Origin of the sequence: Pseudomonas sp. MONT-RG-20F-20-E-7-02, from assembly GCF_022662395.1 — a bacterium.
Lineage (GTDB): Bacteria > Pseudomonadota > Gammaproteobacteria > Pseudomonadales > Pseudomonadaceae > Aquipseudomonas.
Window position 1 is genome coordinate 1 of record NZ_JAKNQN010000001.1, and the last position, 114,185, is coordinate 114,185.

General features: G+C 60.2%; 106 protein-coding genes, 4 tRNA genes, 1 pseudogene and 1 riboswitch (1 of these 112 running past the window's edge). Of the genes and pseudogenes, 88 read left to right on the top strand and 23 right to left on the bottom strand.

Going from position 1 to position 114,185, the window contains the following annotated elements:
• Positions 1-300 (bottom strand): annotated as a pseudogene (locus tag L8I05_RS00005) (ribonucleotide-diphosphate reductase subunit beta); the annotation flags it as partial.
• 578 nt (positions 301-878) lie between these two features.
• Positions 879-1,148, bottom strand: a complete 270-nt coding sequence (locus L8I05_RS00010; RefSeq protein ID WP_017138434.1) for a DUF2790 domain-containing protein — start codon at positions 1,146-1,148, stop codon at positions 879-881.
• 397 nt (positions 1,149-1,545) lie between these two features.
• On the opposite strand from L8I05_RS00010, the gene acs reads away from it, so the two are divergent.
• The 7 genes from acs to L8I05_RS00045 all read left to right on the top strand — a co-directional run bounded on the left by acs (position 1,546) and on the right by L8I05_RS00045 (position 10,006).
• On the top strand, positions 1,546-3,501 hold the full coding sequence (gene acs / locus L8I05_RS00015; RefSeq protein WP_197627022.1) for an acetate--CoA ligase: 1,956 nt from the start codon (positions 1,546-1,548) through the stop codon (positions 3,499-3,501).
• 1,109 nt (positions 3,502-4,610) lie between these two features.
• Positions 4,611-5,396, top strand: a complete 786-nt coding sequence (locus L8I05_RS00020) for an ABC transporter substrate-binding protein (protein WP_242166757.1) — start codon at positions 4,611-4,613, stop codon at positions 5,394-5,396.
• A gap of 91 nt (positions 5,397-5,487) precedes the next feature.
• Positions 5,488-6,177, top strand: a complete 690-nt coding sequence (locus tag L8I05_RS00025; protein WP_032886746.1) for an ABC transporter permease — start codon at positions 5,488-5,490, stop codon at positions 6,175-6,177.
• The gene (locus tag L8I05_RS00030) at positions 6,174-6,872 is read left to right on the top strand and encodes an ABC transporter permease (protein ID WP_242166758.1); all 699 of its coding nucleotides are present in this window, start codon (positions 6,174-6,176) and stop codon (positions 6,870-6,872) included. Before L8I05_RS00025 ends, L8I05_RS00030 begins: the two co-directional genes overlap by 4 nt.
• A gap of 1 nt (position 6,873) precedes the next feature.
• On the top strand, positions 6,874-7,986 hold the full coding sequence (locus L8I05_RS00035; RefSeq protein WP_242166759.1) for a succinylglutamate desuccinylase/aspartoacylase family protein: 1,113 nt from the start codon (positions 6,874-6,876) through the stop codon (positions 7,984-7,986).
• 27 nt (positions 7,987-8,013) lie between these two features.
• Complete coding sequence (locus L8I05_RS00040) at positions 8,014-8,778, top strand: ATP-binding cassette domain-containing protein (protein ID WP_003214336.1); 765 nt, start codon at positions 8,014-8,016, stop codon at positions 8,776-8,778.
• A 247-nt stretch (positions 8,779-9,025) separates the two neighbouring features.
• The gene (locus tag L8I05_RS00045) at positions 9,026-10,006 is read left to right on the top strand and encodes a GlxA family transcriptional regulator (RefSeq protein WP_057975155.1); all 981 of its coding nucleotides are present in this window, start codon (positions 9,026-9,028) and stop codon (positions 10,004-10,006) included.
• Here L8I05_RS00045 and L8I05_RS00050 read toward each other — a convergent pair whose 3' ends face one another.
• Positions 10,007-15,052: a DUF6543 domain-containing protein gene (locus L8I05_RS00050; RefSeq protein WP_242166760.1), complete on the bottom strand. Its 5,046-nt coding sequence runs from the start codon at positions 15,050-15,052 to the stop codon at positions 10,007-10,009. It lies immediately after the preceding gene.
• 304 nt (positions 15,053-15,356) lie between these two features.
• Here L8I05_RS00050 and L8I05_RS00055 point away from each other — a divergent pair, with 304 nt between their 5' ends.
• The 7 genes from L8I05_RS00055 to astE all read left to right on the top strand — a co-directional run bounded on the left by L8I05_RS00055 (position 15,357) and on the right by astE (position 23,297).
• Entirely contained in the window at positions 15,357-16,577 is a 1,221-nt protein-coding gene (locus L8I05_RS00055; protein ID WP_242166761.1) for an aspartate aminotransferase family protein, read from the top strand.
• A gap of 256 nt (positions 16,578-16,833) precedes the next feature.
• Entirely contained in the window at positions 16,834-17,853 is a 1,020-nt protein-coding gene (gene aruF / locus L8I05_RS00060) for an arginine/ornithine succinyltransferase subunit alpha (protein ID WP_159959192.1), read from the top strand.
• Between the two features lie 53 nt (positions 17,854-17,906).
• Complete coding sequence (astA, locus tag L8I05_RS00065) at positions 17,907-18,932, top strand: arginine N-succinyltransferase (RefSeq protein WP_003193612.1); 1,026 nt, start codon at positions 17,907-17,909, stop codon at positions 18,930-18,932.
• Positions 18,929-20,398 carry a succinylglutamate-semialdehyde dehydrogenase gene (gene astD / locus L8I05_RS00070; protein WP_242167460.1) on the top strand — a complete coding sequence of 490 codons (1,470 nt, stop codon included), beginning with the start codon at positions 18,929-18,931 and terminating at the stop codon, positions 20,396-20,398. Before astA ends, astD begins: the two co-directional genes overlap by 4 nt.
• 207 nt (positions 20,399-20,605) lie before the next feature.
• On the top strand, positions 20,606-21,952 hold the full coding sequence (astB, locus tag L8I05_RS00075; protein WP_242166762.1) for an N-succinylarginine dihydrolase: 1,347 nt from the start codon (positions 20,606-20,608) through the stop codon (positions 21,950-21,952).
• A 38-nt stretch (positions 21,953-21,990) separates the two neighbouring features.
• On the top strand, positions 21,991-22,281 hold the full coding sequence (locus L8I05_RS00080; protein WP_003214319.1) for a hypothetical protein: 291 nt from the start codon (positions 21,991-21,993) through the stop codon (positions 22,279-22,281).
• Between the two features lie 11 nt (positions 22,282-22,292).
• Complete coding sequence (gene astE, locus L8I05_RS00085) at positions 22,293-23,297, top strand: succinylglutamate desuccinylase (protein WP_242166763.1); 1,005 nt, start codon at positions 22,293-22,295, stop codon at positions 23,295-23,297.
• A 102-nt stretch (positions 23,298-23,399) separates the two neighbouring features.
• Here the strand turns inward: astE and L8I05_RS00090 are convergent, their stop codons facing one another.
• Complete coding sequence (locus L8I05_RS00090; RefSeq protein WP_242166764.1) at positions 23,400-23,909, bottom strand: 6,7-dimethyl-8-ribityllumazine synthase; 510 nt, start codon at positions 23,907-23,909, stop codon at positions 23,400-23,402.
• A 113-nt stretch (positions 23,910-24,022) separates the two neighbouring features.
• Positions 24,023-24,192: riboswitch (FMN riboswitch) on the bottom strand.
• A 191-nt stretch (positions 24,193-24,383) separates the two neighbouring features.
• On the opposite strand from L8I05_RS00090, the gene ltaE reads away from it, so the two are divergent.
• The 8 genes from ltaE to mgtE all read left to right on the top strand — a co-directional run bounded on the left by ltaE (position 24,384) and on the right by mgtE (position 32,127).
• The gene (gene ltaE / locus L8I05_RS00095; protein ID WP_242166765.1) at positions 24,384-25,388 is read left to right on the top strand and encodes a low-specificity L-threonine aldolase; all 1,005 of its coding nucleotides are present in this window, start codon (positions 24,384-24,386) and stop codon (positions 25,386-25,388) included.
• A gap of 146 nt (positions 25,389-25,534) precedes the next feature.
• Positions 25,535-28,153, top strand: a complete 2,619-nt coding sequence (gene alaS, locus L8I05_RS00100; protein ID WP_242166766.1) for an alanine--tRNA ligase — start codon at positions 25,535-25,537, stop codon at positions 28,151-28,153.
• Positions 28,154-28,252: 99 nt separating this feature from the next.
• Positions 28,253-29,494, top strand: a complete 1,242-nt coding sequence (locus L8I05_RS00105; RefSeq protein ID WP_010208327.1) for an aspartate kinase — start codon at positions 28,253-28,255, stop codon at positions 29,492-29,494.
• A gap of 174 nt (positions 29,495-29,668) precedes the next feature.
• Positions 29,669-29,857, top strand: coding sequence for a carbon storage regulator CsrA (gene csrA, locus L8I05_RS00110; RefSeq protein WP_003175645.1), 189 nt, complete (start codon positions 29,669-29,671; stop codon positions 29,855-29,857).
• A gap of 62 nt (positions 29,858-29,919) precedes the next feature.
• Positions 29,920-30,010 (top strand) — tRNA-Ser (locus L8I05_RS00115).
• Between the two features lie 108 nt (positions 30,011-30,118).
• Positions 30,119-30,195 (top strand) — tRNA-Arg (locus L8I05_RS00120).
• 72 nt (positions 30,196-30,267) lie between these two features.
• Positions 30,268-30,344: transfer RNA gene (locus L8I05_RS00125), tRNA-Arg, on the top strand.
• 340 nt (positions 30,345-30,684) lie between these two features.
• Entirely contained in the window at positions 30,685-32,127 is a 1,443-nt protein-coding gene (mgtE, locus tag L8I05_RS00130) for a magnesium transporter (RefSeq protein ID WP_159959176.1), read from the top strand.
• A gap of 112 nt (positions 32,128-32,239) precedes the next feature.
• Here the strand turns inward: mgtE and L8I05_RS00135 are convergent, their stop codons facing one another.
• From L8I05_RS00135 to L8I05_RS00145, 3 genes are all read right to left on the bottom strand, one after another.
• Positions 32,240-32,566: an Arc family DNA-binding protein gene (locus tag L8I05_RS00135; protein ID WP_003193592.1), complete on the bottom strand. Its 327-nt coding sequence runs from the start codon at positions 32,564-32,566 to the stop codon at positions 32,240-32,242.
• 393 nt (positions 32,567-32,959) lie between these two features.
• Entirely contained in the window at positions 32,960-33,139 is a 180-nt protein-coding gene (locus tag L8I05_RS00140) for a PA3371 family protein (protein WP_242166767.1), read from the bottom strand.
• A gap of 10 nt (positions 33,140-33,149) precedes the next feature.
• Positions 33,150-33,374 carry a hypothetical protein gene (locus tag L8I05_RS00145; protein WP_242166768.1) on the bottom strand — a complete coding sequence of 75 codons (225 nt, stop codon included), beginning with the start codon at positions 33,372-33,374 and terminating at the stop codon, positions 33,150-33,152.
• A 322-nt stretch (positions 33,375-33,696) separates the two neighbouring features.
• On the opposite strand from L8I05_RS00145, the gene L8I05_RS00150 reads away from it, so the two are divergent.
• A tRNA-Arg gene (locus L8I05_RS00150) sits at positions 33,697-33,773 on the top strand.
• 279 nt (positions 33,774-34,052) lie between these two features.
• Positions 34,053-35,438: an MFS transporter gene (locus tag L8I05_RS00155; RefSeq protein WP_159959144.1), complete on the top strand. Its 1,386-nt coding sequence runs from the start codon at positions 34,053-34,055 to the stop codon at positions 35,436-35,438.
• Positions 35,439-35,498: 60 nt separating this feature from the next.
• On the opposite strand, the gene L8I05_RS00160 is transcribed toward L8I05_RS00155, so the two are convergent.
• The 4 genes from L8I05_RS00160 to flgA all read right to left on the bottom strand — a co-directional run bounded on the left by L8I05_RS00160 (position 35,499) and on the right by flgA (position 38,096).
• Positions 35,499-36,248, bottom strand: a complete 750-nt coding sequence (locus L8I05_RS00160; protein ID WP_159959142.1) for a flagellar brake protein — start codon at positions 36,246-36,248, stop codon at positions 35,499-35,501.
• 96 nt (positions 36,249-36,344) lie between these two features.
• The gene (locus L8I05_RS00165) at positions 36,345-36,815 is read right to left on the bottom strand and encodes a flagellar protein FlgN (protein ID WP_071483206.1); all 471 of its coding nucleotides are present in this window, start codon (positions 36,813-36,815) and stop codon (positions 36,345-36,347) included.
• Between the two features lie 48 nt (positions 36,816-36,863).
• Positions 36,864-37,190, bottom strand: a complete 327-nt coding sequence (flgM, locus tag L8I05_RS00170; RefSeq protein WP_083357165.1) for a flagellar biosynthesis anti-sigma factor FlgM — start codon at positions 37,188-37,190, stop codon at positions 36,864-36,866.
• A gap of 141 nt (positions 37,191-37,331) precedes the next feature.
• Positions 37,332-38,096: a flagellar basal body P-ring formation chaperone FlgA gene (gene flgA, locus L8I05_RS00175; RefSeq protein ID WP_159959140.1), complete on the bottom strand. Its 765-nt coding sequence runs from the start codon at positions 38,094-38,096 to the stop codon at positions 37,332-37,334.
• 82 nt (positions 38,097-38,178) lie between these two features.
• On the opposite strand from flgA, the gene L8I05_RS00180 reads away from it, so the two are divergent.
• Positions 38,179-39,111, top strand: a complete 933-nt coding sequence (locus L8I05_RS00180; RefSeq protein WP_159959138.1) for a chemotaxis protein CheV — start codon at positions 38,179-38,181, stop codon at positions 39,109-39,111.
• Positions 39,112-39,154: 43 nt separating this feature from the next.
• Positions 39,155-39,982, top strand: a complete 828-nt coding sequence (gene cheR, locus L8I05_RS00185; protein ID WP_016979774.1) for a protein-glutamate O-methyltransferase CheR — start codon at positions 39,155-39,157, stop codon at positions 39,980-39,982.
• A gap of 92 nt (positions 39,983-40,074) precedes the next feature.
• Here the strand turns inward: cheR and L8I05_RS00190 are convergent, their stop codons facing one another.
• Positions 40,075-40,860 (bottom strand): hypothetical protein, encoded by a 786-nt coding sequence (locus L8I05_RS00190; protein WP_242166769.1) that lies wholly within the window; start codon positions 40,858-40,860, stop codon positions 40,075-40,077.
• A gap of 327 nt (positions 40,861-41,187) precedes the next feature.
• Here L8I05_RS00190 and flgB point away from each other — a divergent pair, with 327 nt between their 5' ends.
• The 6 genes from flgB to L8I05_RS00220 all read left to right on the top strand — a co-directional run bounded on the left by flgB (position 41,188) and on the right by L8I05_RS00220 (position 46,127).
• A complete protein-coding gene (gene flgB, locus L8I05_RS00195; protein WP_003214246.1) occupies positions 41,188-41,595 on the top strand; it encodes a flagellar basal body rod protein FlgB in 408 nt (135 codons plus the stop codon).
• Positions 41,596-41,598: 3 nt separating this feature from the next.
• Positions 41,599-42,051 (top strand): flagellar basal body rod protein FlgC, encoded by a 453-nt coding sequence (gene flgC / locus L8I05_RS00200; protein WP_017138385.1) that lies wholly within the window; start codon positions 41,599-41,601, stop codon positions 42,049-42,051.
• Positions 42,052-42,067: 16 nt separating this feature from the next.
• On the top strand, positions 42,068-42,793 hold the full coding sequence (gene flgD / locus L8I05_RS00205) for a flagellar hook assembly protein FlgD (protein WP_242166770.1): 726 nt from the start codon (positions 42,068-42,070) through the stop codon (positions 42,791-42,793).
• 31 nt (positions 42,794-42,824) lie between these two features.
• A complete protein-coding gene (gene flgE / locus L8I05_RS00210) occupies positions 42,825-44,135 on the top strand; it encodes a flagellar hook protein FlgE (protein WP_159959132.1) in 1,311 nt (436 codons plus the stop codon).
• A gap of 307 nt (positions 44,136-44,442) precedes the next feature.
• A complete protein-coding gene (locus tag L8I05_RS00215) occupies positions 44,443-44,979 on the top strand; it encodes a hypothetical protein (protein ID WP_242166771.1) in 537 nt (178 codons plus the stop codon).
• Positions 44,980-45,107: 128 nt separating this feature from the next.
• Positions 45,108-46,127 carry a hypothetical protein gene (locus tag L8I05_RS00220; RefSeq protein ID WP_242166772.1) on the top strand — a complete coding sequence of 340 codons (1,020 nt, stop codon included), beginning with the start codon at positions 45,108-45,110 and terminating at the stop codon, positions 46,125-46,127.
• Between the two features lie 113 nt (positions 46,128-46,240).
• Here L8I05_RS00220 and L8I05_RS00225 read toward each other — a convergent pair whose 3' ends face one another.
• Positions 46,241-49,135, bottom strand: a complete 2,895-nt coding sequence (locus L8I05_RS00225; protein WP_177016907.1) for a ribonucleoside-diphosphate reductase subunit alpha — start codon at positions 49,133-49,135, stop codon at positions 46,241-46,243.
• 716 nt (positions 49,136-49,851) lie between these two features.
• On the opposite strand from L8I05_RS00225, the gene L8I05_RS00230 reads away from it, so the two are divergent.
• Positions 49,852-50,577 (top strand): response regulator, encoded by a 726-nt coding sequence (locus tag L8I05_RS00230; protein WP_242166773.1) that lies wholly within the window; start codon positions 49,852-49,854, stop codon positions 50,575-50,577.
• Positions 50,574-52,184, top strand: coding sequence for an ATP-binding protein (locus tag L8I05_RS00235; protein ID WP_242166774.1), 1,611 nt, complete (start codon positions 50,574-50,576; stop codon positions 52,182-52,184). Before L8I05_RS00230 ends, L8I05_RS00235 begins: the two co-directional genes overlap by 4 nt.
• 85 nt (positions 52,185-52,269) lie before the next feature.
• On the opposite strand, the gene L8I05_RS00240 is transcribed toward L8I05_RS00235, so the two are convergent.
• Positions 52,270-52,986, bottom strand: a complete 717-nt coding sequence (locus tag L8I05_RS00240; RefSeq protein ID WP_242166775.1) for a 4'-phosphopantetheinyl transferase superfamily protein — start codon at positions 52,984-52,986, stop codon at positions 52,270-52,272.
• 137 nt (positions 52,987-53,123) lie between these two features.
• Between L8I05_RS00240 and L8I05_RS00245 the strand changes: the two genes are divergently transcribed.
• The 3 genes from L8I05_RS00245 to L8I05_RS00255 are packed head-to-tail and all read left to right on the top strand — an operon-like array spanning position 53,124 to position 55,471.
• Positions 53,124-53,432, top strand: coding sequence for a hypothetical protein (locus L8I05_RS00245; RefSeq protein ID WP_242166778.1), 309 nt, complete (start codon positions 53,124-53,126; stop codon positions 53,430-53,432).
• Positions 53,433-53,450: 18 nt separating this feature from the next.
• Positions 53,451-54,128: a response regulator gene (locus L8I05_RS00250; RefSeq protein ID WP_017138377.1), complete on the top strand. Its 678-nt coding sequence runs from the start codon at positions 53,451-53,453 to the stop codon at positions 54,126-54,128.
• Positions 54,125-55,471, top strand: a complete 1,347-nt coding sequence (locus tag L8I05_RS00255) for an ATP-binding protein (RefSeq protein WP_242166779.1) — start codon at positions 54,125-54,127, stop codon at positions 55,469-55,471. Before L8I05_RS00250 ends, L8I05_RS00255 begins: the two co-directional genes overlap by 4 nt.
• A gap of 120 nt (positions 55,472-55,591) precedes the next feature.
• Here L8I05_RS00255 and L8I05_RS00260 read toward each other — a convergent pair whose 3' ends face one another.
• Positions 55,592-56,590: an AraC family transcriptional regulator gene (locus L8I05_RS00260; protein WP_242166780.1), complete on the bottom strand. Its 999-nt coding sequence runs from the start codon at positions 56,588-56,590 to the stop codon at positions 55,592-55,594.
• A gap of 339 nt (positions 56,591-56,929) precedes the next feature.
• Here L8I05_RS00260 and L8I05_RS00265 point away from each other — a divergent pair, with 339 nt between their 5' ends.
• From L8I05_RS00265 to L8I05_RS00280, 4 genes are all read left to right on the top strand, one after another.
• A complete protein-coding gene (locus tag L8I05_RS00265; RefSeq protein ID WP_159959110.1) occupies positions 56,930-58,261 on the top strand; it encodes a dicarboxylate/amino acid:cation symporter in 1,332 nt (443 codons plus the stop codon).
• A 223-nt stretch (positions 58,262-58,484) separates the two neighbouring features.
• Entirely contained in the window at positions 58,485-59,471 is a 987-nt protein-coding gene (locus tag L8I05_RS00270) for an XdhC family protein (protein WP_242166781.1), read from the top strand.
• On the top strand, positions 59,468-60,055 hold the full coding sequence (locus L8I05_RS00275) for a nucleotidyltransferase family protein (protein WP_242166782.1): 588 nt from the start codon (positions 59,468-59,470) through the stop codon (positions 60,053-60,055). The genes L8I05_RS00270 and L8I05_RS00275 overlap by 4 nt, the downstream gene beginning before the upstream one ends.
• Before the next feature lie 186 nt (positions 60,056-60,241).
• The gene (locus tag L8I05_RS00280; protein WP_242166783.1) at positions 60,242-60,682 is read left to right on the top strand and encodes a cupin domain-containing protein; all 441 of its coding nucleotides are present in this window, start codon (positions 60,242-60,244) and stop codon (positions 60,680-60,682) included.
• A gap of 99 nt (positions 60,683-60,781) precedes the next feature.
• On the opposite strand, the gene rne is transcribed toward L8I05_RS00280, so the two are convergent.
• Positions 60,782-63,991 (bottom strand): ribonuclease E, encoded by a 3,210-nt coding sequence (gene rne / locus L8I05_RS00285; protein ID WP_242166784.1) that lies wholly within the window; start codon positions 63,989-63,991, stop codon positions 60,782-60,784.
• 768 nt (positions 63,992-64,759) lie between these two features.
• Between rne and rluC the strand changes: the two genes are divergently transcribed.
• From rluC to L8I05_RS00300, 3 genes are read left to right on the top strand one after another with little or no spacing between them, the layout of a single operon-like run.
• On the top strand, positions 64,760-65,719 hold the full coding sequence (gene rluC, locus L8I05_RS00290; protein ID WP_071490507.1) for a 23S rRNA pseudouridine(955/2504/2580) synthase RluC: 960 nt from the start codon (positions 64,760-64,762) through the stop codon (positions 65,717-65,719).
• Complete coding sequence (locus tag L8I05_RS00295; protein WP_159959098.1) at positions 65,706-66,368, top strand: HAD-IA family hydrolase; 663 nt, start codon at positions 65,706-65,708, stop codon at positions 66,366-66,368. Before rluC ends, L8I05_RS00295 begins: the two co-directional genes overlap by 14 nt.
• Positions 66,369-66,389: 21 nt before the next feature.
• Positions 66,390-67,373 carry a S49 family peptidase gene (locus L8I05_RS00300; RefSeq protein WP_197627069.1) on the top strand — a complete coding sequence of 328 codons (984 nt, stop codon included), beginning with the start codon at positions 66,390-66,392 and terminating at the stop codon, positions 67,371-67,373.
• A gap of 129 nt (positions 67,374-67,502) precedes the next feature.
• On the opposite strand, the gene L8I05_RS00305 is transcribed toward L8I05_RS00300, so the two are convergent.
• Positions 67,503-68,081, bottom strand: coding sequence for a nucleoside triphosphate pyrophosphatase (locus tag L8I05_RS00305; protein ID WP_242166785.1), 579 nt, complete (start codon positions 68,079-68,081; stop codon positions 67,503-67,505).
• Positions 68,082-68,186: 105 nt separating this feature from the next.
• On the opposite strand from L8I05_RS00305, the gene L8I05_RS00310 reads away from it, so the two are divergent.
• From L8I05_RS00310 to L8I05_RS00410, 21 genes are all read left to right on the top strand, one after another.
• Positions 68,187-68,717: a YceD family protein gene (locus L8I05_RS00310; RefSeq protein WP_032886799.1), complete on the top strand. Its 531-nt coding sequence runs from the start codon at positions 68,187-68,189 to the stop codon at positions 68,715-68,717.
• A 13-nt stretch (positions 68,718-68,730) separates the two neighbouring features.
• A complete protein-coding gene (gene rpmF, locus L8I05_RS00315) occupies positions 68,731-68,913 on the top strand; it encodes a 50S ribosomal protein L32 (RefSeq protein ID WP_008152339.1) in 183 nt (60 codons plus the stop codon).
• Positions 68,914-68,917: 4 nt separating this feature from the next.
• Positions 68,918-69,928 carry a phosphate acyltransferase PlsX gene (gene plsX, locus L8I05_RS00320; RefSeq protein WP_197627071.1) on the top strand — a complete coding sequence of 337 codons (1,011 nt, stop codon included), beginning with the start codon at positions 68,918-68,920 and terminating at the stop codon, positions 69,926-69,928.
• A 144-nt stretch (positions 69,929-70,072) separates the two neighbouring features.
• Positions 70,073-71,011: an ACP S-malonyltransferase gene (gene fabD / locus L8I05_RS00325; protein WP_159959090.1), complete on the top strand. Its 939-nt coding sequence runs from the start codon at positions 70,073-70,075 to the stop codon at positions 71,009-71,011.
• A gap of 32 nt (positions 71,012-71,043) precedes the next feature.
• Positions 71,044-71,787: a 3-oxoacyl-ACP reductase FabG gene (gene fabG, locus L8I05_RS00330; RefSeq protein WP_015885432.1), complete on the top strand. Its 744-nt coding sequence runs from the start codon at positions 71,044-71,046 to the stop codon at positions 71,785-71,787.
• Positions 71,788-71,978: 191 nt separating this feature from the next.
• Entirely contained in the window at positions 71,979-72,215 is a 237-nt protein-coding gene (gene acpP, locus L8I05_RS00335) for an acyl carrier protein (protein WP_016973676.1), read from the top strand.
• Positions 72,216-72,342: 127 nt separating this feature from the next.
• A complete protein-coding gene (gene fabF / locus L8I05_RS00340; protein ID WP_159959087.1) occupies positions 72,343-73,587 on the top strand; it encodes a beta-ketoacyl-ACP synthase II in 1,245 nt (414 codons plus the stop codon).
• Complete coding sequence (gene pabC / locus L8I05_RS00345; protein WP_242166787.1) at positions 73,587-74,402, top strand: aminodeoxychorismate lyase; 816 nt, start codon at positions 73,587-73,589, stop codon at positions 74,400-74,402. The genes fabF and pabC overlap by 1 nt, the downstream gene beginning before the upstream one ends.
• 1 nt (position 74,403) lies before the next feature.
• A complete protein-coding gene (gene mltG, locus L8I05_RS00350; protein WP_242166788.1) occupies positions 74,404-75,549 on the top strand; it encodes an endolytic transglycosylase MltG in 1,146 nt (381 codons plus the stop codon).
• Positions 75,550-75,568: 19 nt separating this feature from the next.
• A complete protein-coding gene (gene tmk, locus L8I05_RS00355) occupies positions 75,569-76,201 on the top strand; it encodes a dTMP kinase (RefSeq protein WP_242166789.1) in 633 nt (210 codons plus the stop codon).
• Positions 76,194-77,183 carry a DNA polymerase III subunit delta' gene (locus L8I05_RS00360; protein ID WP_242166790.1) on the top strand — a complete coding sequence of 330 codons (990 nt, stop codon included), beginning with the start codon at positions 76,194-76,196 and terminating at the stop codon, positions 77,181-77,183. The genes tmk and L8I05_RS00360 overlap by 8 nt, the downstream gene beginning before the upstream one ends.
• 63 nt (positions 77,184-77,246) lie before the next feature.
• Positions 77,247-78,032, top strand: coding sequence for a TatD family hydrolase (locus tag L8I05_RS00365; protein ID WP_197627079.1), 786 nt, complete (start codon positions 77,247-77,249; stop codon positions 78,030-78,032).
• A gap of 444 nt (positions 78,033-78,476) precedes the next feature.
• Complete coding sequence (locus tag L8I05_RS00370; protein WP_242166791.1) at positions 78,477-79,145, top strand: TetR/AcrR family transcriptional regulator; 669 nt, start codon at positions 78,477-78,479, stop codon at positions 79,143-79,145.
• Between the two features lie 139 nt (positions 79,146-79,284).
• Complete coding sequence (locus L8I05_RS00375) at positions 79,285-80,253, top strand: radical SAM protein (protein WP_242166792.1); 969 nt, start codon at positions 79,285-79,287, stop codon at positions 80,251-80,253.
• A 112-nt stretch (positions 80,254-80,365) separates the two neighbouring features.
• Entirely contained in the window at positions 80,366-80,971 is a 606-nt protein-coding gene (locus L8I05_RS00380) for a DUF4823 domain-containing protein (protein WP_083357207.1), read from the top strand.
• Between the two features lie 17 nt (positions 80,972-80,988).
• The gene (locus tag L8I05_RS00385) at positions 80,989-81,549 is read left to right on the top strand and encodes a DUF1285 domain-containing protein (protein WP_177018678.1); all 561 of its coding nucleotides are present in this window, start codon (positions 80,989-80,991) and stop codon (positions 81,547-81,549) included.
• 70 nt (positions 81,550-81,619) lie between these two features.
• Complete coding sequence (locus L8I05_RS00390; RefSeq protein WP_242166793.1) at positions 81,620-82,333, top strand: GntR family transcriptional regulator; 714 nt, start codon at positions 81,620-81,622, stop codon at positions 82,331-82,333.
• Positions 82,330-83,331 carry an ADP-ribosylglycohydrolase family protein gene (locus L8I05_RS00395; protein ID WP_242166795.1) on the top strand — a complete coding sequence of 334 codons (1,002 nt, stop codon included), beginning with the start codon at positions 82,330-82,332 and terminating at the stop codon, positions 83,329-83,331. The genes L8I05_RS00390 and L8I05_RS00395 overlap by 4 nt, the downstream gene beginning before the upstream one ends.
• A 131-nt stretch (positions 83,332-83,462) precedes the next feature.
• On the top strand, positions 83,463-84,929 hold the full coding sequence (locus L8I05_RS00400) for a cytosine permease (protein WP_177018680.1): 1,467 nt from the start codon (positions 83,463-83,465) through the stop codon (positions 84,927-84,929).
• Positions 84,922-85,839 (top strand): PfkB family carbohydrate kinase, encoded by a 918-nt coding sequence (locus L8I05_RS00405; RefSeq protein ID WP_242166798.1) that lies wholly within the window; start codon positions 84,922-84,924, stop codon positions 85,837-85,839. The genes L8I05_RS00400 and L8I05_RS00405 overlap by 8 nt, the downstream gene beginning before the upstream one ends.
• 25 nt (positions 85,840-85,864) lie before the next feature.
• Positions 85,865-86,593: a class I SAM-dependent methyltransferase gene (locus tag L8I05_RS00410; RefSeq protein WP_242166800.1), complete on the top strand. Its 729-nt coding sequence runs from the start codon at positions 85,865-85,867 to the stop codon at positions 86,591-86,593.
• Positions 86,594-86,722: 129 nt separating this feature from the next.
• On the opposite strand, the gene L8I05_RS00415 is transcribed toward L8I05_RS00410, so the two are convergent.
• The 3 genes from L8I05_RS00415 to L8I05_RS00425 form a co-directional block, all read right to left on the bottom strand.
• Positions 86,723-86,989: a hypothetical protein gene (locus tag L8I05_RS00415; RefSeq protein ID WP_159959059.1), complete on the bottom strand. Its 267-nt coding sequence runs from the start codon at positions 86,987-86,989 to the stop codon at positions 86,723-86,725.
• A gap of 51 nt (positions 86,990-87,040) precedes the next feature.
• Positions 87,041-87,370, bottom strand: a complete 330-nt coding sequence (locus L8I05_RS00420; RefSeq protein WP_242166801.1) for a hypothetical protein — start codon at positions 87,368-87,370, stop codon at positions 87,041-87,043.
• A gap of 85 nt (positions 87,371-87,455) precedes the next feature.
• A complete protein-coding gene (locus tag L8I05_RS00425; RefSeq protein WP_242166802.1) occupies positions 87,456-88,661 on the bottom strand; it encodes an MFS transporter in 1,206 nt (401 codons plus the stop codon).
• A 190-nt stretch (positions 88,662-88,851) separates the two neighbouring features.
• Between L8I05_RS00425 and L8I05_RS00430 the strand changes: the two genes are divergently transcribed.
• From L8I05_RS00430 to L8I05_RS00455, 6 genes are all read left to right on the top strand, one after another.
• A complete protein-coding gene (locus L8I05_RS00430; RefSeq protein ID WP_159959053.1) occupies positions 88,852-89,331 on the top strand; it encodes a GNAT family N-acetyltransferase in 480 nt (159 codons plus the stop codon).
• A 252-nt stretch (positions 89,332-89,583) separates the two neighbouring features.
• On the top strand, positions 89,584-90,405 hold the full coding sequence (locus tag L8I05_RS00435) for an SDR family oxidoreductase (RefSeq protein WP_242166803.1): 822 nt from the start codon (positions 89,584-89,586) through the stop codon (positions 90,403-90,405).
• A 32-nt stretch (positions 90,406-90,437) separates the two neighbouring features.
• Positions 90,438-91,418, top strand: a complete 981-nt coding sequence (locus tag L8I05_RS00440; RefSeq protein ID WP_242166804.1) for a substrate-binding domain-containing protein — start codon at positions 90,438-90,440, stop codon at positions 91,416-91,418.
• Positions 91,415-92,914 (top strand): L-arabinose ABC transporter ATP-binding protein AraG, encoded by a 1,500-nt coding sequence (gene araG / locus L8I05_RS00445; RefSeq protein WP_242166805.1) that lies wholly within the window; start codon positions 91,415-91,417, stop codon positions 92,912-92,914. The genes L8I05_RS00440 and araG overlap by 4 nt, the downstream gene beginning before the upstream one ends.
• Before the next feature lie 17 nt (positions 92,915-92,931).
• Positions 92,932-93,897 carry an L-arabinose ABC transporter permease AraH gene (gene araH / locus L8I05_RS00450; protein WP_017138344.1) on the top strand — a complete coding sequence of 322 codons (966 nt, stop codon included), beginning with the start codon at positions 92,932-92,934 and terminating at the stop codon, positions 93,895-93,897.
• Positions 93,898-94,084: 187 nt separating this feature from the next.
• Positions 94,085-94,888, top strand: coding sequence for an IclR family transcriptional regulator (locus L8I05_RS00455; RefSeq protein WP_159961607.1), 804 nt, complete (start codon positions 94,085-94,087; stop codon positions 94,886-94,888).
• A 135-nt stretch (positions 94,889-95,023) separates the two neighbouring features.
• On the opposite strand, the gene L8I05_RS00460 is transcribed toward L8I05_RS00455, so the two are convergent.
• Positions 95,024-96,076 carry an NAD(P)-dependent alcohol dehydrogenase gene (locus L8I05_RS00460; protein WP_106576183.1) on the bottom strand — a complete coding sequence of 351 codons (1,053 nt, stop codon included), beginning with the start codon at positions 96,074-96,076 and terminating at the stop codon, positions 95,024-95,026.
• 181 nt (positions 96,077-96,257) lie between these two features.
• On the opposite strand from L8I05_RS00460, the gene L8I05_RS00465 reads away from it, so the two are divergent.
• Positions 96,258-97,151: an AraC family transcriptional regulator gene (locus L8I05_RS00465; protein ID WP_242166806.1), complete on the top strand. Its 894-nt coding sequence runs from the start codon at positions 96,258-96,260 to the stop codon at positions 97,149-97,151.
• Between the two features lie 167 nt (positions 97,152-97,318).
• Here L8I05_RS00465 and L8I05_RS00470 read toward each other — a convergent pair whose 3' ends face one another.
• Positions 97,319-98,983 (bottom strand): electron transfer flavoprotein-ubiquinone oxidoreductase, encoded by a 1,665-nt coding sequence (locus L8I05_RS00470; protein ID WP_242166807.1) that lies wholly within the window; start codon positions 98,981-98,983, stop codon positions 97,319-97,321.
• Between the two features lie 520 nt (positions 98,984-99,503).
• Between L8I05_RS00470 and L8I05_RS00475 the strand changes: the two genes are divergently transcribed.
• From L8I05_RS00475 to L8I05_RS00540, 14 genes are all read left to right on the top strand, one after another.
• Positions 99,504-100,253 carry an electron transfer flavoprotein subunit beta/FixA family protein gene (locus tag L8I05_RS00475; protein ID WP_159959041.1) on the top strand — a complete coding sequence of 250 codons (750 nt, stop codon included), beginning with the start codon at positions 99,504-99,506 and terminating at the stop codon, positions 100,251-100,253.
• A gap of 2 nt (positions 100,254-100,255) precedes the next feature.
• Positions 100,256-101,185 (top strand): FAD-binding protein, encoded by a 930-nt coding sequence (locus L8I05_RS00480; protein ID WP_177018687.1) that lies wholly within the window; start codon positions 100,256-100,258, stop codon positions 101,183-101,185.
• Between the two features lie 80 nt (positions 101,186-101,265).
• A complete protein-coding gene (locus L8I05_RS00485) occupies positions 101,266-102,075 on the top strand; it encodes a transporter substrate-binding domain-containing protein (protein ID WP_242166809.1) in 810 nt (269 codons plus the stop codon).
• Positions 102,076-102,084: 9 nt separating this feature from the next.
• Complete coding sequence (locus L8I05_RS00490; RefSeq protein ID WP_242166810.1) at positions 102,085-102,447, top strand: DUF4398 domain-containing protein; 363 nt, start codon at positions 102,085-102,087, stop codon at positions 102,445-102,447.
• On the top strand, positions 102,444-103,259 hold the full coding sequence (locus tag L8I05_RS00495; protein ID WP_197627096.1) for an OmpA family protein: 816 nt from the start codon (positions 102,444-102,446) through the stop codon (positions 103,257-103,259). The genes L8I05_RS00490 and L8I05_RS00495 overlap by 4 nt, the downstream gene beginning before the upstream one ends.
• Positions 103,260-103,532: 273 nt before the next feature.
• A complete protein-coding gene (locus tag L8I05_RS00500; RefSeq protein ID WP_159959031.1) occupies positions 103,533-104,975 on the top strand; it encodes a PLP-dependent aminotransferase family protein in 1,443 nt (480 codons plus the stop codon).
• Between the two features lie 114 nt (positions 104,976-105,089).
• The gene (locus L8I05_RS00505) at positions 105,090-105,581 is read left to right on the top strand and encodes a translation initiation factor 2 (RefSeq protein WP_242166812.1); all 492 of its coding nucleotides are present in this window, start codon (positions 105,090-105,092) and stop codon (positions 105,579-105,581) included.
• Between the two features lie 161 nt (positions 105,582-105,742).
• Positions 105,743-105,997: a YkgJ family cysteine cluster protein gene (locus L8I05_RS00510; RefSeq protein ID WP_159959027.1), complete on the top strand. Its 255-nt coding sequence runs from the start codon at positions 105,743-105,745 to the stop codon at positions 105,995-105,997.
• Positions 105,998-106,038: 41 nt separating this feature from the next.
• Positions 106,039-106,644 carry an START domain-containing protein gene (locus L8I05_RS00515; protein WP_159959025.1) on the top strand — a complete coding sequence of 202 codons (606 nt, stop codon included), beginning with the start codon at positions 106,039-106,041 and terminating at the stop codon, positions 106,642-106,644.
• Positions 106,645-106,747: 103 nt separating this feature from the next.
• Positions 106,748-106,984, top strand: a complete 237-nt coding sequence (locus L8I05_RS00520; protein WP_242166813.1) for a hypothetical protein — start codon at positions 106,748-106,750, stop codon at positions 106,982-106,984.
• A 213-nt stretch (positions 106,985-107,197) separates the two neighbouring features.
• Positions 107,198-107,539 (top strand): ribonuclease E inhibitor RraB, encoded by a 342-nt coding sequence (locus tag L8I05_RS00525; protein ID WP_003193463.1) that lies wholly within the window; start codon positions 107,198-107,200, stop codon positions 107,537-107,539.
• Positions 107,540-107,952: 413 nt separating this feature from the next.
• Positions 107,953-109,362 (top strand): circularly permuted type 2 ATP-grasp protein, encoded by a 1,410-nt coding sequence (locus tag L8I05_RS00530; RefSeq protein WP_159959021.1) that lies wholly within the window; start codon positions 107,953-107,955, stop codon positions 109,360-109,362.
• A 4-nt stretch (positions 109,363-109,366) separates the two neighbouring features.
• A complete protein-coding gene (locus L8I05_RS00535; protein ID WP_094952782.1) occupies positions 109,367-110,317 on the top strand; it encodes an alpha-E domain-containing protein in 951 nt (316 codons plus the stop codon).
• Positions 110,314-111,117, top strand: a complete 804-nt coding sequence (locus L8I05_RS00540) for a transglutaminase family protein (protein WP_242166815.1) — start codon at positions 110,314-110,316, stop codon at positions 111,115-111,117. Before L8I05_RS00535 ends, L8I05_RS00540 begins: the two co-directional genes overlap by 4 nt.
• 128 nt (positions 111,118-111,245) lie before the next feature.
• Here L8I05_RS00540 and L8I05_RS00545 read toward each other — a convergent pair whose 3' ends face one another.
• A complete protein-coding gene (locus L8I05_RS00545) occupies positions 111,246-112,052 on the bottom strand; it encodes a cytochrome c (protein ID WP_242166817.1) in 807 nt (268 codons plus the stop codon).
• Between the two features lie 646 nt (positions 112,053-112,698).
• Between L8I05_RS00545 and L8I05_RS00550 the strand changes: the two genes are divergently transcribed.
• Positions 112,699-113,904: an acetyl-CoA C-acetyltransferase gene (locus L8I05_RS00550; RefSeq protein ID WP_242166819.1), complete on the top strand. Its 1,206-nt coding sequence runs from the start codon at positions 112,699-112,701 to the stop codon at positions 113,902-113,904.
• A gap of 16 nt (positions 113,905-113,920) precedes the next feature.
• Positions 113,921-114,185, top strand: partial view of a 3-hydroxyacyl-CoA dehydrogenase NAD-binding domain-containing protein gene (locus L8I05_RS00555; RefSeq protein ID WP_242166821.1) — the start only. The gene runs 1,883 nt beyond the window's last position; 265 of the gene's 2,148 nt are visible here — the first part of the coding sequence; its start codon is at positions 113,921-113,923; its stop codon lies beyond the right edge, outside the window.

Sequence of the window (114,185 nt, forward strand, 5' to 3'; positions counted from 1 at the left end):
CGGCACGAGTTGGTTGAGGTCGGCGCGGCAGTTGATCATGCGTTTTTCGTCAACGGCGACGCGGGCGGCGGAGCCTTCGAGCTCGGCGAGGCCTTCGGCGACGTCGAGTTTGTCGAGGGCGGCCTTGGCGCGCACGATGGCGGCGGAGTCACTGGCGGTGACGGCGCGGGCTTCGATGGCGGCGGCGGCGCCGGCACCGTCGAGGCGGTCCATGTTGGCTTCGGTGGCGTGGCCGGCGTTGGCGCCTTTAGCGGCTACTTCGCCTTCTTCTTCTTTGTCGAATTCGTCCCAGCTCAGCATGACGTGTCGTCTCCTGCGTGAGGGCTCAAAGGTGCCCGTGTGAAACCGGATGGTTGGGTGTTCACACGGCCCAGAGGCCGCGGTGGATCTTAAGGAATCGTTTGTTGCAACAGCTCGCGCAGGCATTAAACGGAATTGGGTAACGGGTGCTCTGCGTGAGGCTGAGGGGCGGAGCGACTGGTGCATGCTCCAGCGGGAGGCCTCAGGTCTGGCTCTTCATCCCAGTGTAAAGGGATATTGCAGGCCCGATTTACCCGCGCATTATAGGGAAAAATTCGACTTTGTGTTGCGGCGGATGGTCACGATTGAGCGCCAAAATGGCTTGGTTTTCGGCCAAGGCGTGTGTTTGCAAGGCTTTGCCGGTATGGGATTTTTTTGACGGGCGGTGGGATAGTTTTTGGCGGGCTGGGGGAGGCGGGGCGGTGGCGGGTTTTGGGCGGTGTAAAAAGGCTGAAATCGCCATCGCAGGCAAGCCAGCTCCCACCTTTATAGCGTGGCGGGTTGCAGATAGGTTCTTGGCCGCAAGAACGATTTCTTGCGGCGACCAAGATCCGGGTTTAAACCTCACTGAATCACTATTACCCGTTAGAACAACCATTGCCCATTACTTGGTAATTAAGAATATGGCGCTGACCTTGTGAGTCTTCATATTCCATTTGTACCGGAACAACATTGCATACATCAGGGATATTGCTCATGGACAGTACTTTGGCCACATCCAAGTGTGTGCTGTAGGTGTAATCTTCAACGATCGGAGCGTTCTGGCCGGCCAGCTCGGTCGGGGCCTCGTCGGCCAGGGCGGCGGTGGCGCACAAGCTGCTGAGGGCCATAACTACGAGAGCTTTCATTACTGTATTTACCTTCTTCAGGGCGAAAGGGGTCACGGGGCCCTTGTGAGGCCACGTGTGTAACTTAAGAGTTGGGAAGTTCGGATTAACGTTGCCTTCGTGGGGGCTGTTACGTTGTTAATCACAGTGTCTTGTTGACGGCGTTGATTTTAGGCGCACGCGTTATATTCATATACCCGTGCTTTTGATAAACACTATTGGCGGTTTTTGTAACAATCCCGTGGTAAAGGTTTTTTCATCCGGCGTGAAAGCCGCGCAGGGCGCGGGCCAGAGCCGCAGATCGGCATGGCAGGGCAATTTGTAGGGGCTTGTTACTACCATCGTCGAATGGTTCTATGGGGGCGCCCCGGCTACAACAGGGCATACAAAAACAACTATTGTCACCGAGGTAAGAAAGATGAGTGCGGCTTCCCTGTACCCCGTTCGCCCCGAAGTAGCAGCCAACACGCTGACCGACGAGGCGACCTACAAGGCCATGTACCAGCAGTCGGTGGTCAACCCCGATGGCTTCTGGCGCGAGCAAGCCAAGCGCCTTGACTGGGTCAAGCCTTTCACCGCGGTGAAGCAGACCTCTTTCGACGACCACCATGTCGACATCAAATGGTTCGCCGATGGCACCCTGAACGTTTCCTATAACTGCCTGGACCGTCACCTCGCCGAGCGTGGCGATCAGGCGGCGATCATCTGGGAAGGCGATGACCCTTCCGAAAGCCGCACCATCACCTACCGCGAGCTGCATGAACAAGTCTGCAAGTTTGCCAACGCCCTGCGCGGCCAGGATGTGCATCGCGGCGACGTGGTGACTATCTATATGCCGATGATCCCCGAAGCCGTGGTCGCCATGTTGGCCTGTACCCGCATCGGCGCGATTCACTCCGTGGTGTTTGGCGGCTTTTCGCCAGAAGCCCTGGCCGGTCGCATCATCGACTGTAAGTCGAAGGTGGTGATCACTGCCGACGAAGGCATCCGCGCCGGTAAGAAAATTCCGCTGAAGGCCAACGTCGACGACGCGCTGACCAACCCGGAAACCAGCAGCATCCAGAAAGTCATCGTGTGCAAGCGCACCAATGGCAACATCAAGTGGAACCAGCATCGCGACATCTGGTACGAAGACCTGATGAAAGTGGCGGGCACCGTGTGTGCGCCCAAAGAGATGGGCGCCGAAGAAGCGCTGTTCATCCTCTATACCTCGGGTTCCACCGGCAAACCCAAAGGCGTGCAGCACACCACCGGCGGCTACTTGCTGTATGCAGCCCTGACCCACGAGCGTGTGTTCGACTACCGCCCAGGCGAAATCTACTGGTGCACCGCCGACGTCGGCTGGGTCACCGGCCACACTTATATTGTCTACGGCCCGCTGGCGAATGGCGCGACCACGCTGCTGTTCGAAGGCGTGCCGAACTATCCGGACATCACGCGGGTGGCGAAGATTGTCGACAAGCACAAGGTCAATATCCTCTACACCGCGCCGACCGCGATCCGCGCGATGATGGCCTCTGGCACCGCTGCCGTGGAAGGCGCCGATGGCAGCAGCCTGCGCCTGCTTGGTTCCGTGGGCGAGCCGATCAACCCGGAAGCCTGGGACTGGTACTACAAGAACGTCGGCCAATCCCGTTGCCCGATCGTCGACACCTGGTGGCAGACCGAAACCGGCGGCAACATGATGAGCCCGCTGCCGGGCGCTCACGCGCTCAAGCCAGGTTCCGCGGCACGCCCGTTCTTTGGTGTGGTGCCGGCGCTGGTGGATAACCTGGGCAACCTGATTGAAGGCGCGGCGGAAGGCAACCTGGTGATTCTGGATTCGTGGCCAGGCCAGGCGCGTACGCTGTATGGCGACCATGACCGTTTCGTCGACACCTATTTCAAGACGTTCCGTGGCATGTACTTCACCGGTGACGGTGCGCGTCGTGACGAGGACGGCTACTACTGGATCACCGGCCGCGTGGATGACGTGTTGAACGTGTCCGGCCACCGCATGGGCACGGCCGAGATTGAAAGCGCCATGGTTGCTCACCCTAAAGTCGCCGAAGCGGCGGTGGTGGGTGTGCCGCACGACATCAAAGGGCAGGGCATCTATGTGTATGTCACGCTGAAAAACGGCGAAGAGCCAAACGAAGCGCTGCGCCTGGAGTTGAAAAACTGGGTGCGCAAGGAGATCGGGCCGATTGCCTCACCGGATGTGATCCAGTGGGCGCCGGGCTTGCCGAAGACGCGCTCGGGGAAAATCATGCGCCGGATTCTGCGCAAGATTGCCACGGCTGAGTATGACGGGTTGGGGGATATCTCCACGCTGGCAGACCCAGGTGTGGTGGCGCATTTGATTGAAACGCACAAGACCATGAACGTCGCGTAAGGCGAAGTTGGTGGTGCAGAGCCCCATTTGGCGTGAGCTGGGTGGGGCTTTTTTGTTGACTGGCTATCGCAGGCAAGCCAGCTCCCACCTTTGGCGTGCATACCACAATGATCGTTCCCACGCTCCGCGTGGGAATGCCGCCCTGGACGCTCCGCGTCTGCTCTTGGGGCGTGACGCAGAGCGTCACAGGATGCTTTCCCACGCAGAGCGTGGGAACGATCTATACGTAGGCCAATAAATATCACTGGCGAAAACGAATCACTGTGGGAGCTGGCATGCATAGCACAATGATCGTTCCCACGCTCCGCGTGGGAATGCCGCCCTGGACGCTCCGCGTCTGCTCTTGAGGCGTGACGCAGAGCGTCACAGGATGTATTCCCACGCAGAGCGTGGGAACGATCTATACGTAGGCCAATAAATATCGCTGGCGAAACCGGATCACCGTGGGAGCTGGCTTGCCTGCGATGAGGGTGTGTCAGGCGCAGGTGGGTTGGCTGACAGACCGCTATCGCCGGCAAGCCAATGATCGTTCCCACGCTCCGCGTGGGAATGCCGCCCTGGACGCTCGGCGTCTGCTCTTGAGGCGTGACGCAGAGCGTCACAGGATGCTTTCCCACGCAGAGCGTGGGAACGATCTATGCGTAGGCCAATAAATATCGACTTCGTGCGTAGGACGTTTCTGAATGTTACCGAGACCAGCAAATGTGTAACCCCGCGCCCAATCCTGAGGCGATGTGCTACACCTGTGCCCCGAAAACCCGCGTTTTAGACGCCCTCAGAAATAAGATTAAACGCCAGACTTGCCGTGCTAGAAGGGTTTGCGAATAATAGGCCCGCAATTTGCAGCATCAACAGGTTTAATATCTTTTGTCTCTGCATAAAAAACAGAGGCTGTCAATGTGCTGGAACCGCTTTCTCAGTGCTTCTGTAAATTGTTGTCGCATTGAGGAAATATCGGCTTCCGGCCTGTCGTTAGAATGCCGATCACTCGCTCGTCGTCTCCAGTATCAATTCGGGGTAGGACGCAGCACCGCTATTCGGTTTCACTTAAGTCGCATCGTGGGCCACGGCTCATTCTGCTTTTTGCCCTATACCGATGGAGTCCCAAGATGAAGAAACTTGTGCTGTTGGGCGCCCTGGCGCTGTCCGTGCTGTCGATGCAGGCCTTCGCTGATGAAAAGCCCCTGAAGATTGGTATCGAAGCGGCTTACCCTCCGTTTGCCTCGAAGGCGCCGGATGGCAGCATCGTCGGGTTTGACTACGACATCGGCAACGCCCTGTGCGCCGAGATGAAGGTCAAGTGCGTGTGGGTTGAGCAAGAATTCGACGGCCTGATCCCTGCGCTAAAAGTGCGCAAGATCGACGCCATCCTGTCGTCCATGTCCATCACTGAAGACCGCAAGAAGTCCGTGGACTTCACCAACCGCTATTACCTGAGCCCAGCGCAGTTGGTGATGAAGGAAGGCACCAAGGTCAGCGACAGCCTGGATGAATTGAAGGGCAAGAAAATCGGCGTGCAACGCGGTTCGATCCACGATCGCTTCGCCAAGGAAGTCCTGGCTCCTAAAGGCGTCACGGTCGTGCCTTACAGCTCGCAGAACGAAATCTACCTGGACGTGGAAGCCGGTCGCCTCGACGGCACTGTGGCTGACGCCACCCTGCTGCAAGACGGTTTCCTGAAAACCCCGGCCGGTAAAGGCTACGCGTTCGTGGGCCCACAGTTCACCGACGCCAAGTACTTCGGCGACGGCATTGGCATCGCTGTACGTAAAGGCGACAAGGCCGAGCTGGACAAGATCAACGCGGCCATCGCAGCGATCCGTGCCAACGGCGAATACAAGAAAATCCAGGACAAGTACTTCGACTTCGATATTTACGGCGCTGACCCTAAGTAACTCGTCCTAGCTGTCTGTCCAGAATGGCGCAAGCAACAGAATTCCTGCGGTTTGCGCCATTTTTTCATCCCCCTTTTCGAGGACCTGAATCATGTTGAAAGGCTACGGGGCCGTCATCCTCGATGGCGCATGGTTGACGCTTCAGCTCGCCTTGTCGTCCATGGCCTTGGCCATTGTTCTGGGTCTGATCGGGGTCGCGTTACGCCTGTCGCCGGTGCGCTGGTTGGCCTGGCTGGGTGACTTGTACTCCACGGTGATCCGCGGGATCCCCGACCTGGTGCTGATCCTGCTGATTTTCTACGGCGGTCAGGACTTGCTCAACCGCGTCGCGCCGATGCTCGGCTATGACGACTATATCGACTTGAACCCCTTGGCCGCCGGTATCGGCACCCTGGGTTTCATCTTTGGCGCCTACCTTTCGGAAACTTTCCGTGGCGCCTTCATGGCCATTCCCAAGGGCCAGGCCGAGGCCGGCCTTGCGTATGGCATGAGCAGTTTCCAGGTGTTTTTCCGGGTGATGGTGCCGCAGATGATTCGGCTGGCGATCCCTGGTTTCACCAACAACTGGCTGGTATTGACCAAGGCCACCGCGCTGATTTCGGTGGTGGGCCTGCAAGACATGATGTTCAAGGCCAAGCAGGCGGCAGATGCCACCCGCGAGCCTTTTACCTTCTTCCTCGCAGTGGCGGCGATGTACCTGGTGATCACCAGCGTGTCGTTGCTGGCCCTGCGCTATCTTGAGAAGCGCTACTCGGTAGGCGTAAGGGCGGCTGATCTATGATCTTCGACTATAACGTCATCTGGGACGCCATGCCGCTGTACCTCGGCGGCCTGGTAACCACCTTGAAATTGCTCGCCATCTCGCTGTTCTTCGGCTTGCTCGCCGCCTTGCCTTTGGGCTTGATGCGTGTGTCCAAGCAGCCGATCGTGAATGGCACCGCCTGGCTCTACACCTACGTGATTCGCGGCACGCCGATGCTGGTGCAGCTGTTCTTGATCTACTACGGTTTGGCGCAATTTGAAGCCGTACGCGAGAGCTTCATGTGGCCGCTGCTGTCCAGCGCCACGTTCTGCGCGTGCCTGGCCTTTGCGATCAACACCAGCGCCTACACCGCCGAGATCATTGCCGGTAGCCTCAAGGCCACGCCGAATGGCGAGATCGAAGCGGCCAAGGCCATGGGCATGTCGCGCTACAAGCTGTACCGCCGCATCCTGCTGCCGTCGGCCCTGCGCCGGGCGCTGCCGCAGTACAGCAACGAAGTGATCATGATGCTGCAGACCACCAGTCTGGCCTCCATCGTCACCTTGATCGACATCACCGGTGCCGCGCGTACGGTAAACGCCCAGTTCTACCTGCCGTTCGAAGCCTATATCACGGCCGGCGTGTTCTACCTGTGCCTGACCTTTATCCTGGTGCGCCTGTTCAAGTTGGCCGAGCGCCGCTGGCTGAGCTACCTGGCTCCACGGAAGCACTGATATGGAACGTATCGATCACCTGTTGCCCTGGGGCCACCTGGGCTGCGAGCGCCAGCTGAGCGTGTTTCGTTTCGGCAGCGGCGAGCGCAAGGCCTACATCCAGGCCAGCCTGCACGCCGATGAACTGCCCGGCATGCGCGCTGCCTGGGAACTGAAAAAGCGCCTCACCGAACTGGAACAGCAAGGCGCGCTCAATGGCGTGATCGAGCTGGTGCCAGTCGCCAACCCGATGGGCCTGGGCCAGTTGCTGCAAGGCAGTCACCAGGGCCGTTTCGAGGTCGGCAGCGGCAAGAACTTCAACCGCGATTTCGTCGAGTTGAGCGAGCCGGTTACCGAGCGGCTCAAGGGCAAGCTGGGCGATGACCCGCACGCCAATGTGCGCATGATTCGTCAGGCAATGACCGATGCACTCAATGAATTGCCCCTGCCGAGCAGCCAGCTGCAAGGCATGCAACGGGTACTGCTCAGCCACGCCTGCACCGCCGATATCGTCCTCGACCTGCATTGCGATGCCGAAGCCGCGCTGCACATGTACGCGCTGCCGCAGCATTGGCCGCAGTGGCGTTCGTTGTCGGCGCATTTGAATGTGAAGGTCGGCCTGCTGGCGGAAGATTCCGGCGGCAGCTCGTTCGATGAAGCCTGCTCGCTGCCGTGGTTGCGTTTGTCGCGGGCATTCCCGGACGCACAGATTCCACTGGCCTGTCTGGCGACCACGCTGGAGCTGGGCGGCCAGGCCGACACGGGTCGCGACGAAGCGATCTTCCATGCTGAAGGCATCCTCGCGTTCCTCGCCGAGCAAGGCCTGATCAAAGGTGAATGGCCCGCGCCACAGCACGAACCGTGCGAAGGCTTGCCGTTCGAAGGCACAGAACTGCTGTTCGCGCCCCATGCCGGTGTGATCAGTTACCTGCGTAAAGCCGGTGACCGGGTTGAAGCGGGCGATGAGATTTTTGAAGTGATTGACCCTCTGACTGATCGCGTGAGCATTGTCTGCGCGGGCACCTCGGGGGTGTTGTTTGCCGTTGAACGGCTACGTTATGCCCAAGCGGGTTTCTGGCTGGCCAAGGTGGCGGGGCGCGAAGCGCTGCGTCACGGGCGCTTGCTCAACGACTGACCACCTGTTTTTGTGAGAACCGACCGCATGTACAAACTTGAAGTCCAAGACCTGCATAAACGCTATGGCAGTCATGAAGTGCTCAAAGGTGTGTCCCTGGCCGCCGCGGCCGGTGATGTGATCAGCATCATCGGTTCCAGTGGTTCGGGCAAAAGTACCTTTTTGCGCTGCATCAACCTGCTCGAGCAGCCCCACGCCGGCAAGATTCTGCTCAATAACGAAGAGCTGAAACTGGTGGCCAACAAGGACGGCGCCATGAAGGCCGCCGACCCTAAACAACTGCAGCGTATGCGTTCGCGCCTGTCGATGGTGTTCCAGCATTTCAACCTGTGGTCGCATATGACTGCGCTTGAAAACGTGATGGAAGCGCCGGTGCACGTGCTGGGCATGTCGAAAAAAGACGCGCGTGAAAAAGCCGAGCATTACCTGGCCAAAGTCGGCGTGGGCCATCGTAAGGATGCGTTCCCCGGCCACATGTCCGGTGGCGAGCAGCAGCGCGTGGCGATTGCCCGCGCCCTGGCGATGGAGCCTGAGGTGATGCTGTTCGACGAACCGACCTCGGCCCTCGACCCGGAACTGGTCGGCGAAGTGCTCAAGGTGATGCAGGACCTGGCGCAGGAAGGCCGCACCATGGTGGTTGTGACCCACGAAATGGGCTTTGCCCGTGAAGTGTCGAACCAACTGGTGTTTTTGCACAAAGGCATCGTCGAAGAACGTGGCAACCCGCGTGAAGTGCTGGTGAACCCGCAGTCCGAGCGTTTGCAGCAGTTCCTGTCGGGCAGCCTGAAGTAATCAAGGCTGCTTTTGTGCACCGGTTTAGTGCATGCTTCGCAGTCTTGAGATTTGGCCTCAATCCCCTGTGGGAGCTGGCTTGCCTGCGATAACGGTGTATCAGAAACAGATGTGCTCACTGACCCACCGCCATCGCAGGCAAGCCAGCTCCCACATTGGAACGCCATATGTTTTGAGATTTGTGTTGGTTTCCGGGCTAGCATTGGCCCTTGTCTTCATTTCCGTTACTCGCTTCGGATAGCATTCCATGACCGCCCATAAAATTGGTTTCCTGATTTGGCCCAGCACAAAAGCCCTGACGCTTGCGCTGGCTGAGGAGGCCTTGCGCGTTGCTCAGCGGGTGCATCCGGATGTGGTCTACGAGTTGTCATTCCTGCTCGCCGAGCCTGCCACCGACGGCGCCTGGCAATTGCCGGGCGAGCCGTGGGCCGGCAAGCTCGAAGGTTTCCAGAAGCTGTTCCTGCTGGCCGACGAGCCGCCGACCGTCATCGCGTCCCAACTGAGTACTGCGCTCAAGCAGCTTGTGCGGGCAGGGTGTGTGATCGGCGGCTTGTCAGCCGGTGTGTACCCGCTGGCTCAACTCGGCCTGCTCGACGGCTACCGCGCCGCCGTGCACTGGCGCTGGCAGGACGATTTCGCCGAGCGTTTCCCCAAGGTCATCGCCACCAGCCATCTGTTCGACTGGGACCGTGATCGCCTGACCGCCTGCGGTGGCATGTCGGTACTCGACCTGTTGCTGGCGGTATTGGCCCGTGACCACGGCGCCGAACTGGCCGGTGCCGTTTCCGAAGAACTGGTGGTGGAGCGCATCCGCGAAGGCGGCGAGCGCCAGCGCATCCCGCTGCAAAACCGCCTGGGTTCCAGCCATCCAAAGCTGACCCAGGCTGTGTTGCTGATGGAAGCCAACATCGAAGAGCCGCTGACCACCGACGAAATCGCCCAGCATGTGTGCGTCTCGCGACGACAACTGGAGCGCATCTTCAAGCAATACCTCAACCGCGTTCCCAGCCAGTACTACCTGGAGCTGCGCCTGAACAAGGCGCGCCAGATGCTCATGCAAACCAGCAAGTCGATCATCCAGATCGGCCTGTCGTGCGGCTTCTCCTCGGGGCCGCACTTCTCCAGCGCCTACCGCAACTTCTTCGGCGCTACGCCGCGTGAAGATCGCAACCAGCGGCGCAGCAGCAGCCCGTTCGAGTTGTCGTCGGTGCCTTCCGAGCGCGGCTGATTACTCCTCCATCGGCGTTGGGCCTACCACCACCAGGGGCACGCCGTGCTCGTCCACAGTGGCGGCGGCCACCTGAAAATCAATGCCGGTACGCAGGTAGTGTTGCCTCAGATAGCCCAGGCTGTCGGGCGACAACGGGTTCTGGCTGAAATCGCAATCCTGGCCGTAGACCGTCGTCGACTCCAGCAAGTCAGCCGGGATTTCGCTGATCAGGTTGTTGCTCAGGTCCACCGTTTCCAGATCCGGCAGCGTGAAGAGGCCACGGGGTACTTCGCTGATTCCGGTGTTGCTCAAATGAAGCGCGGCCAATTGCGACAGGTTGCTGATGTCGGGTGCCAGGTTCAGCGGGTTATTGGTCAGGCTCAGGTACTCAAGTTGGGTCATGTCAGCCAGCAGGTTGATGTCCGCCTGGGTCAGGGTGATTGCGCATTGCTCCAGGCTCAGGGTCGAGAGCTTCGGCAGCCGCGCGAGGGTGTCAGGCAACCTGCCTAATGTGCATTGGCTGAGTGTCAGCGTTTCCAGTTGGGTAAAGCATCGGAGCATGCCATCGATGCCGTTGGTGACGCCGCCGCCCTTGATTTCGAGGTTGGAGACATGATCGAACGTTGCGCTCAGCTCCGGCAGCGGGCCCATGGTCGATGTTTCAAGGGTGACGGAGTGGGTGAAATGATCGCCCAGGCTTTCTTCATCCTCTTCGCTTTCACGACGCCAGGCATCTTCAAGCAAGGCCTTGAAGCGCTGGCGCGCGAGTTGTTCCTCGGCGATGGTCTGCTCGTCCAGCAGAATGCCGAGGACAGGGTGGTGGTCGGGTACATTCAAGGCCCACTGCTGAAGGTCGGTGCCCAGTTGCGCATATTCGGCCTCAAGGCGCGTCAAGGTAGGGGCGACGGCGTCCATGTTGCCGGGCAGGCGGAAGATAAAGCGGTCCGCTTCGGTCTCCAGAAAGGTCGGGTAAAGGTTCATGAGCCTGGCCCGTTCCGCGCGGGGGGCCAGGGCTGAGAAAAATTCGCCGTGGGCCTGGCAATAGGTTTTGATGCGTTCAAGTGTCGGTGGCTCAAGCGGGTTGTCGGAGAGGTCGAACTTGCGCGCGGTGTTCGGGGTGACGCTGAACAGGTCTGGGGGAAGCTGGGTGATTTTATTGTCACTGAGCATGGCTAATTCCAACTGCGGGCGATCCACCACGCCGTTCGGCACGCGGTCGATGCCGGTGGTCGACAGGTCCAGCAGGGTCAGGTCGGGCATTGCTTGCACATCGGGTACCAGCCCCAGGGCATTGTTGTGCAGGTCGAGCGCGTGCAAGCCATGCATGCCGTTCAATCGGTCAAGGCTTTGCGGGGTCAGGGTAATGTCGCAGTCGCTCAGTATCAGGCTGTTGAGCGTAGGCATGGAACTGAGCTGTGGCGGCAAGTCTCCCAGCGGGATCGACCGGATTTCCAGGTGACGCAGGTTGGGGAACCCTTCAAGGAAAGTGCCGATGCCGAGCATGGGGCCGTCGCCTACCAGAGACAGCAGTGAGACATGGTTGAAAGCCATGCCCAACTCCGGCAGGTCTGTAGGCCCCGGGCCGTAGAGCCTCAGGGTATAGCCGTTGAGTTCGGGAGTGCTGAAGTACTCGTCCCGCTCGGTTTCCCGGCGCCAGCACGCCTCCAGTTGCTCAGCCATCATCCTGCGGGTCTGCACCTCGTCGTAGTGGCGCGCGGCGCTCATTTCAAGCTGGGTTTCGGGGTCGATGCGCGGGATTGCGGCTTGCCAGGCTTGCAGGTTCTGGCGCAACAGTTGGCGTTGCTCACGCAGGTAAGCGAGCTGATTGCTGGCACCCGACGGCAGGGTTTGCAGGTGGGCGAGCAGGGTTTGAGCCAGGTCATCGTCGATCGCGGGGAACAACTCGCGTACCTGGGCCAGCAGCGGCGGCGGCCCGTCACCATAGTCAGCCTGGGCCCTGTAGCCGTCCATGCCGCCGAGCAGCTTCATGACTTGAGGGTCATACGTCGGTTTGCGAATAGGGTCCGCGCTGAGCAGTTCGCGCAGACGCTTACGTTCGAGGGCATGCCGCGCCAGGTACTGGCGCAGGCGCGGGCCCTGATCGATGCCTGAATGAATGGCCTGGCGTTGGGTTTCGGGCAAGGCGTTGAGGATGGCCGAGTAAAAGTCAGTGGGCGCGCCGAGTGCGCCGTCTTCGTCATGGGCGGTGTATTCGCCGGTTTCGCTGCGCACCAACGTGCGCACGATGGGCGCATCGTCGGCACCGACCTGGTCACGCAAGGTGCCGTTGGCCGCGTAGTCCCGGATGACCACGCGCACCTGCGCCGGCCAGCCCGGCATCGCCGGCAGGGAGTGCAGGGCCAGGCGCTGTGTGTCCAGGCTTTGGTCGCCAAAATGCAGGCCTTCATAGGCGCGACTCAGGCGCACCTCTTCGAAGGCGCTACGCGCCAGCAGGCTCAGGCGCTGGGGCGTGCGCTGCGCGTCCAACTCTGCCAGTTCTTTGGCGGTGGCGCGCTCCAGCAGTTTTTCCGCGAGGCGCGCAGGCAGGCCAGGGGCGGCGTCCATCAGGCGCTGTGCCCGTGGGTTGCGGGTGGCCTGGTAGGTTGCATAGCGTGATTGAAACAGGGACGCGCGCTTTTGTTCGGCAATCGCCGCGAGCTTTTTACGCAGGTGGGCGGCGCGCATGTCCAGGCTCAGGCGCGAATCGCCGACCGCCGCGCCAAAGGCTTCGGCGGCATCGTTGGGCGGCAGCAGGGTGAGTATCGCCTTGAGCAGGCCGCCGTTGTTCAAGTGGCTCTCGGGTATCTGGAGGGCGGGCAGTTGGTTGTCGCCAAACGCCCAGGCGACGTTCCCTTGGGCATCGATAAATTGCAGGCAGCGGGTTTCGGGCCAATAGCCGTGGCCGGTCAGCAGTTGCAGGTTGGTTTGTGGGTCCACTTTGCCGTAGGCCTGGGGATCATCGCTGTTGAGCCGGTCGATCAGGGTTTGAATGTCCCGGTCGACCCGCAAGCGGTCCAGGGTGTCCAGCAGCAGGGCCGGCGGTGCTTCGTTATTGACGTGCATTTTGCGCAAGGCGTTTTCGTCGGTGCCGCTGATGTTCAGCGCCAGCGCCTGGTCGGCTTCGCTGATGCCCTCCACGCTGTGACCGAGGCGGCGTAGCAGTGTTTTCTGGTCCCACTGCAGGGGCCGCTCAAGTTCCGTGTGCCAGGCGCCCTGGCCGTTGTGCCGCACGCTCGGGCGATAGGCGTCGGGGCGAGACGGGTGCTGGATGTGCAAGGTGTCGGCCGCCTGGCCTTTTTCTACCGCGAAGACCTTGGCGTCGTGCCTCAACAGGTTTTTGCGCTGGTACGCGAACACGCCTGCGGTATCGCGATAGGTGCCGGGTGGCACGCTGATCGGCTGTTCGTACGCAGTCAGGTCGGGTTTCCAATAGCGGGTCTGGCCATTGGGCAGTTCTACCGGTTTGAAGCGGTCGATAAAGTCGATGATCGGTTGGGGCAGGGCGTTGCGAAACTCGGCGATGGCAATCGTGCTGCCGGCGGCAAAGGCGCCCAGTTGCACCAGGGTTTCGACCACGCCCACCAGGTGCCCGACGGCCTCGATGCCCAAGCCTTCGCTCCAGTCGATGATCCCTTCGAACACCTCATCGAGCAGTTGATAGGCCATATAGCCCAGCATCAACTCGCCGGCAAACGGCACGAAGGGCGCGACGATCAACGTGACGGCTTCCAGAACTGAAGACGCGACATTCACCAGTGAATCCCACAGCGCCCAGCGCGCGTTGCGGTCGACGGTCGCCGTGGCGACGGCGCGGGTGCGGCCTTCGTTGAGGATTTGATTGAGCCTGCGTTGGTACTGGTGGCGCCACAGGTTGTGACCGCCCGGGGTGGCGACAAAGCGTACGCGTGGGTTGTCGGTAGGGGTTTGACGCCAGATCGGCGCGCTGCTGCCCTGAACGTAAGGGTGCCAGGTGATCTGGCCGAGCAATTGGCTCAGGTTGGCGAAGAAGTGGCCGCGCTGGGCGTGGGGCACAAAGCGGCTGAAGAAACGCTGGTAAGGCTCATCGCGCAGTTGGCGCACCAGTTCTTTTTGCAGGGCCTGGGACGAGGGGTATTCCTTGATCGGGTGCTCGGGGTCACCCGGCACATAAGCCACCAGGCGTGCTGCACCTCTTGAGAATTCAAGGTCGGGGCCGAACACGATAATGCCGGGCAAGTCCGCGCCCATCAGGCTCAGGTCATGGTAGCGCAGCGCCTGGCCGTCGAGGCGCATGCCGTCCAGGCCGTCGAGCAGGCCCTGAATCAGTCGGAAATAATCCAGTTGCAAGTCGCCGCTGATCAGCGCCCATTGCAAGGCAGCCTGCAACTCGGCTTTCTGGCTGCGTTCCACTTTTAGCTGCAAGACGGCGTGTGCGACCGGCTCGGTCATGGCCAGTTGTTCTTGCAGGTAGGCGGCATACAGCGCGCCGATGTCCAGGTCGCGGCACAGCTGGGTAAAGGCGCGAATGGATAGCACGGCTTTGATGGCCGGCAAGGTGTCGAAGTGGCCTCTGGCGTCCGGGCGGGTGATAAAGGTCGACGCGCTTTCATAGGCGTCGGCCTCGGTTTCCTGCTGTTCGAAGTTGTGCAGGGCAGCCTCCAGCAGCGAGACCGTCCAGGTGCGCGCTGCGCCCGTGCGGAGGGGGAAAACGGGAATCGTCTGGGGGATGTACAGGCGCAGGAAGGTATTGCTGACATCCAGGTCCAGACCGAACTGTGTTTTCAGGGCGAGCCTGAGGATAGGTTCACCAAAATGCTGTGCATCCTGCACGTGGGCGAGGGCGTTTTCGACGGTGTTTTGCGCGTCCCAGTGGGCGGTGGCCAGGCGTTTGAGTTCGCCTTGGCTGTGTGCGGCGGTGTCGCGTAATGCTTGAGGCAGGCGCGCAACGCTTTGGCCCAGCGCCTGGAGCCGGCGCGGGGAGGTTTCGCCGAGCCAGCGCGGGATGGCACTTTTGAGCAGCGCGTAATGCTGGTCGGGCTGAACCGAAAGGGGGCTGTGCGGCGTTTGTTGTACAGAGTCAGGCATGTTGCCAATCCTTGTGCGTGGTTAAAGTGCTCAAGTAAATCGGCAGAAGGCGCGGGCATGGCGCTATTGGAATATCGCAAGGGGCATGGGTGATCAGATACCGGCGCGTTGTGCCGAAACATTCGCCGCTGGTTTACACTGCGCCATTGCGACGCAATATGTCGCATTGCCGTAAACCCGCGTAAAACCGGGGTTGGCGCTATAAGAAGTTGTCGCTTGGCGACAAGGTGGCGCTGAAAACTGTCCTTACAATCCCTGCATCGTCTGCCAGTTCCAGGCAGGCGTTCCTCTTCAGGAGACTCCGATGTCCGTTGAGCAAGCCCCGGTGCAACGTGCCGATTTCGACCAGGTCATGGTTCCCAACTACGCACCTGCCGCCTTCATCCCTGTGCGTGGCGCAGGTTCGCGCGTGTGGGACCAGGCGGGTCGCGAGCTGATCGACTTTGCCGGCGGCATCGCGGTTAACGTATTGGGCCACGCCCACCCGGCATTGGTCGGTGCACTGACCGAACAAGCCAACAAGCTGTGGCATGTCTCCAACGTGTTCACCAATGAGCCGGCCCTGCGCCTGGCGCATAAGCTGATCGACGCCACCTTTGCCGAGCGCGTGTTCTTCTGCAACTCCGGCGCCGAAGCCAACGAGGCCGCGTTCAAGCTGGCCCGTCGCGTCGCGTTCGACCGTTTCGGCACTGAGAAGTACGAGATCATCGCCGCGCTGAACAGCTTCCACGGCCGTACCCTGTTCACCGTCAACGTTGGTGGCCAGTCGAAGTACTCCGACGGTTTCGGGCCGAAAATCACCGGTATCACCCACGTGCCTTACAACGACCTGGACGCGCTCAAAGCCGCCGTGTCGGACAAGACCTGCGCCGTGGTGCTGGAGCCGATCCAGGGCGAAGGCGGTGTATTGCCGGCCGAGCTGGCTTACCTGCAAGGTGCCCGCGAGCTGTGCGACGCCAACAACGCGCTGCTGGTGTTCGACGAAGTGCAAACCGGCATGGGCCGCAGCGGCCACCTGTTTGCCTACCAGCATTACGGCGTGACGCCCGACATCCTCACCAGCGCCAAGAGCCTGGGCGGCGGTTTCCCGATTGCGGCGATGCTCACGCGCGAAGACCTGGCCAAGCACTTGGTGGTCGGCACCCACGGCACCACCTACGGCGGCAACCCGCTGGCGTGTGCGGTGGCCGAAGCGGTGATCGACGTGATCAACACCCCAGAAGTGCTGGCGGGCGTGAATGCCAAGCACGACCTGTTCAAGGCGCGCCTGGAGCAGATCGGCAAGCAATACGGGATCTTTACCGAAGTGCGCGGCATGGGCCTGCTGATCGGTTGCGTGCTCAGCGATGCGTTCAAAGGCCGTGCCAAGGACGTGTTCAACGCGGCCGAAAAAGAAAACCTGATGATCCTGCAAGCCGGCCCCGACGTGGTGCGTTTCGCCCCGAGCCTGGTGGTGGAAGAGGCCGACATCAACGAAGGCCTGGATCGTTTTGAGCGTGCCGTGAAGACGTTGACGCAAGCCTGATGGACCGTTCGGCGCCTGGTGAACAGGCGTCGAGCAAAAATTTTGTATGCCGGACCGAATCAAATGTGGGAGCCGGTTTCTGTGGGAGCTGGCTTGCCTGCGATAGCCTCAACTCGGTGAAACACATGCACCGAGTTGTCTGCATCGCAGGCAAGCCAGCTCCCACAAAAGACTCCCCACATTGGATCTGTGTGAATCCAGATCCTGTGTCCGGCATTTTTCCCTCTGTGAGTTTTTCGAGTTAAGGAGTGACACCATGCTGGTGATGCGCCCCGCGCAAATGGCTGATCTGGGCGAGGTACAGCGTCTGGCTGCGGACAGCCCGATTGGTGTCACCTCCTTGCCGGATGATGTGGAACGCCTGAGCGACAAGATCGCCGCCAGCGAAGCGTCCTTCGCGGCCGAGGTCAGTTTCAACGGTGAAGAAAGCTACTTCTTCGTGCTCGAAGACACCGAGACCGGCAAGCTCGCCGGCTGTTCGGCCATCGTCGCGTCGGCCGGTTATTCGGAGCCGTTCTACAGCTTTCGTAACGAAACCTTCGTGCACGCCTCCCGTGAGCTGAAGATCCACAACAAGATCCACGTGCTTTCCCAGTGCCACGACCTGACCGGCAACAGCCTGCTCACCAGTTTCTATGTAGTGCCTGAGCTGGTCGGTTCGCCGTGGTCGGAACTCAACTCCCGTGGCCGCCTGCTGTTTGTCGCCAGCCACCCCGAGCGCTTTGCCGACTCGGTGGTGACTGAGATTGTCGGCTACAGCGACGAGAACGGCGACTCGCCGTTCTGGGACGCCATCGGCCGCAACTTTTTCGACCTCAATTACGCCGCCGCCGAGCGCCTGTGCGGGCTGAAAAGCCGCACCTTTCTCGCCGAGCTGATGCCGCATTACCCGATCTACGTACCGCTGCTGCCGGACGCCGCCCAGGAAGCCATGGGCCAGGTGCACCCGCGTGCCCAGATCACCTTCGACATCCTGATGCGTGAAGGCTTCGAGACCGACCATTACATCGACATCTTCGACGGCGGCCCAACGCTGCACGCACGGGTATCGGGCATTCGCTCGATCGCTCAGAGCCGCGTGGTGCCGGTGAAGATCGGCGAGATGGTCAAGGGCGCTGGCCGCCAGTACCTGGTGAGCAACGCGCAGTTGCAGGATTACCGCGCGGTGATGCTGGACCTGGACTACGCGCCCGGCAAACCGGTGACCCTGGACTTGGAAACCGCTGAAGCCCTGGGTGTCGGCGAGGGCGCGAGTGTGCGCCTGGTCGCGGTTTAAAGAATTGAGTGTCGCGGGTGGCTGCCAGGCAGCGGCCCGTTTGAGGAGATAGCATGATCGTTCGTCCCGTACGCAGCAGCGATTTACCGGCCCTGATTGATCTGGCGCGCAGCACCGGCACCGGCCTCACCACCTTGCCGGCCAACGAAGAGCGCCTGACCCACCGGGTTGGCTGGGCAGAAAAAACCTTTCGCGGCGAAGCCGGGCGCGGCGATGCCGACTACCTGTTCGTGCTGGAAAACGACGAAGGCCGCGTGGTGGGTATTTCCGCCATCGCCGGTGCCGTCGGCCTGCGCGAGCCTTGGTACAACTTCCGGGTCGGCCTGACGGTCAGCGCCTCCCAGGAGCTGAATATCTACCGCGAGATCCCGACGCTGTTCTTGGCCAACGACCTCACCGGCAATTCCGAGTTGTGCTCATTGTTCCTGCATGCCGATTACCGCAACGGCCTCAACGGCCGCATGCTCGCCAAGGCGCGCATGCTGTTTATCGCTGAATTCCCGCAGCTGTTCGGCAACAAGATCATTGCCGAGATGCGCGGCGTGTCCAACGACGCCGGGCGTTCGCCGTTCTGGGAAAGCCTGGGCCGGCACTTCTTCAAGATGGAATTCAGCCAGGCCGACTACCTCACCGGCGTGGGCAACAAGGCGTTTATCGCCGAGCTGATGCCGAAATTTCCGCTGTACAGCTGCTTCCTGTCCGAAGACGCGCGCAATGTGATCGGCAAAGTCCACCCGGACACCGAGCCAGCGCTGAGCATGCTCAAGAGCGAAGGGTTCAGCTACCAGGGCTATGTCGATATTTTCGACGCCGGCCCGGCGGTGGAGTGTGAAACCAGCAAAATCCGTGCGGTGCGCGACAGCCAGTCACTGGTGTTGGCCATCGGCACGCCGGGGGACGACGCCACGCCGTTCCTGATCCATAACCGCAAGCGCGAGGAGTGCCGCATTACCGCCGCTCCGGCCCGACTGGCGGCAGGCACCTTGGTGGTCGACCCACAGACCGCCAAACGCCTGCAACTGGTGGTGGGTGATCAAGTGCGTGCTGTTGCGTTGTCTGCTGCTCGGGAGTCGAAATAATGAATTCGCTGTATATCGCAGGTAGCTGGCTGGCTGGCCAGGGTGAACTGTTTGAATCGCGCAACCCGGTGACCCAGCAAGTGCTGTGGGCCGGCAATGGCGCCACTGCCGAGCAGGTCGAGTCCGCCGTGCAGGCCGCACGCCAGGCGTTTCCAGGCTGGGCGCGGCGCCCGTTGGAAGAGCGCATCAGCGTGCTGGAAACCTTCGCCGCCACGCTGAAAAGCCGCGCCGATGAAATCGCCCGCTGCATCGGTGAAGAAACCGGCAAGCCGCTGTGGGAGTCGGCCACCGAAGTCACCAGCATGGCCAACAAAATCGCGATCTCGGTGCAAAGCTACCGCGAGCGTACCGGCGAGAAGAGCGGCCCGTTGGGCGACGCCACCGCCGTACTGCGCCACAAACCCCACGGCGTGGTGGCGGTGTTTGGCCCTTACAATTTCCCGGGCCACTTGCCGAACGGGCATATCGTCCCGGCGTTGCTGGCGGGTAACACGGTGCTGTTCAAACCGAGCGAGCTGACCCCGAAAGTCGCCGAGCTGACGGTGCAATGCTGGATCGACGCGGGTTTACCGGCGGGCGTGTTGAACCTGCTGCAAGGCGCGCGGGAAACCGGCATCGCGCTGGCGGCCAACCCGGGCATCGACGGCTTGTTCTTCACCGGTTCCAGCCGCACCGGCAATCACTTGCATCAACAATTCTCCGGGCGCCCGGACAAGATCCTGGCGCTGGAAATGGGCGGCAATAACCCGCTGGTGGTCGACGAAGTGGCCGACGTGGATGCGGCGGTCTACACCATCATCCAGTCGGCGTTTATTTCTGCCGGCCAGCGTTGCACCTGTGCGCGTCGCCTGTTGGTGCCGCAAGGCGCGTGGGGCGATGCGTTGCTGGCGCGCCTGGTGGCGGTGAGCGCGACGATTGCAGTCGGCGCGTTCGACCAACAACCAGCGCCGTTCATGGGCTCGGTGATTTCCCTGGGCGCGGCCAAAGCCTTGATGGATGCGCAGGAACTGATGTTGGCCAATGGCGCCGTGGCGCTGCTGGAAATGACCCAGCCACAGGCTCAGGCTGCATTGCTGACGCCGGGCATTATCGACGTGACCGGCGTGACCGAGCGCGAAGATGAAGAGCTGTTCGGCCCGCTGCTGCAAGTGATCCGCTACGCTGATTTTGCCGGGGCGATTGCCGAGGCCAACAACACCCAGTACGGTTTGGCCGCGGGCTTGTTGTCGGATTCCGAGGCGCGCTACCAGCAGTTCTGGCTGGAAAGCCGCGCCGGTATCGTCAACTGGAACAAACAACTGACCGGCGCCGCGAGCACCGCGCCGTTTGGTGGTGTTGGGGCCTCGGGCAATCATCGCGCCAGCGCTTATTACGCGGCGGATTATTGTGCGTACCCGGTGGCGTCGCTGGAGACACCCAGTTTGGTGGTCCCGGCAACGCTAACCCCCGGCATTACGCTGAAGTGAAGGTGACACCGATCTAATGTGGGAGCTGGCTTATGTGGGAGCTGGCTTGCCTGCGATGCAGGCGACTCGGTCTTCCAGTACAACCGAGGTGATGCCATCGCAGGCAAGCCAGCTCCCACAGTTGATCGGGTTTACAGATAGAGAGTAGCGGTGGTGTGAAGACTGCTATTGAAGCCTATAAAAACAGATGTTCGTGGAGCCTCGCCGATGAAATCCTATGAAGTCAATTTTGACGGTCTAGTGGGGCCGACCCATAACTACGGCGGTTTGTCCTACGGCAACGTCGCGTCCCAGAGCAACAGCCAGCAGTCTTCGAACCCCAAGGTTGCGGCGTTGCAGGGCCTGCAGAAAATGAAAGCCCTTATGGACATGGGCTTTGTGCAAGGCGTGTTGGCGCCGCAGGAACGGCCTGACGTGGCGGCTTTGCGCAACCTCGGTTTCAGCGGCAGCGACGCTCAAGTCATCCAGCAAGCGGCCAAGCAAGCCATGCCGCTGCTGGTTGCCAGCTGCTCGGCTTCGAGCATGTGGGTGGCCAATGCCGCCACCGTCAGCCCGAGTGCCGATACGGCGGATGGCCGCGTGCATTTCACCGCCGCCAACCTCAATTGCAAATACCACCGCAGCATTGAGCACCCGACCACCAGCCGCGTGCTGGGCGCGATGTTTGCCGACCAGAAGCACTTCGCCCACCACGCCGCGTTGCCGGCGGTGGCGCAGTTCGGCGACGAAGGCGCGGCCAACCACACGCGTTTCTGCCGTGACTATGGCGAAGCGGGCGTCGAGTTCTTCGTGTTCGGCCGCAGCGCGTTCGACACCCGTTACCCGGCGCCGCAGAAATACCCGGCGCGCCAGACCCTTGAAGCCTCCCAGGCCGTCGCGCGTCTGCACGGCTTGAAGGATGACGGCGTGGTCTACGCTCAGCAGAACCCGTCAGTGATCGATGCTGGCGTGTTCCACAACGACGTGATCGCAGTGGGCAACGGCGAGGTGCTGTTCTATCACGAGGACGCGTTCCTCAATACCGAGCAGATGCTGGGTGAGCTGCAAGGCAAGTTGGGCAAGCTGGGCGGTAACTTCCAGTCGGTGTGCGTGCCTCGCGCCCAGGTCAGTGTCGAGGACGCAGTGCGTTCCTACCTGTTCAACAGCCAGTTGCTGAGCCGCCCTGACGGTTCGATGCTGCTGATCGTGCCGGAAGAGTGCCGCGCCAACGAACGCGTCTGGCAATACCTGCAAGGCCTGACGGCATCGGGTGGGCTGATTCGCGAAGTGAAAGTGTTCGACCTCAAGCAAAGCATGCAGAACGGCGGCGGGCCGGCGTGCCTGCGTTTGCGTGTGGCCTTGAATGAAACTGAGCTGGCGGCGGTGAACCCAGGGGTTATCATGACCGCGCCGTTGTACGAGACACTGACCCAATGGGTCGACAAGCACTACCGCGACAGCCTGCGTGAAACCGACCTGGCTGACCCGCAATTGCTGCTTGAGTGCCGGACGGCACTGGATGAACTGACGCAAATCCTTAAACTGGGCTCGGTTTATCCTTTCCAGATCAATTAACGCCACCTCTTTTTACACCCTATGGCTGAGAATTATTTATGACCACCGACACCCTGAAACTGATCCTTGAAGACACCGACGGCACCCAGCTGGAAACCTCCTGCACCCGCGTCGCCGTGGTCTGGCAGGGCAAGGAGATCTGGATCCAGCACGATGGCCGTGGCCAACTGCTGATCGGTGTGGACGTGGAAGAAGGCGACGCCGAGTACGCCAACCTGCTGATGCGCCCATTGGCCACCAACCTGATGAGCCTGCAGCTGGAAATGGAACCGGCCGACGTCGAAGGTGATGACGACGATCACGTCCATGGCCCTGGCTGCAACCACTAAGGAAGCCGCTTATGCTCGCCCTCGGCAAACTGCTTGAACTGACCCTCGCCGGTCGCGAACCGGCGCAAAAAATTCAACTGACTGTCGACGGCGTGCAGATGCGCTGGCTCAGCGAGGGCGCGCTTGAAGTGCGCCCGCCGCAGGCCCAGGACAACGGCAGCGACTTGCTGCTGTCGTCCGGCATCCATGGCAACGAAACCGCGCCGATCGAACTGCTCGACCGCCTGTTGCATGGCATCGCCCGTGGGGAGATCAAGCCCCGCAATCGTATTCTGTTCCTGTTCGGTAACCCCGAGGCCATGCGTCGCGGCGAGCGTTACGTTGAGCTGGACGTCAACCGGCTGTTCAACGGCCGTCACGAACAAAACATCGGCCCGGAGGCCATGCGCGCCGCCGAGCTTGAGCAACTGGCCCGCAGCTTCTTCAGCTTGCCGGGCCGCCCGCGTCTGCATTACGACCTGCACACGGCCATTCGCGGCTCGAAGATCGAGCAGTTCGCGCTATACCCGTGGAAAGAAGGTCGCCAGCATTCGCGCCACGAGCTGGCGCGCCTGTGCGCGGCCGGCATGCAAGCGGTGCTGCTGCAGAACAAAACCTCGATCACCTTCACCGCGTTTACCTACGAGCAACTGGGCGCCGAAGCCTTCACCCTGGAATTGGGCAAGGCGCGGCCGTTCGGGCAGAACCAGGGCGTGGATGTTTCCCGCCTGGAGACGCGCCTCAAGCAGATCATCGAAGGCACCGAGCCTGCCACCGAGAGCCTGGAAGGGCTGCAGCTGTTCGCGGTATCGCGTGAAGTGATCAAGCACAGCGATGCGTTCCTGCTGCACTTGCCGGCTGATGTGGAAAACTTTTCGCCATTGGCGAAGGGCTATCTGCTGGCCGAAGACGTGGCCAAGACCCGCTGGGTGATCGAGGAGGAGGGCGCCCGCATCATCTTCCCGAACCCGAAGGTCAAGAATGGTTTGCGCGCAGGGATATTGATTGTGCCGACCACGGATGCTGGGTTGGCGTAAATCTTAAGGCTTAACCGAGTCCAAATGTGGCCGCTGGCTCCCACACAAAAGCCAGCTCCCACAAAAAACCCAGCTCTGAGGCTGGGTTTTTTGTGGTGTTGCTTAGACGGCTACAGCACGCGGCTCGCTGCGGCGAATAGCGCGAACCTTGTGCAGCGTGTCGGCGCAGGTACGTGCAGCTTCCTGGCCCTTGTGCACGAAGTGCTCGTAGAAAAAGGTGTGGTGCTCAGTGCCCGCATGGAAGTGGTGCGGTGTCAGCGATACCGAGAACACCGGCACTTCAGTTTCCAGCTGCACTTGCATCAGGCCGCTGACCACCGATTGGGCGACGAATTCGTGGCGGTAGATGCCGCCATCCACCACCAGTGCGGCGGCAACGATACCGGCGTAACGGCCGGTCTTGGCCAGCAGCTTGGCGTGCAGGGGCAGTTCAAAGGCGCCGCCGACTTCGAAGAAATCGATGTCCGATTCCTGGTAGCCCTGGGCGATCATTTCGGCGAGGAAGCCTTTGCGCGATTGGTCGACAATATCCTTGTGCCAGCAGGCCTGGATAAACGCGACGCGCTCGCCATGATGGTTTTTGCTTTTGCTGTCGATTGCGGTGGGTTGCATGTTCTGACTCCTGTTTAAGAAAAAAACAGGGCGTTATGAATCGAATGGGATTTAAGGGTACGAACCGCTGCGTCATGCAAGCATGAACCCAGGGTGCGGCCCTTAGGTGCCAATCCCGTTCTCTCTTCATCCGGACTATGACCGTCGGCCCCGGGATCACACCGGGTCTGCTGACCTTGTCGCCGTCCTGCGTGAGCAGTTCGAGGCGCCAAGCGCTCGCGGGCTATGCACATTGCGTGCAATTACCGCCGGTGGGGAATTGCACCCCGCCCTGAGAACGTTGCCGCCAGAACCCTGGCGGCGGAGAGTTTTTAACACGGTTTTTCACAAACTGCACGATTGCCGTATCGATAACCTATATCGGTTTGTTTGGTTGGTATTCGATTGAATTCAGTCAGGGCTTGATATTGCGTGGCTTTGCCCGCAGTAATCACCCACAAAAGGAACTTATCTAACCCGTTAGAGGCGCGTTTCATGTCTGTGATCGACCTGCGTAGCGACACCGTGACCCAACCCACCCCCGGCATGCGCGACGCGATGGCCAGCGCCGTCAGCGGCGACGACGTCTACGGCGAAGACCCAAGCGTCAACCACCTGGAGGCCGAACTGGCCAAGCGCCTGGGCTTCGAGGCGGCGCTGTTCGTGCCCACCGGCACCATGAGCAACCTGTTGGCGTTGATGGCCCACTGTGAGCGCGGCGAGGAATACATCGTCGGCCAGCAAGCCCACACCTACAAATACGAAGGCGGTGGCGCGGCAGTGCTCGGTTCGATCCAGCCACAGCCGCTGGAAGTGCAGGCGGACGGCTCTCTCGAACTGGATCACGTGTTGGCGGCCATCAAGCCCGATGACTTCCACTTCGCCCGCACGCGCCTGCTGGAATTGGAAAACACCATGCAGGGCAAAGTCTTGCCGCTGGAATACCTGGCCAAGGCCCGCGCGTTTACCCGTGAACATGGCCTGGCCCTGCATCTGGATGGCGCGCGTCTCTACAATGCGGCGGTCAAGCTGGGCGTGGATGCGCGGGAAATTGCCCGGCATTTCGACTCGGTGTCGGTGTGCCTGTCCAAAGGCCTGGGCGCGCCGATCGGCTCGGTGTTGTGTGGCACCACGGCGTTGATCGCCAAGGCGCGCCGCCTGCGCAAGATGGTCGGCGGCGGCATGCGCCAGGCCGGTTCCCTGGCGGCGGCAGGGCTGTATGCGTTGGATCACCAGGTGCAGCGCCTGGCCGAGGACCATGCCAATGCCCAATGGCTGGGTGATGAACTGCGCCAGGCCGGCTACAGGGTGGAGCCGGTGCAGACCAACATGGTCTACGTGGATATCGGAGATCGCGCCCAAGCGTTGAAGGCATTTGCGGCCGAGCGCGGGATCAAGTTGAGCGCCGCGTCGCGCCTGCGCATGGTCACTCACCTGGACGTCAGCCGGGCACAGATCGAGCAAGTGCTGGCGACATTTGTCGAGTTTTCCCGAAAATGACAGTGCAGACCGTCTAATTGACTGTTTCTATCACATAAACACGCTGTACCACGGGCAAAGGGCCGATATAATGCGGCCCTTTGCCGTCGCTCCGTCTGATGACGTTTAGCACTGGCCTTTGGCCGCAGCCTCCGTGGAAGAACCTAATGAAAAGCGCAGAAATCCGTGAAGCCTTCCTTCGCTTCTTCGAAGAGCAAGGTCACACCCGTGTCGCCTCCAGCTCCTTGATCCCAGGCAATGACCCCACCCTGCTGTTCACTAACGCGGGGATGAACCAGTTCAAGGACTGCTTCCTGGGCCAGGAAAAGCGCGCCTACACCCGCGCCACCAGCAGCCAGAAGTGCGTACGCGCCGGCGGCAAGAACAGCGACCTGGAAAACGTCGGTTACACCGCTCGCCACCACACTTTCTTTGAGATGCTGGGTAACTTCAGCTTCGGCGACTATTTCAAGAAAGATGCGATTACCTTCGCCTGGACCTTCCTGACCGGCGTGTTGAAGCTGCCCAAGGAAAAACTCTGGGTCACCGTCTACGCGACGGACGACGAAGCGTATGACATCTGGACCAAAGAAATCGGCGTGCCCGTTGAGCGCATGATTCGCATCGGCGACAACAAGGGCGCGCCTTACGCCTCCGACAACTTCTGGACCATGGGCGATACCGGCCCGTGCGGCCCTTGCACCGAGATTTTCTACGATCACGGCGCCGACATCTGGGGCGGCCCACCGGGTTCGCCGGAAGAAGACGGCGACCGTTACATCGAGATCTGGAACAACGTGTTCATGCAGTTCAACCGCACCGCCGATGGCGTGTTGCATCCGCTGCCGGCGCCGTCGGTGGACACCGGCATGGGCCTGGAGCGGATCAGTGCGGTGATGCAACACGTGCACTCCAACTACGAGATCGACCTGTTCACCAACCTGCTGAGCGCTTCGGCGGCTGCCATCGGTTGCGCCAATGACAATCAGTCGTCGCTCAAGGTGGTGTCGGACCACATCCGTTCCTGCGGCTTCCTGATTGCTGACGGCGTGCTGCCCTCGAACGAAGGCCGTGGCTATGTGCTGCGCCGCATCATCCGTCGCGCCTGCCGTCACGGTAACAAGCTGGGCGCCACCGGCAGTTTCTTCTACAAAATCGTTGCCGCGCTGGTGGCCGAGATGGGCGATGCCTTCCCGGAACTCAAGCAGCAGCAAGCCAACATCGAGCGCGTGCTCAAGGCTGAAGAAGAGCAGTTCTCCAAGACCCTGGAGCACGGCCTGAAGATCCTCGAGCAGGATCTGGCTGAGCTGAAAGGCACCGTGGTGCCGGGCGATGTGGTGTTCAAGCTGTACGACACCTACGGTTTCCCGATGGACCTGACCGCCGACATCGCCCGTGAGCGCGAGCTGACCGTCGATGAAGCCGGTTTTGAGCGTGAGATGGAAGCCCAGCGTGTACGCGCACGTTCCGCCAGCTCCTTTGGCCTGGACTACAACACCTTGGTGAAGGTGGATGTGGCCACTCAATTCACCGGTTATCAGGCCACCGTTGGCTCGGCCAAAATTGTTGCCATCTATAAAGACGGCAAATCGGTCGACGTGTTGAACGAAGGCGAAGAGGCTGTGGTGGTCCTGGACCAGACGCCGTTCTACGCCGAATCCGGTGGCCAGGTGGGTGACTGTGGCTTCCTGAGCTCCACGTCCGGTCGCTTTGAAGTGCGCGACACCACCAAGACCGGCGGTGCGTTCCTGCACCACGGTGTGTTGGTATTGGGCAACTTGACCGTCGGCGCGCCGGTGGACACGCAGGTCGATGCCGACGTACGGCATGCAACCGCCTTGAACCATTCGGCCACTCACTTGCTGCACGCCGCGTTGCGTCAGGTGCTGGGTGAGCATGTGCAGCAGAAGGGGTCGTTGGTTGATAGCCAGCGCCTGCGTTTCGACTTTAGCCACTTTGAAGCGATCAAGCCTGAGCAGATCAAGGCGCTGGAGGACATCGTCAACGCCGAGATTCGCAAGAACACCCCGGTGGAAACCGAAGAAACCGATATCGAGACGGCCAGGAACAAAGGCGCCATGGCGCTGTTTGGTGAGAAGTACGGCGACCAAGTGCGCGTACTGAGCATGGGCGGCAGCTTTTCGGTAGAACTGTGTGGCGGTATCCACGCCAACCGTACCGGCGACATCGGCCTGCTGAAAATCATCAGCGAAGGCGGTGTGGCGTCGGGTGTGCGTCGTATTGAAGCGATTACCGGTGCTGCGGCACTGGCTTACCTCAATGCGGCTGAAGAACAACTCAAGGAAGCGGCCGGCCTGGTCAAGGGCAGCCGCGACAACCTGATCGACAAGCTGTCCGCCGTACTGGAGCGCAACCGCGCGCTGGAAAAACAGCTGGAGCAGTTGCAGGCCAAGGCGGCCAGTGCGGCGGGCGACGATCTGTCGGCCTCTGCCCTGGACGTCAAGGGTGTGAAGGTTTTGGCAGTACGCCTGGACGGTCAGGATGGCAAGGCGCTGTTGGCCTTGGTCGATCAGTTGAAGAACAAGCTCGGCCGCGCAGTGATCCTGCTCGGCGGTGTCCATGAGGAGAAGGTCGTTCTGGTTGCCGGTGTAACCAAAGACCTGACTGGCCAACTCAAGGCCGGTGATTTGATGAAGCAAGCCGCCGCGGCAGTGGGCGGGAAGGGCGGTGGTCGTCCGGACATGGCGCAAGGCGGTGGTGTTGACGCTGGTGCCCTGGACGCGGCCCTGGCCCTGACTGTGCCGTTTGTCGAGGCTGGCATTTAAGGCGCTGTTCATGAGCCCATGGTCCAGCCATGGGCTCGCTTCGGTGCTGGAAGATTTGTTTTTATTGGGCGCCCCTTTACGGGCTGAGGCGGCTTAGAAATGGCTTTGATCGTACAGAAATTTGGAGGCACCTCGGTCGGCTCTGTCGAAAGAATCGAGCAGGTCGCCGACAAGGTTAAGAAATTCCGCGATGCCGGCGACGACCTAGTGGTGGTGCTGTCGGCCATGAGCGGCGAGACCAATCGCCTGATCGATCTGGCCAAGGCAATCAGTGGCGATCAACAGCCGCTGCCGCGTGAGCTGGATGTGATCGTATCCACCGGCGAGCAGGTGACGATTGCCTTGCTGGCCATGGCGCTCAACAAGCGTGGCGTGCCGGCAGTGTCCTACACTGGCAGTCAGGTGCGCATCCTGACCGACAGCGCACATACCAAGGCGCGCATCCTGCAGATTGATGACCAGAAAATCCGCACAGATCTGAAGGCCGGGCGCGTGGTAGTAGTAGCTGGCTTCCAGGGCGTGGATGAGCAGGGCAACATCACCACGCTCGGTCGTGGCGGTTCGGACACCACCGGCGTGGCGCTGGCAGCCGCTCTGAAGGCTGATGAATGCCAGATCTATACCGATGTGGACGGTGTGTACACCACCGACCCGCGTGTGGTGTCCGTGGCCCAGCGCCTGGACAAGATTACCTTCGAAGAGATGCTGGAAATGGCCAGCCTCGGTTCCAAGGTGTTGCAGATCCGCGCGGTTGAGTTCGCCGGCAAGTACAACGTTCCGCTGCGCGTATTGCACAGCTTCAAAGAGGGTCCGGGCACCCTCATTACTATTGATGAAGAGGAATCCATGGAACAGCCGATCATTTCCGGCATCGCTTTCAACCGCGATGAAGCCAAGCTGACGATCCGTGGCGTGCCGGATACTCCGGGCGTGGCCTTCAAGATCCTCGGTCCTATCAGTGGCGCGAACATTGAAGTCGACATGATCGTGCAGAACGTTTCGCACGATAACACCACCGATTTCACCTTCACCGTGCACCGTAACGAGTACGATGCGGCGGAGCGGATCCTGCAGAACACTGCGAAGGAAATCGGTGCCCGTGAAGTGGTCGGCGATACCAAGATCGCCAAGGTGTCGATCGTGGGTGTGGGCATGCGTTCCCATGCCGGCGTTGCCAGCCGCATGTTCGAGGCCCTGGCCAAGGAAAGCATCAACATCCAGATGATCTCCACTTCGGAAATCAAAGTCTCGGTGGTGATCGAAGAGAAGTACCTGGAACTGGCTGTACGCGCGCTGCATACCGCTTTTGAGCTGGACGCTCCGGCCCGACAGGGCGAGTGATGCGATACCAGGAAGGCGCGGCTTACCGCGCCTTTCATTTTTTTGTCGGGCGCATGTTCTTTTTGGTGCGCTCGACAATACTTAGGCGCTAGGGCTATGACCTTTGGGTTGTAGGTCGAAGGCCTTTTTTTTGCAGACTGTTGTTCCTGAACTGAAATGCGTGAGGAGAAAGGTATGCTGATTCTGACTCGTCGTTGCGCAGAAAGCCTGATTATCGGTGATGGCGAAATCACCGTGACCGTGCTCGGCGTCAAAGGCAATCAAGTACGTATCGGGGTTAACGCTCCGAAAGAGGTAGCGGTCCACCGCGAGGAAATCTACCTGCGGATCAAGAAAGAGAAGGACGAAGAACCAAGCCTTTAATTTTTATCGTTTTTTATGTTTGCAAACGGGGATGAACGTGGTTAATATACGCCCCGTGTTGCGGAGAGCTGGCCGAGTGGCCGAAGGCGCTCCCCTGCTAAGGGAGTACACCTCAAAAGGGTGTCGGGGGTTCGAATCCCCCGTTCTCCGCCATTATTTGCTTAGTACGTTGCAATCTGGTTTTTTCGCTAAGTTGTTGAAATTAAACGAAAAAATAGCTTTACATAGAGATTGAACGGCCTATAATGCGCGGCAACAAATGCACTCGTAGCTCAGCTGGATAGAGTACTCGGCTACGAACCGAGCGGTCACAGGTTCGAATCCTGTCGAGTGCACCATTTAAGAGTCAGTTGCAGCAATGCAGGTGACTCGGCTTCAACCAGTTGTGATCTGGTCTAAAAACACAATCTGCACTCGTAGCTCAGCTGGATAGAGTACTCGGCTACGAACCGAGCGGTCACAGGTTCGAATCCTGTCGAGTGCACCATACAAACAAAAAGCCCGCCTAGTGCGGGCTTTTTGCCGTCTGGGGTTTGTGTAGGATTTCATCTTTTTCTCGCCCCGCCATGTGTTTTCCTTTCAGCCTGCGTCGTCGCACTTCATAGATGCAGCCAATGCTCAGCTTCGGCTCGCAAGCGCTTGTTCTTTCCAGTTTTTTAACGTTTAAAACGGCCGGGCGGTGTATCATTGCGCCCGTCAGCCCCGCCGGGGCTTGTGGAATACCTCCATGGACTTACCCAGTAGTTACTCAGTACCCCGTTTTACCAATCATGAATTGACTGATTGATCCTTCCGGCGTGCCCCGCTGCTGGGAGTGGAGTTCGCCTATGACCGAAGTAGAAGTAAAGAAAACACAAGACAGCCTGCAGGATCGTTTGGCTCAGGTTATCGAGCTGCTGCAGCGCCAGCGCGTGGTCGAAGACCTCACGCACCGCCAGGAAGGTCCGCACCACGACCGCGTTGAAAACCTGGTTCACCGGCAAAACCTCGTCGAGTTGCAGCGCAAGCTCGATGATTTGCACTCCGCTGACGTCGCCTACATTCTCGAAGCCTTGCCGCTGGACGATCGTCTGACCCTCTGGCAGTTGGTCAAGGCCGAGCGCGACGGTGACATCCTCCTCGAAGTATCCGATTCGGTTCGTGAAACCCTGATCGCCGACATGGACGATCACGAACTCCTGGCCGCGGCCAAGGAGATGGACGCCGACGAGCTGGCTGACCTGGCCCCTGAGCTGCCGCGTGATGTTGTCCATGAGCTGATGGAAGCGCTCGACAGCCAGCAACGTGAGCGTGTGCGCTCTGCACTGTCCTACGACGAGGACCAGGTCGGCGCGCTGATGGACTTCGAGATGGTCACCATCCGCGAAGACGTCAGCCTGGAAGTGGTATTGCGCTATCTGCGTCGCCTCAAAGAGTTGCCCGGCCACACCGACAAATTGTTCGTGGTCGACTACGAAGGCATTCTCAAGGGCGTGCTGCCGATCAAGCGTCTGCTGGTGAATGATCCGGAAAAGAAAGTGGCGGATCTGATGGCCAGCGATACGGTGAGTTTTCACCCGGATGAAGACGCCTACGAGGCAGCGCAGGCGTTTGAGCGGTATGACTTGATCTCGGCCCCGGTGGTCGACAAGAACGGCAAGCTGATTGGCCGTTTGACCATCGACGAAATGGTCGACCTGATTCGTGAAGAGAGTGAAACCGAAGTTCTGAACATGGCGGGTTTGCGTGAAGAGGAAGATATCTTCGCGTCGGTCTGGCGTTCTCTGCATAACCGCTGGGCCTGGCTGGCGATCAACCTGATCACGGCCTTTATCGCTTCGCGTGTTATCGGGTTGTTTGAAGGCTCCATCGAGAAACTGGTAGCCCTCGCTGCCCTCATGCCGATTGTGGCGGGTATCGGCGGCAACTCCGGTAACCAGACCATCACCATGATCGTGCGCGCGATGGCGCTGGATCAGGTCAGTACGGCCAATTCCTCGCGGCTGTTGCGAAAAGAGTTGGCCGTGGGCCTGATCAACGGCTTGGTGTGGGGTGGCGTGATCGGTGTAGTGGCGTACTTGCTGTATGGCAGTTGGTCGCTGGGCGTCGTGATGACGGCCGCCATGACCCTCAATCTGCTGTTGGCGGCATTGATGGGCGTATTGATTCCTATGACCCTGGCGCGCCTTGGGCGCGACCCGGCAATGGGCGCCAGCGTTATGATCACCGCCATGACCGACAGTGGTGGCTTCTTCATCTTCCTGGGCCTGGCGACTATCTTTCTGCTATAGCCCTGCGGCGGGAGCAACTCTGCTCCCGCTTGCTTTCTCCTCCAGGCCTTTTTTCCCAAATCCCAGGCAAAAAAAAGCCAGCACATGGCTGGCTTCGGCTTTCAACTGCAGATTAATTGGCTTCTGCGGCCGCCTCAACGTCGTGCGCGATAAGCGAGACGAGGGCATTTTGCTGGCGGTGGGAGAGCTGACGAAAACGCTGCAGCAGTTCGCGTTCGTGCAGTGACAGCTCAGGGCTGTCCAGGCGCATGCTCAACTCTTCGCCCAGCGCACCTTCCTGAATGAGGCTTTGTTCCAGGCGCGCGATGATTTCGGAGTTCATGCTGCGGTGATGATTGCGAGCCACCTCGGCAATGCGTTCCCGCATTCCGTCTGGCAGACGTACGACGAACTTGTCAGCCGTACGGCTGGAATAAATTGCCTGTTTCAATGGGCGCATATATTTAACCGGTTAGTTCAGGGGAGCGGTTTTTGGAATTGGCCGCAAGATGAGTGTTAAGACAAGGCTCACGACCAAAGTTCAACCCGAATTGCAAAGAGGCCGCATCATGCCTCAGATTTGACATTTCCTTGGCGTCAATTCTGTGACAAATATTGAACTGCCTAAAGGCTTTATGCCAGCACTCATTTGCATTTTTGCGGACTGGTTTGAAAAAATTTCAACGCGTAATTTCGCGAGGGAACTTCTCGTAAGTCCAGGCCGCGAAAGGATTTTAGGCCGCACATCGTATAGCAATATGGCCTTTTGCCCTCGTCTTTAAGACTAGTGGCAATTTGCCGATTTACTAGGGCAAGGCGACATAAGGTAGGCGCAGGCGACGCAAGGCAGGCGTTAGCGCAGCACGGGATCGAACTTGATGCGGCGGCCAACGATAAGGGTGATGACCAGCAAGCCGGCGAACACGCCGGTGGCGATGAGGGCGGTGGTTTCACCGTCTTGAGGGGTGGTGCTCAAGGCAAATACGCCGGTTGCCAGGGTCAGGCAGAGGAATAGCCAGGCGGGTTTGGTCATAAAGGTTTCCTCAGAAAACCCAGTGGTCGGATGCAGGTGCGGCCTGGGTGTCCTGGGTCACACGAACGGGCGATTGCACTGTCGGGGTCATCACCGCCAACTGCGGGCGCTGTTGCAGGTGGTGTGGCACCGGCTGGCTGATTTGCGCAACGTCGTCGTGGGTTGATTGGAAATGGAACAGGACCAGTGCGGCCAAGGCGAGAGCGTTGAGGCTTAACAGAAGGGCGCTGTTCATGTTCGTGTTCTCCGCAGTGGCTGGGCCGAATGGATTTATAAGATAAGTATTGCAGGTCCCGTGCCAACCTTTTATTTCAATAAAAACAATGGGTTAGGTATGTTTTTCAGAGGCGTTTCGTTGCAATTTGCAATGCTGGCATTTTGGGGGAGTGCAATTTGCACGATGGCGCCAAGTGCCGGGTTTTACACGGCGAAACTGCGACAGCCCTTACAAGGATCGGCCTACACTCAAAAAGCCAACGGACGACATGACAAAACCTACCTCGGCCGTTAACATGCACGCCGTCCGTCGCCGCGCCTTTGGCCCCCGGCTGTCATTTGTCCCAGTAGCTCAATTGGATAGAGCATCCCCCTCCTAAGGGGAAGGTTGGCCGTTCGAACCGGCCCTGGGACACCAGATTCAAACTTCAAAAAAGCCCCGTACAGAGTGCTCTGGCGGGGCTTTTTTGTGGGCGCTCGTCAAACACCGGTCGAACCTTGCCGGTGATCGGGGTTCACAGCAGGGGCGCGATGTTTTTATCGCAACCTGTGTACCTCGCACGCGGCCATGCAACGTCTGAGCTATTAAGCAAAATATTCCCGGGCTACAGCGCATATCGCCTGTCCGGACCCGGCAACCCCGGACTATCATGCCGATAGCCCTGTCTCTTACTGCAAGGAGCCGCTCGGAACGCCGATGCGCCAGATCTGGAAATCTTTTCGAGCCCTTTATTTCGCCTCCTTGATGATGCTGATCGGCTCCGGCCTGCTCAGTACTTACCTCGCCCTGCGCTTGGCGGCTGACCACGTCGACAGCCTGTGGGTGGGTGCGCTGATGGCGGCCAACTACTTCGGCCTGGTGTTGGGCGGCAAGATCGGGCACCGCCTGATCGCCCGGGTCGGGCATATTCGTGCGTACGCCACCTGTGCCGGGATTGTCGGTGCGGCGGTGTTGGGGCATGGCCTGGTCAACTGGCTGCCGGCCTGGATCGTGCTGCGGATGATCGTGGGCCTGGGGATGATGTGCCAATACATGGTCATCGAAAGTTGGCTCAATGAGCAGGCGGATGCCAAGCAACGTGGCGTCGTGTTCAGCGGCTATATGATCGCGTCCTATCTGGGCCTGGTGCTGGGTCAACTGATACTGGTGATGCACCCCGAGCTCGGCCTTGAATTGCTGATGCTGGTCGCGCTGTGCTTTGCCCTGTGCCTGGTGCCGGTGGCCATGACCCGACGCATTCACCCCGCGCCCCTGCATCCTGCGCCGATGGAGCCGCGATTCTTTATCAAGCGCGTGCCGCAGTCGTTAAGCACCGTATTGGGGGCCGGCGTGATCGTCGGTTCGTTCTATGGTTTGGCGCCGCTTTATGCCTCGCAACAAGGCCTGACAACTGAGCAGGTCGGCCTGTTCATGGGCTCCTGCATTTTTGCCGGGCTGCTGGTGCAGTGGCCGTTGGGCTGGTTGTCGGATCGTTATGACCGGGCCTTGCTGATCCGTTGCTTCGCCCTGTGCCTGGCAGTGGCGGCGTTGCCGCTGGCGATCATGACGCGGGTGCCGTTGGAAGTGCTGTTTGTCGCGGGGTTTCTGTGTTCGTTGGTGCAGTTCTGCCTGTACCCGTTGGCGGTGGCATTTTCCAACGACCATGTGGAAGGTGATCGCCGTGTGTCGCTCACGGCCATGCTGCTGGTGACCTACGGCATTGGCGCGAGTGTCGGGCCGTTGTTGGCCGGTGTGGCGATGAAGCTGTTTGGCAGCCACATGCTGTATGCATTTTTCAGCCTGTGTGCGTTGATCCTGGTGTGGCGTATCCGGCCGAAGGCGGTGACCAACTTGCATCAAGTGGACGACGCACCGCTGCACCACGTGGCGATGCCCGACAGCATGTCCAGCTCGCCGCTGGTGGCGTGCCTCGACCCGCGCGTGGATGAGGCGGTGGTACAGGAGCAGATGCAGACCGTTGTTCCGGACCCGGAGCCTGAAACTGATCCGCAGCAACCAACGGATGAGCCGGCTTTTGAAGGGCCGCCCGAGCCTCTGGGCCCGGACGAACACCCGCATGACCTGAGCAGGGCGCGCCCCTGAAAGCAAAAACGGGCAGCTCCCATCAGGAGCTGCCCGTTTTTTTGTCGCGGCCTTTAACCCTTAAAAATCGTCATCCTTGTCAAAGCGCCGCGCTTCACGTTGCAGTTGGTACACAAAGCGTTCCACCTGGCGCTGCACCAAGCCGCTCATATTGTGGAAACGCACGCCGGCGAAGGTGGTGTTGATCTTGTCTTCGAAATGCAGGTAACGCAGTTCGACAGAAGTGGTCATGCTGCCGAAGGGCAGGGCGGCAATAAAGCGATCGTAAACCTGGCCCAGTTGCAGGCGCTCGGAAATATCGCCTTCAAAGCGCAATTTGCAGCCAGTGGCGGAGATATCCAGCAGCTTGCCGCTGATCGGTGCCTTGAGCTTCTCGCCGCCCAGTTCGATGCTGACCAATTGCGCCAGCTTCAGCGCCGCGCGGAATGCATTGCGACGCTGATGGTAGACCACCTCGTCGGGCATGCTGCCGGTGTAAATGCGGTGGCCGCCTTTTTCGCTGATGGTCAGCGTGCCGTTGCTTTCCCAGGCCACTCGCACGCCATCATGAAAGCCTTCGATGCGAAAGGGCTCGCCATTCTCGAGATAGCGTTCACCGTCACGCGGGATCATTTCGTCCAGGGCCAGCGTCTTGCTGTCCCGGTCAACGTCCACCAGGTAGCTTTGGAAGCGTTGGCTGCGTTCATGGAAAGTGATGATCAACGGATCATGGCTTTCTTGCAGCATCCGTAACGTGCCGGCGATTTCCAGAGGCGTGGTGAGCACCTTGGGTGGCTGCGGGGCATCTTCCGCATTAAGGGCGTTGAACACGTTTCTTCCATCTCCAGACAAAATACGACTACACGCAAGAACCGGCATTTTGCCAGTATGTAGCGCGCCTTGGATAGGGCGCGCGGTAAACCGGCGTCAGGCTTGGCTGCGGGTGCTTGGCTTGACCAGGCGTGAGGTGGAGCCTTGGGCGTTGTACAGGGCCGGAGGCTCACCGCCGTGAAGTATGCGCAACTGGTTGGCGGTCGTCGCTTGCTGCAGCTGGATCGACTGACCGTTGAGCAGGTTGGCTTCCTGGCACTGGGCGAGCAATTGATTGAGTGCGGTGCTCTGCGCCAGCAACTGATCGCCAACCGAGGAGTGGCTGGCCAGTTGTGCGAGGCCGTCGTGATCAGCCGGGAGGCCCAGGCTGATGAGAATTTCGCTGCGCTTCTTGCCATGCTGCTCCAGCAGCACGATCAGCGACTGCTTGCGCGCCAGGATTTCTTCCAGCAAACGCATGTCCCGGCCGTACAGGGCCAGGGACTCTTCTTTGAGCAGCTCGAGCAAATGTTGCGTCGGCGCCAGATCATCAATGATCAGTTGTAGCAAATGTTCGTCGTGGTGCATGGCTGGCCTTGGGTTTTAAGCGTCCAAAAGCCCTGCGCAGGCCTTTGCCTAGCGCTCGGCTTCGAAGTTAAGCAGCTTGCTGGCTACACGGTTGCTGTCGACTTTATAGCTGCCATCGGCGATAGCCTGTTTCAACTCGGCCACGCGGGCTTTATTGACAACCGGTTGGTCGCGCAGCGAGTCAGTGACCTTCTGCAACTGTTGAGCCTCATTGCTCAGGTGTACGGATTCCCCGCTTTGGCTGGCGCCGGCCTGTTCTGCTTTGGCGGCAGGGGCTGGTTGGGCCTTGGCTTCTACGCTGTCCTTGGCACCGCTGGTACGCGTGTTGCCGGGCAACGCCGGGGTGTTATTTAAACGACTGAAATCAATGACCATGTTAAAAAAACCTCTGGGTATTTGGACGCTTGCCATGTTTTCGGCCATACCCGGACAAACTTTAGGCTCGATTGACAAAAACCTGCACGTGCACACATCGTGCGCACAGTGTAGGAAAAGCAGGCGTCCTATGCCAGTGAACTATAAAGCAACCTCAACTTGCCCGGGTGCCGTCACTTGCGCCTTGATCACACGGTTGGAGTTGAGGTTTTTGACCCTGATCTGTTCGCTCATGCCGCCGTTGGACAGCGCTTCACCCGGCATCTTTACCGTCAGCCCGCCACTGCTGGCGGAAATGACCACCTGATCGCCTTTGCGAATCACCTCGGCCTGCTCAAGATGGACCAGCGTGATGACTTGGTCAGTGACCATTGGTCGGGTAAGTTTTTGCCCAACTGCCTGGTCGAGCGAGGTGAGGTAGCCCTGATTGATCAGGCTGATATCCCGTTCACGCATGGCCACGTCGTCGAACCCGATAATGCCAGTGCGTTTCAGTGGCCGCGTCACCACCACCACATCGCGGAACAGCTTGACCTGCGCCGGTACGAACACAGTCCAGGGCGAAGCGCCTTCGCAGCGCACTTTAACCGTCACACGGCCGATGGGCTGGGCCGGGCTTTCCAGGGTGGCTGTCAATTCCTTGTCGCACATTGGCATGCGCAGGCGTGGGTCCAGCTGGCTGACCTGTATTTCATAACGCCCAGGTGTCTGCGTGGTTGCCAGATAATCTTCTACAGTGAACTCAAGAAAGCCTTGAGTGACGCCGATAAGGAGATCAGGCAAGGTGGCATTCTCTGCACGGGCCGTGGTGCCTGAGCCCACGGCAAACAAAGCCAGCGTGACGCAGAGCAATCTGCAGTACCGTTGGAGGTTGGGGCGTCGGGAAACTGTCGTTTTGATATCCATAAACTAATAAATAGCAAAGCTCGTGCCGTTTAGTGTTGGGTGCGCGTCGCACTCCCAAAGGTTTTAGCGTAGGAGTCAGGGCATGGCAGGAGTAATGGATTCAGTAAACCAGCGTACACAGCTGGTGGGGCAGAATCGCCTGGAGCTGTTGCTTTTTCGCCTGGATGGCAAACAGCTATACGGCATCAATGTGTTTAAGGTGCGGGAAGTGTTGCAGTGTCCCAAGCTGACCATAATGCCCAAATCCAGCCCCGTGGTCTGTGGCGTGGCCAATATCCGTGGCGCGACCATCCCGATTCTTGACCTGGCCATGGCCACCGGTTCCGCCGGTTTGCAGGACCGCCAGAGCCCGTTCGTGATCATCACCGAGTACAACACCAAGACCCAGGGTTTCCTGGTGCGCTCGGTGGAGCGCATCGTCAACATGAACTGGGAAGAGATCCATCCGCCGCCCAAGGGCACCGGGCGCGATCATTACCTCACGGCGGTGACGCGGGTCGATAACCAATTGGTGGAAATCATCGACGTGGAGAAAATCCTCGCCGAAGTGGCGCCTACCTCCGAATCGATCTCGGTGGGTGTGGTGGACGCCGAGACGGCGCACAAGGCGATTTCTCTGCGCGTGCTGACTGTGGACGATTCCTCGGTGGCACGTAAGCAGGTGAGCCGCTGCCTGCAAACCGTCGGAGTGGAAGTGGTAGCCCTCAACGACGGGCGTCAGGCCCTGGATTACTTGCGCAAACTGGTCGATGAAGGCAAGAAGCCTGAAGAAGAATTCTTGATGATGATCTCCGACATTGAAATGCCGGAAATGGACGGTTACACCCTCACGGCCGAGATACGCAACGATCCACGCATGCAAAAATTGCATATCATCCTGCATACTTCGTTGTCGGGTGTATTCAATCAGGCGATGGTCAAGAAGGTCGGTGCCGATGACTTTTTGGCCAAGTTCCGCCCTGATGACCTGGCATCCCGGGTAGTCGACCGGATCAAGGCAGCAGATCACGGCTAAGGGGAGTTCCCCTGGCGGTCACACGATTTAAGAGGCGGTATCATTGTCTACGGGTAATTTGGATTTCGAACAGTTCCGGGTCTTCCTGGAAAAAGCCTGTGGCATATTGCTCGGTGAAAACAAGCAGTACCTGGTATCCAGCCGTCTCAACAAACTGATGGAGCAGCAGGGCATCAAGTCCCTGGGTGAGTTGGTACAGCGCATCCAGGGCCAGCCGCGCAGCGGGCTCAAGGAAATGGTGGTGGACGCCATGACCACCAACGAAACCTTGTGGTTTCGCGATACCTACCCCTTTGAGGTGCTCAAGAGCAAAGTGCTGCCGGAGGCCATCAAGGCCAGCCCGGGCCAGCGCCTGCGTATCTGGTCGGCGGCGTGCTCGTCGGGGCAGGAACCGTACTCGATCTCGATGTCCATCGACGAGTTCGAGCGCACGAACATGGGCCAGTTGAAGGCGGGTGCGCAAATTGTTGCCACTGACTTGTCCGGCACCATGCTCACCAACTGCAAGACCGGCGAGTACGACAGCCTGGCCCTGGGCCGTGGTTTGTCCCAGGAGCGCCTGCAACGCTACTTCGACCCGAAAGGGGCTGGGCGCTGGGCGGTCAAGGCGCCGATCAAGAGTCGGGTGGAGTTCCGCTCGTTCAACCTGCTCGACAGCTACGCCAGCCTGGGCAAGTTCGACATGGTGTTCTGCCGCAACGTGCTGATCTACTTCTCGGCTGAAGTGAAGAAGGACATTCTGTTGCGTATCCACGGTACGCTCAAGCGCGGAGGTTACTTGTTCCTCGGCGCGTCCGAGGCGCTGAACGGCTTGCCGGATCATTACCAGATGGTGCAGTGCAGTCCCGGTATCATTTACCAGGCCAAGTGAGCGGTTTTTGCGTATAAAAAAACGGGAGCCCCGGCAAGGGTCTCCCGTTTTTTTATGCGCGCAAGCTTTTGGCTGTGCCGTCTCGGCCGACGTCAGGGGCGGGGTGTCATTCGGATATTGCTCAGGGATAGGCCATGAAGCCCGTTGGGCACTGCATCGTTAAAGATACCTAGCCGCACATCGCCTGTGGTGGTGGCAGTGAAGGTCCCGGTCCCGGTTTGCGGCTGGCCTAGCGTAAGGTTTTGTACATTTGCACCAATGCGGCTGCCGTTCATCGTCATGTACAGGATTGAACCATCGCTGGTGGCCGCGCTGCCAATGGCGACAAAGCTGCAATCGTATGTGCGCCCTGCAACCACCGGCACGGGTCGGGTGATGATGTGGGCGCGGGTCGCCGTGAAGAGGGTCGGGTCAAGGCGCACGGCTGAATTGGTCACGTGCAGCAGACTGCCCGTATATGGCCCCTGGGCTACCCAGCCTTGGAAACCGTTGCTGAAGTCCCAAACGGTGCCCGGCGTTGGCACGATGATGATGGGGAGCTTGTTGATGAGTACTCTCGCTGTCGGTGCGGGGGTTCTTGGCTCTCCAGTGCGCTGGATGCTCAGCAGCAAATGCACGACGTTGCCTGCGCTCATTTCTACTATGGATTTAGGTATCAGAAGCTCGATTTTTGGGGCGTTCTGGGCAATTTGAAAGCTCTGGTTGTGCTCGCCGCCAAAGATGGAGCTGCTCAGGGTCAAATAGACCCTGTCTCCGTTTTCGACAGGGAAGTTGAGCGTCAATCTGGCAACATCGCCGACAATAAGTGTGGTGTTCAGATTCGCGATTGGGGTCGCTGAATCTTGCTCGTTGAATCGTGGAGACGGGATGATCAACATTTTTAACCTCTGCATGACGCATCGTGGGATGTCCCCCAATAAGGCCTCCGAGCCGATACGCATAACAACTGTCAGAAATGACAGTGCAGACAAACGGTCAGCGATTTTCGGCCACCTCGGTTTGTCTCTTCCCACCCTTGCCGCCCCTGTAAAAGCGGCAACCGCCCTTGCCGCTTTACTGGCGCCACGCGGAAGGTGATTGCCGCTTTTCTGGCATTGCCGGCGGCAACCATCCCGAAAACCCTTTAAATACGGGGGCTGAGCGAATTGGCATGCGCCTTGCTATAACCCAGATACGAAAAGCAGGTCAGCCTAAAGGTTTCCGCCATGAGCATCAGCTTCGATAAAGCGCTCGGTATCCACGAACAAGCCCTGGGCTTCCGCGCCCAGCGTGCCGAAGTCCTGGCCAACAACATTGCCAACGCCGACACCCCGAACTACAAGGCTCGGGATCTGGACTTCTCCGCCGTGCTCGCCGCACAGCAGGACAAGACCAAGAACGGCACCTTCGCCTTGAACATGACAAACAGCCGTCATATTGAAGCGCAAGGCCTGGGCAATGGGGACGAGTCGCTGCTGTATCGCACGCCGATGCAGCCATCGATCGACCAGAACACCGTCGACGCCCAGCTCGAGCAATCGGCCTACGCCGAGAACTCGGTGAATTTCCAGGCCAGCTTTACCCTGCTCAACAGCAAATTCAAAGGGCTGATGTCAGCCCTGCGTGGAGAGTAAGCCATGTCCTTAGCCAGTGTTTTCAATATTGCCGGCAGTGGCATGAGCGCGCAGACCACGCGCCTGAACACCGTCGCCAGTAACATCGCCAACGCCGAGACCGTGTCTTCGAGCATTGACCAGACTTACCGCGCCCGTCACCCGGTGTTCGCCACCATGTTCCAGGGCGGCCAGGCTGGCCAGAGCGGTAGCGGCGACTCGCTGTTCCAGAACCAGGATGCTGCCGGTCAAGGCGTGCAGGTGCTCGGCGTAGTCGAAGACCAGAGCAACCTGGAAGCGCGTTATGAGCCTAACCACCCGGCCGCGAACGAAAAGGGTTACGTCTACTACCCCAACGTCAACGTGGTCGAGGAGATGGCCGACATGATCTCCGCCAGCCGCTCGTTCCAGACCAACGCGGAAATGATGAACACCGCCAAAACCATGATGCAGAAGGTCCTGACCCTGGGTCAGTGATAAGGGGCGCCAAATAATGGCCATCGTTGATACCACTAACAACACGGCAGTCCAGGACCTTTTTAACGCCAAGGTCAAGACGTCTACCGACAACAGCAGCCTAGGCAGCGCTGCCAGCGCGGCGACGGGTAACCAGTCGCTGGGTAAGGACGCCTTCCTGCAATTGCTGGTCACCCAGCTGAAAAACCAGAACCCGCTGTCGCCTCAGGACAACGGCGCGTTCGTGGCGCAACTGGCGCAGTTCAGCAGCCTGGAAGGCATCAACACCCTGAACGACTCGGTGAATGCGATCTCCAGCAACTTCAGCTCCTCGCAAGCACTGCAAGCGTCGTCGCTGGTGGGGCGCTCGATCATCACCCAGACCGACAAGGCCATGGTTGATACCAGCAAGAGCATGACCGGTTCGGTGGCGGTGACGGCGGCGACCGGTAACGTCTCGGTGAAGATCACCGACAAAGACGGCAACGTGGTGCGCACTATCGACATGGGCGCCCAAAGCGCCGGCGATGCCAGCTTTATCTGGGACGGCAAGAACGACAACGGCGAGGTCGCGCCTGCCGGGACTTACACCTTTGCGGCCACCACCAAGAATGACAAAGGCGACTCGGTTGCCCTGGCAACGTCGTTGCCGGCAACCGTCACCAGCGTGACGTTGAGCAAGACCGGCGGCGAAATGCTGCTGAACCTCGCAGGCGGCATGGGCAGCGTCAAGCTGTCGCAAATTCAGACTATCGGTACATAGAGCCGGCTAAATACGGCAGAAGGAGAGAAACATGTCTTTTAACATCGGCCTTAGCGGCCTCTATGCGGCCAACAAACAACTGGACGTGACCGGCAACAACATCGCCAACGTTGCGACCACGGGCTTCAAATCGTCCCGTGCCGAATTCTCGGACATCTACGCGGCGTCCAAACTGGGCACCGGCCAGAACAGCATCGGCAACGGCGTGAACCTGGCGGCGGTGTCCCAGCAGTTCACCCAGGGCGACGTGAACAACAGCGGCGGCATCCTGGACATGGCGATCCAGGGCGGTGGCTTCTTCGTGCAGAAGGGCAGCGACGGCTCGCTGGAGTACACCCGCAGTGGTGCCTTCCGTGCCGACAAAGATGGCTACATCACCAACAACACCGGTACTTCGCGCCTGCAAGGTTACGCCGCAGACGATAACGGCAAGATCAACAAGGGCGGCCTGACCGACCTGCAACTGAACCTGTCGAACCTGCCGCCGAAGGCGTCCACCAAAGTGGACTCCACCAGTAACCTGAACTCTTCGGAACTGCCGATCGATCAGACCAAGAAGGCGTTTGACCCGAACGACACCAGCACCTTCACCACTCAGTACAGCACCACCTTGTACGACTCCCAGGGCAATGCGCACCCGATGGTGCAGTACCTGGTTAAAACCGACGGCAACAAGTGGAACGCTTATACCCTGATTGATGGTCGCAACCCGGATGGCACCCCGCCGACAGGGAGCGGTGCTGTCGCGCCTGTGCCATCCACGTTGTCCTTTGATGGTTCCGGCAAGCTCACCAGCATCACAGGCCCTGCTGTGTCTGGCACCACCTTGACCATTACCGGTTGGGTCCCGGGTACCGTGACTAATGGCGTGTGGACTAAAAACGGTGCGGACGCCAACCCGACGGGCATCGCTATCAACATGGCCAACATCACCCAGTACAACTCGGCCACCTACCGCAACCCGCCAACCACCGACGGTTACGCCACCGGCCAGATCACCGGCCTGAAAATCGACGGCACTGGCGTACTGTTCGCCACGTTCAGCAACCAGCAGAGCAAGGCTATCGGCCAGATCTCCCTGGCCAGCTTCAACAACGAACAGGGCCTGCAGCCAGCCGGCGGCACGACGTGGAAGGAAACCTTCGCGTCGGGCCAACCGGGCTTTGACACTCCGCAAGCTGGCACCTTGGGTTCGATCGTGGCCAACTCCCTGGAGAACTCCAACGTCAACCTGACTAACGAACTGGTGGACCTGATCAAGGCCCAGAGCAACTACCAGGCGAACGCCAAGACCATCTCCACCCAGAGCACCATCATGCAGACCATCATTCAGATGACCTGATGCCGATGCTTTAACCTGCTGCATTGGAAAACCCCTCGATCGAGGGGTTTTTTTTTGCTCGTTAGTTGGCCGCTCAGCCGATGTGGAAAAGATAAAGTCTTACATTGAATGGAACATAGTCCTGCGCTGTTTTAGTCGTTGCCACATATCGTTACGTGAAAGTTCTTTACTGGTGGAACCTGATGTCTGTCGCCTGCCACAAATCGTAAGAGAATGAAACAGACCAATAAACATGTGGATTTCTTAATATGTTTCGACCACCGGTTGTTTTAAGGGGTCGTCATCTTTATCAAGTGCGGAGGTTGTTATGGTTTCCAGTATTTCGAATGGTGCGGCAGGTGTAAGCAACTACCCAGAAAATATGAATAATGGCCCTGCCGCAAATGCGCCTGCTGCGCCTCCAAGCTCGGGCAGCGGCGGCGGGCAAATTGCTTACGGCGAATATAACGGCCCCAGTTTTCAGAAAGCCCCTGCGGACGCGAGCAGTTTGACTGGCGGTGAAAAAATAAAAGAAATGGATGGAATGATTAATCGAATAAAGGAGATGTTTTCCAAAGAGGGGGCGGAGGGTAAAGACGATAAGAAAGGAGCAACCGACGAACTCGGTAAGGGCAAGCAGGGAGCGGTCGACGAACTGGGTAAGGGCAAAAATGCAGATGAAGCAGGCAAAAACGACGGTGCCGATGAACTGGGCAAAGATAAAAAAATAGACGATGCAAATAAGGACGCCGACGTCTCTGATAAAGACCTGAAGAGTAAAGCAATGGAAGTTCTAAAAAGCGTGGTCGATGCAATAACCGGCCTTTTTGGAACTAAGGAATCTACGAGCCCTGCGCCAAAGTAACCGGTTGTGGTGATGCTTTAAACAACCAAACTTTGCTCGCTTTGGCGCGCGTTGCTTTATTCGATTTTTGGTGGGCGCTACCCGCGCCCTTCATTAGGTGTTTGTCATAAAAGGATGTGAGGGGGTGTATGGAAATCTCTTCTATGCTCAGGTCCGGCATTAACTCTTTATTGGGCGGTGACACGGCCAATGGTGGAAATGCAGGCGCTTCGGTAGTTAATCGTTCAAACAATGCTCACGACTCAGGCATCAACTTTGCTGGTAACGAAAGTAAGAGTTCAATTAGCTTTGGCGCCGATGGCGGGGGCGGTGTCGCAGCAGGGTCCGGGTTTGGCGCAGGGGGTGATGTTGAAGCGCGATCCTGGGATTGGTTAAAAAGGTTACTCGAGTCTTTAGGCCTTTCTAGCGGCGATTATTCAGGCGGCGGTGGCGGCAGTGGTGGCGGTCCAGGCCCCGCTCCGCGCCCAGGCCCAGCTCCCAGCCCGGGAATAGACCAATCGCCATCATTCAAGTCCGATAGTGCCTCGGCCAATTTGGAAAGTTATGACCCGGCTAAGCCGACCAAAAGGAATTCAGCGTTAACGGATGAACAGATCACCACTGGCTTCGTGCAGGGGCAGGAGGGTAACTGCGCGACGGTGTCAGGCATTAAGGCATTGTTCAAAGCTGCGGGTACCGACGACCCTGAGAAACTGAACAAATCGGTTAAGAAAACTGAGGGGGGCTATGACGTTGTTCAAATGGATGGCACCAAGGTCAGCTTAACTGATGCTGAGTTGGAAACAGCCAAAAAAGCTGCCAACTTTAATGGCAGTGATAAGGAGATGGTAAAAAACGCAACGTTTGAATTTGCCTTGGCTGCCAAGCGCGCACAAATGGAGGGTAATGACGGGGCGACAACCTTTGAACAAGGGCTGCAATCCTTGAACAATGGTGATTACAGCGAAGCCGGGCTGAAGCGTTTGGGGTTGGAGGATTACATCTCCAAAGGGTCGGCTGCAGATTTGGCGAGTGGTCAGGTAGGGACCATTGACAGGGACGGCCATGCGGTTGCGGTCATGAGCGGTCGGGAGGAGTTGTGGGGGTCTAAAGGGGGAGTCCCAACCCACGGTGACGCGACTTTGCTGTCGAAGACTAAGGTCAGGTAACTGGCCCAGGGAGTCGTCAGGGCATCGAGGTAAAAACCATCCTCGATAAACCCCACCGTTGGCAGGGTTTATCGAGGGCCGATCCCGAGGTCAGGCCTCGGGAGTGGCGGGTTTTATTGGCAGGCTTCGCAATCCGGCTCGTCAATCGCGCAAGCCTTCGGCACTGGCGCTGGGCCGGCAGGGGCTGCGAGTACCGAATCATCACCGTGGTTGCCGCTGGAAACAGCGTTCAGCTTACCGGTGTTGATGGTCGACTTCTCGGTGCTGGTCGCGGCCAGGGCACGGAGGTAGTAAGTGGTTTTCAGGCCACGGTACCACGCCATGCGGTAGGTCACGTCCAGCTTCTTGCCCGATGCGCCGGCGATGTACAGGTTCAGCGACTGAGCCTGGTCGATCCACTTCTGACGACGGCTGGCGGCGTCAACGATCCACTTGGTGTCCACTTCGAATGCGGTGGCGTAGAGCTCTTTGAGTTCTTGCGGGATGCGCTCGATCTGTTGCACCGAACCGTCGTAGTACTTCAGGTCGTTGATCATGACCGAGTCCCACAGGCCGCGGGCTTTCAAGTCGCGAACCAGGTACGGGTTGATCACGGTGAATTCGCCCGACAGGTTCGATTTCACATACAGGTTCTGGTAGGTCGGTTCGATCGACTGCGACACGCCAGTGATGTTGGCGATGGTGGCGGTCGGTGCGATGGCCATGATGTTGGAGTTACGAATGCCTTTCTGCACACGGGCACGTACCGGCGCCCAGTCCAGGGATTCGTTCAGGTCAACGTCGATGTACTTCTGGCCACGCTGCTCGATCAGGATCTGTTGCGAATCCAGCGGCAGGATGCCTTTGGACCACAGCGAACCCTGGAACGTCTCGTAGGCGCCGCGCTCATCGGCCAGGTCGCAGGAAGCCTGGATAGCGTAGTAGCTGACCGCTTCCATGGACTTGTCGGCGAACTCGACCGCAGCATCCGAACCGTAAGGAATGTGCTGCAGGTACAGCGCGTCCTGGAAGCCCATGATGCCCAAGCCGACCGGACGGTGCTTGAAGTTGGAGTTCTGCGCCTGTGGCACCGAGTAGTAGTTGATGTCGATAACGTTATCGAGCATACGAACGGCGGTGTTCACGGTGCGTTCCAGCTTGGCGGTGTCCAGCTTGCCGTTGACGATGTGGTTCGGCAGGTTGATCGAGCCCAGGTTGCAAACGGCGATCTCGTCCTTGTTGGTGTTCAAGGTGATCTCGGTGCACAGGTTCGAGCTGTGGACCACGCCCACGTGCTGCTGCGGGCTGCGCAGGTTGCACGGGTCTTTGAAGGTCAGCCATGGGTGGCCGGTTTCAAACAGCATGGAGAGCATTTTGCGCCACAGGTCTTTGGCCTGGATGGTCTTGAACAGCTTGATCTTGCCTGGGTACTGGGACAGGGCTTCGTAGTACTCGTAACGCTCTTCGAAGGCCTTGCCGGTCAGGTCGTGCAGGTCCGGTACTTCGGATGGCGAGAACAGGGTCCACGGGCCGTCATCGAAGACACGCTTCATGAACAGGTCAGGGATCCAGTTGGCGGTGTTCATGTCGTGAGTACGACGGCGATCATCACCGGTGTTCTTGCGCAGCTCGATGAACTCTTCAATGTCCATGTGCCAGGTTTCCAGGTAGGCACACACAGCGCCTTTGCGCTTGCCGCCCTGGTTAACGGCAACGGCGGTGTCGTTCACCACTTTCAGGAACGGGACAACGCCCTGGGATTTGCCGTTGGTGCCCTTGATGTACGAACCCAATGCACGCACTGGCGTCCAGTCGTTGCCCAGGCCGCCGGCGAATTTGGACAACATGGCGTTGTCGTGGATCGCGTGGTAGATGCCCGACAGGTCATCCGGCACGGTGGTCAGGTAGCAGCTCGACAGCTGTGGACGCAGGGTGCCGGCGTTGAACAGCGTCGGGGTCGACGACATGTAGTCGAAGGACGACAGCAGGTTGTAGAACTCGATGGCGCGGTCTTCTTTATGCTTCTCTTCAATCGCCAGGCCCATGGCCACGCGCATGAAGAACACTTGCGGCAGTTCGAAGCGGATACCGTCCTTGTGGATGAAGTAACGGTCGTACAGGGTTTGCAGGCCCAGGTACGTGAACTGCTGGTCGCGCTCGTGGTTGATCGCCTTGCCGAGTTTTTCCAGGTCGAAGGTAGCCAGGACCGGGTTCAGCAATTCGAATTCGATACCCTTGGCGATGTAGGCCGGCAGGGCCTTGGCGTACAGGTCAGCCATCTCGTGGTGGGTGGCGCTGTCGGCGACTTTCAGGAAGCCCAGGCCTTCGGCACGCAGGGTGTCCATCAGCAGGCGCGCGGTCACGAACGAGTAGTTCGGCTCACGTTCAACCAGGGTACGGGCGGTCATCACCAGGGCGGTGTTGACGTCGGTCAGGGCCACGCCGTCGTACAGGTTTTTCAGGGTTTCGCGCTGGATCAGGTCACCGTCGACTTCTTCCAGGCCTTCGCAGGCCTCGGTGATGATGGTGTTCAGGCGGCCCAGGTCCAGCGGTGCAAAAGAACCGTCAGCCAGGGTGATGCGGATCGACGGGTGAGCTTGCACGGCCGCTTCTTCAGCTGGAGTGCGTACGGCGCGTTCCTTGGCGCGCGAGTCACGGTAGATCACGTAGTCGCGGGCGACTTTCTGCTCGCCGGCACGCATCAGGGCCAGTTCAACCTGGTCCTGGATTTCTTCGATGTGGATGGTGCCGCCCGATGGCATGCGACGCTTGAAGGTCGCGGTGACTTGTTCGGTCAGGCGGGCAACGGTGTCGTGGATGCGCGACGAAGCGGCAGCGGTGCCGCCTTCAACTGCAAGAAACGCTTTGGTGATAGCGACGGTGATTTTGTCATCGGTGTAAGGAACGACAGTGCCGTTACGCTTGATCACGCGCAATTGGCCGGGCGCGGTGGCGGACAGATCCAGGTTCGAATCAGCGGCCTGCGGCACGGAGCCTTGCGGGTTCTCGCGAGTTGTGTCGGTTTGCATGGGGGGTTGTCTCCACATTCTATATTTATTTGGGCACCATCACGGTGCCCACCGTTCCGTCCTGAAGCACTTACAACAGGCCTGGGCCTGGCATAACAACTTCGGGACAGGAGGAAGGGAGCTCATCGCGCCGCTTCCATGCCGAAGTCTTCGGTTCGGGCCTTGAAGCGCCCTTCACCGTATTCCTGGTGGGTGACAGTTGCTCGCTTCAAGCACTGCAACACCCGTACCGCTTTCCGCTGTTGAGCCTGGAAAACGGCTGCCATCCGCGTGCGCGGTTTGGGCTTTGAAAAAATGCTTTGGTTCAACCAAACGGGAGCAAGAAAGCGCTTGAGTTTCTTGTCTGATCTGTGTTTGGTTTTTTCGCTTAAAACCCTACATGTAGGGTTTTTTCAGCGCCGAGGTACAAGATAATGCGTTTTGGGGGGCTTAGCAACGCACTACCTGTGGATAACGCTGTGGGTAAAATGTGTATGAAACGTGGAATGCCCGTGTAGGCCGCAGTACTGCTGGATTACACCGTTTGTCACCGAATATTCCTAGGCAAAAACCGCCTGTTGGATTTTTGAGGGCGCGAACCCTATCACAAAAAAACCTGATCACCGAATGGATTTCCCGGCTTGTGCTAGAGGGCTGGCCCATGGCTACAATCGGCCTTCATATAAGGGCAGTATTGTGTTCCCCGTAGATGACAATAATTAGAAACGAGGTAGCGCATGGAGCAAGAAGCCTGGCAAATTCTGATCGTCGAGGACGACGAGCGATTGGCCGAGTTGACCCGTGATTATCTGGAAAGCAACGGCCTGCGCGTGTCGGTGGAAAGCGACGGCGCCCTGGCGGCGGCGCGCATCATCGCCGAACAGCCTGACCTGGTAATCCTCGACCTGATGCTGCCCGGCGAAGACGGCCTGAGCATCTGCCGCAGGGTGCGCGAGCGCTATGACGGTGTGATCCTGATGCTCACCGCGCGCACCGACGACATGGACCAGGTGCAGGGCCTGGACATGGGCGCCGACGACTACGTGTGCAAACCCGTGCGCCCGCGCCTGTTGCTGGCGCGTATCCAGGCCTTGCTGCGGCGCAGCGAGCCGACTGAACCGGTAGCCGTGGAAAACCAGCGGCGCCTGCAGTTTGGCCCGCTGGTGGTCGACAACGCCCTGCGCGAAGCCTGGTTGCACAACGGCGGCATTGAGCTGACCAGTGCCGAGTTCGACCTGCTGTGGCTGCTGGTGGCGAATGCCGGGCGCATTTTGTCCCGCGAAGAAATCTTCATCGCCTTGCGCGGCATCGGTTATGACGGCCAGGACCGCTCCATTGATGTGCGTATTTCCCGTATCCGCCCGAAAATCGGCGACGACCCGATCCACCCGCGCCTGATCAAGACCATCCGCAGCAAAGGCTATTTGTTCGTCCCCGAAGCCGCTGCCGATATGCCGCTGTGAACTCGATCTTCCTGCGCATCTACGGCGGCATGTGCGCGGCGCTGATTCTGGTTGCCTTACTCGGCGTGCTGGCCTTGCACCTGCTCAATGAAGTGCGTAGCGGCCAATACCGCGAGCGCCTGGCCCATGGCACCTTTGCGTTGATGGGTGACAACCTGCAACCCATGAGCCCCATCGAGCGCCAGCGCGCCTTGGCTGTGTGGGAGCGCTTGCTCGGCATTCCCCTGGAGTTGCGCCCGCTGGCCGATGCGCAGTTGGACCTGAGCCAGCGCAACCGCCTGCAACGTGGCCAGGTGCTGGTGCAACAGACCGGGCCGCACGCGGCGCGGGTGTTGCGCCTGGTCAGCGAGCCGTCGCAACTGGTACTCACGGGCGAAGTGCAGCAAATCAGCGAGCAACTGGCCCGCGCGACGATTTACCTGCTGGCTGACGAATTGGTGCGCTTTCCGGTCGCCGAGCAACCGCAAAAGCTCGCCGATATAAAAGAAGCCAAGGGCTTTGGTTTTGACATGCACCTGATGACCCTGGATCAGGCCGACATGGACGACGACCAGCGCCGCCGGGTCTCGGAAGGCGATACGGTGATGGCCTTGGGCAAGGGCGGCGATTCAATCCGCGTATTTGCCGGCATGGTCGGTACGCCGTGGGTGCTGGAAATTGGCCCGCTGTATCAAATGAACCCTTATCCGCCGCAATGGTTGATTCTGATCGCGCTGATCAGCCTGACCCTGATCGGCTTGATCGTCTATTTGTTGGTGCGCCAGCTTGAGCGGCGTCTCAAAGGCCTGGAAGCGGCGGCCACGCGCATTGCCAAAGGCAACCTGGAAGTGCGCGTGCCGGCGCGCGGCGCTGATTCGGTGGGGCGCCTGGCAGCGGCCTTTAATGGCATGGCCGAGCACTTGCAGCAGTTGCTGGCGATCCAGCGCGAACTGGTGCGCGCGGTGTCCCACGAGTTGCGCACGCCGGTGGCGCGCCTGCGCTTTGGCCTGGAGATGATCGGCGACGCCACCACCCCCGAGGCGCGGCGTAAATACATGGACGGCATGGACAGCGATATCCAGGACCTGGATGGCCTGGTGGATGAAATGCTCACGTATGCGCGCCTGGAGCAGGGCGCGCCGGAGCTGAATTTCCAGCGCGTCGACCTCAGCGCGTTGCTCGATCAGGTGATCGGCGAATTGTCGCCACTGCGCCCGCACGTCACGGTAGCGCGTGGCATCTGCCTGTCTTCGGCGCATTGGGATGACGCCTGGGTCGACGCCGAGCCGCGCTACCTGCACCGCGCCCTGCAAAACCTGGTGAGCAATGCGATGCGCCATGCCCAGGGCCAGGTGTTGATCAGTTATCAGGTGGGCCAGGTGCGTTGCCGCATCGATGTGGAAGACGATGGCCCCGGCGTGCCGGAGAGCGCCTGGGAGCGCATCTTCACACCGTTCCTGCGCCTGGACGACAGCCGCACCCGTGCCTCGGGCGGGCATGGCCTGGGGTTGTCGATTGTGCGGCGGGTGATTTATTGGCACGGCGGGCGGGCGTTGATCAGCAAGAGCAACAACCTGGGTGGGGCGTGCTTCAGTTTGAGTTGGCCCAGGGATCAGCAGAAGGCTTGAAGTCGCTATCGCCGGCAAGCCAGCTCCCACAGGTGGAATGCATTCAAAAAAATGTGGGAGCTGGCTTGCCTGCGATGGCGTCAGATCAGGCCCTGACAGCCACCAGACTCAACAACTGCTCACCCTCCACCGCAAACTGCCCCTCCAATTCCGTGCCATGGCACCACTCGGCAGACAGGTCGGTCAGCAGCCTTAGCCGGACCTGCCCGGTCTCGGACCACGCCACCACCTCGGCATGCTCAAAGTAAAAGCGCTTCTGCACAATCGGGTAGAGCGCCTTGAACAAACTCTCCTTGACCGAAAACGTCAGCGTCACCAGCAACGCGACCTGCTCGCGCGGCACGCTTGCCAGGCGCTGCATTTCGTCGGCGGTGAGAATTTCCCCGGCCAGGCGTTCGGCGCGTTCCAGTGTCAGCAGGTTCTCCAGGTCCATGCCCAGCCCACGCCATTGCGCCTTGTGCCCGACAATCGCCGCCGCATGCCCGGTGCTGTGGGTGATGGAACCGCTGATATGCCCAGGCCACACCGGCGCACGGTCTTCGCCGATGGCCGGTACGCAATCGAGGTGGTCGAGCTGTTGCAGCGCCGCACGCGCGCACAAGCGGCCGGCGAGGAACTCGGCTTGGCGCTTGGCCACTGAGCGCTGGATGCTGGGCGGTGGCGGCACGGCGCTGCGCTGGAAATCACCGGCGGCCAACAAGGTCGGGTCGAATCGAGTGCTCAGGAACACCGTGCCGGGTAACGGAGTGGGCAACGGCCAATGGGCGTCGAGTGGGGTGCAGCAAGCGGGTAGGGGCGTCATGCGCGGTATTTTGCGTCAGTTGGCGCGCCAGTGGATAGCCCGCAACGGTTCAGCCAGGGTTCAGAGCCTGTTCAGGGGGAGTTCAGGGGCGCTTGCGTAGTCTGGCTTCAACAGCCAAACGCGTAGAGGTAAGCACCATGACTGCGATCAAACAGCTGATATTGGCGTTAAGCATGCTCAGTGCCACGGCCGGCGTGCAGGCTTCGGACGCTGCTTTTGCGGCATTTGGCGGCGAGAAAACCAAGAAGTCCAGCAGCCTGATCCAGCGTGTCAGCTTCGAAGACGCAGGCAGCCAGGCCGCGCCATGGGGCCAGGCCCTGGGCCAGGCTAACGTGCAACCGGCCTACCGCGCCGGCTACGAACACCTGACGGGCCAATACAATGGCATTAAACTGCGCCCGCAAGACTTGCAGGGCCGCTATGATATCCCCCTGTCGGACAGTTGAATTGCCTTGGAGAGCCTTATGAAATTGCTGGTCGTGGAAGATGAGGCGCTGTTGCGTCATCACCTGTTCACCCGCCTGACAGACAGCGGGCACGTGGTCGAGGCCGTGGCCAATGCCGAGGAAGCCCTGTACCAGACCGGGCAATTCAACCATGACCTGGCCATCATCGACCTGGGCCTGCCCGGCATGGGCGGCCTGGACCTGATCCGCCAACTGCGCAGCCAGGCCAAGACCTTCCCGATCCTGATCCTCACCGCACGCGGCAACTGGCAGGACAAGGTCGAAGGCCTGGCCGCCGGCGCCGACGACTACGTGGTCAAGCCGTTCCAGTTCGAAGAGCTGGAAGCGCGCATGAACGCCTTGCTGCGCCGCTCCAGCGGGTTCACCCAGTCGACCATCGTCGCCGGGCCACTGCTGCTGGACCTCAACCGCAAGCAAGCGTCCCTGGATGAGCAGCCGCTGGCGCTGACCGCCTATGAGTACCGGATTCTCGAATACCTGATGCGTCACCATCAGCAAGTGGTTGCCAAGGACCGCTTGATGGAACAGCTCTATCCCGATGACGACGAGCGTGATCCGAACGTAATCGAAGTTCTGGTCGGGCGCCTGCGCCGCAAGCTGGAAGGCCCGGCCGGTTTCAAGCCGATCGACACCGTGCGCGGCCTGGGCTACCTGTTTAATGAGCGCTGCCGTTGATTCGCTCGTTACGTGTGCGCTTGATGCTCGCGGCCACCACCCTGGCCGTGCTGTTTATGCTGGGCTTATTGCCCGCCATGCAAGGGGCGTTCAGCCTGGCGTTGCAGGATTCCATCGAGCAGCGCCTGGCCTCGGACGTCACCACGCTGATTTCTGCGGCGCGGGTCGAAAACAACCGCCTGCTGATGCCGGCGCAGTTGCCGGACGAGCGTTTCAACCTCACCGACAGCCGCCTGCTCGGCTATATCTACGACCGTGAAGGCCATCTGGTCTGGCGCTCGCGGGCAACCCAGGAAGAAAACATCAACTACAAGCCGCGCTACGATGGGCGCGGCAACGAGTTTGCACGCATCCGCGAGGCCAACGGCCAGGAATTTTTCGTGTATGACGTCGAGGTCAAGCTGCTCGGCGGCAAGAGCGCGGCGTTCAGTATCGTTGCCCTGCAACCGGTGCGCGAATACCAGCTGACCCTCGAAGGGTTGCAGGAAAACCTCTACCTGGGCTTCGGCGCGGCCTTGCTCGTGTTGCTGACGCTGTTGTGGCTGGGCCTGACCTGGGGCCTGCAAGCCCTGCGGCGGCTGAGCCAGGAACTCGACCAGATCGAAGGCGGCACCCGCGAAAGCCTCTCCGAAGAACACCCTCGCGAGCTGCTGCGCCTGACCGGCTCGCTGAACCGTTTGCTGCACAGCGAGCGTGAGCAGCGCGCGCGCTATCGCGATTCCCTGGATGATCTGGCCCACAGCCTGAAAACCCCGCTGGCGGTGTTGCAAGGCGTGAGCGAAGACATGGCCCAGCGCCCCGAAGATCGCGGCCAGGCCTGGGTGTTGCAATCGCAGATCGAGCGCATGAGCCAGCAGATCGGCTACCAGTTGCAGCGCGCCAGCCTGCGCAAAAGCGGTTTGGTGCGCCACCAGGTGCGCTTGGAGCCGGTGCTGCAAAGCCTGTGCGACACGCTCGACAAGGTCTACCGCGACAAGCGCGTGACGGTGACGTTTGATTTGCCACCCGAGTGCGATTTGCCGATTGAGAAGGGCGCTTTGTTGGAGATGCTCGGCAACCTGCTGGAAAACGCTTACCGCCTGTGCCTGAGCGAAGTGCGCATCAGCCTCACGGAAAACCTCGAAGGCACCGAGCTGTGCATCGAGGATGACGGCCCTGGCGTGCCGCCTGATCAGCGTGCGCGGATTCTGCAACGGGGCGAACGGCTGGACCGTCAGCATCCCGGGCAGGGCATTGGTTTGGCGGTGGTCAAGGACATCATTGAAAGCTACAGCGCGCGGCTGACCTTGGGTGACTCACCGCTTGGTGGCGCGGCGTTCAAGATTCACTTTCCGGCGGTTTGATCTGTATCGCCTGGACCGGCACCATCGCAGGCAAGCCAGCTCCCACCTTTTGATTATGTGAACCCGATCAAATGTGGGAGCTGGCTTGCCTGCGATGAGGTCCGCACACACAACACCGCTCTAACTCTCCTGCGCCCGATACGCCCCCGGCGTCAGCCCCGTCCACTTCTTGAACGCCCGATGAAACGCCGACGGCTCGGAAAACCCCAGCTGCTCGGCAATCTCCTGCAACGACAAATCCGCCCGCCCCAAATGGTAGATGGCGATGTCCCGCCGCAACTCATCCTTGAGCGCCTGAAAGCTGGTGCCTTCCTCACGTAAATGCCGGCGCAGGGTTTGCGGGCTGATATGCAGGTGCTGGGCGACGGCTTCCAGGTCTGGCCAGGGCGTGCGGTCGCAGCTCAGCAAGCGGCGCAGTTGGCTGCTCAAGCTGTCGCCTTCATCCGGCCGCGACAGCAGGTCGGCGGGGGAGCGCTCAAGAAAGTGTTTAAGCGTGCGTTCGTCCTGCAACAGCGGCAGGCTCAGGTAGCGTGCGGGAAACACCAGGCTGCTATGCGCCGCACCGAACACCTGAGGGCATGGGAAAAGCAGGTCATATTCGCCGGCATGCGCCGGCATCGGGTAGCTGAAAGTGGCTTGCTGCAGCCGGATGCGCTGGCCGATCAACCAACTGCCCAGGCGGTGCCAGATCACCAGCAGGCATTCGCTGAGGAAGTGGTCCGGGTCCCACAGTTGCGAATCGTCCAGGCTCAGACGGGCCATGTCGCCGTCTCTTGTCAGCTGCCAGCGCGGACCCTGCGGGAATAGGCTATAAAATAATAAGCCGCGTTCCAGAGCCTTCTCCAGGGTGCGGCAGTGAATCAGCGCGTGGCACATCATGGCGAAGGTGCCGCGCTTGCTCGGGCCTTCGGCAAACCCCAGGTATTCGTCGTCCAGCGCCAGCCATAACATTTGCAACAGCCGGGTAAATTGCTCGGGGGCGATACGGGCGCGTGGTTCGGTGAGTAACTCCGGGGTAATGCCGACCCGCAGCAGCAGGCCCGAGTAGTCGTAGCCCGCCCGGCGCGCACCGCCGAGGGCGGCGCGCGCATAGTGACTGGCGATGGTACGTTCACGCATGTGAGGGCCTCGTCCATGGAGTGGCGGATGGTAGCCACCCCACGGGAAGGCGACAAGGCGGATATCCGCCAAATTGTAGGACGAGACCGGGTGTGTGGGCGGATTTCCGCCACCTTGTTGGCGGTACTGGCGGCACCTTGGAAGCCCCAAGCCCTAATGTCTAAAGGCCTTCAGGGTTTTTAAGCGAAGTGGCACGGCGTTTGCGATAAGTATTACAGCGCAGGCTGGTTCCTACAGGCCTCGCAAACAACAAATCCCTCCAGTGCAGGAGGGTTCGCAATTCAAGTGTCGTGGGCAATGGCGGATCTTTGCCACACGGTGCGATTGAGGAACTTTGCAATGACGACTCGTCAGCCACTGTACAAATCCCTGTATTTCCAGGTGATCGTTGCAATCGTTATCGGTATTTTGCTCGGTCACTTCTACCCGCAGACCGGTGTGGCCCTCAAGCCACTGGGTGACGGCTTTATCAAGCTGATCAAAATGGTCATCGCCCCGATCATCTTCTGCACCGTTGTCAGCGGCATCGCTGGCATGCAAAGCATGAAATCGGTCGGCAAAACCGGCGGCTACGCGCTGCTGTACTTCGAAGTCGTTTCCACCATCGCCCTGCTGATCGGCCTGGTCGTGGTCAACGTTGTGCAACCGGGCGCCGGCATGCACATCGACGTGGCTACCCTGGACGCCTCTAAAGTCGCTGCCTACGTGACTGCCGGTGCTGACCAGAGCGTTGTTGGCTTTATCCTCAACGTGATCCCGAACACCATCGTCGGAGCCTTCGCCAACGGTGACATCCTGCAAGTGCTGATGTTCTCGGTGATCTTCGGTTTCGCCCTGCATCGGCTGGGTGCCTACGGCAAGCCGGTGCTGGACTTCATCGATCGCTTCGCCCACGTGATGTTCAACATCATCAACATGATCATGAAGCTCGCGCCACTCGGTGCCCTGGGCGCCATGGCGTTCACCATCGGTGCCTACGGTGTGGGTTCCCTGGTGCAACTGGGCCAGCTGATGATCTGCTTCTACATCACCTGCATCCTGTTTGTGGTGGTGGTGCTGGGCGCCATCTGCCGCGCGCACGGTTTCAGCGTGTTGAAGCTGGTTCGCTACATCCGTGAAGAGCTGTTGATCGTACTGGGTACTTCCTCCTCCGAATCCGCACTGCCACGCATGCTGATCAAGATGGAGCGTCTGGGCGCGAAGAAATCCGTAGTAGGCCTGGTGATTCCAACCGGCTACTCCTTCAACCTCGACGGTACGTCGATCTACCTGACCATGGCTGCCGTGTTCATCGCCCAGGCGACTGACACCCACATGGACATCACCCACCAGATCACCTTGCTGCTGGTGCTGCTGCTGTCCTCCAAAGGCGCTGCAGGCGTGACAGGTTCCGGCTTCATCGTACTGGCCGCGACCCTGTCGGCTGTTGGCCATCTGCCGGTTGCCGGCCTGGCACTGATCCTGGGTATCGATCGTTTCATGTCCGAAGCCCGCGCACTGACCAACCTGGTCGGTAACGCCGTTGCCACCATCGTTGTGGCCAAGTGGGTCAAGGAACTGGACACCGACAAGCTGCACAGCGAGCTGGCGTCTGGCGGTACTGGCATCTCCGACACCCGTCCGGAAGATGACCTGGGTGTGGCTGAAGGTCCTGCCCCTGCTATCAAGTAACTTGCCGAAGGTGTGAAAGCACCCACCGCTGTGCAAACGCCCCGACGTGTTCGGGGCGTTTGCATTTCTGGTGGGTCACTTTTGGTTTTTTTTGATTTACAGTCAGTAACCACTTCATCAATCGCCAGAGGTGGCCTGCGCAGATGAAACTCGCGTTGGATTGCCCGTTCTATACCGCATTGGCCAATCGGTTATTTGCGCCGCATCGTGTGCAGGAGTGTTGATGGACAGTGTGGATCTGAATGTCTTGCGCAGCGTGCTCGACTGGCGTCGCGCCGGGCACCGCGTGGTGCTTTACAGCGTGGTCCAGACCTGGGGCAGTGCGCCGCGTCCGCCGGGGGCGATGTTGGCCCTGCGTGGCGATGGCGTGGTGATTGGGTCGGTGTCCGGTGGCTGCATCGAGGATGACTTGATCGCAAGGTTGCAGGACGGGCGTTTGCCGGATGATGGCCCGCCGGTGCAATTGGTGACCTACGGCGTTACCCGTGATGAAGCGGCGCGTTTTGGCTTGCCGTGCGGCGGTACGTTGCGCCTGACCGAAGAACGGGTCGACGACTGGCGCTGGGTCGCGCAACTGCTGGAACGGTGTGAGGCGCATGAAATCGTCGCGCGAGAGTTGGACCTGGCCACTGGCACTGTGAGTTTGGGCAGTGCAAGCAAAACCGACGTGGTGACCTTCGATGGTGAACGCCTGCGGGCCATTTACGGTCCGCGTTGGCGTTTGTTATTGATCGGCGCAGGTCAGTTGTCACGCTACGTGGCCGAGATGGCGCGGCTGCTGGACTTCGAAGTGCTGATCTGCGACCCCCGTGAAGAGTTTGCCTATGGCTGGGAAGAACAGCACGGCCGCTTTGTGCCGGGCATGCCGGATGAGGCGGTGCTGAACATTCAGACCGATGAACGCACGGCCATCGTCTGCCTGACCCACGACCCACGTCTGGATGACATGGCGCTGCTGACGGCGTTGAACTCCACCGCGTTTTACATCGGTGCCCTCGGTTCGCGGGTCAACACGCAAAAGCGCCGTGAAAACCTGGCGGCGCTGGGTTTGTCGGCGGAGGCGATCGCACGGTTGCATGGGCCGATCGGTTTGCATATCGGCAGTCACACGCCGTCGGAGATCGCCCTGTCGTTGATGGCGGAAATCGTCGCAATCAAAAATGGCGTGGCACCGACGCAGAAAAAACCGTTACCGATGGCGGCTGAATGAGCATTACCGCAATCGTGCTGGCGGCCGGGCAGGGCAGTCGTTTTCGAGCCGAGGCGGGGGCTGATAACGATAAGTTGCTGGCCGATTGCGTAGGCTTGGATGGCGTGACGCGGCCGGTCATCGAGCAGGTGCTGTTGAATCTGCCTGAACCTGTCGTGAAGCGCTGGCTGGTGACCTCGCCGGACCGTCTTGAGGTGATTCGTCTGGCGCGTCTCTACGGTTGTGAAGTGTTGCTGCTGCAGTCGGCAGGCATGGGCGACAGCCTGGCGGCGGCAGTCGCAGCCAGCAGCCCAAGCGATGGCTGGCTGGTGGTCTTGGGGGATATGCCGTTCATCTTGCCTTCGAGTATTGAACACGTGGCCGCCGCGCTGGCAGACGAGAGCATCAGCGTGCCGGTGCATGACGGTCAGTACGGTCATCCTGTGGCGTTCGGCCGCGCATGGGGGCCTGCCTTGTGCGCGTTGTCCGGTGATCGCGGTGCAAAGCCGCTGTTTGCCAAGGGTTGCCCGCTGGAGGTGACCGTCGATGATCCCGGCGTTTTGTGGGATGTGGACGTGCCGCAAGCACTGCACTTCGGCAGGTGAGCCCGCAGTAGCTTTTCAGTTTTCTCTTCTAGACTGCCAAGTGTGGCGCATGCTGGGTGTGCAGCCATATTTCCTGCCATCAGTTCAGAGGCAGAATGTTGTTATTGCCTGCGTTTTCATTCACTGAAGTGGCATTATTTTCTTTCGAGGCTGAGGTGTAAAAATGAATTTACAGTGAGTGCCTCAATGAAAACCCTTAAAGCAGCTATCGGCCTGACCCTTTCACTCTCCACCTCTGCGTGGGCCTACATCCCGCCCCCTCAGCCGGATGTGGTGGTTTCAGCTCCCGTCTCCACGCTGGTATGGAAGGAGGTACCGGGTAGCGGGGGTATTTTTTATGCCAATCTGAAAGGGGACCTATTGGGTTTCGGCCCGTATGAGGCGTTTGTCAGATTTCCCGCTGGCAGGAACAACCCCGACCATTTCCATACGCAAACGCTGCCAACCGTTGTGCTTGAAGGTACGTTCTACGCGATTATCGATGGCAAGACTGTCGATTATCCTCCGGGCTCTTACTACAGCTTGCCCGCCAAATTGAAGCATTTCAGTGGGTGCAGGCCGGGGGCCGATTGTTTGTTGTATCAGCACCAGGCCGGCAAGTTTGACCTGGTGCCTGTCGCGCCATAAGGTCGATTTTTACCCGTTGATTGCTGAGTGCCTGCGCAATAACTGCAAAAAAAAGCCCCGCCAGGGTTACCTGGCGGGGCTTTTTAGTGGCGGATGGAATCAGACGAGGGGTTTAGGCTCGTGCTCTGCTTCCAGTGCCTTTGGGCTGTGCTCTGCCACTTCTTCGACGGAACGCGGGGTTTCGTCGACGATTGGGGCAGTGTGCTCAACCGCGGCTTCAGCGGCTGGCGCTTGCGCTGCGGCAGCGGCTGCTGCAGCGGCCGCCTCAGCTTCCTTGCGACGGCGACGCACTTCACGCGGGTCGTTCGGCGCGCGGCCGTTTTCGGTCAGGGCGCTGGCAGGGGCTGCTTCAACCACCGGGGCGGCGACTTCGGCAACCACTGGCGCTTCAACCACCGGCTGAGGCTCAACCACTGGAGCAGGTTCGGCAACCACTTCGGCAACCGGTGTCGGCGCTTCTTCTACCACAGGGGCAGGTGCTGGCGCTTCAACCGCAGCCACTGGCTCGGCAGCCCACTGGAAGGCGGTCTGTTCTTCGCGAACTTCACGCACGGCCGGAGCAGCTTCTTCAACAACCGGAGCTTCAACCACTGGCTGAGGTTCAACCACCGGTGCAGGCTCCACAGCAGCCACTTCCACTTCTGGTTGGGCTTCGCGAACCGGCGCGACTTCCACTTCCGGCACCACGGGGGCTTCGATCGGGGTGGTCGCTTCGACAACAGGCGCTTCAACAACCGGTGCTTCAACCACTGGTGTTTCGGCAACGGGTGTTTCAGCCACTGGCGCTTCGACTGCTACGGTCTCTTCGACAGCGGCAGTGGCGCGTTCAGCTTGCTCGTGAGCCTGGGCTTCAGCAGGTGCGCTGATGACCGAGCTGGCAACGGCAGCCGTTACCGCCAGGCCGGCAGCCAATTCGGCGCCAGTCGGTTCGGTGGTAGCAGCTTCTGTGTTTTCGCCGGTCTCTTCCGAGCCTTCGATCACGTTGCCGTTGGCATCGCGTTGACGCTCGCGACGGTTGCTGCGACGACGCTGGCCACGGGAGCGGCGGCGTGGACGATCGCCTTCGGCGTTGTCCTGGCCATCTTCCTGTTGCTCTTCGCCGGTCAGTACTTCTTCTTCGCTGGCGGCAGCGGCTTGCTCGGCACGTGGTTGACGCTCTTCACGCGGCGGGCGCGGTTGGCGCTCTTCACGTGGGGCGCGCTCTTCACGCGGCTGGCGAGCCGGGCGTTCTTCGCTGGCGGCCTCGCTAGCAACAGCGGGTGCGGCGTCCAGTGGCTCACGCAGTTCACGCACACGTTCTTCACGCTCGCCACGTGGCTTGCGATCTTCACGTGGTGCGCGTGGGGTACGTGGTGCGCGCTCTTCACGCGGTGCACGTTCTTCGCGGGCTACGGTTGGAGTTTCTTCACGGGCTTCGCGTGGTGCACGCTCTTCACGTGGCGCGCGTTCTTCACGCGGTGCACGTTCCTCGCGAGGCTTGCGCTCTTCGTCACGACGACCGTTGCGGTTACGGCTTTGCTGGCGACCGTTGCGACGCTCTTCGTTACGCGCCGGGCGCTCGGTGGCAGGTTTTTCAACCACAACCGGGGCAACAGGCTCTTCTTTGGTGGCGAACAGGCTCACCAGCGACTTCACCAGGCCTTTGAACAGGCTTGGCTCAGGCAGGGCGGCCGGTGCGGCAACCGGTGCAGCCGCTTCGGCCGGAACCGGAGCGTTGGCACGTGCCGGTGCGGTCTTGACGGCCGCTTCCTGGCGAACCAGGGTGCGGGTCGCGGCGGCTGGCTGGACTTCTTCAACTTCAGCTGCGGCCGCTGCGATTTCGTAGCTGGACTGGCCGCTGTGGGCTTCCGGGCTGTCATCACGCAGGCGCTGCACTTCGAAGTGCGGCGTTTCGAGGTGATCGTTCGGCAGGATGACGATACGGGCGCGGGTGCGCAGTTCGATCTTGGTGATCGAGTTGCGTTTTTCGTTGAGCAGGAAAGCGGCAACCGGAATCGGCACTTGCGCGCGGACTTCGGCGGTGCGGTCTTTCAGGGCTTCTTCTTCGATCAGGCGCAGGATCGCCAGGGACAGCGATTCAACGTCACGGATGATGCCGGTGCCGTTGCAACGCGGGCAGACGATGCCGCTGCTCTCGCCCAGGGATGGACGCAGGCGCTGACGGGACATTTCCAGCAAGCCGAAGCGCGAGATGCGGCCGACCTGTACGCGGGCGCGGTCAGCTTCCAGGCATTCGCGGACTTTCTCTTCCACGGCGCGCTGGTTCTTGGCCGGGGTCATGTCGATGAAGTCGATCACGATCAGGCCGCCGATGTCACGCAGGCGCAGCTGGCGGGCGATTTCTTCAGCCGCTTCCAGGTTGGTCTGCAGGGCGGTTTCTTCGATGTCGCTGCCTTTGGTCGCACGCGCCGAGTTGATGTCGATGGACACCAGGGCTTCGGTCGGGTCGATCACAATGGAACCGCCGGAAGGCAGTTCGACCACGCGCTGGAAGGCGGTCTCGATCTGGCTTTCGATCTGGAAACGGTTGAACAGCGGAACGCTGTCTTCGTACAGCTTGATCTTGCTGGCGTACTGCGGCATCACCTGGCGGATGAAGGTCAGGGCTTCGTCCTGGGCTTCAACGCTGTCGATCAGCACTTCGCCGATGTCCTGGCGCAGGTAGTCGCGGATGGCGCGGATGATCACGTTGCTTTCCTGGTAGATCAGGAACGGCGCGGAACGATCCAGGGACGCTTCTTTGATAGCGGTCCACAGTTGCAGCAGGTAGTCGAGGTCCCACTGCATTTCTTCGCTGCTGCGGCCAAGGCCGGCGGTGCGAACGATCAAGCCCATGTCGGCTGGCGCGACCAAACCGTTCAGCGCTTCACGCAGTTCGTTGCGCTCTTCGCCTTCGATGCGACGGGAGATGCCGCCGGCACGCGGGTTGTTCGGCATCAGCACGAGGTAACGGCCAGCCAGGCTGATGAAGGTGGTCAGGGCGGCGCCCTTGTTGCCACGTTCTTCTTTTTCGACCTGAACGATGACTTCCTGGCCTTCGCTCAGGACGTCCTTGATGTTCACGCGGCCTTCAGGGGCTTTCTTGAAGTATTCGCGGGAGATTTCTTTGAGGGGCAGGAAGCCGTGGCGCTCGGAGCCGAAATCGACAAAGGCAGCCTCAAGGCTTGGTTCGATGCGAGTAATACGGCCTTTATAGATGTTGGCCTTCTTTTGCTCGCGTGCACCGGATTCAATGTCCAGGTCGTAGAGGCGTTGGCCATCTACCAGTGCAACACGCAACTCTTCGGGTTGAGTTGCGTTAATCAGCATTCTTTTCATGTTGTACCGTCGGTTTCCGGGCTGCCGGAAACGGCGTTCGGCACACACGACTTCTCACGGTCGGTGTCAGGTGCGTCAAGAGTGGTTGGCCACTCCAGTGTCCAGCAATAACGAGCCAATTGGGCCGGTATCGCGACGGACGCGTCCTGCTTGTTAGCGGTGGTGACAAAGGCACCACTTCAACAAAAGCTAAGGTCAGGAGGAGGAATCAACCGGCGACTGTGGACGAGATGAAGCGTCTAAATATAAGCCTAGTGCTACACGGTCCGACGGTTGTGCATCTCCACCCTACACGTATCCCTGATAATTCGGGTGCTGCCGCGCGCAGAATCCGCAGCGGGTTGGCATTTACCGTGTTCTCCAATGGGGAGTCCACGCTCATGGCTAAACAAGACTGAATGTGGGCGACTGCGCTCTCACTCAGCTCTTAACAGGCGTTGTTTCCGAAGCATTCGCCATGGTCTGGCTCAAGACTGACTGCACTTTGTGAACTGGCCGTAAATATCGGCGCGGAACGCGAGTATTCACTCTGCTTTCTGCACTCGCTTCAGGCCTCATGTCACCTGCGCTTGTTACAATCTCGAGCCTTCCAAGGTGGCGAAAGCCCCGTAGGACGGCCTCGCGTCCTGATGAATTGCGATGGTCAGGGCCGGCAATTTGCCGCAAGTCCTCTGTCCAGGCCGCTTTTGGCGGCGTTCGCGACTATAGCAGCAATGATTAAGTGCTTCAATTCCATAAAAAATTGTTATCATCGCCGCCATGACGACTACCGCCCCCCAGACCCCCAGCGTCCAGCTGCTCGAGGTCTCGCCGGAATATGCCGGCCAACGCATCGACAATTTTCTCCTGGCCAGGCTCAAAGGCGTGCCCAAGACCTTGATTTACCGCATCTTGCGTAAAGGCGAAGTGCGCGTGAACAAGGGGCGCATCAAGCCCGAGTACAAGCTGCAGGCGGGCGATATCGTTCGTGTGCCTCCGGTGCGCGTGCCTGAGCGTGACGAGCCGGTGCCGCTGGCCCAGGGCCTGTTGCAGCGCCTCGAGGCGTCGATTGTCTTCGAAGACAGCAAACTGATCGTGATCAATAAGCCTTGCGGCATTGCAGTGCACGGCGGCAGCGGCCTGAATTTCGGCGTGATCGAAGCCTTCCGTCAACTGCGCCCCGATGCCAAGGAGTTGGAACTGGTCCACCGACTGGACCGCGACACCTCCGGCCTGCTGATGATCGCCAAGAAACGCAGCATGTTGCGCCACTTGCACACCGCCCTGCGTGGCGACGGTGTCGACAAGCGCTACATGGCGCTGGTGCGTGGCAACTGGGCCAGCTCGATCAAGAGCGTCCGTGCGCCGCTGCAGAAGAGCAACCTGCGCTCCGGCGAGCGTATGGTCGAAGTCGACGAGGAAGGCAAAGAAGCCCTGACCCTGTTCAAGGTGCTGCGCCGCTTCGGCGACTTCGCCACCATGGTCGAGGCCAAGCCGGTGACCGGGCGTACTCACCAGATTCGCGTGCATACCTTGCACGCGGGCCACTGCATTGCCGGCGACACCAAGTACGGTGACGAGGATTTCTCCAGGGAAATTCGCGACCTGGGCGGCAAGCGCCTGTTCCTGCACGCCTACATGCTGACCGTGCCGCTGCCCGACGGCGGCGAGCTGAAGCTGCAGGCGCCGGTCGATGAGATGTGGGCCAAGACCGTGGAGCGTTTGAGTGTCGCACCTTGATTACAAGCTGCTGATTTTTGATTGGGACGGCACCCTGTGTAATTCCATTGGGCGGATCGTCGAATCAATGCACGCCGCCTCGGCCCGCTCGGGCTTCGAGTTGTGCACCGATCTGGCGGTCAAGGGCATTATCGGCCTGGGTTTGCCTGAGGCGATCCGCACCCTGTACCCCCAGATCAGCGACGCTGAACTGGTGACCTTTCGCGACCATTACGCTGATCACTACATTGCGCTGGAAGCCACGCCTTCGCCGTTATTCGACGGTGTAGTGCAGTCGCTGGAGGCCTTTCGCGCCGAGGGTTATCGGTTGGCAGTCGCCACCGGCAAGGCTCGTCGCGGCCTGGATCGGGTGCTCAAGGCGCATGGCTATGAAGATTATTTCGACATCACCCGCGCCGCGGATGAAACCGCCAGCAAACCCCATCCTCTGATGCTGGAGCAGATCCTGGCGCATTGCGGCGTAGCGCCGCGCCAGGCCTTGATGGTGGGTGACGCATCCTTCGACCTGATGATGGCGCGCAACGCCGGCATGGACAGCGTGGCCGTCAGCTACGGTGCCCAGGCTGCCGAGGCCTTGCAGCAATACGAGCCCAGGCTGACGATTGATCATTTTTCTGAACTGCAGGCCTGGCTCAGCCGGGCCCAATAAGTCTTTGTTGGGGTTGATGGCATGAGTGATGAGTGGAAAGCGCCCGAAAAGGCCGAGAGCGGTGATGATAAAAGCTGGAAGCTGCTGGAGAAGACTCTCCTGGCCAGCGTTCAGGAGCAGCGCCGCGCACGGCGCTGGGGGATTTTCTTCAAGCTGCTGACCTTTACCTATTTGATTGCCATGCTGGCGCTGTTCAGCCCGCTGATGGACATGGAAAAAAGCGCCACCCGTGGCAGCAACTACACCGCCTTGATTGAAGTGCGCGGGGTGATTGCCGACAAGGAATCCGCCAGCGCCGACAATATCGTCAGTAGCCTGCGTGCTGCGTTTGACGACCCCAAGGTCAAGGCTGTGATCCTGCGTATTAATAGCCCGGGCGGTAGCCCTGTGCAGTCGGGCTATGTATATGACGAGATTCGTCGCCTGCGCGCGCTGCACCCGGATACCAAGCTGTATGCAGTGATTTCCGACCTGGGTGCCTCGGGTGCCTATTACATCGCCAGCGCCGCTGACCAGATCTATGCCGACAAGGCCAGCCTGGTCGGTTCCATTGGTGTGACGGCGGCCGGTTACGGCTTTGTTGGCACCATGGAGAAGCTCGGCGTGGAGCGTCGCACCTACACCTCGGGTGAGCACAAGGCTTTCCTGGACCCGTTCCAGCCGCAAAAGGCCGATGAAACCCAGTTCTGGCAGGGCGTGCTCGACACCACTCACCGTCAGTTCATTGCCAGCGTCAAGCAGGGGCGTGGTGATCGCCTGAAGGACAAAGACCATCCGGAGCTGTTTTCCGGGCTGGTGTGGTCGGGTGAGCAGGCATTGCCGCTGGGCCTGATCGATGGCCTGGGCAGTGCCAGTTCGGTAGCCCGGGACGTGATTGGCGAGAAGGAACTGGTGGATTTCACCGTTGAGGAATCGCCGTTTGATCGCTTCTCCAAGAAGCTCGGCGCCAGCGTGGCGGAGAAGTTGGCGTTGTACATGGGCTTCCAGGGCCCGACCCTGCGCTGATACCTCGAAGCAACAGGGTTCAACATGTGGGAGCTGGCTTGCCTGCGATAGCATCACCTCGGTTCGACTGATGTACCGAGGTGTGTGCATCGCAGGCAAGCCAGCTCCCACATTGGTTTTGTGGTGGGCTTAAGGTATTTGCACGCCTTCAGCCAGCAGCATGTCCACCAGCCGAATCAGTGGTAAGCCTACGAGGCTTGTTGCATCCGGCCCTTCAGTGCTTTGGAACAGGCTCACACCCAGCCCTTCAGCCTTGAAACTGCCTGCGCAGTCATAGGGTTGTTCGAGTCGCAGGTAGCGCTCGATCCGCTCAGCGTCCAGCACGCGCATCTGCACCGTAAACGGTACACAGTCGACCTGGCAGTGCCCGGTCTCGCTGTTGAGCAGTGCCAGGCCTGTAAGGAAACTCACGCGCTTGTCACTGGCTGCCAGCAACTGTTCGCGGGCGTTTTCGAAGGTGTGGGGTTTGCCGATAATTTGCCCGTCCAGTGCGGCCACCTGGTCCGAACCGATAATCAGGTGCACGGGATGGCTGCTGGCGAGGGCGCGAGCTTTCTCTTCGGCCAGGCGCTTGACCAGCTCGATGGCGGATTCATTTTCGCGATGGCTTTCGTCGATATCCGGCGAGGCGCAGATGAACGGCAGGTGCAGGCGGCTCAGCAATTCCCGGCGGTAAACCGAGCTGGATGCGAGTAATAAAGGCAGCATGGGCGTCTCCTTAAGGCAGTTGGAGATTCTAGCGAGGCGACCAGCTGACGCACAGGGCTGAATTTCCTTTGACATGGCTGGGTGCATCCCTATAATGCTGCGCCTATGTTGAATGACCCGATTCCACCTCACGTTGACCCGCGCAAATTGGCAGATCGTGGCACTTCCCTTCAAGGTGAATTGCTGCTGGCCGATTTGGAGAGACTCTGCGACCCGCTTTCCGACACTGTCGGTACGGTGCAGGCCAAATTCGTTTTTGAACGAGATGAACGTAAGTCTGTGGTAATCCACAGTTTTATCGACACCGAAGTCAAAATGGTTTGCCAGCGTTGTCTTGAGCTGGTCACCCTGCCGATTCACAGCGAATGCAGTTACGCTGTGGTGAAGGAGGGTGCGAATACCCAGTCGTTGCCGAAAGGTTATGACGTGCTGGAACTGGGCGAAGATCCTTTGGATCTGCATGCACTGATCGAGGAAGAGCTTCTGCTCGCCTTGCCCATTGTGCCTGCTCATCATCCGGAAGAATGCCAGCAGCCGGAGGGTCTCGATGACGAGGCCGAGCCGAGCGAGGACGAGGTAACGCGGTCCAACCCGTTCAGTGTATTGGCGCAGTTAAAGCGTGACCCAAACGTTTAGGAGTTAATCAATTATGGCTGTTCAGCAGAACAAAAAATCCCGCTCTGCCCGTGACATGCGTCGTTCGCACGACGCCCTGACGGCAAGCACTCTGTCTGTAGAAAAAACCACCGGTGAAATTCACCTGCGTCACCACGTATCGCCAGAAGGCGTATACCGTGGCCGTAAAGTGATCGACAAGGGCGCTGACGAGTAATCACTTGTCTGCTCAAGTCATCGCGATTGACGCAATGGGCGGGGACTTCGGTCCCCGCAGCATTGTTCAGGCTTGCATTGCCAGCCTGTCTGCAACGCCCTCGCTGCACCTGACCCTCGTCGGTCAACCCTCCCTTCTTGAAGAACTGATTGCCAGCCATCCGGCGGTGGATCGCGCGCGCCTGACGATTACGCCAGCCAGCGAAACCATCACCATGGAGGACAAGCCGGCGACAGCGCTGCGCGGCAAGCCCGACTCTTCAATGCGGGTGGCCCTTGAGTTGTTGCGCGACGGCAAGGTGCAGGCTTGCGTCAGTGCCGGCAACACCGGGGCGTTGATGGCGTTGTCGCGGCATGTGCTCAAGACGTTGCCCGGGATTGACCGGCCGGCGATGGTCGCGGCGATTCCGACGCAGAAAGGTTATTGCCAGTTGCTCGACCTGGGTGCGAACGTCGATTGCAGCGCCGAACACCTGTTCCAGTTTGCCGTGATGGGCTCGGTGGCCGCCGAGGCGTTGGGCGTGACCCGACCCCGGGTGGCGTTGCTGAATATCGGCACCGAAGACATCAAGGGCAACCAGCAGGTCAAGCTCGCCGCCACCCTGTTGCAAGGCGCGCGGGGCTTGAACTACATCGGCTTTGTCGAAGGCGATGGTTTGTATCGCGGCGAAGCGGATGTGGTGGTGTGCGACGGGTTTGTCGGCAATATCCTGCTCAAGTCCAGCGAAGGCTTGGCGACGATGATCGCCACGCGTATCGAGGCCTTGTTCAAGCAGAACCTGGCGTCACGCATGGTCGGCGCCCTGGCGCTGCCGTTGATGCGCCGCTTGCAGGCTGACCTGGCACCTGCGCGGCACAACGGTGCGAGTTTTCTGGGCTTGCAGGGCATTGTGGTGAAAAGCCATGGCTCGGCAGGTGTGCAAGGCTTCCAAAGTGCGATTGCGCGGGCGTTGATCGAGATTCAGGAAAACCTGCCGCAACGCTTGCATGGCCGTCTTGAGGATCTGTTGCTTTAGGCGAATTGGCCCGGGAGTGCTTAAATGTGACCGGCCAGTTCAATTGACCATCCAATCTGTCAGTTTCGTGCGCTCCCACCCTTGGATTCATCTCAAAAATCGGGAGCGTTTATTTTGACGACCAGATCATTAGGGGCTTGTTACATGTCTACATCCCTCGCATTCGTCTTTCCAGGGCAGGGTTCGCAGTCCCTCGGCATGTTGGCCGAGCTGGGCGCGCAACATCCGTTGATCCTGGAAACCTTCAAGGAAGCTTCCGATGCCCTGGGTTACGACCTGTGGGCGCTGACCCAGCAGGGGCCGGAAGAACAACTCAATCAAACCGATAAAACCCAGCCAGCCATCCTGACCGCTTCGATCGCCCTGTGGCGCTTGTGGCTGGCAGAAGGCGGCGCGCGCCCGGCTTACGTGGCCGGTCACAGCCTGGGCGAATACAGCGCCTTGGTGGCTGCAGGCAGCCTGACCCTGGGTGAAGCGGTCAAGCTGGTCGAGCGTCGTGGCCAACTGATGCAGGAGGCCGTTCCGGCCGGGCAGGGCGGCATGGCCGCTATCCTGGGCCTGGATGATGCCGTTGTGATCCAAGCCTGTGCCGAAGCGGCCCAGGGCGAAGTGGTCAGCGCGGTGAACTTCAACTCCCCTGGCCAGGTGGTGATCGCCGGTGCCAAGGCGGCGGTTGAGCGGGCCATCGAGGGTTGCAAGGCCCGTGGTGCCAAGCGTGCCTTGCCGTTGCCGGTGAGCGTGCCGTCGCACTGCGAGCTGATGCGCCCGGCCGCCGAGCGTTTTGCCGAGTCCATCGCCGCCATCAACTGGCAGGCGCCGCAGATCCCGCTGGTGCAGAACGTCAGCGCGGCCGTTGCCGCCGACCTCGACACCCTCAAGCGCGACCTGCTGGAGCAACTCTACAAGCCTGTGCGCTGGGTTGAGTCGGTCCAGACCCTGGCCGCCAACGGCGCCACCGAGCTGGTCGAGTGTGGTCCGGGCAAAGTCCTGGCCGGCCTGAACAAGCGCTGCGCCGACGGTGTGTCGACTGCCAACCTGAATACCCCGGATGCCTTCGCTGCCGCGCGTGCGGCACTGGCCTGAATCCCTGATCCCCGAACTTAGGAGAAGCCTGCATGAGTCTGCAAGGTAAAGTTGCACTGGTTACCGGCGCAAGCCGTGGCATTGGCCAGGCGATCGCCCTGGAACTGGGCCGTCAGGGCGCCGTTGTCATCGGCACCGCTACGTCCGCCTCGGGTGCCGAGCGTATCGCCGCCACCTTGAAAGAAAACGGCGTGCAGGGCACCGGCCTTGAGTTGAACGTGACCAGCGATGAGTCAGTTGCTGCGGTACTGGCTGAAATCACTGCACAGTTCGGCGCACCGGCTATTCTGGTAAACAACGCTGGTATTACCCGTGACAACCTGATGATGCGCATGAAAGACGACGAGTGGTACGACGTGGTCGATACCAACTTGAACAGTCTGTTTCGCCTGTCCAAGGGTGTTTTGCGCGGCATGACCAAGGCGCGTTGGGGGCGAATTATCAATATTGGCTCCGTAGTGGGTGCCATGGGCAACGCAGGCCAAGTAAACTATGCGGCGGCAAAAGCCGGTCTGGAAGGTTTCAGCCGTGCATTGGCACGTGAAGTCGGTTCGCGTTCGATTACGGTCAACTCGGTGGCCCCAGGGTTCATCGACACCGATATGACCCGCGAACTGCCGGAAGCACAGCGTGAAGCCTTGCTGACACAGATTCCGCTGGGCCGTCTGGGCCAGGCTCAAGAGATCGCAAACGTGGTCACTTTCCTGGCATCCGACGGTGCGGCATACGTGACTGGGGCTACAATCCCGGTGAACGGCGGGATGTACATGAGTTAAATTGTGACGGATCGCTTCAAAAAAATGTCATACGAGCTGTCTAAAATCCGTTATAAAGCTGCAACTTAATTTATAGGCAGGTGGCCGACCGGGTACAGGGTGAAGCTTTCAGTTGAAAAGCTGAAATGGCTTTCTATACACTTACCCACTGGCCAGCTGCCTGAATTTGTCCATTAGGAGTTAAACAAGGTATGAGCACCATCGAAGAACGCGTCAAGAAAATCGTCGCCGAGCAACTGGGCGTTAAAGAAGAAGAAGTGACCAACAGCGCTTCCTTCGTAGAAGACCTGGGTGCCGATTCCCTTGACACCGTTGAGCTGGTGATGGCTCTGGAAGAGGAATTCGAGACCGAAATCCCGGACGAAGAAGCTGAAAAAATCACTACTGTTCAAGCTGCTATCGACTACGTTACTGCCCACCAGGCGTAATAGTTTGTAGTCGTCGCTTGCTGTTAGGGAAAAACCGCACTGCTGTAACGGCGTGCGGTTTTTTCTTTAGCTCTGTTGAAAACAGAGCGTCGAAGCGAAGTGTCGTCATTAGAAAAAGGAGAGTGCTGTGTCGCGTAGACGCGTCGTAGTCACCGGTATGGGTATGTTGTCGCCACTGGGCACGGATGTGCCGAGCAGTTGGCAGGGCATTCTGGCTGGCCACAGTGGTATTGGTCTGATTGAACACACGGACCTTTCTGCCTATTCCACCCGTTTTGGCGGCTCGGTAAAGGGGTTTAACGTCGAGGAATATCTCTCGATCAAAGAGTCCCGCAAACTCGACCTGTTCATTCAATACGGCCTGGCAGCCGGTTTTCAGGCGGTGCGTAATGCCGGCCTGGAAGTCACCGACGCCAACCGTGATCGCATCGGCGTGGCCATGGGTTCGGGTATTGGCGGTTTGACCAATATCGAAGAAACCAGCCGCACGCTGCACGATTCCGGCCCCCGTCGAATTTCACCGTTCTTCGTACCGGGCTCGATCATCAATATGATTTCCGGTTTCCTGTCTATCCACTTGGGTGCACAGGGGCCTAACTACGCCATTTCGACGGCATGCACCACTGGCACTCACTGCATCGGCATGGCGGCGCGCAACATCGCCTATGACGAAGCGGACGTGATGATCGCCGGTGGCGCCGAAATGGCCGCCTGTGGCCTGGGCATGGGCGGCTTCGGCGCATCCCGTGCGCTGTCGACGCGCAATGACGAGCCAACGCGTGCCAGCCGTCCGTGGGACAAGGGCCGCGACGGCTTCGTACTCTCCGACGGCGCCGGTGCGCTGGTGCTGGAAGAGTTGGAGCACGCCAAGGCGCGTGGTGCCACCATCTACGCCGAGCTGATTGGCTTTGGCATGAGCGGTGATGCTTACCACATGACCTCGCCGCCGTCCGACGGTGCCGGCGCTGCGCGTTGCATTACCAACGCCTTGCGTGATGCCAAGGTCAACGCCGACCAGGTGCAGTACATCAACGCCCACGGCACCTCGACCCCGACCGGCGACCTGGCGGAAGCCGAAGCCATCAAGTCGGTGTTCGGTGAACACGCCTACAAGCTGGCGGTCAGTTCGACCAAGTCCATGACCGGTCACCTGTTGGGTGCGGCGGGCGCAGTCGAGGCGATCTTCAGTGTGATGGCCATCAAGGATCAGGTCGCTCCGCCGACCATCAACCTCGATGAGCCGGACGAAGGTTGTGACCTGAACTTCGTGCCTCACGTAGCGCAGCCGATGCCGATCGACGTGGTGATCTCCAACTCGTTCGGATTTGGTGGCACCAACGGCTCCCTGGTGTTCCGCCGGTTCGCGCAGTGATGCACAGCTGGGTCGACGGTCAGCCAGCGGGCAGCGTGCCCCTGAAAGATCGCGGCCTGGCATATGGCGACGGCTTGTTTGAAACCATCGCCGTCAAGGCTGGGCAGCCTGTGCTGCTCGACCGCCACCTGCAGCGCCTCGATGAGGGTTGCAGGCGTCTTGCCTTGGTGGCGGATCACACGCTGATCCGCAACGAAGTGCTGGCTTATGCCGCCGCCCTGGGCGACGGTGTTCTTAAATTGATCCTCACCCGTGGCGACAGCCAGCGCGGCTATGGCATCAACCCCGGCGCGCCGGTGCGCCGTATCTTGCAGGGCAATCCGCCCGCTACCTATCCCGACGCGCATGGAACTGACGGCATACGCCTGTTTCCGTGCGCCACCCGCTTGGCCGAGCAGCCGTTGCTCGCCGGTCTCAAGCACCTTAATCGTCTTGAACAAGTGATCGCCCGCGCCGAATGGCAGGATGCCGAGCATGCCGAAGGTTTGATGCTGGATATGTCCGGGCGCGTCATCGAGGGCGTCTTCAGCAATCTGTTTCTGGTGCGCAATGGCGTGTTACTGACCGCTGATCTGAATCGTTGCGGGGTTGCTGGAGTCATGCGCGCCGAGATTCTTGCTCAGGCGCCAGCGCTGGGCATCCCGCTGGCCGTGGGCGACATCAGCGTTGAACAGTTGCAGCAGGCCGACGAAGTCTTTGTGTGCAACAGCGTCTATGGCATTTGGCCGGTGCGTGGTTGCGCTGCGATGAGCTGGTCGGTTGGGCCGCTCACCCGTAAACTGCAGGGCATTGTTCGCGCGCTATTGGAAATTTGAGTTGATACGAAAACTGGTTTTACTGCTGCAGATCGGCCTGGTCTCGGCAGGCTTGCTGCTGGGCTTCTCGGCCTGGAAGCTCGACTCTGCGCTGAAGCAGCCCCTGAATCTGACCCAGGAACAATTACTGGATGTGCCTGCCGGGGCGACCCCGACGGGCACTTTCAATCGCCTCGAAACCGAAGGCGTGCTCGATGGCGCCTTCTGGTTGCGTCTGTACTGGCGCTTCAACCTCGACGGCCAGCCGCTGCACAGCGGCGAGTACCGCATGACCCCAGGCCTCACCGCCGAAGGCTTGATCGGCTTGTGGCAACGCGGCGAAGTGGTGCAGTACAGCCTGACGCTGGTGGAAGGCTGGAACTTCCGCCAGGTACGTTCGGCCCTCGCCAAGCATGAAAAGATCGTGCAGACCCTGTCGGGCCTTACCGACAGTGAAGTGATGGACAAGCTCGGTCACCCCGGCGTGTTTCCCGAAGGGCGGTTCTTCCCGGATACCTACCGCTTCGTGCGCGGCATGACCGACGTTGAATTCCTGAAAAAAGCCTACAACCGCCTGGATGATGTGCTCGCTCAAGAGTGGAGCAAGCGCGCCGCCGATGCGCCGTATACCGACCCTTACCAAGCGCTGATCATGGCGTCCCTGGTGGAGAAGGAAACCGGCGTGCCGGAAGAGCGCGGGCAGATCGCCGGCGTCTTCGTGCGACGCATGAAGATCGGCATGCTGCTGCAAACCGACCCCACGGTGATCTACGGCCTGGGCGAGCGCTACAACGGCAAGTTGACTCGTGCGCATCTGAAGGAAGCCAACCCTTACAACACCTACATGATCGCCGGCCTGCCACCGACGCCGATCGCCATGGTAGGCCGCGAAGCGATCCATGCCGCGTTGAACCCGGTGCCGGGCAGCAGCCTGTATTTCGTCGCCCGTGGCGATGGCAGCCATATTTTCTCCGATGACCTGGATGCGCATAATGCCGCCGTGCGCGAGTTCCAGCTCAAGCGCCGCGCCGATTACCGTTCCAGCCCGGCGCCGGCGGTGAAAGCGCCGGAAGACGCGGCGCCGCCTGCCGAAGTGCCAGCCCAGGCGCCGGTTGAAAAGCCCGCCGAGCCTGCGCCGGATACCGCCGCGCCGCAAAGCCCGCAATGACTCTGACTAAGGACTGCCTGTGACTGGCTTGTTTATTACCCTGGAAGGCCCGGAAGGCGCCGGCAAAAGCACCAACCGCGATTACCTGGCCGAGCGCTTGCGCGCCGAAGGCATCGAAGTGGTGTTGACCCGTGAGCCCGGTGGCACGCCGCTGGCCGAACGCATTCGTGAAGTGCTGCTGGCTCCAGGTGAAGAACAGATGAATCCGGACACCGAGTTGCTGCTGGTGTTCGCCGCTCGCGCCCAGCACCTGGCCGAAGTGATTCGCCCGGCGTTGGCACGTGGCGCCGTGGTGATTTGCGACCGCTTTACCGATTCGACCTACGCCTACCAGGGCGGCGGCCGGGGCTTGTGCCTGGAGCGTATCGCCACCCTGGAAACCTTCGTCCAGGGCGACGTGCGCCCTGACCTGACGCTGCTGTTCGACCTGCCGGTGGAAGTGGGCATGGCCCGCGCCAGTGCCCGCGGTCGCCTGGACCGCTTCGAACTGGAAGGCCAGGTGTTTTTTGATGCAGTGCGCAGCGCATTCCTCCAGCGCGCAAAGGCTGAGCCGGCGCGTTACCACCTGCTGGATGCGGCCCAGCCGCTGACGCAGGTACAGCAAGCCATCGACGCCCTGTTGCCGACGCTGCTGGAGCGTGCCCGTGGCTGAGGCCTATCCGTGGCAGGACAGCCTCTGGCAGCAATTGGCCGGCCGTGCCCAGCATGCCCACGCCTATCTGCTGCATGGGCCTGCGGGTATCGGCAAGCGCGCGCTGGCCGAGCGACTCATGGCCAGCCTGCTGTGCCAGCGACCGGTCAATCTGCACGCCTGCGGTGAATGCAAATCCTGCCTGTTGCTCAAGGCCGGCAGCCACCCCGATAACTACCTGCTGGAGCCCGAGGAAGCCGACAAGGCGATCAAGGTCGACCAGGTGCGTGACCTCGTCAGCTTCGTGGTGCAAACCGCGCAGATGGGCGGGCGCAAAGTGGTGTTGATCGAGCCGGTTGAAGCGATGAACATCAACGCCGCCAACGCCTTGCTCAAGAGCCTGGAAGAACCCTCGGGCGATACGGTGCTGCTGCTGGTGAGCCACCAATCCAGCCGCTTGTTGCCGACCATTCGCAGCCGCTGCGTGCAGCAGGCCTGCCCGTTGCCGAGCGAAGCGATGAGCCTGCAGTGGCTGGCGCAGGCGCTGCCCGAGTGCGGCGAAGACGAACGCATCGAGTTGCTGACCCTGGCAGCCGGTTCGCCCCTGGCGGCGGTGAAACTGCACGCTCAGGGCGTGCGTGAACAACGTGCGCTGGTGGTGGATGGCGTGAAAAAGCTGCTCAAGCAGGAGCTGTCCGCGACGCAACTGGCCGAAAGCGCCTGGAAGGACATTCCGTTATTGCTGCTGTTCGACTGGTTCTGCGATTGGTCGAGCCTGATCCTGCGCTACCAGTTGACCCAGGATGAAAATGGCCTGGGCCTGCCGGACATGCGCAAAGTCGTACAGTACCTGGCGCAGAAAAGTGCGCAGGACAAGGTGCTGAACATCCAGGACTGGATTCTGGCCCAGCGTCAAAAGGTTCTCGGCAAGGCCAACCTCAACCGCGTGCTGTTGCTCGAAGCATTGCTGGTGCAGTGGGTCGGCTTGCTCGGCCGGCGTTAATTTCCGTGGCCGACGGGTGTATCGTTGGCCAGACACTTTCAGTGAATGAAGTTGTATTTACCTATGCTCGTAGATTCCCATTGCCACCTTGATCGCCTTGACCTTGCCCAGCACGGCGGCTCGCTCGACGCTGCCCTTGAAGCGGCGCGCCAGCGTGGGGTAGGGCACTTTCTGTGCATCGGCGTGAGCGCCGAGAACGCCGCCGACGTCAAGGCACTGGCTGATCGTTATGCCGATGTCGATTGCTCGGTCGGCATTCACCCGCTGGACCTCAAGCCCGGTGAAGCCCCGGCCCTCGATTGGCTGCTGGGTGAGCTCAACCACCCACGCGTGGTGGCGATTGGCGAAACCGGCCTGGATTACCACTACGAGCCTGAAGCCGCTGAACTACAACAGGCGTCGTTCCGCCTGCACCTGCAAGCCGCCCAGCAAACCGGCAAGCCGGTGATCGTCCATACCCGTGGCGCCCGTGCCGACACCCTGACCCTGCTGCGCGAAGCGGCGTTGCCCCAGGCCGGCGTGCTGCATTGCTTTACCGAAGACTGGGACATGGCCAAGGCCGCCCTGGACCTGGGCTTCTACATTTCCCTCTCGGGCATCGTCACCTTCCGCAACGCCGATGCACTGCGCGACGTGGCACGCCAAGTGCCGGCCGACCGCCTGCTGGTGGAAACCGATTCGCCGTATCTGGCGCCCATTCCCCATCGTGGCAAGCCGAACTTGCCGGAATACGTGCGTGACGTGGCGGATTACCTGGCGATGCTGCGGGGTGAGTCGTACGAGCGCTTTGCCGAGCAAACCACAGACAACTTCAAGCGTCTGTTCCCGCTGGCTCACGTCGCCGGCTGAAGTGGGCAAATCGCAGGCAAAAAAAACCCGGGTTCTGGGGGGGGAATCCGGGCTAAGACCATTAGGAGTAAAACAAGGGCACACAGTCCGTCGGTACCCAGGTCGACGCGTCACTTGGGGGAGATGCCACGTCGACAGTTGAAGTATTGATCACTATCCCATTCAGTCCAGTCGCATCTGATCGTTTTTTAAACAGATTTGGAATACGCGCGCTTCGCTTGAGTTCTCATTGCGTGGGTGCACGGGTGTCATTTATGTGTATTGTTTCTGACTGAGAAGGGCAAAAACGTTGGCGCGCTGAAAGTTAAGTGCGTAACGGGTTCACATAGGCGTTGCCCAACGACTGTTCAGTCGGGATAATCCCTCGCACTGGGTAAATCGTATCGCCACGTATCACTGGCCCTGCGCAACCCTCCCACATTGACCTCTGCAGACCTCTCCCCCATGCAAAAAGAACCCCGTAAGGTCCGTGAGTTTCGCCGCCGTGAACAGGAAATTCTCGACACCGCACTCAAGCTGTTTCTCGAACAAGGTGAAGACAGCGTCACCGTCGAGATGATTGCGGATGCCGTGGGTATCGGCAAAGGCACGATCTACAAGCACTTCAAGTCCAAGGCCGAGATTTACCTGCGCCTGATGCTCGACTACGAGCGCGACTTGAACGAGCTGCTGCATTCGGCCGATGTCGACAAAGACAAGGAAGCCCTGTCCCGGGCCTATTTCGAATTCCGCATGCGAGACCCGCAACGCTACCGCCTGTTCGACCGCCTGGAAGAGAAGGTGGTCAAGGGCCATCAAGTGCCGGAAATGGTCGAAGAGCTGCACAAGATCCGGGCCTCGAACTTCGAACGCCTGACCTTGCTGATCAAGGGTCGCATCAGTGAAGGCAAGCTCGAAGACGTGCCGCCGTACTTCCACTACTGCGCCGCTTGGGCGTTGGTGCACGGCGCCGTGGCGCTGTACCACTCGCCGTTCTGGAGTAACGTGCTGGAAGATCAGGAAGGTTTTTTCCAGTTCCTGATGGACATCGGCGTGCGCATGGGCAACAAGCGCAAGCACAGCGCCGAACTGCCGAGCGCTGAGCCCAAGAACAGTGAAACCCCTGCTACTTAAGCCATTCCCGACCGTGATGGCGCAATGATTTACTGCCAGTTGCAGTACCCCAGGAATATACTCAGGCAAGGACCTTGCTAAAAGCTGATTTATAAGTCAGTTTTTAGCACGCCCGAATCATCCTCTGCCGGAGTGATCCATGATCGTTGATCGTCAAGGCAGGCGGTTTCGCAATCTGCGAATCAGCCTGACCTCAGCCTGCAATTACGCGTGTACCTACTGCGTGCCGAACGGCAAGCGGCTGGTGGCTGCCCAGGACGAACTCTCGGCCGAGGCCATGGCCCGTGGCGTGGCGTATCTGATCGAGGCGGCAGGCATCGAGCGTCTGCGTATCACCGGCGGCGAGCCGCTGGTGAGCCCCAAGCTGGAAGCCTTCATGGGCGCGGTGGGCGGCATGGGCCTCAGCGATATCAGCCTGACCACCAACGGCCAACTGCTGGCGCGCAAACTGCCGCTGCTGGTGGACGCGGGTATTCGCCGCATCAACGTGTCCCTCGACACCCTGGACGCCGACGCCTTCCGCAGCATCGCCCGTGGCGGCGACCTGGCCACGGTGCTTGATGGCATGGACCAGGCCCGCGCCGTCGGGATCAAGATCAAGGTCAACATGGTGCCGTTGCGCGGGCAGAACCTTGACCAGGTCATGCCGCTGCTCGACTACTGCCTGGAGCGTGGCTACGAGCTGCGCTTTATCGAGCTGATGCGCATGGGCCATCTGGCCAAGGACTCAAACGCCTTCCTGCAACAGTTCGTCAGCCTGCAGCAACTGCTCAGCCTGATCGGCGAACACCACGAATACCTGCAAGCCAATGCCCCGGTCGACGCCACCGCGGTGCGCTACGAAGTACCGGGCAAGGGCTTCTTTGGCGTCATTGCCAACGAAAGCGTGCCGTTCTGCCGTACCTGTTCACGCCTGCGCCTGTCGTCGACCGGCTGGTTGCATGGCTGCCTTTCGTCGAGCAACCGTCACTATGTCGGCGACCTGCTAGACCAGCCGCGTCACCAGGCTTTGCCGGCCTTGCAAGGCCTGTTGATGAAGGCGCTTGGCGACAAACAGGAAGTGGCTTTCTCCGGCGGGGCCACCATCATGAAGATCATTGGCGGCTAGTTTCCAGGCTTTCGCAAAACCCACATTTGTTTTGTGCTGCGCCTGAATGGCGCGGATTCTGCATCACGTGCCCATTCGCCGGTTTTCCGTCACCGGCTTCTGGAGGATTAGGATGCGTAGTCTGGTTTTGTTGCTGGCGTCATTGACGCTGAGTGGTTGCATGACCGTCAGCGATATGGCCGAAGGCACCCGTTATCAGATGAGCGACGCCGGGTTGCTGGACCACAGTGATACTCGCCGTACCGCGTCGATTCGCATACAGCCTGACTCCTTTGTATTTATCGCCCAGGGCGCCTTTGTGCCGCCGGGCAGCGCCTACCCGCGGCCTAACGTGGTGGCCGAAGAAGCCTTCAACGGTTTCGTCGAATACTTCCCCATGGTGCGCCGCGCCCGAAAGCCGGAAGGTTTGGAACAAGCGATGTCCGAAGCCCGTGCGGCGGGTGCGCATTACCTGCTGTATTGCCGCTTTGCGGCAGCCGATGACCGGATTGGCAATGCCGATGAATGGACCGATCAGCAAGCCCTCGACCGCGTCGGTCTGGACAGCGGCGTCATCCAGATCATGTTGATCGAGACCAGCACCCAGTATTTGATTGATACTGCACGTATTCGCAGTCGTGGCGGTTTACTGACGTTCCACGACAACAAGCCAGAAGATCTGATTGCCCGCCCCCTGGCGCAGTACGCCCGCGGCCTGCTGGGCATGGGAGATCAGTAACACTCAAGGAGCACATCATGTCCGATTCCGCCAAGGCCAATGACCTATTGGCCCAACTGCCCAAGGGCAAAGGGCCGGCGCCAGTACACCTGTGGAACCCGGATTTTTGCGGCAACATCGACATGCGTATCGCCCGCGACGGCACCTGGTTTTATCAGGGCACGCCGATCGGGCGTAAGCCGATGGTCAAGCTGTTCTCCAACATCATCCGCCGCGATGGCGATGATTATTTCCTGGTCACTCCGGTGGAAAAGGTCGGCATCAGCGTCGATGATGCGCCCTTTGTCGCAGTAACTCTGGAAGTCGAAGGGCAGGGCGAACAGCAGGTGCTGCGGTTCACCACCAACGTCGACGAGCCCATCGAGGCTGGCCTCGAACACCCGCTGCGCGTCGTCATCGACCCCGTCACTCAGGAACCCTCGCCCTATCTGCGGGTGCGTACCAACCTCGAAGCCCTTGTGCATCGCAACGTGTTTTACCAATTGGTCGAACTGGCGGTGAGCCGTCCGATCAACGGTCAGAACTGGCTTGGCGTATGGAGTGGCGGGGAGTTTTTCCGCATTGGCCTCGAGCCCTGAGGCCGGTTTTTTCATCTCTCTGAAATAATTCGCTTGCTGTCATCGGACGCTTTCGGTTATCAATTTGTACATGATTAGACATGTCCGATTTGATAAGAAAAAACGCGTCGTCGACGAGCTCATCCGCCGTATCGAGGCTGGAGTGATGGCCGACGGTTATCTGCTGCCGGGTGAGCATCAGTTGGCCGAAGAATTCGCGGTCAGCCGGGGCACCTTGCGCGAAGCCCTGGCTGAGCTCAAACGGCGTAACTACATCGCCACCCAGAGCGGCGTCGGCTCCATCGTGACGTTTGACGGCATGGTGCTCGACCAACGCAACGGCTGGGCTCAGGCCCTGGCCGATACCGGCGCACTGGTCACCACCGACATCCTGCGCCTGGAAGCCGTGACCCGCCCGGACCTGCTCAGCCGTTTCGGCAGCGACCAATTCATCGCCCTCGACCGGCGCCGGCGCACCACGGATGGCACTGCGGTGTCCCTGGAGCGCTCGTTGATGCCCGCCGCCGGAAGTCTGGAAAGCCTGCCCCGCGTCGGCCTGATCGACAATTCCCTGACCATCACCCTGGCGGCCTACGGCTACGTCGGCGCCGAAGGTGACCAGTGGATCGGCGCCGAGCCCCTGAGCGATGAAGACGCCGAGCTGCTCGGTCGCCCGGCCGGCACGGTGTTTCTCAAGGCCTCGCGCACCACTTACGACCGCCGCGAGCGTTTCATGGAGTACGTCGAAAGTTTGCTCGACCCTCTGCACTTTCGCCTGCACCTGCAGTTTGGAGCTTCAAAATGACCGCGCAAAATCGCGCCCTCGGTGCCTTTTACGGCTTGGCCTTGGGCGACGCCCTGGGCATGCCCACCCAGTCCCTGAGCCGCGAGCAGGTGCAGCAGCGCTTCGGTGCGATCACTGCGCTGGAAGATGCCGACGACGACCAGCCCATCGCGCCGAACATGCCCGCCGGCTCGATCACCGATGACACCGAACAGGCGATCCTGGTCGGCGAACTGCTGGTGCAAGGCCACGGCAAGATCGAACCCACCGTGCTCGCCCAGCGCCTGATCGACTGGGAAGCGGTGATGCGTGCCAAGGGCTCCCAGGATTTGCTCGGGCCATCGACCAAACGCGCGATCGACATGATCCTCGCCGGCCACACCCCGGAAGAATCCGGGCGCTACGGCACCACCAATGGCGCGGCAATGCGCATCACCCCCGTCGGGATCGCCGCGGATGTCAGCGATCCGGCGCAGTTTATTAAAGCGGTGATCCAGGCCTGCCAGGTCACCCACAACACCTCGTTGGGCATCTCCAGTGCGGCGGCCGTTGCGGCGGTGGTCTCGGCCGGCATCAACGGCGTGGACCTGGGCGAAGCGCTGAACATCGGCACCCAGATCGCCCAGCAGGCCGAAAACCATGGCCACTGGATTGCCGGTGGGCGCATCTCTACGCGTATCAGCTGGGCGCGGACCTTGAGCGTCGGCAGCGGCGACAAAGCCCTGTTCGCCGACCTGCTCTATGAATTGATCGGCACCTCCGTCGCGTCCCAGGAATCGGTGGTGGTGTCGTTTGCCCTCGCGCAGCAAGTGGCGGTGGGCGCGATGAATGCTTTTGAAGCGGTGTGCCTGGCCGCCAGCCTTGGCGGCGACACCGACACCATCGCCGCGATTCTCGGCGCGATGCTGGGCGCGTGTTTGGGCCTGCAGTGCTGGCCTGAGGCGATGATTGAACAGGTCAAGCAGGTCAATGGCCTGGACTTGCAACCGCTGGTGCAGGGGCTGCTGCACATTCGATAAGCGCCGCAAATCAAAATTGTGGGAGCTGGCAAGCCAGCTCCCACATCAAATCGTGTTTGAGTCAGGACGACCGGTTAGAGCTTTGACTATCTGCCACAACCACAACAATACAGGCACCAGGAGCACCCCTCATGAGCACCCCTTCTTCCGGCCAAAGTGCCGGGCAATTGGAAACACGCGGTATCGAACCGGTTCCTGAAAGCGAGTGCAACGGCCATCCGCTGCAACTGTTCTGGGTGTGGTTCGCGGCCAATATCAGCATCCTCGGTTTGCCGCTCGGCGCGACCCTCGTAGCGTTTCGCGGCCTGGCCATCTGGCAGGCGATCATCGTCGCGATCCTCGGTGCCGCCGGTTCTTTCGCGGTGGTCGGGATCATCTCGATTGCCGGTCGCCGTGGCCGTGCGCCCAGCCTGACCTTGTCCCGCGCGATCTTCGGCGTGCGCGGCAATATCGGCCCGACCATCGTGTCGCTGATGTCGCGGCTGGGTTGGGAAACCGTCAACACCACTACGGCTGCATTCGTGCTGCTGTCGTTGTGTTCGATCCTGTTCCACTCGCCGGTCGAGGCGAAAAGCGCGCCGGTGCTGACGCTGATCTTCATCGCCATTTTCGTCTTGCTGACCTTGTCCGTTTCCGGCCTCGGCCACGCGACTTTGCTGGTCATCCAGAAGTGGGCCACCTACGTATTCGGCGGCTTGAATATTCTGGTGGGCGGCTTTCTCTGCGCCACCATCGACTGGAGCGCAGTGTTCAACGCCACCCCGGCGCCGCTGAGCGCAATGATCATCGGCGTCGGCACCATGGCGGCGGGCACCGGTATCGGTTGGGCCAACGCCGGGGCCGACATGTCGCGCTACCAGCACCGCAGCGTCAAGGCCGTGCGCCTGGTGGCGTCTGCCGCGTTTGGCGCGGGGATTCCTCTGGTGCTGCTGATCACCCTTGGCGGCTTGCTGTCGGTGGGCAACAACGACCTGGCCTCGGCCACTGACCCGATCATCGCGATCCGCGACATGCTGCCGACCTGGATGGCCGTGCCGTACCTGATCACCGCATTCGGTGGGCTGCTGCTGTCGAATAACCTGTCGGTGTATTCGGCGGGCCTCACCACGTTGACCCTCGGCTTGAAGGTCAAGCGCGTGCACGCCGTGATCGTCGACATCGTGGCGATCTTCGCCGGTTCGATCTACTTCATGCTCATCGCCGACAGTTTCTACGGCCCCTTCATCACCTTCATCTCGCTGCTGGCAGTGCCGATTACCGCATGGGTCGGGATCTTCGTGGTCGACTTGATTCACCGCCACTACTACAGCGCCAAAGACCTGCTGGACGTAAGCCCAAGCAGCGCCTATTGGTATCGCGGCGGTGTGGAATGGCGTGCCTTCGGCGCCTGGGCCGTGGCGATCGTGCTGGGCTTCAGCTTCACCACCATCGGCACCACGGCGGAAAACATCTGGTTCGCCGGGCCGTTGTCCGACTCCTGGCTGGGCCACAACGGCCTGGGCTGGATCGTCACGTTTCTGGTGGCCGGTGGGATTTATGCGGTACTGGGCGGCGCAGCTGACCGTCGCCCGGCTTTAGTAGAGAGCCCTAATGTCTAGATTGCTGCACACCGGCCAGGTCATCGTCGACCTGGTCATGGCCCTCGACACCTTGCCGGCGACCGGCGGCGACGTGCTGGCGCAATCCGCCAGCTTCGAAGCCGGCGGTGGTTTCAACGTGATGGCTGCCGCCCGGCGTAACGGCTTGCCGGTGGTCTACCTCGGCCGCCATGGCCACGGGCGCTTCGGCGACCTGGCCCGCGCGGCGATGCAGGCCGAAGGCGTGGAGATGGCTCAAGCGGCCAGCACCGGCAAGGACACGGGTTTATGCGTGTCGCTGACCGAGGCCACCACCGAGCGCACGTTCATTTCGCATATCGGCGCTGAAGGGGATTTGAGCGCCGAGGATTTGGCCAGTGTCGTACCGCGTGCGGACGACTACGTGTACGTCAGCGGCTACAGCCTGTTGCTCGAAGGCAAGGCCCAGGCGTTGCTCGACTGGCTGTTGGCGCTGCCGCGTGAAATCACGGTGGTGTTCGACCCGGGGCCATTGGTCAAGGCGCCGGATTCGGCCTTGATGGTCGACTTGCTGCCGCGCATCGATATCTGGACCAGCAATGGCCCGGAAGCCCTGGCGTTTACCGGCGCCGGTACGCTGGCCGAGGCCCTGCTCGAACTCAATCGCCATTTGCCTGCCGAGGCACTGCTGGTGGTGCGTGATGGGCCGAATGGGTGCTGGGTCAGCCGCCAAGGCCAGGCCGAGCATGTGCCGGGCTTCAAAGTGACCGCCGTCGACAGCAACGGCGCGGGCGATGCGCATGCCGGTGTGTTCCTTGCCGGGTTGGCCAAAGGCTTGAAACCGGCTGCTGCGGCGCGCCGCGCAAATGCGGCGGCTGCGCTGGCGGTCACGCGCTGGGGCCCGGCGACTTCACCCGGTACTGACGAAGTGGATGCGTTGTTGGCAAAATAGGGCCTTCTCCGCACGGAATCAGCCCATGACCCAGAACATCTATGACACGCCAGCCTTCTTCGAGGGCTACAGCAAAATGGGCCGCTCGGTCGAAGGCCTGGCCGGTGCGCCGGAGTGGCCCGCGTTGCAGGCGCTGCTGCCGCCGATGCGTGGCTTGAAGGTGGTGGACCTGGGGTGTGGTTACGGCTGGTTCAGCCGCTGGGCACAGGAGCAGGGCGCAGCGCAGGTGCTCGGCCTGGACGTGTCGCAAAAGATGCTGGCGCGGGCCACCGAGATGACCTCGGCGCCGAGCATCCACTATGCGATTGCCGACCTGGAACAACTCGACCTGCCTGCTGGCGCATTCGATCTGGCCTACAGCTCACTTGCGTTCCATTACATCGTCGACCTCAAGGGGCTGTTCGCGCGTCTTCATCAAGCGTTGGTGCCGGGCGGGCGCCTGGTGTTTTCCATCGAGCACCCGATCTTCATGGCACCGCGTAATCCGGGTTGGTTGGTGGACGATCAGGGTCGCAAAAGCTGGCCTGTGGATGGCTATCAACTGGAAGGCCCACGGGTAACGAACTGGCTGGCCGAGGGCGTGATCAAACAGCACCGCACGCTGGGCACATTGCTCAATCTGTTGATCCAGGCAGGGTTTACGCTCAGTCATGTGGAGGAGTGGGGCCCCAGCGAAGCGGACCTGAAAGCTCGGCCAGAATTGGAGGAAGAGCAAGAGCGCCCGATGATGCTGCTGGTCTCGGCACAGCGCTGATTTCCAGGGTGAGCACAAAACAAAAATGTGGGAGTCGGGCTTGCCCGCGATGACGCTGGATCAGTCAGAAAAATAGTGACTGATGCGACGCCATCGCGGGCAAGCCCGCTCCCACATTTGGATCTTCGTTTACTGCGCGCGTTCGCCGTCGAGCTTGCGCGCCTCGTCAACGCCGGACGCGGTCAGCTTGATCGGCAGGTTCAACGAATATTCACCGGCGTCGTCGGTGGTCACATGCCCATCCTTGATAAACCCACGGTCCTGCAGGAACGCCAAGACACTGGCCACTTCCTTCTCGCCGCGGTAGTTATCCAGCACCTCCTTGCCCAAACCGTTCGGGTGGGCGTGCAGCAGGCGGGTGAGGACTTCTTTTTCAAGGTTTCTATCGACGTTCATGCGTACCTCTTCACTGGGAAATGATCGGGTGTCGGTGGGGCTATGGGTGCATCAAGGCGCAGGTTGTTTCGGCGCCTCAGGGACGTTGGAATCGTCGCCGGTGTTGATTTTTGGCTGGTTGATACTTGGACCCATTTTGCCGTTACCGACCGCAGCCGGTGCCTGGCGTTGGGTGTCATTGCCTTGGGTACGAGGGTCAGCACCGGGTTGAATAACTGCGCCGCCATTAGTGTCCATGCCGGTGCCCATCGATTCCTGGGATTCCTGAGTGGCAGGGTTTGGGTCGGTCTTGCCGGTAGAGGAAGTAGCGGCAAACGCGTTCAGCGAGGCAGCAGACAACAGGCCGGTGAGGGCGAGGGCGGCAAACTTGGAATTCTTCATGAGGGCGTCTCCATATGATTAATGTCCTTACCCTTTATTGGTCAGCCCCCACTTGCGGTTCGTGCCTTGATGGCGACGAACGGTATTAGCGTACCTGTAAGATTTTGTGTGCCGAGACGCTGCGCCACACCAGCCGCGCCACCGCGATCAGCCAGTTAAACAGCGCCACGCCCACGACAATCGCCAGCAGTGTGGGCAGGCCGTGGTCCACGATGATCTGGCCCGCCAGCCACGGGAACCCGAACACGCCAACAAAGTACGCCAGGCTGAACAGCAGCAAGGCCTGGGACGTAGTGCCAACCGGTGCTTCGTTGGCCACCAACCCATTGATCACCGAATACGTCAGGCCGTATCCCACGCCCAGCGTGGCAGCGGCCAGCAAGTAACTGAGGTTGCCGCTCACGCCAAAGGCAAGCAGTGCGACGGCCCCGAGCATGATCCCGGACAACACACAGGCGGCCCAGTAGGCATCGCGCTTGACCACATTGCCGGCAATCAACAAACGGCTGGTGATCGCGGCGCTCAGGAACCCGGCGAAGAACAGCGAATAGTCCAAGCCACGTGCGGCTGCGTAACTGGTTTGGAACGACGACAGGCCGCCAAATACACAGCCGCCCAGGCCGACCATGAGGATGGCGAACCCCGCCTTGGATGACAGCACCTGTCGGCTGGCGGCCCAGGAAATCCTCGAGGTCGGCGTATTGGCGTGCTGCTTGAGTTGCGCGCCCATGCGCCAGAACATCACCACCCCGACGAGGCTGGCGAGCCCGGCGATGTAAAACGCTGTGGTCAGCGGCAGCTCCAGCGCACTCGCCGCTCGGCCGAGCAAAGGGCCGGAGCCGATCCCGCTCAACATGCTGCCCGACAGCAAGGCAAAGTACTTGGCCCGCTGCGACGGTTCCACCAACAAGCTGACGATAATCGGGCCCAAGGTGTAGAACACGCCCCAGCCCAAGCCCAATGAGAGCCCGAATAGCATCAAGCCGTGGCCAAACCCCGGCATCAGGGCAAACCCCAGGCACGCCACCACCAGCAACACGCCGGTCCACGCAATCGCGCGTGCGGCGCCCACTGCATCGGCCAGATGCCCGGAGAACAGCACTGCCACAAAGGTGCTGAACATCGCGGTGGAGATCACGCTGCCGGCATCGTGCTCGTTGCCGCCGCGCGAATGAATCAGCAGCGACAGCAGAAACGTCGAGCCGTACGACAGCGACAGCAGGAAGCTGGCCAGGCAAAACAGCGCGAAGAGCTTTGCGCTTCGTTTTTTTACGGGTGCAGTGGCATGCATGGCTAAACCTTGAGCGCGTTAGAGTTATGGCCAATTTTTAGCATGCACAGCGCAGCAGATTGTTCTGTGCTTGGTGGTGCTTGCATTAGCCCACGACGGAGTAAGGCTCCCCGGCCAGCACTAAATTGCGCTGCAATTCGTCATCAAACCGCCTTAGTATGTGTGCTTTGAATTTGCCCAAGGCTCGCCCATGACCATCGAGATTCGCCCCGCCGTGCCCAGCGATGCTGCGCAGATCCTGGCGTTCATCACCGAGCTTGCCGAGTACGAAAAAGCCCGGCACGAAGTGATCGCCAGTGTGGCGGACATCGAACGCAGCCTGTTCAGCGAAGGTGCCACCGCCCATGGCCTGATCTGCTCGCGGGACGGTCTGCCGATTGGTTTTGCGGTGTTCTTTTTCAGCTACTCCACGTGGCTGGGCAGCAACTGCCTGTACCTCGAAGACCTCTACATCAACCCCGAACAACGCGGCGGCGGCGCAGGCAAGAAGTTGCTGCGCCACTTGGCGAAGATCGCCTGCGACAACGGTTGCGGACGTTTTGAGTGGAGCGTGCTGGACTGGAACGAGCCGGCGATTGCCTTCTACAAATCCATCGGCGCGCAGCCGCAGGAAGAATGGGTGCGTTACCGCATGGAAGGCGACGCGCTGCGCGATTTCGCCCAAGGCTGAAGAACAGCGAAGATCCAATTGTGGGAGCGGGCTTGTGTGGGAGCTGGCTTGCCTGCGATAGCATCACCTCGGAGTAACTGAATGACCGAGGTGTTTGTATCGCAGGCAAGCCAGCTCCCACACAGATCGGCTCCCCTTTTTTGCAAAATGCTCAATATATGGGATGCAAATTTATATATTGAGATATCTCAAAAGATGGGTTTATAGTCGGCAGCATCAGCACTCACTACCAAAAATAAAACAGGTGAAGCGATGCAGCCCCAACCGTTGTCGTTACCCGCTGTGCCCGAGCCCACCTACGGCGAGCGGCTGAAAAACAAAGTTGTGATCATTACCGGCGCGGCCCAAGGCATTGGTGAGGCGATCGTCGCCTGCTTCCAGGCCCAGCAGGCCCGTCTGGTCATCGCTGATATCCAGGCCGAAAAGGTTGAGAAAGTCGCCGCCCACTGGCGTGAACGTGGCGCAGAGATTGTCGCGCAAGCCGTCGATATCACCTCCAAAGAACAATGGCAGTCGCTGGTCAACCTGGCCATCGAGCGCTATGGCCGCGTGGATGTGCTGGTCAATTGCGCCGGCGTGAATGTGTTCCGCGACCCGCTGGAAATGAGCGACGAAGACTGGCGCCGCTGCTTTGCCATCGACCTCGACGGCGCCTGGTTCGGTTGCCGTTCGGTGTTGCCGCACATGATCGAACAGGGCATCGGCAACATCATCAACATCGCCTCTACCCATTCCAGCCACATCATCCCCGGCTGTTTCCCGTATCCCGTCGCCAAGCATGGCCTGCTCGGCCTGACCCGCGCGCTGGGCATCGAATATGCGCCCAAGGGCATCCGCGTGAATGCCATCGCGCCGGGCTATATCGAAACCCAGCTCAACGTCGACTACTGGAACGGTTTCCCCGACCCGCATGCCGAGCGCCAGCGTGCCTTCGACCTGCACCCGCCCAAGCGCATCGGCCAGCCGGTCGAGGTGGCGATGACGGCGCTGTTCCTGGCCACGGACGAGGCACCCTTTATCAATGCAACCTGCCTGATGATCGATGGCGGGCGGTCTGTGATGTACCACGACTAAAAACGTTTCCAATAACAAGAACGAGGTGGTTCATGTTCAAGCAAACACTCGGCGCCCTGGCGCTCGCCGCGGCCTTCAGCGGCTTCGTCTCTGCCGAAGAAGTCAAGATCGGCTTCCTGGTCAAACAGGCGGAAGAGCCCTGGTTCCAGACCGAATGGGCCTTCGCCGAAAAAGCCGGCAAGGACCAGGGTTTCACCGTGATCAAGATCGCCGTGCCTGACGGCGAGAAAACCCTCTCGGCCATCGACACCCTCGCGGCCAACGGCGCCAAGGGTTTTGTGATCTGCCCGCCGGACGTGTCCCTGGGCCCGGCCATCATGGCCAAGGCCAAGCTCAATGGCTTGAAAGTGCTGGCCGTCGACGACCGTTTCGTCGATGCCAAAGGCAAGCCCATGGAAGACGTGCCTTACGTCGGCCTGGACGCCTACAAAATCGGCCAGAAACAAGGCGAAGCCATGGCCGCCGAAGCCAAGCATCGCAACTGGGACTGGAAGGAAACCTACGCCGTTATCAACACCTTTGACGAGCTGGAAACCGGTAAGAAACGCACCGACGGTTCGGTCGAAGGCCTCAAGGCTGCCGGCTTGCCCGCGGACCACATCCTGTTCAGCGCACAGAAAACCCTCGACGTGCCGGGCAGCATGGATGCCACCAACTCGGCGCTGGTGAAACTGCCGGGTACCGCGAAAAACCTGATCATCGGCGGCATGAACGACAGCACCGTATTGGGCGGCGTGCGCGCCACCGAAAGCGCGGGCTTCAAGGCCGCCAACGTGATCGGTGTCGGCATCAATGGAACCGACGCCATCGAAGAACTTAAGAAGTCCGATACCGGTTTCTATGGCTCGATGCTGCTGAGCCCTGACGCCTCGGGCTACAAAACCGCCACGGCGATGTTCGAGTGGGTAACCAAAGGCACCGAACCTGCCAAGTTCACCGCGTTGGATAACGTAACCCTGATCACCCGCGCCAACTTCAAGGAAGAGTTGAGCAAAATCGGTCTGTGGAAATGACCGGCGCGGCCCTGCGGTTCAACGGCATCGGCAAGGATTTTCCCGGGGTCAAAGCCTTGGCGCAGATCAGCTTTGAAGCGCGGCCGCATTCGGTACACGCGCTGATGGGCGAGAACGGCGCGGGCAAGTCGACGCTGCTGAAAATCCTCGGCGGCGCCTACATTCCGAGCAGCGGCACGGTGCAGATCGGCGAGCAGACCATGGACTTCAAATCCGCCGCCGACAGCATTGCCAGCGGCGTCGCGGTGATCCACCAGGAGCTGCACCTGGTGCCGGAAATGACCGTGGCCGAGAACCTGTTCCTCGGGCACTTGCCATCGCGTTTCGGCGTGGTCAATGGCGGACAACTACGCAAGCAAGCGCTGGCGTGTCTCAAAGGCCTGGCCGATGAAATCGACCCGCAGGAGAAACTCGGGCGGTTGTCGCTGGGCCAGCGCCAACTGGTGGAAATCGCCAAGGCGCTGTCCCGTGGCGCCCATGTCATTGCCTTCGACGAACCCACCAGCAGCCTCTCGGCGCGGGAGATCGACCGCTTGATGGCGATCATCACGCGCCTGCGGGACGAGGGCAAAGTGGTGCTCTACGTGTCGCACCGCATGGAAGAAGTGTTCCGGATCTGCGATGCGGTCACGGTGTTCAAGGACGGCCGTTTCGTGCGCACCTTTGACAACATGGCCACGCTGACCCACGACCAGTTGGTGACTTGCATGGTCGGCCGCGACATTCAGGACATCTACGACTATCGCCCGCGTGAGCGCGGCGAAGTGGCGCTCAAGGTTGAGGGCTTGCTCGGCCCTGGCCTGCGTGAAGCGGTCAACCTGCAGGTGCACAAGGGCGAGATTCTTGGCCTGTTCGGGTTGGTCGGCGCGGGGCGTACCGAGTTGTTTCGGCTGCTGAGCGGGCTGACGCGTTCCACCGCCGGGCAACTGCAACTCGGGGGTGAAAACCTGCAACTGCGCTCACCCCGCGATGCCATCGCGGCAGGTGTATTGCTGTGCCCGGAAGACCGTAAAAAGGAAGGCATCATCCCGCTCTCCAGCGTCGCCGAGAACATCAATATCAGCGCACGCGGCGCGCATTCCAGGTTTGGCTGGCTCTTGCGTGAGGGTTGGGAGAAGGGCAACGCCGACCAGCAAATCAAGGCGATGAAAGTCAAAACGCCGAACGCCGAACAGAAAATCATGTACCTGTCCGGCGGCAACCAGCAGAAGGCCATTCTTGGCCGCTGGCTGTCGATGCCGATGAAGGTGTTGCTGCTCGATGAGCCGACGCGTGGCATCGACATCGGTGCCAAGTCGGAGATCTACCAGATCATCCACAACCTGGCGGCCAGCGGCATTGCGGTGATCGTGGTGTCCAGCGACCTGATGGAAGTGATGGGCATCTCCGACCGCATCCTGGTAATGAGTGAAGGCGTGCTGACCGGCGAGTTGAACCGCGATCAGGCGGACGAAGCACAGCTATTGCAACTGGCACTTCCGCGTACGCGGGCTTGAAGAATTCGAGGTGAATGATGTCCCAGGTAAAGACTGCAAAAGGCTTCTGGCCAGGTTTCAACCAACGCAAATTTCTGGATGATTGGGTGATGCTGCTCGCCGCGTTGAGCATCTTTGTGCTCAGCGCGTTGTTTATCGATAACTTCCTCTCGCCGCTGAACATGCGTGGGCTGGGCCTGGCTATTTCCACGGTGGGCATTGCCGCGTGCACCATGTTGTTCTGCCTGGCGTCGGGGCACTTCGACCTGTCGGTGGGCTCGGTGATTGCCTGCGCCGGCGTGGTGGCGGGGATTGTGATTCGCGACACCGACAGCGTGGTGCTCGGTGTGTCGGCGGCGTTGGCCATGGGCCTGGTGGTGGGGCTGATCAACGGCATCGTCATCGCCAAGCTGCGCATCAACGCGTTGATCGCCACCTTGGCGACCATGCAGATCGTGCGTGGCCTGGCCTACATCTTCTCCAATGGCAAGGCCGTCGGGGTGATGGATGAGCGCTTCTTCGTGTTCGGTAACGGCCAGTTGATGGGCGTGCCGGTGCCGATCATCATCACCGTGCTGTGCTTTGTGTTCTTCGGTTGGCTGCTCAACTACACCACCTACGGGCGCAACACCATGGCCATCGGCGGTAACCAGGAAGCGGCGTTGCTGGCCGGGGTGAACGTTGATCGCACCAAGATCATCATCTTTGCCGTGCACGGTCTGATCGGCGCCTTGGCTGGGGTGATCCTCGCCTCGCGCATGACCTCGGGCCAACCGATGATTGGGCAGGGCTTTGAGTTGACGGTGATTTCGGCCTGTGTGCTGGGCGGTGTATCGCTGAGCGGCGGCATCGGCATGATTCGGCACGTGATTGCCGGTGTGCTGATTTTGGCGATCATCGAGAACGCGATGAACCTGAAGAACATCGACACGTTTTATCAGTACGTGATTCGCGGTTCGATCCTGTTGCTGGCGGTGATTATCGACCGTATGAAGCAGCGTTAAAGTCTGACCCTGTAACGATCAAAATGTGGGAGCTGGCTTGCCTGCGATAGCGGTGTGTCAGCTTACACATTTATTGCTGACACTCCCTCATCGCAGGCAAGCCAGCTCCCACAGTGGATCTCCTCTGTTCAGGAGGGCTGCTTTTGCCATAATGGCGCCGTTTTCGTACTTCCCCAATAGGCCCGATATGCAGGAAAACGCCCACACCCCCGTCAAAGACGCCGCGCCCACTGGCACCCAGACCCTGTTGCGTGGCCTGGGCGTGGTGCAAGCGGTGGCGGCCGGTGCGCGCGACTTGAAAGAGATCGCCAAGCGCATCGGCACCACCCGCAGCACCACCCATCGCCTGGCCAGTTGCCTGGTGGAGGAGCGTTACCTGCGTGTGGTGCCGCAAGTCGGTTATCTGCTGGGGCCCAAGCTGATCGAATTGGGCTTCCAGGCCCGTGAAGAGTTGCCGATGGTGACGTTGGCCATCCCGTACCTGGATGAACTGTCGGCGCTGACCGGCGACACCATCCACCTGGCCATTCGTGAATACGACGACGTGCTTTACCTGCACAAGAACCCTGGCCGCAACGGCCCGGAAATGCGCTCGCGGGTTGGCCATCGCATGCCGTTGGCGCGTACCGGTGTGGGCAAGGCAATGCTGCTGGATGATTCGGTGCAGGAGTGGCAGCGCCTGTATGAAGCCAGCCTGCCGGTCGGTGGCAAGAGCCAGCAATGGCCGCAGCACCCGGAGCAATCCTGGGCACAGTTCGAGCAGCGCATGCGCGAATACGTGGCGGGCGGTTATGCGTTCGACCTGGAAGACAACGAACCGTCGATCCGTTGTGTGGCGGCACCGGTGCGCGATGCCAGCCGGCGAATCGTCGCCGGCATCAGCATCGCCAGTACCGTGCCCTACATGCCGCTGGAAAAAATGGCCGAGCTGATCCCTGTGATTAAACAGGTCGCAGCGCGGCTGTCAGCGGAGTTGGGCGCGAAGGCCTGATTGATCGTTCCCACGCTCCGCGTTGATCGTTCCCACGCTCCGCGTGGGAATGCCGCCCCGGACGCTCCGCGTCCACAATGGTGACGCAGAGCGTCACAGCCTGCGTTCCCACGCAGAGCGTGGGAACGATCAGCGTCAGGCCTTCAAGGTCGCCATGTCGATGACAAAGCGGTACTTCACATCACCGGCGATCATGCGCGTGTAAGCCTCGTTGATCTGGCGGATGTCGAGCATTTCGATGTCGCAGGTGATGTTGTGCTCGGCGCAGAAATCCAGGACTTCCTGGGTTTCGGCAATGCCGCCGATCAACGAACCGGCCAGCACTTTACGGCCCAGCACCAGCTTGGCTGCATTCACCGGCGGATCCACCGGCTCGATCAGGCCGACCAGAATGTGCACGCCGTCAAAGCGCAGCACGTCGAGGTAGGGGTTCAGGTCGTGCTGCACCGGAATGGTGTCCAGCAGGAAGTCGAAGCTGCCGGCTGCGGCTTTCATTTGCTCGGCGTCGGTGGACACGATCACGTGATCGGCGCCCTGGCGACGGCCTTCTTCAGCCTTGCTCGCGGAGCGGGTGAACAGCGTCACTTCTGCGCCCATCGCCTTGGCAAACTTGATGCCCATATGGCCCAGGCCGCCCATGCCCAGCACGCCCACTTTGTCGCCGGCCTTTACGCCGTAGTGCTTGAGCGGCGAGTAGGTGGTGATGCCGGCGCACAGGATCGGCGCGGCGCTGGCCAGGTCGAGCTTGGCCGGGATCTTCACCACGAAGTGTTCGCTGACGACGATGCTGTCGGAGTAGCCGCCCATGGTGTTGCTGCCGTCAACCCGGTCCGGGGTGGCGTAGGTCATGGTCGGGCCTTCGAGGCAGTATTGCTCCAGGTCTGCGTGGCAGGCGTCGCAGTGGCGGCACGAATCGACCATGCAGCCTACGCCGACCAGGTCGCCGACTTTGTGCGCGGTGACGCTGGCGCCGACGGCGGTGACTTTGCCGACAATCTCGTGGCCCGGCATCAGCGGGTACACGGCAATGCCCCACTCGTTGCGTGCCTGGTGGATGTCGGAGTGGCACACGCCGCAGTAGAGAATCTCGATGGCCACGTCATCGGCGCGCGGGCTGCGGCGTTCGAAGGACATGGGGGCGAGGGGAGTGGTGGGCGACTGGGCGGCATAACCGATGGCGGTATACATGAGGAAACCTCGCAACAGGAATAACTAGGGAGGCGGCGCATTCTCCGCGCCGGGCCCGGATGCGGCCATGGCGATTGCTCCGAGTCTCATGCCTATTCGTCCGGGAGTGCCCCTTGTTTGGATTCATGTGCCCTCAGACCTGCGATGATGTTCTCATCCCTTTTTTGCGAAGTTTTTTGCCATGTTGTTGACTCGCCATCTCGACGCCAATGCCACGCTGGTAGCCTTGATTGAGGGCCTTACGCCCTGCGACGGTTTCTCCCCGACCCACCTGCCCGGCGTGCAGGTGTTGCGCGCCAGTTGCGACGTGGCACGCGGCCCGCAGATCTACGAGCCAAGCCTGATGTTCGTGGCCCAGGGCAGCAAGGTCGCTTACTTGGGCCCACGGACGCTGGAGTATGGCGCCGGGCATTACCTGATTCAGGCGATGCCGGTGCCGTTCGAGTGCGAGACGTTCGCCATGGCCCCCCAGGCGCCGCTGTATGGGGTGACGGTGGGGATTGATCGCGTGGTGCTCGGTGAATTGGTCATGGCCATGGGCATGCAGGCCGGGCCGCCGCCGACGGCGCAGACCCTGGAGTCGATGAGCTCGGTGATGCTCGATGACGCGATGCGCGGCAGTGTCGAACGGCTGTTGCAGTGCCTGCACGATCCGCTGGAAAGCCGGATCATGGGCCCGGCGCGGGTCAGGGAAGTGTTGTTCACCGCTTTGCGCGGGCCCCAGGCCGATGTGTTGCGCGCACTGGTCGAGCAGCAGGGGCAGTTTTCACGTATCGCCACGTCGTTGAATCACCTGCATGCCCATTACGCCGAGCCGCTGAATATCGAGACCTTGGCGGGTTATGCGCACATGAGTGCCTCGACGTTTCATGAGCATTTCAAGCGTTGCACGTTGTTGTCTCCGGTGCAGTATTTGAAGCGGTTGCGCCTGCTCAAGGCCCAGCAGTTGTTGCTGGTTGAAGGCATGGGCGTGGCGCAGGCGGCGCACAGCGTGGGGTATCAGAGTACGTCGCAGTTCAGTCGCGAATATAAGCGCTATTTTGAGCGCAGCCCCGGTGAAGAGCGGGCTGCCTGATCACACCCCGCTCAATGTGGGAGCTGGCTTGCCTGCGATGGCGGTGGGTCAGCTAAAGATTGGTTGACTGATACTCCGCTATCGCAGGCAAGCCAGCTCCCACAGTTGATATATGTTGCCCATAAAAAAGGCTCCCAGTTGGGAGCCTTTTTGTTCAAGCAGCTGGCTTACATATTTGGGTAAGTCGGCCCACCCGCACCTTCCGGGGTCACCCAGGTGATGTTCTGCGAAGGATCCTTGATGTCACAGGTCTTGCAGTGCACGCAGTTCTGGGCGTTGATCTGGAAGCGCTTCTCGCCGTCTTCCTTGGTGATCACCTCATAGACGCCGGCCGGGCAGTAGCGCTGCGCCGGTTCATCGTAGAGCGGCAGGTTGGTGCCGATCGGGATGCTTGGGTCCTTGAGCTTCAAGTGGCACGGCTGTTCTTCTTCGTGGTTGGTGCCGGAGATGAACACCGAACTCAGCTTGTCGAAGCTCAGCTTGCCGTCGGGTTTGGGGTAATCGATTTTCTTGCTGTCCTTGGCGAGCTTCAGGCAGGCGTAATCCGGCTTGGTGTCGTGCAAGGTGAACGGCATTTTGCCGCCGAGGATGTTCTGGTCGAACCAGTTGAAGCCGGCGCCGAGGATCGGGCCGAACTTGTGCATCGCCGGGCCGAAGTTGCGGCTGGCGAACAGCTCTTCGTAGAGCCAGCTGGCTTTGAAACCGTCGACGTAGTTGGTCAGTTCGTCGCCGCCTTCGGAGTCGGCGAACAGGCGTTCGGCTACGGCGTCGGCAGCGAGCATGCCGGACTTCATCGCGGTGTGGCTGCCCTTGATCTTGGCCACGTTCATGGTGCCCAGGTCGCAGCCGATCAAGGCGCCGCCTTTGAAGACCATCTTCGGCAGCGAGTTGATACCGCCTTTGGCCAGGGCGCGAGCGCCGTAGCTGACGCGCTTGCCGCCTTCCAGGTATTGAGCCAGCACCGGGTGATGCTTGAGGCGCTGGAACTCATCGAACGGCGACAGGAAGGTGTTGCTGTACGACAGGTCGACGATCAGGCCGACAACCACCTGGTTGTTTTCCAGGTGATAGAGGAACGAGCCGCCGGTATTTTCGGTGCTCATGATATCCAGCGGCCAACCGGCGGTGTGCACCACCAGGCCTGGCTGATGCTTGGCCGGGTCTATTTCCCAGATTTCTTTCAAGCCGATGCCGTAGTGCTGGGCGTCGGCGTCGCTGTCCAGGTTGAAACGCTGAATCAGCTGCTTGCCGATGTGGCCACGGCAACCTTCGGCGAACAGCGTGTACTTGCCACGCAGTTCCATGCCGGGGGTGTACACGCCTTCTTTCGGGTTGCCTTCACGGTCGACGCCGAGGTCGCCGGTGATGATCCCGCGCACCACGCCGTTTTCGTCGAACAGCGCTTCCTGGGCGGCGAAGCCTGGGTAGACTTCCACGCCAAGGTTTTCAGCCTGCTGGGCCAGCCAGCGGCACAGGTTGCCCAGGGAAATAATGTAGTTGCCTTCGTTGTGCATGGTCTTGGGCACAAAGAAGTCAGGCACCTTGGTGGAGGCTTCGGGGCTGCGCAGTACATAGATGTCATCGCGCACTACGGGGGTGTTGAGCGGGGCGCCGAGTTCTTTCCAGTCCGGGAACAGTTCGTTCAGGGCGCGGGGTTCAAACACGGCACCGGAGAGGATATGTGCGCCGACTTCGGAGCCTTTCTCGACCACGCAGACGCTGATTTCTTTACCGGCTTCGGCGGCCTTCTGCTTCAGTCGGCAGGCGGCAGACAGGCCTGCCGGGCCAGCGCCGACGATGACCACGTCGAATTCCATGTATTCGCGTTCCACAGGCTATCTCCTACTCAAGGCTCAACAGGCTTTTTTTCTAATGGGTGGAGGTTCGGTGTCGTGTCTGTCATCACCGCATTCGCAGCAGCGATGACCCACCTTTCTCTCTAGGTGGCGCATTATATCTACACCACTGGCAGCGTCCAATACAAACGTTTGTTTGAATTGCCCGCAGGCTAGGTAAATCAAAGAGGCGCGGCTTATGACTGGCTATTTTGCTGTATTGACCAGAATAGGCGTTCCGGTCAATATACGGTCGGTTTTGCGCTTACCGTAGGCAGACTGCAGGTTTCAAGAGCACGTCCAAAAGCGAGACAGGTGACGCGCGCCCAAACGATGGCGCGCAGTTTACACGCTGCGATAAAGAATGACCTCTCAGTCACCACTGACGAACGGTCGTCACTTCCCCATCGCTGAGTCACTCGCCGAGGTTTTTGGAGGTGCCCTTGTGTGCCGATGAGCATCAACCGCCAGGTTCGCCTAGGCGACTTTCTTTTCACCGGAGAGTAACGAGGAATCCATGAAGGTTCTTGTAGCTGTCAAACGCGTTGTCGATTACAACGTGAAAGTTCGCGTCAAGGCGGACAATTCCGGCGTCGACCTCGCTAACGTCAAGATGTCGATGAACCCTTTCTGCGAAATCGCTGTGGAAGAAGCCGTACGCCTGAAAGAGAAAGGCGTGGCGACTGAAATCGTCGTGGTTTCCATCGGCCCTGCCACTGCTCAAGAGCAGCTGCGTACCGCCCTGGCACTGGGTGCCGACCGCGCCATCCTGGTTGAATCCGCTGAAGAGCTGACCTCCCTGGCCGTGGCCAAGCTGCTCAAAGCCGTTGTCGACAAGGAACAGCCTCAACTGGTGATCCTCGGCAAACAGGCCATCGACAGCGACAACAACCAGACTGGCCAGATGCTGGCTGCACTGACCGGTTACGGCCAGGGCACCTTCGCCTCCAAAGTCGAAGTCAGCGGCGACAGCGTTGCTGTTACCCGTGAAATCGACGGCGGCGCGCAAACAGTTTCGCTGAAACTGCCGGCCATCGTTACCACCGACCTGCGTTTGAACGAGCCGCGTTATGCGTCCCTGCCAAACATCATGAAAGCCAAGAAGAAGCCGCTTGAGTCGGTGACTCCAGACGCTTTGGGCGTTTCCACCGCCTCCACCAACAAGACCGTCAAGGTTGAAGCACCGGCTGCACGCAGCGCGGGCATCAAGGTCAAGTCGGTGGCTGAACTGGTCGAGAAACTGAAAAACGAAGCGAAGGTAATCTAAAAATGACTATCTTGGTAATCGCTGAACACGACAACAAAGTGCTGGCCCCGGCCACGCTGAACACCGTGGCCGCCGCCGCTAAAATCGGTGGCGACATTCACGTGCTGGTAGCCGGTCAAGGCGCTGGCGCCGTGGCTGAAGCCGCCGCGAAAATCGCTGGCGTGAGCAAAGTCCTGAACGCTGACAATGCCGCCTACGCGCATCAGTTGCCGGAAAACGTCGCGCCGCTGGTTGCTGAACTGGGCAAGGGCTACAGCCACATCCTGGCTGCCGCTACTTCCAACGGCAAAAACATCCTGCCACGCGTCGCCGCGCAGCTGGACGTTGACCAGATCTCCGAGATCATCTCGGTTGAAAGCGCTGACACCTTCAAGCGCCCGATCTATGCCGGTAACGCCATTGCGACCGTACAGTCCAACGCTTCGGTAAAAGTCATCACCGTACGCGCCACCGGTTTCGACCCGGTTGCCGCCGAAGGTGGTTCGGCTGCCGTTGAAGCCGTCTCCGCTGCCCACGACGCTGGCACTTCCAGCTTTGTTGGCGAAGAGCTGGCCAAGTCGGATCGTCCTGAACTGACCGCTGCCAAGATCGTCGTTTCCGGCGGCCGTGGCATGCAGAACGGTGACAACTTCAAGCACCTGTACGCCCTGGCCGACAAGCTGGGCGCTGCGGTCGGCGCTTCCCGCGCGGCCGTCGACGCAGGTTTCGTACCCAACGACATGCAGGTCGGCCAGACCGGCAAAATCGTTGCGCCACAGCTGTATATCGCCGTCGGTATCTCCGGCGCGATCCAGCACTTGGCCGGTATGAAAGATTCCAAAGTGATCGTCGCGATCAACAAGGACGAAGAAGCACCGATCTTCCAGGTGGCTGATTACGGCCTGGTTGCGGACTTGTTCGAAGCCGTACCCGAGTTGGAGAAGCTGGTCTAATCCAGCCGCTTCACTTATAAAGAGCCCGGTCTTTGGACCGGGCTTTTTTTTGCGCGCCTTTTTAACCTGGAGAAACTGCCATGGATTTGCGTCACGTAGTGTTGGCCTTGTCGCTGCTGCCAAGCCTGGCGCTGGCTGCCGGCAAATGTGAGCGCCTGGTGATCACCGGCAGCCCGGACGCACCACCGTTGTTATGGCGCGACCCGCAAGACCCCACGCACCTGATCGGCGCCACCGCCGACGTATTGCAACAAGTGGGCAAGGAACTGGGGCTTAAAATCGACCTGCTCTACGGTGGCAAACGTTCCCTGGCCCTGGATGAGGTGCGCAGCGGGCGCATGGACATTCTCGCCGATGCGCCGCTGAACCTGGGCGAATTGGAAACCCTCGACTACATCCACCCGGCGTTGACGCAAATCGACTACCTGGTCTGGACCCGCAAGGATTCGCCGCTGGTCTACACCAGCGCCGCCGACTTGAAGGGCCATAAGGGCGCGGTCTCCGAACGCGCACGCCTGAGTGCCGACTTCGACACCTTTGCCGCCCAGCAGCTCAGCCTGCAACGCTTGCCTACGTTGACGCCGGCCTTCCAGAAACTGCTGCTCGGGGAAGTGGACTACGTGCTCGCCGGGCGATATTCCGGCATGGCCATGGCCCAGAGCCTGGGCATGAGCAACGACCTGATTGCGCGCGACGTGCCGATCGATCAGCCCGGCTTGTACCTGGCGATTTCCCACAATTCCGCCTGCAACGATCCGTGGCTGCGCGGACAGCTCGCCAAAAAGATGACAGAATTGCCCGCGTCCGGTGTGGTGCAAGCAGCGATGCAGCGCAACCTCGAGCGCTGGAAAGCGCAATTGCAGCAACCCGTCGGCACCCCAGCAAAGTAAGGATTTACAGTGACTATTCGACCTCTTTTCGCGGCCCTCGCCGTTGTCGCTTTGGCGGGATGTGCAGCCGATCCTGCGCCGAATGAGCAAATACGCCTCACCCAGCAAGCGTTGGAGCAAGCCAGCGCCGTAGGTGCCAGCACCGACGATTCGCCAGAGCTGAAACTGGCCGAAGACAAGTTCGCCAGGGCCAAGGCCGACATGGCCGACGAATCCTATAAACACGCACGCATGCGCGCCGAACAGGCGGAACTGGACGCGCGCCTCGCTGAGGCCAGGATTCTGACCCGCAAGAGCCAGGAGCAACTCAACGTGCTGAACACGCGCATCACCCGCCTGCGCAAGCAATTGCAGTTGGGAGAAGCCCAATGAGCCCGATGATCCGTGGTTTGAGCTGTGTGTTGCTGCTGGGCAGCGCCGCCTTGGGCGGTTGCGCGAGCCAGCCGAACAGCGAGCAGGCGTTGCAACAGGCCGGCACCGACTTCCAGAAGGTCAAGGAAGACGCCAATGTGCTGCGCTTCGCGCCCAAGGATGTGATTCGCGCCGGTGAGTCCCTGGCCCGTGCCGATCGCTTGTCGAGCTACTGGGGCAGCGGCGCCGACGTGGTGCATTACGCCTACCTGAGCCAGCGTTACAGCGCGATCGCCCGCGAACATACCGAGCAGGGGCTCAACGCCGAGCGCGGCACCAAGCTCGAACTGGAGCGCCAGCGCCTGCAATTGGCTCTGCGCGAAAATAAACTGGCCAGCGTGCAGCAACAGGGCAAGTGGCTCGAAGAGCAAATCGCCAGCCTGACCACCACCCAGACCGATCGCGGCCTGGTGATGACCCTGGGCGATGTGCTGTTCGACACAGGTGAGGCGCAGTTGCAAAACTCGGCCAACCGCACAGTGCTGAAGATTGTGCAGTTCCTGCAACTGAACCCCAAGCGCGTTGTGCGCATCGAGGGCTACACCGACAACACCGGTGGCGAGCAGGAAAACCTCAAACTGTCCCGCGACCGTGCGCAATCGGTGGCCGATGTGCTGATGGATTTGGGCATCGATGAAAAACGTATCCAGGTCGAAGGCTATGGCGACCAGTACCCGGTGGAAGCCAACGCCTCGGAACGTGGCCGCGCGCAGAACCGCCGGGTGGAAATTGTGTTCTCCGACGACAAGGGCCAGCTAGGCGCTGCCCGCTAAGGTCCAACGCAGGCCCCTGTGGGAGCTGGCTTGCCTGCGGTAGCATCACCCCGGTTAGCCAGAAACACCGAGGTGCCTGCATCGCAGGCGAGCCAGCTCCCACCCAAAGCCAACCCGATCGCTGATCGGGTTTTTCATGTTCAACACCCTCACAGTTTTTTCTATCACTGCCGCCCGCGCTCGACTATTCTCGCAACTGTCCCCGTACACTTCTAAACTGTGCCGGTATGTTTCACACAAAAATAAAATACCCGTGAAATCGAGTGCTGCGTCATGACCAATCTGTTGCTCTACCAACGTATCGCCCAGCAACTGGCTGAGGACATCCGTCGTGGTGTCTATCAACCCGGCGAGCGTGTGCCTTCGGTGCGCAAGATGAGCTCCCAGCTCAACGTCAGCCACGCGACGGTGTTGCAGGCCTACGCCAACCTGGAAGACCAGGGGCTGATCCGGGCGCGGCCGCAGTCGGGTTACTACGTGCACCAGACCCCGGCGCTGACGGCGCCGACGCCGGACATCGCGCGGGTCGAGCGCCCGGGGTTGGTCACCCGCAGCAGCATCATCCAGCAGGTATTGGTCGAGTCACGCCGCGAAGGCGTATTCCCGTTGGGCGCCGCCGTGCCGAGTGTGGATTACCTGCCGGTACGTGCGCTGCACCAGCAACTGGCCAAGGTCACGCGCTTCCAGAGCCCACGGGCATTCAGCTACATGTTCAGCCCCGGTTTTGAGCCGCTGCGCCGCCAGGTGGCGATTCGCATGCGCGACGCCGGCGTGGTGGTGGACCCCTCCGAAGTGGTGATCACCCACGGCTGCGTCGATGCGTTGCAGATGTCGCTGCGCGTGCTGACCCGCCCAGGCGATTTGATCGCCGCCGAATCACCGACCTATTACGGCTTGCTGCAACTGGCTGACCTGCTGGGCCTCAAAGTCATCGAGATCCCCAGCGACCCGTCCACCGGCATGAGCCTTGAGGCCCTGCAACTGGCGGCCAACCAATGGTCGATCAAGGCCTTGGTGCTGACCACGCGTTTGAGCAATCCGTTGGGCGCAACCATGCCCGAGGAACGCCAGAAACAGTTGCTGCGCCTGGCTTCGGATTTCGATATCCAGATTGTCGAGGACGATATCTACGGCGAGCTGATGTTCGAACTGGGCCGCACCAAGGCCCTGAAAGCCTACGACCGCCTCGACCGGGTGATCTACTGCTCGAGCTTTTCCAAGACCCTGTCTCCCGGTGTGCGCATCGGCTGGATGATCGCCGGCAAATACCAGCAGGAAATCCAGCGGCTGCAGATGTTCAGCACCCACTCGGCCTGCAGCGTGACCCAGATGGGGGTTGCGGCTTACCTGGAGAACGGCGGTTACGACCGCCATCTTCGTTACATCCGTCAGGAATACCGCAAGAATCTCAGCGCCTTCCAATTGGCGGTGCAGCAATACTTCCCGGAAGGCACACAGATGACTCGCCCGACCGGCGGCTTCATCTTGTGGGTCAGTTTGCCCGGACGGGTCAATACCCAGGAACTGCACGTACGCGCATTGCAGCAGGGCATCAGCATCGCACCGGGGGTGATTTTCAGTAATACGGAACAGTTCAACCACTGTATTCGCCTCAATTGCGGTACGCCGTGGAACCGCGAGGCAGAGCGGGCGCTGATGACGTTGGGGATGCTGGCCAGCCAGCTGTGTCAGGAAACCGCAGCCGGACTTTTATAGTGTCGGTTGAGGCGTCTAAAGGGGACATTAACGGTAGCGGGCTTTTCACCAGACTTGTCAGGCCGCGCACAAAAAGCGAGCATATGGCCCTCTGCCGTTAATGCTGTTGGCGATATGACCTCTATTTTTCGCGCTGCTGTGGTGATTGGCCTGTTAAGCCTGTGCAATGTTGGCACGGTGCTGGCGGCAGCCCCTGTGGCTGAAAACAAGCCCGCCGCCAATGCCGCGCAGAAAACTGCCGCGAAAAAGCCGGCCCCGGCTAAAAAAGCCCCGGCGACCAAGAAGAAAGCCGCCACCGTTAAAAAGCGCGCACCGATTGCGAGCAAATCCAAATCCGCCCATGAAGTGACCCAGACCAAACTGCCATCGGCACAGTTGGACTTGTCCCTGCCGTCGGAAATGGTCAGGCACTTGCAACCCATCGGTACCATGCCCAAACCCAAGAGCGTGCCCTTGCTGCCGCCGATGTTTGGTGAAAAGCCCGCCGACAACAGTGCGTTCCAGATCAACGGTCGCCTGCTCAGCAATGAGATGAAGCTGCAACTGCGCAACGAGGAGCGCCGCGACGTGGAAGGCGCGGCGCTGGACTTCGAATTCAAGCAATAAATTTTTCCGCAAAGGTGACGTTGCCCACTGACCATCTGTCGCAGACTGGTCAGTCACTTTTTTTTTGTGTGAAAAACCCCTGTTAGACCATTTTAAAACGACTGTTTAAGGGCGTACTCTAGCCCGGCCATCCCTATTGAGTCGTCGAGGACCTGCTGGTCATGAAATGCCGTGAAGGCTGTGGCGCATGCTGCATCGCCCCCTCCATCAGTTCGCCATTACCTGGAATGCCTAACGGCAAACCGGCGGGCGAACGCTGCCTGCACCTGTCGGTTGAACAGCTATGCCAGCTGTTTGGCCAACCGGAACGCCCAGCGGTGTGCAGTGATTTCAAGGCGGATCCGGATGTCTGTGGCACCGACCAGGCCGATGCGATCCGGTTGATCGGTTGGTGGGAGCAGATGACGGCGGCTTGATGGGCTTTACTATCAGAACTTCAACAATAAGGAATACAACGATGGGTTCGCTGAAACGAATGGCTGTGTTGTGCGGTTTTACAGTGTTGTTTGCTGCCACTGCCCAGGCTGAGGATTGGCAAGTCGCCAAGGACGAAGACGGTATCAAGGTGTCCCTGAGCGAAATTGCCGGCTCCAAGTACAAGGCGTATCGCGGCGTGACCGTGATCAAGGCGCCGGTCGCCAAGATCCAGGCCCTGCAGGAAGACGTGGCCGGTGCCTGCTCCTGGATCCACGAATGCAAATCGCAAAAACTGCTCAAGACCGAAGGTGACAAGAGCTGGACCTACACCCAGTTCAAGGCACCGTTCCCTGTGACCGACCGCGACTCGATCCTTGAGATCACCACGTCCAAGGCGGCTGACGGCACCGTGACCCGTAAACTGCTGGAAGTGCCGACCTACCAGCCGGAAGTCAAAGGCTACGTGCGCGTGGCCCAGGTAGATGGCTATTGGAAGCTGGTGCCCAAAGGCGACAACCAGACCGAAGTGACCTACCAGGTGCACACCGAGCCAGGTGGCAGCGTGCCGTCGTGGTTGGCCAACAAGTTTGTGGTGGACGCGCCGTTCAACACCTTGAAAGCGTTGAAAGAACACGCTGAAAAATAACCGCAGTTAATCGGGTGCCTCCTGACTTGAGTGGAACGTTTGCCGAGCCCTCAAGGTCCAGATAGTTGTAAGCCCACACACGGGTTTTATCGAGGAGGCACCGATGCAAATGTGGCAAATTACCTTCGTTGATGATCACGGCGTACAGTCCGTCGAGCAGTTCACCTGCGATCACAAGCCCAGCCTCGAAGATGCGGCACACATGATTCGTAACAAGCTCGTGCCCGTGGCTGCCGAGCTCGACCTCAATGACCTTGAGGGCCGTAAACCCGAGCCTACGGTCAAGATTCTCAAAGACCAGAACAGCATTCAAATCCTCGACATCTCGCCCGCCGCCTGAACATTCCCTGTATGTCATTCAAGCGCCTCTGGTGGAGGTGATAGCTTCGCGCTACTCTGCAAGTGAGATCAGCGAATGAATCGCTAAGGTCTGGTCTTGTCAGCTACATGCTTGTTTTCCCGCAGTGACGTTAATGCCGTAGCACCCGCGCCAGCAGGGCGCGGTCTTCGGGAAGCACGGAAAGTCTATCCATCAGTTTGAGGAGGACGTTTCATGAGCACAGCCTATCAAGAAGACATCAGCACCAACGTACTGCGCCGCATGAAAGAAGGCGGTTTTGACTTCTCACGTTTTCACCCCATTGAGTTCTACGCCATTTTCCCGGATGAGGAACGGGCGCGCAGGGCTGCGGGTCGATTTCGTGGGGAATCCCTGAATGCCCAGGTCAGCGCGCGCGATGATGGCGCCTGGTACCTGGAACTGAGCAAAATCATGTTCGCAACCTACGACGGCATAGGAGACTTCGAGCAAGACTTTGAAGCGGTGGTCGAGCCTTTGGGCGGGATCATCGAGGGATGGGGCGTCAAGCAGGAGGTGCGTGGGTTACCCATGTAGCGGCACTTTATGAGCAACACAGCGTATCGGCTGACCTTTTGGGTCGGCCGATTTTGTTTGTGCGCCAGGAATATTCGCGGAACTTGCGTCGCAGGTTCCTGCACCAAAAAAAAGCCACCCAAAGAGGGTGGCCAAAGGGAAGAGCGGTTCGCTGAAGCTGTAGGACGCATCCTGTTCAGCAGATGGGAGTGATTATCCGCAGGGGCAGGCGAGCAGTGAAATCAACTCTGGCTATGCTGTTGATAGTCAAAGCCCGCATTGTGATGAAGCGCGGGACATGACGCCGGGCATTCTGCGCACCAGGACGGTGCAGCTAGATTCCGGGGTTAATTCAACTCACTGATTTTTAAGTGTTTATGCCGCTGGCACGGGCCTTGCGATGGTTCTAGCGCCCGGGTGACAAGGAGTACGGCATGATCCGCACTTATTACGATGAAATGTACGACGGGGCAGGTCTGGTCCGCCCCCATTACCGCGAGTTCGCCCGCTGGTTGGCCGATACGCCGGCCGAGCTGCTGGCCCAGCGCCGGCGTGAGGCCGATTTGCTGTTCCACCGCGCCGGGATCACCTTCACCCTTTACGGGGACGAGCAGGGCACCGAGCGCCTGATCCCCTTTGACACCATCCCGCGCAGCATTCCGGCGAGTGAATGGCGGATCGTCGAGCGCGGCTGCATCCAACGCGTCAAGGCGCTGAACATGTTTCTCGCCGACCTGTATCACGAGCAGCGCATCATCAAGGCCGGGATTATCCCCGCGGAACAAGTGCTGGCCAACGAGCAGTACCAACTGGCCATGCAGGGCCTGAACCTGCACCGCGATCTGTATTCCCACATCTCCGGGGTCGACCTCGTACGCGATGGCGACGGCACTTACTACGTGCTGGAAGACAACCTGCGCACGCCGAGCGGCGTCAGCTACATGCTCGAAGACCGCAAGATGATGATGCGCCTGTTCCCCGAACTGTTCGCCGCCCAGCGCATAGCACCCATCGACCATTACCCCAACCTGCTGCTCGACACCTTGAAAAGCTCAAGCCCGCTGGATAACCCCAGCGTGGTGGTGCTCACACCTGGGCGCTTCAATAGCGCGTTCTTCGAGCATGCGTTTCTCGCTCGCGAAATGGGCGTGGAACTGGTGGAAGGCGCCGACCTGTTCGTGCGCGACGACCGCGTATTCATGCGCACCACCGACGGCCCCAAGGCTGTCGACGTGATCTACCGCCGCCTCGACGACGCGTTCCTCGACCCGCTGGCCTTCAACCCGGATTCCATGCTCGGCGTGCCCGGCCTGCTCGCGGCGTATCGCTCCGGCAATGTGGTGCTGGCCAACGCGATTGGCACCGGGGTGGCGGATGACAAGTCGGTGTACCCATTCGTCACCGAGATGATCCGTTTTTACCTGGATGAAGAGCCGATCCTGAAGAACGTGCCTACGTTCCAATGCCGCAAGCCTGACGAGCTGTCCCACGTGTTGGCCAACCTGCCCGAGCTGGTCGTCAAGGAAACCCAGGGCTCCGGCGGCTACGGCATGCTGGTGGGCCCGGCGTCCACCAAAGCCGAAATCGAAGCCTTTCGCGCCCGCATCAAGGCCAAGCCCCACGCCTACATCGCGCAACCGACGCTGTGTTTATCCACCTGCCCGACCTTCGTCGAAAACGGCATTGCGCCGCGCCATATCGACCTGCGACCGTTCGTGTTATCCGGCAAGGAAACCCGTGTGGTCCCCGGCGGCTTGACCCGCGTGGCCCTGCGTGAAGGCTCGCTGGTGGTCAACTCGTCCCAGGGCGGCGGCACCAAAGACACATGGGTGGTGGAGGACTGATGCCATGTTGAGTAGAACTGCCTCGGATTTGTACTGGATGTCGCGCTATCTGGAACGCGCGGAAAACCTCGCGCGCATGCTCGATGTCAGCTACTCGCTGTCGCTGATGCCCCAGGACGGACGCGGTGACGGCTTGCATGAGTTGGCGATGCCGCTGCTGATCACCGGCACCCTCGATGATTACCACGAGCGCCACGGCGAACTGCACGCCGAGCGCCTGCTGCACTTTTTCGCGCTGGACGCGGCCAACCCGGCCAGCATCTACAGTTGCCTGGGTGCCGCGCGGGCCAGCGCCCATGCGGTGCGTGGGCGAATCACCGCCGACATGTGGGAAAACATCAACGCCACCTGGCTGGATATTCGCGATATTGCCCAGCAGGGGCTCAGCCGCTACGGCATGAGCCGGTTCTGCGAATGGGTCAAGGAGCGTTCGCACCTGTTTCGCGGCGCCACCTACGGCACCATCATGCGCAACGATGCGTTCCGTTTTATTCGCCTGGGCACGTTTATCGAGCGTGCCGACAACACCCTGCGCCTGCTCGATGCGCGCTACGAAATGGCCGGCGATCAGGCCGCCGCCGTCAGTGACGGCACGGCCCACGCCTATTATCAGTGGAGCGCCTTGCTGCGCGCATTGTCGTCGTTCGAGGCCTATACCGAGATCTACCGCGACGCCCCCGGCGCCCGGCAAGTCGCGGAGTTGCTGCTGTTGCGTGCCGACGTGCCGCGTTCGCTGCGCGCCTGCAGCGAGGAGATCGACCAGATCCTCGCCAGCCTGCCTGGCCTCAACGGTCGCCCGGCCCAGCGCCTGGCCGCCGAGATGGACGCGCGCCTGCGCTTTACCGCGATTGACGAAATCCTCGAGGAAGGCCTGCACGCCTGGCTGACCGACTTTATCCCCTTGGTTCGCCAGTTGGGCGACGCCATCTACAGTTCCTACCTGGAGGCCGCATGAGACTCTCCATCAGCCACGAAACCACCTACCACTACGAAGACCAGGTACGCGCCAGCATCCAATACCTGCGCCTCACGCCCCACGACAGCGAGCGCCAGCACGTGCTCAGTTGGCAACTGGATTTGCCGCGCCCGGTGCGCGCCCAGATCGACCCGTTTGGCAACATCCTGCATGTGCTGACACTCGACGAGCCCCACGACGCCATCATCATCGGCGCGCGTGGCCAAGTGGATATCGACGAATTGCGCGAGGCGGAACACGAGAGCCAGTCGGCGTTTCCGTTCCTGCGCAGCACGCGCCTGACCGAACCCGACGAAGCCCTGCGTGGCTTTGCCGAGCAGCACTGCCATCTACGCCGTGACCGCACTGCATTGATCGACCTGATGCACGCGCTCAACCAGTCGATGGTCTACACGCCCGGTGCCACCGAAGTCGACACCTGCGCCGCCAAGGCCTTCGCCGGGGGCGCGGGGGTGTGCCAGGACCATACGCATGCGTTCCTGGCGTGCGCGCGCAGCCTGGGGATTCCGGCGCGGTATGTGTCGGGGTATTTGTACTCGGAGGACAGCACGCACCTGGCCAGCCACGCCTGGGCCGAGGCCTGGCTGGATGACGCCTGGTACAGCTTCGATGTGACCAACCAATTGGCCCGGCCGGAGCGGCATTTGAAGTTGGCCGTAGGCCTGGATTACCTCGACGCCTGCCCGGTACGCGGCATGCGCCGGGGCGGCGGGCATGAGCAAATGCACGCCAAGGTGTTTGTGGCGCCGACGCCGGTGATTTTGGTGCAGCAGCAATAGTCTTCAGTGGGAGCTGGCTTGCCTGCGAAAGCGGCGGGTCAGCTGTAAATGGGTTAACTGACCGACCGCCATCGCAGGCAAGCCAGCTCCCACAGTGAACGGTGGTGTATTCAGAGTCTTTGCCAGGCTCAAGGCTGCTGCTTGCGCCCCGCCATATGCTTCAAATACCCCACCAGCAGATCCAGCTCGCCGTCCGGCAACACACTGGCGGCGAACGCCGGCATCTTCGCCTGTGGCCAATGCCGCAGGCTCTGCGGATCACGGATATAACGCTTGAGGAAATCCCCGCTGAAATACTCGGTGGGGTTGTAGGGAATATTCAGGTCCGGCCCCACCTGCGCATCGCCGGCGCCATTGAGACGGTGACACGCCAGGCAGTTCTTCTGAAACAGCGCGAAGCCCTGGTTGACCGGGTCATTCGCGGCTAATTTCGGGTCCGGCAACAACGCCGGAAAGCGTTCGGCTACCGTCTTCAATTGCTTGATCCCGGACATCTGGAACGGCCACTGCTCCGGGCTGATGTTCCCTGCCTGTGGGTCGGTCCATACCAGATAGAACGGCCCGGCGCTCGGCTTGCCTTCTGCCAGCGCGGGCCACGGATGGGCTGGGTCTTCTATCGCCAGCCAGGCGCGTGCGCCGTGTTTTTCCAGCAGTGGCGCCGCCGCCAGCTCGGCGGCGAACCCATCAAGGGCAACTGCTTGCAGGTGATTTTCAGGCTTCAAGCCAGGTAGGAGGGAGGCCATCGGCACCGCGCGATACGTCATATTGCGCTTGTAGGACACGTCATCGACGATCTGTACCGTCTGCACAGCCGGGTGCTTGAGCAGGTCGGCGGTTTGCCAAGTCTTGCTGCTGTTATCCAACTCGATGGTCAACGGCGCAGCCGTTGCCGGCAAGGTAAAAAGCAAGGCGAGGAAGGCAAGGATCGATTTCAAGAGGGAGCCCGGTTCGAAGTGGCGATGGCGCTCACGATACCGGAAATTCGCACGCAAAAAGACAGCCCCTGCAACAGGACCGCTATACGCAATGTCCCGGCAGGTGCTGCCAAAAGCTGCAGTCCTGGTGCAATGAGTGCACAGAATGTGAGGGTCGCGTCGTCACCCAATAACCTTGGTCAAGTTGGGCAAGATCAGAATCAGTGTGGTGGCGAACAGAATAAGTCCCGCCTGACGTACTTTGGTATGTTTGAACATGGCTGACTGCCTTTTGTTGTTATTCCTGAGCGTCAAATGCGTGCCGTTTTTTTCAGTATCGCAACGTGACGTGTCGCTTTTCTTACAGTTGCCCCAGCAAAACCCGGCAGCAACTTCTTACTGATTGAACCTTAGAGCCCTCGTTCTTCGTGGCTTAGATCCATTTCATATCAGCTAATCATTATTTCTACTTAAAAAGGCATGAGGCCTATCGCCATCTTGGCGCCAATGCCTTGGCTAGACAGCTAAAACGATTAACCCGGCGTTTTCCATAGCACCCTACCGTTCGTCCGAGCGTGGGGGTCAAAAGCAATGAGCGCATCCGTCATTGAAACCGTGTCAATCGGGCCTAAGGTAGGGGCACACACGCACAGCGTTCGAGGAAGTCATGACCCAAGCTTTGATCTTTGATGCGATACGCACGCCCCGGGGAAAGGGCAAGGCCGACGGCGCCCTGCACAGCGTCAAGCCGGTAAATCTGGTGGCAGGCCTGCTCACCGCGCTGGCACAACGCAGCGACCTCGATACACGCCAAGTGGATGACATCGTCCTCGGCTGTGTCACCCCGGTGGGCGACCAGGGCGCCGACATCGCCAAGACCGCCGCGCTGGTGGCGGACTGGGACGTCAGCGTCGCCGGCGTACAAATCAACCGCTTCTGCGCCTCAGGCCTGGAAGCGGTGAACCTCGGCGCGATGAAAGTGCGCTCCGGCTTCGAAGACCTGGTGGTGGTCGGCGGTGTTGAATCCATGTCGCGGGTGCCCATGGGCAGCGATGGCGGCGCCTGGGTGCTCGACCCGCAGACCAATATGCACAACCATTTCACACCCCAGGGCATCGGCGCGGACTTGATCGCGACCCTGGAAGGCTTCACCCGCCAGGACGTTGACGCATTCGCCCTGCACTCACAACAGAAAGCGGCCAGGGCACGCGCAGACGGTTCCTTCAACAAGTCGCTGATCGCGGTGCAGGACCAGAACGGCATTGTGCTGCTGAACCACGACGAATTTATCCGTGGCGACTCCACCCTCGAAGGCCTCGGCAAGCTCAAGCCCAGCTTCGAAATGATGGGCCAAATGGGCTTTGACGCCACGGCGTTGCGGGTCTACAGCCATGTGGAACGCATCAACCACGTGCACACACCGGGCAACAGCTCCGGCATTGTCGACGGTGCGGCGTTGATGTTGATTGGCTCTGAAGCCAAAAGCCGCGAGTTAGGCCTGCAACCACGCGCGCGCATCGTCGCTACGGCAGTCACCAGCACCGATCCGACCATCATGCTCACCGGCCCGGCACCGGCTACGCGCAAAGCCCTGGCCAAGGCCGGTTTACGCGTGGAAGACATCGACCTGTTTGAAGTCAACGAAGCGTTTGCGTCTGTCGTCCTCAAGTTCATCAAGGACATGGGCATCGATGCCGCGCGGGTCAACGTCAATGGCGGTTCCATCGCCATGGGCCACCCGCTGGGCGCCACGGGCTGCGCGATCCTCGGCACCCTGCTCGACGAACTGGAAGTGCGCCAGCAACGCTACGGCTTGGCCACCTTGTGTGTCGGCGGTGGCATGGGCATCGCCACCATCATCGAACGCCTCTGAGCCCAAGGAACCTGTCATGACCGAAGCCATTCGTTACGAAAAAGGCCAGGACCAGATCGTGGTGCTGACCCTCGACATGCCCGGCCAGAGCGCCAACACCATGAACGGCGTGTACCGCGAGGCCATGGCGGCCACCGTCGCACGCCTGGAAGCGGAAAAGGACCACATCGCTGGTGTAGTTATCACCTCGGCGAAGAAGACTTTTTTTGCTGGCGGCGACCTCAACGAACTGATCAAAGTCGATAAGGCCCACGCCAAGGATTTCTACGACGGCGTGCGGG

Excerpts from the sequence above, each read along its gene's own strand:
- L8I05_RS00265 (WP_159959110.1), top strand. The coding sequence starts at position 56,930 with ATGACGACTCGTCAGCCACTGTACAAATCCCTGTATTTCCAGGTGATC.
- rne (WP_242166784.1), bottom strand. The coding sequence starts at position 63,991 with ATGCTGATTAACGCAACTCAACCCGAAGAGTTGCGTGTTGCACTGGTA.
- csrA (WP_003175645.1), top strand. The coding sequence starts at position 29,669 with ATGCTGATTCTGACTCGTCGTTGCGCAGAAAGCCTGATTATCGGTGAT.
- L8I05_RS00010 (WP_017138434.1), bottom strand. The coding sequence starts at position 1,148 with ATGAAAGCTCTCGTAGTTATGGCCCTCAGCAGCTTGTGCGCCACCGCC.
- acs (WP_197627022.1), top strand. The coding sequence starts at position 1,546 with ATGAGTGCGGCTTCCCTGTACCCCGTTCGCCCCGAAGTAGCAGCCAAC.
- flgA (WP_159959140.1), bottom strand. The coding sequence starts at position 38,096 with ATGGATATCAAAACGACAGTTTCCCGACGCCCCAACCTCCAACGGTAC.
- L8I05_RS00140 (WP_242166767.1), bottom strand. The coding sequence starts at position 33,139 with ATGACCAAACCCGCCTGGCTATTCCTCTGCCTGACCCTGGCAACCGGC.
- L8I05_RS00310 (WP_032886799.1), top strand. The coding sequence starts at position 68,187 with ATGTTGAATGACCCGATTCCACCTCACGTTGACCCGCGCAAATTGGCA.
- acpP (WP_016973676.1), top strand. The coding sequence starts at position 71,979 with ATGAGCACCATCGAAGAACGCGTCAAGAAAATCGTCGCCGAGCAACTG.
- L8I05_RS00240 (WP_242166775.1), bottom strand. The coding sequence starts at position 52,986 with ATGACGCCCCTACCCGCTTGCTGCACCCCACTCGACGCCCATTGGCCG.
- L8I05_RS00145 (WP_242166768.1), bottom strand. The coding sequence starts at position 33,374 with ATGAACAGCGCCCTTCTGTTAAGCCTCAACGCTCTCGCCTTGGCCGCA.
- L8I05_RS00485 (WP_242166809.1), top strand. The coding sequence starts at position 101,266 with ATGGATTTGCGTCACGTAGTGTTGGCCTTGTCGCTGCTGCCAAGCCTG.
- L8I05_RS00430 (WP_159959053.1), top strand. The coding sequence starts at position 88,852 with ATGACCATCGAGATTCGCCCCGCCGTGCCCAGCGATGCTGCGCAGATC.
- alaS (WP_242166766.1), top strand. The coding sequence starts at position 25,535 with ATGAAAAGCGCAGAAATCCGTGAAGCCTTCCTTCGCTTCTTCGAAGAG.
- flgM (WP_083357165.1), bottom strand. The coding sequence starts at position 37,190 with ATGGTCATTGATTTCAGTCGTTTAAATAACACCCCGGCGTTGCCCGGC.
- L8I05_RS00515 (WP_159959025.1), top strand. The coding sequence starts at position 106,039 with ATGGGTTCGCTGAAACGAATGGCTGTGTTGTGCGGTTTTACAGTGTTG.
- flgB (WP_003214246.1), top strand. The coding sequence starts at position 41,188 with ATGAGCATCAGCTTCGATAAAGCGCTCGGTATCCACGAACAAGCCCTG.
- L8I05_RS00385 (WP_177018678.1), top strand. The coding sequence starts at position 80,989 with ATGTCCGATTCCGCCAAGGCCAATGACCTATTGGCCCAACTGCCCAAG.
- L8I05_RS00375 (WP_242166792.1), top strand. The coding sequence starts at position 79,285 with ATGATCGTTGATCGTCAAGGCAGGCGGTTTCGCAATCTGCGAATCAGC.
- L8I05_RS00535 (WP_094952782.1), top strand. The coding sequence starts at position 109,367 with ATGTTGAGTAGAACTGCCTCGGATTTGTACTGGATGTCGCGCTATCTG.
- L8I05_RS00030 (WP_242166758.1), top strand. The coding sequence starts at position 6,174 with ATGATCTTCGACTATAACGTCATCTGGGACGCCATGCCGCTGTACCTC.
- L8I05_RS00020 (WP_242166757.1), top strand. The coding sequence starts at position 4,611 with ATGAAGAAACTTGTGCTGTTGGGCGCCCTGGCGCTGTCCGTGCTGTCG.
- L8I05_RS00410 (WP_242166800.1), top strand. The coding sequence starts at position 85,865 with ATGACCCAGAACATCTATGACACGCCAGCCTTCTTCGAGGGCTACAGC.
- fabG (WP_015885432.1), top strand. The coding sequence starts at position 71,044 with ATGAGTCTGCAAGGTAAAGTTGCACTGGTTACCGGCGCAAGCCGTGGC.
- flgE (WP_159959132.1), top strand. The coding sequence starts at position 42,825 with ATGTCTTTTAACATCGGCCTTAGCGGCCTCTATGCGGCCAACAAACAA.
- L8I05_RS00455 (WP_159961607.1), top strand. The coding sequence starts at position 94,085 with ATGCAGGAAAACGCCCACACCCCCGTCAAAGACGCCGCGCCCACTGGC.
- L8I05_RS00055 (WP_242166761.1), top strand. The coding sequence starts at position 15,357 with ATGTCCGTTGAGCAAGCCCCGGTGCAACGTGCCGATTTCGACCAGGTC.
- L8I05_RS00280 (WP_242166783.1), top strand. The coding sequence starts at position 60,242 with ATGAAAACCCTTAAAGCAGCTATCGGCCTGACCCTTTCACTCTCCACC.
- L8I05_RS00390 (WP_242166793.1), top strand. The coding sequence starts at position 81,620 with ATGATTAGACATGTCCGATTTGATAAGAAAAAACGCGTCGTCGACGAG.
- L8I05_RS00400 (WP_177018680.1), top strand. The coding sequence starts at position 83,463 with ATGAGCACCCCTTCTTCCGGCCAAAGTGCCGGGCAATTGGAAACACGC.
- aruF (WP_159959192.1), top strand. The coding sequence starts at position 16,834 with ATGCTGGTGATGCGCCCCGCGCAAATGGCTGATCTGGGCGAGGTACAG.
- L8I05_RS00270 (WP_242166781.1), top strand. The coding sequence starts at position 58,485 with ATGGACAGTGTGGATCTGAATGTCTTGCGCAGCGTGCTCGACTGGCGT.
- rpmF (WP_008152339.1), top strand. The coding sequence starts at position 68,731 with ATGGCTGTTCAGCAGAACAAAAAATCCCGCTCTGCCCGTGACATGCGT.
- L8I05_RS00305 (WP_242166785.1), bottom strand. The coding sequence starts at position 68,081 with ATGCTGCCTTTATTACTCGCATCCAGCTCGGTTTACCGCCGGGAATTG.
- L8I05_RS00380 (WP_083357207.1), top strand. The coding sequence starts at position 80,366 with ATGCGTAGTCTGGTTTTGTTGCTGGCGTCATTGACGCTGAGTGGTTGC.
- L8I05_RS00260 (WP_242166780.1), bottom strand. The coding sequence starts at position 56,590 with ATGCGTGAACGTACCATCGCCAGTCACTATGCGCGCGCCGCCCTCGGC.
- L8I05_RS00250 (WP_017138377.1), top strand. The coding sequence starts at position 53,451 with ATGAAATTGCTGGTCGTGGAAGATGAGGCGCTGTTGCGTCATCACCTG.
- L8I05_RS00395 (WP_242166795.1), top strand. The coding sequence starts at position 82,330 with ATGACCGCGCAAAATCGCGCCCTCGGTGCCTTTTACGGCTTGGCCTTG.
- L8I05_RS00050 (WP_242166760.1), bottom strand. The coding sequence starts at position 15,052 with ATGCCTGACTCTGTACAACAAACGCCGCACAGCCCCCTTTCGGTTCAG.
- L8I05_RS00495 (WP_197627096.1), top strand. The coding sequence starts at position 102,444 with ATGAGCCCGATGATCCGTGGTTTGAGCTGTGTGTTGCTGCTGGGCAGC.
- L8I05_RS00480 (WP_177018687.1), top strand. The coding sequence starts at position 100,256 with ATGACTATCTTGGTAATCGCTGAACACGACAACAAAGTGCTGGCCCCG.
- flgD (WP_242166770.1), top strand. The coding sequence starts at position 42,068 with ATGGCCATCGTTGATACCACTAACAACACGGCAGTCCAGGACCTTTTT.
- L8I05_RS00105 (WP_010208327.1), top strand. The coding sequence starts at position 28,253 with ATGGCTTTGATCGTACAGAAATTTGGAGGCACCTCGGTCGGCTCTGTC.
- L8I05_RS00440 (WP_242166804.1), top strand. The coding sequence starts at position 90,438 with ATGTTCAAGCAAACACTCGGCGCCCTGGCGCTCGCCGCGGCCTTCAGC.
- fabD (WP_159959090.1), top strand. The coding sequence starts at position 70,073 with ATGTCTACATCCCTCGCATTCGTCTTTCCAGGGCAGGGTTCGCAGTCC.
- pabC (WP_242166787.1), top strand. The coding sequence starts at position 73,587 with ATGCACAGCTGGGTCGACGGTCAGCCAGCGGGCAGCGTGCCCCTGAAA.
- L8I05_RS00080 (WP_003214319.1), top strand. The coding sequence starts at position 21,991 with ATGACCACCGACACCCTGAAACTGATCCTTGAAGACACCGACGGCACC.
- araH (WP_017138344.1), top strand. The coding sequence starts at position 92,932 with ATGTCCCAGGTAAAGACTGCAAAAGGCTTCTGGCCAGGTTTCAACCAA.
- L8I05_RS00135 (WP_003193592.1), bottom strand. The coding sequence starts at position 32,566 with ATGCGCCCATTGAAACAGGCAATTTATTCCAGCCGTACGGCTGACAAG.
- ltaE (WP_242166765.1), top strand. The coding sequence starts at position 24,384 with ATGTCTGTGATCGACCTGCGTAGCGACACCGTGACCCAACCCACCCCC.
- L8I05_RS00405 (WP_242166798.1), top strand. The coding sequence starts at position 84,922 with ATGTCTAGATTGCTGCACACCGGCCAGGTCATCGTCGACCTGGTCATG.
- L8I05_RS00035 (WP_242166759.1), top strand. The coding sequence starts at position 6,874 with ATGGAACGTATCGATCACCTGTTGCCCTGGGGCCACCTGGGCTGCGAG.
- L8I05_RS00245 (WP_242166778.1), top strand. The coding sequence starts at position 53,124 with ATGACTGCGATCAAACAGCTGATATTGGCGTTAAGCATGCTCAGTGCC.
- L8I05_RS00215 (WP_242166771.1), top strand. The coding sequence starts at position 44,443 with ATGGTTTCCAGTATTTCGAATGGTGCGGCAGGTGTAAGCAACTACCCA.
- L8I05_RS00300 (WP_197627069.1), top strand. The coding sequence starts at position 66,390 with ATGAGTGATGAGTGGAAAGCGCCCGAAAAGGCCGAGAGCGGTGATGAT.
- L8I05_RS00425 (WP_242166802.1), bottom strand. The coding sequence starts at position 88,661 with ATGCATGCCACTGCACCCGTAAAAAAACGAAGCGCAAAGCTCTTCGCG.
- L8I05_RS00505 (WP_242166812.1), top strand. The coding sequence starts at position 105,090 with ATGACCTCTATTTTTCGCGCTGCTGTGGTGATTGGCCTGTTAAGCCTG.
- L8I05_RS00435 (WP_242166803.1), top strand. The coding sequence starts at position 89,584 with ATGCAGCCCCAACCGTTGTCGTTACCCGCTGTGCCCGAGCCCACCTAC.
- astE (WP_242166763.1), top strand. The coding sequence starts at position 22,293 with ATGCTCGCCCTCGGCAAACTGCTTGAACTGACCCTCGCCGGTCGCGAA.
- L8I05_RS00230 (WP_242166773.1), top strand. The coding sequence starts at position 49,852 with ATGGAGCAAGAAGCCTGGCAAATTCTGATCGTCGAGGACGACGAGCGA.
- L8I05_RS00025 (WP_032886746.1), top strand. The coding sequence starts at position 5,488 with ATGTTGAAAGGCTACGGGGCCGTCATCCTCGATGGCGCATGGTTGACG.
- araG (WP_242166805.1), top strand. The coding sequence starts at position 91,415 with ATGACCGGCGCGGCCCTGCGGTTCAACGGCATCGGCAAGGATTTTCCC.
- L8I05_RS00460 (WP_106576183.1), bottom strand. The coding sequence starts at position 96,076 with ATGTATACCGCCATCGGTTATGCCGCCCAGTCGCCCACCACTCCCCTC.
- L8I05_RS00415 (WP_159959059.1), bottom strand. The coding sequence starts at position 86,989 with ATGAACGTCGATAGAAACCTTGAAAAAGAAGTCCTCACCCGCCTGCTG.
- L8I05_RS00420 (WP_242166801.1), bottom strand. The coding sequence starts at position 87,370 with ATGAAGAATTCCAAGTTTGCCGCCCTCGCCCTCACCGGCCTGTTGTCT.
- L8I05_RS00275 (WP_242166782.1), top strand. The coding sequence starts at position 59,468 with ATGAGCATTACCGCAATCGTGCTGGCGGCCGGGCAGGGCAGTCGTTTT.
- L8I05_RS00520 (WP_242166813.1), top strand. The coding sequence starts at position 106,748 with ATGCAAATGTGGCAAATTACCTTCGTTGATGATCACGGCGTACAGTCC.
- L8I05_RS00525 (WP_003193463.1), top strand. The coding sequence starts at position 107,198 with ATGAGCACAGCCTATCAAGAAGACATCAGCACCAACGTACTGCGCCGC.
- L8I05_RS00365 (WP_197627079.1), top strand. The coding sequence starts at position 77,247 with ATGCTCGTAGATTCCCATTGCCACCTTGATCGCCTTGACCTTGCCCAG.
- rluC (WP_071490507.1), top strand. The coding sequence starts at position 64,760 with ATGACGACTACCGCCCCCCAGACCCCCAGCGTCCAGCTGCTCGAGGTC.
- L8I05_RS00550 (WP_242166819.1), top strand. The coding sequence starts at position 112,699 with ATGACCCAAGCTTTGATCTTTGATGCGATACGCACGCCCCGGGGAAAG.
- L8I05_RS00530 (WP_159959021.1), top strand. The coding sequence starts at position 107,953 with ATGATCCGCACTTATTACGATGAAATGTACGACGGGGCAGGTCTGGTC.
- flgC (WP_017138385.1), top strand. The coding sequence starts at position 41,599 with ATGTCCTTAGCCAGTGTTTTCAATATTGCCGGCAGTGGCATGAGCGCG.
- L8I05_RS00165 (WP_071483206.1), bottom strand. The coding sequence starts at position 36,815 with ATGCACCACGACGAACATTTGCTACAACTGATCATTGATGATCTGGCG.
- L8I05_RS00225 (WP_177016907.1), bottom strand. The coding sequence starts at position 49,135 with ATGCAAACCGACACAACTCGCGAGAACCCGCAAGGCTCCGTGCCGCAG.
- L8I05_RS00465 (WP_242166806.1), top strand. The coding sequence starts at position 96,258 with ATGTTGTTGACTCGCCATCTCGACGCCAATGCCACGCTGGTAGCCTTG.
- mgtE (WP_159959176.1), top strand. The coding sequence starts at position 30,685 with ATGACCGAAGTAGAAGTAAAGAAAACACAAGACAGCCTGCAGGATCGT.
- L8I05_RS00090 (WP_242166764.1), bottom strand. The coding sequence starts at position 23,909 with ATGCAACCCACCGCAATCGACAGCAAAAGCAAAAACCATCATGGCGAG.
- L8I05_RS00040 (WP_003214336.1), top strand. The coding sequence starts at position 8,014 with ATGTACAAACTTGAAGTCCAAGACCTGCATAAACGCTATGGCAGTCAT.
- L8I05_RS00220 (WP_242166772.1), top strand. The coding sequence starts at position 45,108 with ATGGAAATCTCTTCTATGCTCAGGTCCGGCATTAACTCTTTATTGGGC.
- L8I05_RS00510 (WP_159959027.1), top strand. The coding sequence starts at position 105,743 with ATGAAATGCCGTGAAGGCTGTGGCGCATGCTGCATCGCCCCCTCCATC.
- L8I05_RS00540 (WP_242166815.1), top strand. The coding sequence starts at position 110,314 with ATGAGACTCTCCATCAGCCACGAAACCACCTACCACTACGAAGACCAG.
- L8I05_RS00500 (WP_159959031.1), top strand. The coding sequence starts at position 103,533 with ATGACCAATCTGTTGCTCTACCAACGTATCGCCCAGCAACTGGCTGAG.
- L8I05_RS00155 (WP_159959144.1), top strand. The coding sequence starts at position 34,053 with ATGCGCCAGATCTGGAAATCTTTTCGAGCCCTTTATTTCGCCTCCTTG.
- L8I05_RS00180 (WP_159959138.1), top strand. The coding sequence starts at position 38,179 with ATGGCAGGAGTAATGGATTCAGTAAACCAGCGTACACAGCTGGTGGGG.
- astB (WP_242166762.1), top strand. The coding sequence starts at position 20,606 with ATGAAATCCTATGAAGTCAATTTTGACGGTCTAGTGGGGCCGACCCAT.
- L8I05_RS00190 (WP_242166769.1), bottom strand. The coding sequence starts at position 40,860 with ATGTTGATCATCCCGTCTCCACGATTCAACGAGCAAGATTCAGCGACC.
- astA (WP_003193612.1), top strand. The coding sequence starts at position 17,907 with ATGATCGTTCGTCCCGTACGCAGCAGCGATTTACCGGCCCTGATTGAT.
- L8I05_RS00370 (WP_242166791.1), top strand. The coding sequence starts at position 78,477 with ATGCAAAAAGAACCCCGTAAGGTCCGTGAGTTTCGCCGCCGTGAACAG.
- L8I05_RS00475 (WP_159959041.1), top strand. The coding sequence starts at position 99,504 with ATGAAGGTTCTTGTAGCTGTCAAACGCGTTGTCGATTACAACGTGAAA.
- L8I05_RS00045 (WP_057975155.1), top strand. The coding sequence starts at position 9,026 with ATGACCGCCCATAAAATTGGTTTCCTGATTTGGCCCAGCACAAAAGCC.